Here is a 111,660-nt window from a genome sequence, read left to right on the forward strand (position 1 = left end):
ATGTGACACCGGCCAGGGCGTCCACTGCCTTTTCGGCGGCTTGGCGCAAGGGTTCCAATGCGGCACCGCGACCGGGGTCCACCTCCAGGGCAAAAGCCACATTGCCATCCTTCACCGTCAGGCCCGAAATCATGCCCAGCGAAACAATGTCGGAACCCCGGTCGGGGTCCTGCACAGTGCCGAGTGCTTTCAGAACCTGTTCCTCGCTGACCACGGCCATGGTTGAAAACCCCGTTTGCTTTCCAATATCTGCGTTGACCGATGGCCGAAGGGCCTTGTGTACGGTATGCCGCGATATATAGGGTGGCGTGACGTGCAGCGAAAGCGTCCTGTCCTTGCGGGCAGGCCTGTCGGTATGGCGGTTTGTGGGTCCAATCACCAAAGGGTCGGAAATATGCCCTGGAATAATCAAGGTGGCGGCAATGGCGGCGGACCCTGGGGTTCCCCCCCCGGTGGCGGCGGCAATGGCGGCGGTAACAACCCCTGGGGTCGTCCGCCCGGTGGTGGCGGACAGCCGCCCGGTGGCCCCGACCTGGAGGACCTGCTGCGCAAGGGCCAGGAACGGTTCAAGAACCTGACCCCCGGCGGTCTGGGTGGCGGCAAGGGCATCATGCTCGGCGTTGTGGCGCTGGGCCTGCTCTGGGGCCTGTCAGGCATTTACCGGGTTGAACCGGACGAGCAGGGTGTCGTCCTGCGATTCGGTGAGTATGTGCGGACCGAACAGCCGGGTCTGCGCTATCATCTGCCGGCCCCGATCGAAACGGTGGAGACGCCCAAGGTCACGCGCGTCAATCGTCTGGAGATCGGTTATCGCTCCGGCGCCGACAGCCGCCGCCCCGGTGGGGGGGACGTGCTGGACGAGAGCCTGATGCTGACCGGTGACGAAAACATCATCGACATCGACTTTACGGTCCTGTGGTTGATCAAGGATGCGGGCAATTATCTGTTCAAAATCCGCGATCCGGAAATGACCGTGAAGATGGCCGCTGAAAGCGCCATGCGTGAGGTGATCGGGCGTACCGACATCCAGCCTGCCTTGACCGAGGCGCGCCAGGATATCGAACAGCAGACCAAGATTCTGTTGCAGGCGATGCTGGACGAGTATCAGTCCGGTATCGAGATCAGCCAGGTGCAGTTGCAGAAGGTGGACCCGCCCGCCCCGGTGGTCGATGCGTTCAACGATGTGCAGCGCGCCCGCCAGGACCGTGAACGTCTGCGCAATGAGGCTGAGGCCTATCGCAATGACATCATCCCCCGCGCCCGCGGCGAGGCCGAGCAACTGATCCAGCAGGCATCAGCCTATCGTGAGCAGGTGGTGAGCCTGGCCCAGGGTGATGCACAGCGCTTTGCCCAGGTGCTGGCGGCCTATAACCAGGCGCCGGAGATCACGGCACGCCGCATGTATCTGGAGACGATGCAGGAGGTGCTGAGCGGTACCAACAAGATCATCATCGACCAGGGCAAGGCTGGTGGTGTGGTGCCCTATCTGCCGCTGAACGAACTGACCAACCAGCTCCGTCAACAGACGCCGGCCGCTCCGGCCGCGCCGCGCCAGTAAGGGGGACGGACCATGAGCACAAAACTCGTTGTTGCCGGCGTTGCCGCCGCCGCCACTGTCATTCTGGCGTCGGCCTCGCTGTTCACCGTCAGCCAGACGCAGCAGGCCTTGGTGGTGCAGTTGGGTGAGCCCAAGCGCACCATCCAGGAGCCGGGTCTGCATGCCAAGATCCCGTTCGTGCAGAATGTGGTGTTCCTGGATGCCCGTGTCCTGGATGTTGACCCGCCCGTCGAACAGGTGATCCTGGCGGACCAGAAGCGCCTGGAAGTGGATGCGTTCGCCCGATACCGGATCAAGGACCCGCTGAAATTCTATCAGTCGGTCGGTAATGAAATGGTGGCGGAACAGCGCCTCGCCGCCACTGTCAATTCCTCGCTGCGCCGTGTCCTGGGTAGTGCCACGTTGCTGAACGTGCTCTCCAAGGAGCGCGTGAAGGTGATGTCGGATATCAAGGCACAGGTGAACCTGGAAGCGGCCGGCTTCGGGGTGGAAATTGTGGATGTTCGTATCCGCCGTGCCGACCTGCCGGAGGCTACATCCCAAGCCGTTTATGAGCGTATGCGGTCGGAGCGTGAGCGCGAAGCCCGTGAGGCCCGCGCCCAGGGTAACGAGCAGGCCCAGCAAATCCGCAGCCGGGCTGAACGTGAACGCACCGTCATCCTGGCCGAAGCCCAGCGCGACAGTCAGGTTCTGCGCGGTGAGGGGGACAATCAGGCCATCCGCATTCTGGCCGAATCTGCCGGCAAGAACCCCGACTTCTATGCCTTTTATCGTTCGCTGGATGCGTATCGGGCAGCGATGAAGGGGGAGAACACGCAGATGGTGCTGTCGCCGGATAGCGATTTCTTCCGTTACTTCAACGGCACGGGCACCGTGACCAGACGGTGATGTTTCCGCGCGGGGTGGCAGGCTGTCACCCCGCGTCCCTTCTTTCCCGGACCCTGTCGTGACAGATTTTCTAACCGCCCTCGCCTTGGTCTTTGTGATCGAGGGTCTGCTTTATGCCATCGCACCCAATTCCATGCGGGACATGGCGCAGCGCATTACCGGGATGGAACCGGTCATGCTTCGCCGGATCGGCCTGGGTGCCGCCATCCTGGGCGTTGTGGCCATTGCGGCCATTCGGGGGTGAGTGAGGCCGGCGGCCGCCTGTCGGCGCACAGCCCGACCGACTTTCGCTGAACCGAACACTGCCCAAGGGGCCAATGGGTCCGCTTTTGCGCGCCCAAACTTCCGCTTGTTACGAAGGAAGGCTTCGCAACGCAGTCTTTCACGCTATATTCCTTGGTTGTCGGCGTGCCCCTACCGGGCCGGTGCGCCGGTGCGTGCCCCGGGGTGTGGCGCGGATGATCGGCCCCTGGAGATTGACGTGATCGACGCCTTCCGTTCCCGTTCCGCCCGTGTGTCCGCCGGGACCGTCGTCCGGGAAGGCCGCGTGGCCGGCCTTTTGTCGCTGCTGGTGGTATCCGCCGCCCTGATTTTCACCCCGCCGGCCCTGGCCCAGCGCGGCGCACCCGACAGTTTCGCACCGCTGGCCGAAAAGACACTGCCGTCTGTGGTCAATATCTCGACCAGTCAGACGATCCAGAACAAGCCGGGTGGTCGTGGTGCAGTTCCCATGCCCGACTTCCCGCCCGGTTCGCCTATGGAGGAGTTTTTCCGCGACTTCCTGGAACGCCAGCAGCAGGGCCAGGGTGCCCCACGCAAGGCGCAGTCGCTGGGCTCAGGTTTCATCATTGATGCGTCGGGCTATATCGTCACCAACAATCATGTGATTGAGGGTGCTGACGAAATCACGGTGATTTTCCAGGATGCAGAGCAGACGGAATTAAAAGCCAAGCTGATCGGCACCGACAAGGAGACCGATCTGGCCCTGCTGAAGGTGGAAACCAAGCAGAAGCTGACGGCCCTGAAATGGGGTGACAGCGATGTGCTGAAGGTTGGCGATTGGGTGGTGGCCATCGGCAATCCGTTTGGCCTGGGCGGCACCGTGACGGCTGGCATCGTATCGGCCCGCGCCCGCGATATCGGCGCCGGGCGGTTTGATGATTTCATTCAGACCGACGCCGCCATCAACCAGGGTAATTCCGGCGGCCCGCTGGTCAATTTGGCTGGCGACGTGGTGGGCATCAATTCCGCCATTTACAGCCGCACGGGCGGTTCGGTCGGCATCGGGTTCGCCATTCCGTCCAGCATGGCCCGTACCGTAATCGAAGAGATTCGCAAGGCCGGTAAGGTGCGGCGTGGCTGGCTGGGCGTGCAGATCCAGTCGGTGACCCCGGAAATCGCCGAAAGTATGGGTCTGGCCCATAATAAAGGCGCCCTGGTCGGCACCGTCACGGAAGGCAGCCCCGCGGCGGCGGCCGGTCTGCGGCCGGGAGATGTTATCCTGAGCTTTGATGGCAAAGAGGTGGCCAATAACCGCACCCTGCCGCGCATGGTGGCCGGCACGCCGGTGGGCACCAAGGTCAATGTCGGCATCTCCCGCAAGGGGGCGGCCATGAATGTCGGTGTGACGCTGGCTGAATTCCCCGAGGATCAGTCCGCTGCCGCCGAGGAAGAACCCGAAGAGGAAAAGCCCGGCCAGGGTGCTGCACAACAGCAGGTGGAGGCGCTGGGCCTGTCCGTTTCCGCCATCACGGCCGACCTGCGTAAGCAGTTTGAAATCGCTGAAAGCGTGAAGGGCGTGGTCATTACCAAGGTCAGCCCCAACGCACCGCCGCAGTCGCGTCAGTTGCGCCCCGGCGACGTGGTGCTGGAGGTCAGCCAGCAACCGGTCGGCAGTCCCGCCGATGTGCAGGACCGGGTCGCCAAGGCCAAAGCTGCCGGTCAGAAGGCTGTGCTGCTGTTGGTCGAGCGCCGTGGTGAACAGACCTTCCTGGCCCTGTCCCTGGAAGGGGCCGCGCCGTAAGTCTAACCGGTTTCAGAACGGAGGCAGGGGGTCGCCGGTATCCGGCGGCCCCTTTTCTGTGTCGGCGTCGTACATGGATTGCGTCCGTCCTCGCATACGCCTAGGCTTTTCGCCGGTATGCAGATGCACAGGGAAGGCTGCCATGACGCTTGCCCGCAATGTATTCGGCCTGGCTGGTTGGAGCGGCAGCGGCAAAACCACCCTGATGGCGCGGCTGATCCCGACCCTGTCGGCGCGCGGGTTGAGCGTAGCCACCGTCAAGCATGCCCATCACGCCTTCGATATCGACCAGCCCGGCAAGGATAGTTATGTCCACCGTATGGCCGGCGCGCAGGAGGTTCTGGTGGCATCGGCCAACCGCTGGGCCCTGATGCATGAGAATCGGGGCGGGCCGGAACCGACGCTGGCCGACCTGCTGAGCAAGTTGTCGCCCGTCGACCTGATTCTGGTGGAAGGGTTCAAGCGCGATGCCCATCCCAAGCTGGAAGTGCATCGCCCGTCCAACGGCAAGGCCCCGCTGTGGCCCGATGATCCGCGCATCGTGGCCGTGGCCAGCGATATCGCCTTGCCGGATTGCCCGTTGCCGGTGCTGGACCTGAACGATGTCGATGCCGTCGCCGACATGATCCAGCGGATCACCGGGGTGAGCAGATGAGCGGCAGGGATTGTTTCGGAGCCGAACCGAAACTGCTGACGGTACCGGCAGCCCTTGGCCTGATTGCCGACCGTTTCAGTATCGTTGCGGAAGCGGAATGGGTAGCATTGCCGGGGGCCTTGGACCGGGTGTTGGCGGCGGATATCGTCAGCCCTATGGACCTGCCCCCCTTCGATAACAGTGCCATGGATGGCTATGCATTGCGTGCCACGGACCTGGGTTGCGCGCTGCCCGTGGCGGGAACCCTGTTCGCGGGTGACGCCCCTGTTGCTGCTCCGCCGCCGGGCACGGCGCTGCGCATCTTCACGGGCGCGCCGATGCCGGCGGGTCTGGATGTGGTGGTGATGCAGGAGGCGGTGCTGTCGGAGGGGGATCACATCCGCCTGCCCACCGGCCTGCATCCGGGCAGCAATGTCCGGCGAAAAGGAGAGGATGTGGCGGCGGGGCAGGTGGCCCTTCCCGCCGGACGCCGTCTGCGGCCACGGGATATCGGCCTGACGGCCGCGCTGGGCATGAACCGACTATCGGTGTACCGCCCCCTGCGCGTGGCCCTGTTCTCCACCGGTGACGAGTTGACGGAACCGGGCGGTACCCTGGCGCCCGGTGGCATCTATGACAGCAACCGCGCCCTGCTGCGCGGGTTGTTGGCGCGGCTGGGCTGTGTTGTGACCGATCTGGGCATCCTGGCCGATGACGCGGGCATTATCCGCGCGGCGCTGGCCGATGCCGCCGGGAACCATGACCTGATCCTCACCTCTGGCGGGGTATCGGCGGGGGATGCAGACCATGTGAAGGCGGCGGTGATGGCGTTGGGCGGGCTGGACCTCTGGAAACTGGCTTTGAAACCCGGCAAGCCCTTTGCCCTGGGCCATGTTGGGCGGGCGGCCTTCGCCGGCCTGCCGGGGAACCCCGTGGCCATGCTGGTCAGTTTCCTGTTGCTGGTGCGGCCCCTGATCCAGCGTTTGGCCGGCGAGGTGCCGACGCCGCTGCCCCTGCTGACGGCGCCTGCTGGCTTCGCCCATGCCAAGAAGGCGGGCCGGCGGGAATATCTGCGTGTCAGCATCGGCCCGGACGGTGTGGCGCATGCGGATCCCGATGATGGTGCCGCCATGCTGGGCCGCCTGACCCGGGCGGATGCGCTAGCAGAGTTGGGGGAAGAGGTGGTTCGGGTGCAGCCAGGGGACCCGGTGCGGGTGCTGCCACTGGCGTTGCTGGGGGCTTGAAAATAAATCCGATAATGGATATATTCCGACCATCGCTTCAAGAGGAGCTTTGATGTTCGGGATTGTCGTCATCCGCTGACCCGCCGCCTCTGGCCGGTCAGTCTTCGCATAAGACCATGCTTTGCCGCGCGGCGTGCCGGCGGGGGTGTGGCTGCGTCAGCCCTTATGCTGAACGGACGACGACATCCTTATCATGAATATCTCAAAGCCGGAGCAGCGGACGCTGCACGCGCTGGCCCAGGGTGGCCGCATCAACCTGATCCGTAACGAAGCCAATCACCGTGACATCCAGGATGTGGAATGCCTGACGCGCGACGGTTGGCTGCTGGTGGACTGCACCTTGCCGATCTTCCGCAAACTGAAGGCGCGGCGGCTGATTGCCTCGCGCGATGGCGGGCCGTATCGTACCACGCGGGATGGTCTGGCGGCGGTGCGGCCGCAACTGGACAACCGCTGAAAAGACAAGCCCCGGTGCCGTTTCCAGCACCGGGGCTTTGATCCCTTACATATTCGGGTAGTTCGGACCCCCGCCGCCCTCCGGCACGGTCCAGACAATGTTCTGGAGCGGGTCCTTGATGTCGCAGGTTTTGCAGTGGACGCAGTTCTGCGCGTTGATGACAAAGCGCGGATGCTGGCCATTATCGTCGCGCACCACCTCATACACGCCAGCGGGGCAGTAACGCTGGGCCGGTTCGTCGTAATTGGGCAGGTTATGCTCAATGGGGATCGACGGGTCCTTCAGCTTCAGATGCGCCGGCTGATTTTCCTCATGATTGGTGTTGGAGATGAACACCGATGACAGGCGGTCGAAGCTGATCACGCCGTCGGGCTTGGGATACTTGATCTTCTTCGCCATGTTGGCCGGCTGAAGGCTTTCATGGTCAGCCTTGGTGTGGTGCAGGGTGTAGGGCAGGAACTTGCCCAGACCCAGATCATGCGCCCACATCTGAATGCCGCCATGCAGGTTGCCCAGCAGCAATCCTGCCTTCAGGCCCGGCTTGACGTTGCGGACCTTGAACAGGTCCTCATAGACCCAGCTATCCTTCCAGGACTGCTCATACGCGGTCAGGGTATCGCTGCCCGACCCGGCCACCAGCTTGTCGAACGCGGCCTCCGCCGCCAGCATGCCGGTCTTCATGGCATTGTGGGTGCCCTTGATGCGGGGCACATTCACAAAGCCGGCGGAACAGCCGATCAGGGCGCCGCCGGGGAAGGTCAGTTTCGGCACCGACTGCAACCCGCCCTCATTGATGGCGCGGGCGCCATAGGACAGGCGCTTGCCACCCTCCAGATACTTGCGCACGAACGGGTGCTGCTTGAAGCGCTGGAATTCCTCAAATGGCGACAGATGCGGGTTGGCGTAATCCAGGTTCACCACGAAGCCGATGGATACCTGATTATCCTCCAGATGATACATCCAGGAACCACCCGCCGTGCTGCTGTCCAACGGCCAGCCCTGGGTGTGGATGACCAGACCCTGCTGGTGCATTTCCGGGTCGATCTGCCACAGTTCCTTGATGCCGATGCCGTATTTCTGCACATCGCAGTCCGACCGCAGATCGAACTTTTCCATCAACTGCTTGGACAGGTTGCCGCGCACACCCTCGGCAAAGAAGGTATATTTGCCGTGCAGTTCCATGCCGGGGGTGAAGTTGTGGGTCGGCTCGCCATCCTTGCCGATGCCCATGTCGCCGGTCGCGACACCCTTGACGCTGCCATCCTCATGGAACAGCACCTCGGCCGCGGCGAAGCCGGGGTAGATCTCAACGCCCAGCTCTTCGGCCTGACCCGCCAGCCAGCGGCAGAGATTACCCAGACTGATGGCGTAGTTGCCGTCATTGTGCATCAGGGGCGGCAGCAGGAAGTTCGGGACGCGGATGCCGCCCTTGTCCGACAGGATATAGAACCGGTCGTCGGTCACGGGCGTGTTCAGCGGTGCGCCCTTTTCCTTCCAGTCGGGGATCAGCTCATTCAGCGCGCGGGGGTCGATGACATTGCCCGACAGGATATGGGCACCCACTTCGGAGCCCTTTTCCAGCACGCAGACGCTGACCTCCTGGCCCTTCTCCGCCGCCAGTTGCTTCAGCCGGATCGCCGCAGACAGGCCCGAGGGGCCTGCGCCAACGATCACGACATCATATTCCATCGATTCGCGTTCCATACCCATCCCACCGCTTGTTTTCAGCACGCCTTTCGACCGTTCGTGCCTTTTTTGCAGGCCCGTATAATCCAGTCGCCGCGCCGCTGCTGGCCCGTCCAGCGGGGCCGATCCTCTACGACGCTGTTAAGACAGCATAGGCCGGTGGTAGGGTCAAACCATGATTGGCGTTGTTGAATCCGTCTCCGCCCTGCGGTTCCTGCTGGATTGCGGGGTTGATGAGGTGATCGGGGAAGAGCCGACCGATTGGTCGGCCCTGTCGCCGCGTCCGCGCGCCCAAAGTGCCGTAGCGTCACCAGCCCCGCCCCAGCCTGGGCCGACCCCGTCCGTGCCGCAGCCGGCCCCGCGACAAAATGTGCCGCAAGCGCCACCACCGGCCCGCCCCCCCGATCCCGTGCCTCTGGGTGCCGTGGAGGCTGGCCAGTCAGCAAGGGCTGCGTCGTCGGCTGTCCAGACCCTGGACGCGTTGAAAGCGGCGTTGGCCGCCTTTGATGGATGCGCCTTGAAGAAGACGGCGACCAACCTTGTGTTTGGTATGGGCAGCCGTCAGGCGCGCATCATGCTGATCGGAGAGGCGCCAGGCGAGAATGAGGACCGGCAGGGCCTGCCTTTTGTGGGGCCGGCAGGGCAGTTGCTGGACCGGATGCTGGGGGCCATCGGGCTGGACCGGCATGCCGATGATCCGGCCAAGGCTGTCTACATCACCAATATGCTGCCGTGGCGTCCGCCCGGCAACCGCAGCCCGACCGACAGCGAGATTGCCGCCTGCATGCCCTTCATGGTGCGGCATATCGAGCTGTTGTCGCCCGATTTCCTGATCTTTGCGGGGGGCATTTCTGCCAAAGCGATGTTGAACAGGACAGAGGGCATTACCCGTCTGCGCGGCCGCTGGTTCGATTATGGCAGTGCTGGTTTGACAAAGACCGTGCCAGCGATGCCGATGCTGCACCCGGCCTATCTTCTGCGCAACCCCGATGCCAAGCGGGAGGCCTGGAAGGATCTGCTGGCGCTCAAGCTCCGGCTGAACGCGGAAGCGTGATCGCCGCCCCTCACCCCTGAGGCCCCAGCGGCAAGGTGACGGTGCAGCGCAGACCGCTTGCCATCCATTGCATGTCGATCTTGCCGCCCAGTTGGTGGCGCAGCACCTGACCCAGCAGGGTAGAGCCGAAGCCCTGTCGGGTAGGTGTGCCCGAAAGGGTCGGGCCACCGGTTTCAGTCCAGGTCAGCTCCAACGTGCCACGGCGGATCGACCAGTCGACCGTCACCTTGCCTTCCGGCTGTGACAAGGCGCCGTGCTTGGCGGCATTGGTGGCCAGTTCGTGGAATACCAGCCCCAAGGACTGCACGATGTCCGCCCCCAGCCGCACACGGGGGCCGCGCAGGGTTAATTGCGCCCGGTCGGCGGTAAAGGCCAGCACCTCATCATCGATCAACCGTTCCAGATCGGCACCCGACCAAGCGGCCTGGGCCAGCAGGCTGTGAGACCGGGCGAGCGAGGAGATGCGCCCCTCCACCGCACTGGTAAAGGCCTCAATCGTATCGGCACGGCTGAGGCGGACCACGGCCTGCGCCACCGCCAGTGCATTCTTGGCACGATGGTCGACTTCCCGCATCAGCAGCCTTTGCCTATCCTCCGCCTCATACCGGCCTGTCACATCCATGGCAGTGGCGGTACAGCCGATAATGCGCCCCGTGTCATCCCGGATCGGCACGGCATTGACGGACAAAATCTGTCTTGCGCCTGTTTTGGGGTCGCGCAGGGCATATTCGCCGTCCCGCACCTCTTCCCCGGCCAAGGCCCTGGCAGTGGGGTAATCCACGCTGGACAGGGGACGGCCATCCAGGCTGGTGGCTTGCCACAGCGCAGCGTCGTGGCGAACGCCGATGATGGCGCTGCGTGACAGGCCCAGAATACGTTCGGCCGCTGCATTCACATCGGTAAACCGGCCATCAGGCCCGATCTCCATGATGGCGACGGGCGCCGTATTGACCAGCCGGCTCAGCCGTTCCTCACTGCGCCGAAGATCGTCCAATGCAATATCAAGATGGCCGGTCCGTTCCCGTACCCGCGCTTCCAGCGCCACGTTTGAGCTGCGCAGTTGGCCCTGTGCCAGTTCAGCCTGCCGGATCTGACGCAGGGCAACGATGGCAAGCGGCAGCAGCAGCAACGTTGCAACGATTGCGAAGCTGAAATGGCCCAGGGCGGCCCACCCCCATTCTGATTGCAAACCCGCCGTTGAAACGCCGTAAACGATCCGGACCGGCACCCGATCGACATCGGCCACCGCATAAAGCCGCTCCTGACCGTCAAAAGGTGAGGTGGTCGTCAGCATGCCGGTGGTCGGGTTACGGCGCGCCATCAGATCGGCGACGTTGCCCAGCACTGTGCCCGGTTCCATTGTCGAGGGATGTCGGACCAGAACTTCCCCATCATCACGGACCAGCATCACTTCTGCGTCGGGATGATTGGTGATGCTGGCATAGAAGGATTCAAAATAGGCGGGGCGCAGCGACACCTGCACCACTCCCAGGAAGCTCCCGTCATGCCCCTCAACCCGACGGGACAAGGCAAAGAACACCTCCGGATTCAGGCGACCCGACAGGCGGGCACTGATATGCGGTCCGATGACCCCATCCTCATGGGGTACGAAGTAATCGCGGTCGGCCACATTCAGTTCCGGAACCGGCCAGCGCATCGTGCTGATCCGCACCTGTCCGGCAGCGTCCACCAGCCAGTAAGACTGAACCTCTGGCGCTTCGCCGGCCAGATCACGCAGCCATTCAAACAGGCGGGGTGTTGCGGCTACCCCATCCCAGCCTTGGCTGCGGACCAGCCATTCGGTATTGCGCAGGACCAGAGCATGCGCGCCCATCAGTCGCGCCGCGTGTTCGGAAAGCTGATCGGCCTGGGCACGGGTATCGGCACTGGCCCGATCCATCACGCGCGCACGGCCCAGCAGCAGTTCAGCCGCGAACAGGGCAAGAGCGACCAGCAACGCCGTCAATGCCAGCCAGACGACGGCGCGTGATGGGTTGGCGGCCGGCGCATTCACAGTCGACGTCGCCACTTGCTGGTCGAAGACATCCTGCAAATCGCCGCCCTCGGTTCGCGTGAGCTATAGCAGATACGCGCGATGACGATTTCCGGGAAGCTGTTTCATCGGTAGAGGTCGATCTATGACGAAACGCATAGGTTCCCCGTCGGCGCCGGGCGGACGCGCGTAATGCGGCGTTGTTTCGGTCAGTTTCGGGGGCTATGGTGCGCCGCCTTTTCGTAAAGCAGTTTGGAAGCATTTCCGCATGACCAGCGCCCCGATCCAAGCCGCCACCCGCATTGATCGTCGCTTTGCAGCCCTGAAGCAGCAGGGCCGTGGCGGTCTTGTCACCTTCATCACGGCCGGCGACCCCGACCATGAGACCAGCCTGGCCCTGCTCAAAGGGCTGCCTGGTGCCGGTGCCGACGTCATCGAACTGGGCATGCCCTTTACCGATCCGATGGCCGATGGCCCCGCCATCCAGGCCGCCGGCTTGCGCGCGCTGAACAAGGGCGCGCGGATGACACGCACGCTTGAGATGGTGCGCGCCTTTCGTCTGGGCGATGACGAGACACCGCTGGTCCTGATGGGTTACTACAACCCGATCTATTCCTATGGCGTGGAACGGTTCCTGGCGGATGCACGTGAAGCCGGCGTTGATGGGCTCATCGTCGTTGACCTGCCGCCGGAGGAAGATGGCGAACTCTGCGAACCGGCGTTGAAAGCCGGGGTCAACTTCATTCGCCTGACCACGCCCACTACGGATGATGAACGGATGCCGGCTGTGCTGGCCAATACGTCGGGCTTTGTCTATTACGTGTCCGTTACTGGCATCACCGGGGCCGGCAGCGCCAGCAACGCCGCGATCGACGAGGCCGTGGCCCGCCTGCGCCGGCACACAGACCTGCCGCTGGCCGTCGGTTTCGGCATCACGACGCCCGAACAGGCCGCCGCTGTGGCCCGTGTCGCCGACGCCGCCGTGGTCGGCAGCGCCATTGTCCGTCAGATCGAGGCCAACCTGGACACCGACGGCAAGCCCGCTGCCGGTCTGGTGGAGAATGTGCTAGAGTTCGTGCGGGCGCTGGCCCAGGGCGTGCGGACCGCCCGGGGGTAAGTGCCAGGACCCGCGAGGTGCGCCATGGCTTATGCGTATGAGATTGGTGACGAATTGCCGCCACCGCCGACGCGGGCGGAGGTCGAGGCTGATCTCGCGGACTGGAAGGCGCGCCTTGTCGAACTTGTAACTACTCTCCGGCATTGGGCGACAGAGGTTCCTGGCATTCGCTGCGTGGTCGTAGAGACCGAGAAGCACGAACGCAAAATGGCATTGGTCGGCATCCATCAGCCCATAGGCTTGCCGCTTCTGCTTATCGACAGAAAGCCGTCACAGGCCCAGGAAACATTGCCTGCCCAGTCGGGTGAAACACCGGCCTTAGGCCAAGGCGGCATGTCCGTTTGGCCCGACGCCCGCTGGGTGATCGGTACCCGCGGCCAGGTTTGGATTCAATCCACTGACTTGCTCGAGACGTTGGTGGACATCGGTAAGCCGGGCGCACCAGACTGGCGTTATACTCAGCATGGCGAGTTCTTGCGTCCACTCACAAAAGAATCATTCCAATCAATAGTTAAGAGATTGCAGTGAGCCCGTTCAAGGACATCATTGATGCCCATGAGGTCGCTGATGATGCGACACGTAAAAAAATGGGTACAGTTGCTATGGCGGGTCATGATGATCATTTCGTTGAACTTTACCACCTGTCGATAATTGCAGCGAACGCTTACTTTTTCATGCTGTTCGCCCGCTTCGAGCATCGGGTAACTGAATTGGCCATGATCCGAGTGGAAGCAGGCCGCCAAGCCACCATCGCATCTGATCGCCGCGTCTGGGCTGTGCTTGATGTCAAGAAAATGGACTTCCTCCGTCGATTGGCACTGTTGACGGACAAGGGGTCGTCGGATTACGCAACTGTCAAAGAGCTATATGAGGATCGTAACGCCATTGCTCATGGCAGTCTCGTCGAGACGAAGCCGAACGTGAAGGTGGTTGCGACCATACTCAGCGGGGTTCTCTCCCGCCTTGAAGGTACCCCATGAACTGGCTGACCAACTTCGTTAAACCCAAGATCCAGGCCCTCGTCTCCAAGAAGGAGGTCCCGGACAATCTCTGGCATAAATGCCCGTCCTGCGGCGCGATGCTGTTCCATCGTGACCTGGAGGAGCAGTTGCATGTCTGCCAGCATTGCGGCCACCATATGCGTCTGGACCCCGTGCGCCGGCTGAAGACGCTGTTAGATCCGGGCTATCAGATGATCGAACTGCCCAAGGTGGTGGTCGATCCGTTGAAGTTCCGGGATCAGAAGCGCTACACCGACCGGCTCAAGGAAGCGCAGACCAAGACGGGCCGGCAGGACGCCATTGTCGTGGCCCATGGCAAGATCAACGGCCAGGGCGCCGTGGTCGCCGCTTTTGACTTCAACTTCATGGGCGGCTCCATGGGCATGGCGGTCGGTGAGGGCCTGTTGGCCGCCGCCCGGTTGGCTGTATTGCAGCAGGTACCGCTGATCGCCATCCCGGCCTCGGGCGGGGCGCGCATGCAGGAGGCGATCTTGTCGCTGATGCAGATGCCGCGCACCGTCATCGCCGTGGAAATGGTCAAAGAAGCCGGTCTGCCCTATATCGTGTTGCTGACCGATCCGACCACGGGCGGCGTCACGGCCAGTTTTGCCATGCTGGGTGATATCCATATCGCAGAGCCCGGAGCCCAGATCGGCTTTGCCGGTGCGCGCGTCATTGAAAGCACGATCCGTGAAACCCTGCCCGAAGGGTTCCAGCGGTCGGAATATCTGCGCGATCATGGCATGGTTGACATGGTGGTCCATCGCAAGGAACTGCGTGAGACTCTGGGCCGGCTTATCGACCTGCTGCGCCGCCCCGGCCCCAGTGCCGATATCGTCAAGATCGGTCGTGGCAGTGGCGACCGTGCGACTGGCCGTAAGGGCAGTGGCCCGGCGGTCAGCGCCATCCAGGGCGGTGCCGGTTACCAATGATCAAGGCGGCCCCGCTGCTGCCCGCCTCTCCCCGGCTGGAGGCGGCGCTGGAACGGATGCGGCAGTTGCATCCGGTGGTCATCGACCTGTCGCTGGGACGGATTGAGCGGTTGCTGGCGCGTCTGGGGCATCCGGAGCGCCGGCTGCCCCCGACCGTCCATGTCGCGGGCACGAATGGCAAAGGCAGCACGGTTGCCTTCCTGCGTGCCATGGCTGAGGCGGCCGGGCACCGGGTTCACGTTTACACCTCGCCGCATCTGGTCCGCTTTAACGAGCGTATCCGCTTGGCTGGTAACCTGATCGGCGATGATGATCTGGCCGATATCCTGGAAGAGGTTGAAAAGGCCAATGCCGGCGATCCCATCACCTTTTTCGAGGTGACCACGGCGGCCGCTTTTCTGGCCTTTTCGCGTGTGCCAGCGGATCTGCTGATCCTGGAGGTCGGGCTGGGCGGGCGGTTGGATGCCACGAATGTCATTGATGCCCCGGTGGTCAGCCTGCTCACCCGCATTTCGTTAGATCATACGCAGTTCCTGGGTCCTACCCTGGCGGATATCGCGGGCGAGAAGGCTGGCATCATCAAGGCGGGGCGACATGCCATCGCCGGGCGGCAAGCCGATCCGGTGGTAGAACATGTCTTTGCCAACCGGGCGGCAGCCTTGGCGGCGCCGCTTGCGCTGCATGGGCGTGATTGGTCGGTGTCCGCCAATGAAACGGGGTTCCGGTTCGAGGACAGGACCCGCCGGTTGGACCTGCCGCCGCCCGGCCTGATGGGCGCGCATCAGGTGGACAATGCCGGCCTGGCCATCGCCGCGACAGCATTCCTGCCGGTCAGAATCGAAGAGGATGCCATCCGTCAGGGCCTGGCCCGTGTGGAATGGCCAGCGCGGCTTCAGCGTCTGACGCGGGGCCCCCTGCCTGATCTGCTGCCGGCCGGATGGGACCTGTTCCTGGATGGCGGGCACAATGACAGCGCCGGAGAGGTTCTGGCCCTGCAACTGGCGGCCTGGGGGGCTGAGGGGCGGCCACTGGATGTGGTGTTCGGCATGCTGGGATCAAAGCGGCCGCTGGATTTCCTGCGCCCCGTGGCCCCCTATGTCCGTCGGTTGCGGGCCGTGGCTATTCCCGGCGAACCCAACAGTGTCACGGCCGCCGATGCCGCCGCTTTCGCGCGTCAGGCGGGAATGGAAGCCGATGCGGCCTTAGATGTGGCCGGCGCTGTTGCGGAACTGGCGGCCCTGGGGCGGGAAGGGATGCCGGCCCGGTTGCTGATCTGTGGATCACTCTATCTGGCGGGGACTGTGCTGGCCCGGAACGGTTGAGCACAAGAAAATGCCGTCCCTTCACGGAGATAAAGGGACGGCATCAAGTTTCCTCTGGGAACAGAAAGAGATGAAAGCAGAAGTGAAGACCAGATCGCGTGCCGGTTAATCAGTCGGCGGCCCGCAACATGGCAGTGTAAATTGCCATTACAGCTTCGATGCTGATCCCGCCGGCGCGGGCGCCTGCCGTCAGCATCTCCTGTGTCGGCTTCACGGGAACAGCCGTCAGGCCGCGAATACCCATCTGTTCGACCTCGTTCAAAGCGAAACGCATCCGGTCGCTCAACATGGTTTCGTTGACATTGGTGAACATGCGGGCCGCGTCCTTCATGACGATTGCTCCTGATCCCTGATCAGCCGGCGCGGTGGTCGCAACACCGATCCGCCCTGTGGATGTTTGACTATAGGCGCGCCTCCCACCAACGCTCTACTGTGCAGACGTATAGTTTTGTTAAATGCCGTGATGTTCGTAACCGTTCGCCTCTTTTCGCCTCTGGCTTGCATCTGTTGGCCGCGTTATAGCCGCGCTGGCAGTCGCCGCGCTTTCGGATTAGGGTGGCGTCCTTCCTTTTGTCTTTTGAACGAAGACCATGGCATCCCCCATCTTTCACATGTGCCGCGCCGACGAGTGGCAGGCGGCCCTGGCCGCCGGTCGCTATGAGGGTTCCTCACAGGACCAGGCGGACGGGTTCATTCATTTCTCGACAGCGGCGCAATTGCCGGAAAGTGCCGCTAAGCACCGCGCGGGACAGACAGGCCTGCTGCTGTTGACGGTTGATGCGCCAGCCTGCGGTGATGCCCTGAGATGGGAAGCGTCGCGCGGGGGACAATTGTTCCCGCATCTTTATGGTCCGCTGTTGCCTGCCGCCGTGATCCGCGTCGATCCGCTGCCGCTGGGCGCCGATGGCCGTCATGTGATGCCGGCCCATGTGTCGGAGGGGAACTGAATGGTCGATCTTTACCCTCTGGCCCGTCCGTTCCTGATGGCGATGGATGCGGAGCAGGCGCATAATCTGACCATCGCGGCGCTGAAGACCGGGCTGGTGCCCGGTGGGTCGCGTCGGGACCCGGCCAGTTTGTCCACCCGTGTCTTCGGACTGGATTTCGCCAATCCTATCGGGCTGGCTGCCGGTTTTGACAAGAATGCCGAAGTGCCCGACGCCATGTTGAAGCTGGGTTTCGGCTTTGTCGAATGTGGCACGGTGACCCCGCGTCCACAGGACGGCAACCCCAAGCCCCGCCTGTTCCGGGTGCCCACGGCCCAGGCGGTGATCAACCGCTTCGGGTTCAACAACCAAGGGCTTGAGGTCTATGCGGAACGGTTGCAGGCCCGGTCCGGCCGTTCAGGCATCGTTGGCGCCAATGTCGGCAAGAACAAAGAAACGGCAGACGCGGCGAGCGATTACACGGCCTGTATTCGCCGGGTAGCACCGCTGGCCAGTTATCTGGTCGTCAATGTCTCCTCCCCCAATACGCCAGGTCTGCGCACCCTGCAATCGCGTGATGCGTTGGCCGATCTTCTGGGGCAATGTCTGGCCGCGCGGGCGGAAACAGGGGCCAAACCGCCGCTGCTGCTGAAGGTAGCGCCCGACCTGACGGATGAGGACAAGGCTGACATTGCCGCAGTGGTCCTGAACAGCGGCATTGACGGGCTGATCGTGTCCAACACCACGTTGGCCCGCCCGGCGGCCATCCCGTCCGCCTTGGCGGCCGAAGCTGGTGGCCTGTCGGGCCGGCCGTTGCTGGAACCATCCACCAAGGTATTGGGCGAATTCTATCAATTGTTGGGCGGCCGGTTGCCGTTGATCGGTGTTGGCGGTGTGTCGTCGGGCGCCGATGCTTATGCCAAAATTCGTGCCGGGGCCAGTTTGGTACAGCTATACTCGGCGCTGGCCTATCAGGGACCGGGGCTGGTGGGGCGGATAAAGGCCGAGTTGGCGATGCGGCTGGCCGATGATGGTTATGCCCATGTGGCCGACGCGGTAGGGGCTGCCCACCGCAAGGGTTAATCCAGGTCGGGGAGAAGGGTTGCGCATGCATTGGTTCCGCCATCTGGTATTCGCCGCCGTGTATATCGCCCTGGCGCTGGTCGTGGCGCTGACCTTGCCCCTTTCGGTGACGGGCATGGATGGGCACACGGCTCTGCTGTTCGGGCTGGCGATTCTCACGTTCGGCGGGTTGCTGCATGAATTCTGGTCTCGCCAGGATGAACGCAACCGGCTGGAAGGCCGGATCTGGGAAATTGAGGCAGGGCTGGAGGAAATGCGCCTGCAACTGGATGCGCAGCGCGGCCATTCCGGTGCCATGCCCGCCGACCCGTCGGAGGTGGCGGCTGTGCTGTCAGAGGCACGGGTGCTGGAGCGTCTGGCCGACCGGTTGCCGACACATGTTGCAAGGTCGGCGCCGGCAGTGGTCGGGGGAGCCGATGCCGGCCCGCTTTTTGCGCCACGCCCCCTGACGGCGCAGCCTGTACCCACGGATACCGGCGCCATCCTGGATCATGTTCGCGAGGCGTTGCGCACCGATCAGGTGGATATCTTCTTGCAGCCCGTGGTGAGCCTGCCACAGCGCAAACATCGCTACTACGAACTGTTTTCCCGTATCCGCGCGGGACTGGATGCAGATGGCAAGCCGCGTTACCTGCTGCCAGAGCAGTATCTGGGTGTGGCCGCCGATGCCGGGCTGATCGCCACTATCGACAATCTGCTGCTGTTCCGCTGCATCCAGTTGCTACGGGAGACGGAGAAGCGCCACCAGAATGTCGGCTTCTTTTGCAATATCTCCGCGGCTACGCTGAACGATGCTGCCTTTATGCGGGAATTTGTGACCTACATGGGCCAGAACCCCAATCTGGCGACGAAGCTGGTTTTTGAGTTGTCGCAGGATGATTTGATGCAGGGCGGTCTGTTCGCCACCAGCTTCCTGGACGGGTTGCGGCGCCTTGGCTTCCATTTCTCCATGGATCAGGTCTACCGCCTGGATCTGGATTGGAACGAGTTGGCACGCCACGAAATCCGTTTTGTGAAGCTGGATGCGGCCCGTCTGCTCGACCCCGATGGCCGCTTTGCCGACCCGCGTGCTGTGCGAGAGTTGCGGCAGCAGTTGGACCGCAACAATATCGACCTGATTGTAGAGAAGGTCGAAACAGAGGCCCAGCTTTTGGAACTGCTGGACCTCTATATCGACTTCGGTCAGGGCTATCTTTTCGGCGAGCCAAGACTAGCCCGCAAACAGGCCGGCAGTTAAGCCCGGTCAGGCCGCCGCCGCCTCTGTCCGGTAGCCGGCGCGCAGCAGATCGGCCAGCCGGCGCCGTAATTCGGCATTCTCCCGCTCCAACTGTTCCAGGCGCCGGATCATGGCCGGCTTCTCCCCCGCCTGGTCCTGACGCCAGCGGTAATAGGTGACACGGGTCACGCCCAGTTCGCGGGCGATATCCACGATCTTGTAGCCTTCGTTCAGCAGTGCGTCGGCCAAGGCCAGTTTCTGCTCCACCTCTTCGGTGGTGTAACGACGCTTCAACATGCCCTTACTCCCTGATGGGTGGTTCGTTGCCTTCACTCGGCGGCATCCCGCCATTGTCCGGCAACCCAGGTGCCGGTAACCGTCAATGTCTGGTCCAGCAGCACGAGATCCGCCCGCCATCCCGCCTGGATGCGACCCAGCCGGTCGTCGAGATGCAGGAAGCGCGCGGGATAAAGCGAGGCCATGCGCAGCGCTTCTTCTACATCCACACCCATCAGATGGATGGCGTTGCGCACCGCCTGAGCCATGTCGATATCGGCCCCGGCCAGGGTGCCGTCATCGGTGACCAGGCGCCCATCACGGCGATGGATGGTCTGCCCGTAAAGCTGGAAATTGGTTGCATCGGTGCCTGTCGGCGGCATGGCATCGGTCACCAGCATCAACCCGCCCGGTCCCTTGGCCGCCAACGCCAGACGTAACATGGCGGGATGCACATGCACCCCATCCACGATGATGCCGCAAACGGTATCGCGGGCCGTCAGGGCGGCCCCGGCGATGCCTGGCTCCCGGTTGGCCAGCGGCGGCATGGCGTTGAACAGATGGGTGAAGCCGGTCAGGCCAGCATCCACCGCTGCCAGGGTCTGGGCAAAGCTGGCTGCCGAATGCGCCCCCGCCACAATCACGCCTGCCGCCACCAGTCGCGTAATCTCGGCTGGTGTCACCCGGTCCGGGGCCAGGGACAGCAGTACACGAGCATCATGCGCGCCAAACCGGTCGGGCAGCCCTTCCAGGAAATCCAGATCACTTTCGCTGGCTTGCCGTACATGGTCCAGATTATGGACCCCGCGCCGTTCCGGCGTCAGGAACGGGCCTTCCAGATGCACCCCAATGACGCCGGACCCGATCACAGCACTGGCAGAGGCTGCCGCCAGGGCGGCCGCCTGCATCCCCTCCACCCGATCGGTGATGAAGGTGGGCAGCAGGGCGGTGGTGCCGAACCGGCGATGGGCCCGCGCGATGGCCAGCGCCGCCTCGCGCGTCGGCGTGTCGTTGAACAGCACCCCGCCGCCGCCATTAACCTGGGTATCGATGAAACCGGGCGCCAGCAACATGTCGGGCGACAGGCGCCGCAGGGCCACCCCGGCAGGCGCCGTGGAACCGGGCGGCAGGACCGCCGCCACCCGTTCACCCTGGATCAGGATATCGGCATTGATGGTGCGGGTGCCGGTAAAGACGCGCGCACCGGTTAACAGGGTGCCCGTCATCACACCGTCTCCGTTACCTTGCGCAGGTTGGCGGGCACGTCGGGGTTCAGGCCGCGGCGTTGAGACACGGTATGGATGGCCATGTAAAAGCTCTGCACCGCCGCCAGCGGGGCCAGTTCCGGGGCCAAGTCTGGCACTGACGGTAGCGGGATCACGCCCTTCACACTGTCATCGCTGCTGAAGACCGGCGCGCCGAGATCGACGCAGCGGGCGATGGCTGCCCGCGTGGCCGCCGCCGTCGCGTCATTCTGGTTGATGGCCAGGACAGGGAAATCGGGGCCGACCAGGGCCAGCGGCCCGTGGATGACCTCTGCCGCGCTGAACGCTTCGGCATGCAGGCGGCAGGTTTCCTTGCATTTCAGGGCCATTTCCATAATAGCCCCCGTGCCGACGCCACGCCCGATGATGTAAAGCCCCGTCTTATCCGTCAGAGACAGCAGGGCGGGCGTCCAGTCCAGTTCCGCCGCCGCTGACAGGGCCGCCGGGGCCTGGGATGCCGTATGACGCAGGGCGGCATCCTCCTTCCATTCCGCCACCATGGACAGGAAGGCAAAGCAGGCGGTCAGGTAGGATTTGGTGGCCGCCACACTGATTTCCGGTCCGGCGCAGAGCGGGATGAACAGGTCTGCCGCCTCGGCCAGAGGTGATGTCTCGTCATTCACGAAGGCCACGACATAGGCCCCGCCCTTCCTGGCCGCCGCCGCCAGACGCAGCAGGTCCGGGCTACGTCCGCTCTGCGACACGGCCACAAACAGGGCGCCATCGACCTTCAAATCAGTATTGTACAACGACACGACCGACGGGCCGACCGACGCAACAGGCAGGCCCAGATGGGTTTCGATCAGGTACTTGCCGTAGGTGGCGGCATGGTCTGAGCTGCCGCGCGCACAGGTCACCACCAGCGACGGGTTCAGGTCGCGCAACTTGGACCCCAGAACGCTGAACAAAGGGCCACAGCGCTCGATCTGACGCTGAATGGCGGCGGCACTTTCCGCCGCTTCAACGGCCATCTTGGTGCTGGTGCTGTCGGGCTTGGTCATCGCTTTGGTCTCTCACAGGTCGCATCAGCACAGGCGCATGCGACTTTTATCGGTTCGGATCATGTCGCAAACGGGCCTTTGGCCCTGATGCGACCTACGGGGTTGTTGGCGTCGTCAGGTTCAGTTCCACGATGAAATCGTAGGCGTCGCCCCGGTACTGGCTGCGCACGAATTCCAGCGGGCGGCCATTTTCCAGAAAGCTGCGGCGTTCGATAAACAGAGCCGGCGTACCCTCCGGCACTTGCAGGATACTGGCCTGATCGGTCGTCAGCAGGCCGGCGGACAGGCGCTGCAGCGCGCGATAGGGTGGATATCCCAAGCCGCGCAGCACATCGTAGAGCGAGCCGGTCACCAGCAACGGATCGGGTAGGATGCGGGCTGGCACCACCGACAGTTCAATGGCCATCGGCGCCTCATCGGCCAGACGCAGACGCCACAGGCGGCTGACCTTCTCCCCCAGTGCCAGACCCAGCACCATCGCCTCTTCCGGGCTGGCAGACGCCACCGTGCGCGACAGCCAGCGCGATGACGGTTCCAGCCCGCGCGACCGCATATCCTCGGAAAAGCCGGTCAGGGCCGACAAGGGCTGTTCCACATGCGGGGCCTTGGCCACAAAGGTACCGGCGCGCGGGCGCTGATGCAGCAACCCTTCATCGACCAGCGCCTGCACCGCCTTGCGTACCGTCACGCGCGATACCGCAAACCCTTCGGCCAGATCGCGTTCAGCAGGCAGTGCATCCTCCACCGCCAGCGTCCCGTCGCTGATCAGTCGCTTCAGATGCCGGGCCAGTTGCATGTAAAGCGGCAGGGGGCTGTCGGCGGACAGGGCGGCGCTATCGAACAGGGGTTCGGTCACGCTCATGCGCCACCCGCCCGCCTGGCCAGCAGTACCCCGCCAGCCATGGCATCGCCCTTCGGTTCGGTCAACACACCGCGCACCCAGGGCGGCATCCAATCCAGCAGCACCGGCCCCAGCCCGCCCATGAGACAGATGGCGGGGGCACCCAGTTCCAGCAGGCGGCGGATATGCAGGACCAGATAATCGGCCTGTTCGCGCACCAGCCGCTCGGCCACCGGATCGCCCTTGCGCGCATGCTCCAGCACCAGCGGGGCCAGGGTCCCGTAATCCCCCGGTCGGGCGGGGCCGACCCAGGCGACGACGGCGGGCGGATCACCGCCCAGCGTCGCCATCACGGCCCGCGTCAGATCCGTGTGCGGCCCCAGGCCGTCATGACCCAGCAGGGCGGCCTTTACCGCCTCCCGACCCATCGACGCCCCGGAGCCCAGGTCCGATACCTCAAACCCCCATCCGCCAATGCCCCGGCCCACACCCTTAAGGATGATCTGCGCGGCACTGCCCGTGCCGGAAATCAGGATGGCGCCGTCCGCCCCGGCATGGGCGCCCAGGCAGGCGGTATAGGCGTCGGTATCGGACAGGATGCCGGCAAACGCCACTGGTGCGCTGTCGGCCACCCGCTGCTGATCGGCTGCGTTGGTGATACCGGCCAGCCCCAGGCCGATGAAGGTGCGGGACAACACGTCACGGCCCAGTTCCGCCTTCGCCAATGCCCCATCCACCGCTTCCATGATGGCATTCCAGGCGACATCCAGGCCCAGGCGGATATTGGCCGCTCCGCCCACAGCTTCGCCCAGCGTGCGTCCGGCCGCATCGGCCAGCCGCGCCCGACAGCGCGTGCCGCCACCATCAATGCCCAGGAACAGGGGAGAGGTCATGAAGGCGTCTCTTGGTCTCTATTCAATTGCTGACAGGTACGATACCAGATAAATACCAGATGGCAATATCCCAGGCCTGACTTGGCGATCAAATCTTCATCTGGTATGGTTGTCACGTCATTCGAACAAGACCAGAGACACACGATGTCCGCGACGGAGAAGGTGGGCCAACGGTTCCAGGGGCTGGACCAATGGTCCACGCCTGACATTCTGGAGGCGCTGTGGGCTGGGCAGGCGCGGGCCGTGTCGGCGTGTCTGGCGACCCTGCCGGCCCTGGGCCAGGCCGTGGATGAAGCGGCGGCGCGAATCGGCGCAGACGGCCGCTTGATCTATGTCGGAGCCGGATCATCGGCGGTGCTGGCGGCCCTGGATGGCTTGGAACTGCCCGGCACCTTCAGCTTCCCCCTGACGCGGGTGGAACTGATCCTGGCTGGCATTGGCGATCTGCGACTTGGGTTTGACGGGTCGGTGGAGGATGCGGGCGATGCCGGGGCCGACCGTGCCCGCGCTCTCTCTCCCGGTCCTGCTGACATTGTCATCGGTGTGTCGGCCAGCGGACGCAGTGCCTTTACCGTCGGTGCCCTGGATGTGGCGCGGGCGGCAGGGGCGCTGACCATTGGCATTGCCAGCAATGATGGTTCCCCCCTACTGCGGGCCGCCGAACATCCGCTGTTTGTGGATAGCGGGGAGGAGGTGATTGCCGGCTCCACCCGACTGGCGGCGGGTACTGCCCAAAAACTGCTGCTGAACCTGTTCTCTACAGCCCTGATGGTCCGGCTCGGCGGGGTATACGGCAACCTGATGGTCAACCTGCAGGTCAATAATGTGAAGCTGCAGGCCCGCGCGCTGGATATCCTCCGCGAGATCACGGGGGCTGATACCGGGGCGGCCACGCAGGCGCTGGCCGATTGCGGCGGGGCGCTGAAACCGGCGGCCCTGGTGCTGCTGCGCGGTGTGTCGCCCGATGGGGCGCGGGCCGCATTGGCAGCGGCAGGTGGCAATCTGCGCCGGGCGCTGGGGTGACCGATGGACCTGCTCGTCAAGCTCTACACCCTTCCGCCCGGTCCGGACCCGCTGCCCCCCGGCATCACCCTGCGTCGGGCATTGGCCCCGGAAGCGCCGGTGATCCTGCCCTGGATCGAAGAACGGTTCGGCGCCGGCTGGCGGGCAGAAGCGGCCGTAGCCCTGTCCACCTGTCCCCCCCGTATCCAGATCGCGCATGATGACGCCGGCGCCCTGCTGGGTTTTGCCTGCCACGACGTGACAGCGCGCGGCCTGTTTGGGCCGACCGGCGTGGATGAAAAGGCGCGGGGGACGGGGCTGGGCAAGGCGCTGCTATTGGCCAGCCTGCGCGCCATGGCGGCGGATGGCTATGCCTATGCCGTCATCGGCGGGGCGGGGCCGGTGGAATTCTACGTCAAGGCTGTCGGCGCCATCCCCATCGACGGGTCGGAGCCAGGTCTGTACCGGGGCATGTTGCGGCCCCGGTGATCAACTCCGTGTCATCAAGAACACCAGGATTGCCGTCGTCGCCGATACGTTCAGCGATTGGACCCGGCCGCTGCCGGCGATGGTGACCAGGTCGGTGCAGGCGGCCTGGCTGTCGGGCGGCATGCCGTGCTCCTCGTTCCCCATCACCACCGCGACGGGCTTTCCGCCCGGTTGCCGCGTCAGGTCGGACAGGGCAGGGAACGGTCCCAACGCCGTACCAATGGTGCGGTAGAAGCCGCCCAGCGCTTTCAGCGTGAGAGCAAAATTGGCGGCGCGGTAGAGGGTCAGATGTTCAAATCCGCCCTCGGCCACGCGATAGGCAGCTTCCGACGGCATGGCCTGCCCCGAATGGTCGGAGATGACGATCCGGGTCACACCGAAAAACGCGGCGGTGCGCACGATGGCACCCAGATTATGCGGGTTGGATACACCGTCCAGGATCAACAAGGGCTGGCCCGTCGCTGCCCAGCCCTGGGCCAGATCGAGACTGAAGGGCAGCACTGGGCGAGGGGCAGCTTCCACCACGATGCCGCCATGCATGGCGGACCCGGCGATCTTCTCCAACTCGTCCGACGGGACCAGCCGGAAGGGTTTGTGAGCGGCCGCCATGCGGGTGCAGAAGGGAGCGGCTGCCTGTTTCAGCCGTTCGTCGAAATAAAGTTTCTCTGCGCGATCAGGATCGCACGCGAACAGGGCCGTCACCGCCGGCAGGCCGCCAATACGAAACGGCTTGCGCCGGGTTTTGGCAGGGGCCGGCGGGCCGGCTTTGGGTTTCAGTGACAGGGTCGGGCGGTCGGCCATGAGGTCAGCCTGCGAAGAAAGTCAGCCAAGCCAGCATGATGCTGCCGATGAATATACGGTACCAGGCAAAGGGGGCAAAACCGTGCCGGCCCACGAAGGCTACCAGCCAGCGCACAACCAGCAGGGCCGACAAGAAGGCCACGATGAAACCGACCGCGATCATGCCGACACTGTCGACGGCCAGCACCTCGCGGTTCTTATACAGGTCATAGGTGGCGGCCCCCAGCATGGTGGGGATGGCGACGAAGAAGCTGAACTCCGCCGCCGCCTTGCGCTCCACCCCCATGAGCAGGGCGCCGATGATGGTCGCGCCGGAGCGCGAGACGCCGGGGATCATCGCCAGACACTGGGCAAAGCCGATGGACAAAGACAATTTCGGCGGGAACGCCTCCACCGCAAAATGCTGTGGCCGGGGCACCAGCCGTTCGGCCGCCAAGATGGCGATGCCGCCAGTGATCAGGGCGATGGATACAACTGTGGGGTTGAACAGCACATTCTTGATGTAGGAATGGGCAAACACCCCGATCACGGCGGCAGGCAAAAAGGCCAGCAGGATGGCGGCCGTAAATCGGTAGCTTTCGCCATTGCCCTGCACCAACCCGCGCACCACCCCCCAGAGCTTCTGGAAATAGACCAGCAGGATAGCCAGAATGGCGCCCAATTGGATCACCACCTTGAACAGGTCCTCTGCTTGCCCCTTGAAGCCCAGCATCTCCCCCAAAAGGATCAGATGGCCGGTGGACGAGACGGGTATAAACTCCGTCAACCCCTCCAGCAGACCGAGAAGGATGGCATCAAGATAGGGGGCGAGGTCGCTCAAAATCGGTGGTCCTGGCAGGCGTCGGTCGGCGCCTTATAGCAGCCAGTGCCGAGAGCGGCGAGGGGCATGATGGTAACCGACGGCCACACGGTGGTGGCCCCGGCCCCTTTCCATTTCAAGTATCCTGTAAAACCTTTCTGGCAATGCAGATACGCCCTTCCAACCAGACCGATTCATTTCATATGATCAAGGGGCGCAAGAGAGGACCCATCAATTGATCGTTAACCGCCATGGCTGAGGATGATAAGCACGGGAACGGGGGGACGTCGACAGGCGTGGTCGTGAAGGCCAAGCCGAAGACGAAAAAGCCCGCCATGTATAAGGTCCTGATGCTGAACGACGACTACACCCCCATGGAGTTCGTCGTGCATGTCCTTGAACGCTTCTTCAACAAGAACCGTGATGAAGCGACCCGGATTATGCTGCATGTCCATCGGCGGGGCGTCGGCGTCTGTGGTGTGTTTACCTATGAAGTGGCGGAAACAAAGGTGACCCAGGTCATGGACTTTGCCCGTCAGCACCAGCACCCGTTACAGTGCACCCTGGAAAAGGATTAGCGCATCATGCTGTCGCGGAATCTCGAACAGACCCTCCACCGGGCCCTGGCCAACGCCAACGAACGGCGTCACGAGTATGCGACGCTGGAACATCTGCTGCTGGCATTGACCGAAGACCAGGATGCCCTGGCCGTGCTGCGCGCCTGCGGCGTGGATGTCGCGAAGCTGAAGGCCGAACTGGTCGAATATCTGGACGGGGAACTGTCCAACCTGGTCACCACCCGCCAGGATGATGCCAAGCCCACGGCCGGTTTCCAGCGCGTGCTGCAACGCGCCGCCATCCATGTTCAGAGCAGTGGCCGGGAAGAGGTGACGGGCGCCAATGTGCTGGTCGCCCTGTTCTCCGAACGCGAAAGCCACGCCGTCTATTTCCTGCAGGAACAGGAAATGACGCGCTTCGACGCCGTAAACTACATCTCCCATGGTATCGCCAAGGCGCCCGGTCGGGCTGAGCCCAAGCGGGTGTCGGGTGCGGATGAGGAGGCGCATGCGGAGAAGGTGGTGAAGAAGGGGACCGATGCGCTGGAGGCCTATTGCGTCAACCTGAACAAGAAGGCGCTGTCCGGCAAGATCGACGCCCTGATCGGGCGTGAGCAGGAGGTGGAACGCACCATCCAGATCCTCTGCCGCCGTTCGAAGAACAACCCGCTCTATGTGGGTGACCCTGGCGTGGGCAAGACCGCCATCGCCGAGGGTCTGGCGCGGCGTATTGTGCAGGGCGAGGTGCCGGACATCCTGAAGAAGGCCACCATCTACTCGCTCGACATGGGCTCGCTGCTGGCCGGTACCCGTTATCGCGGTGACTTCGAGGAGCGGTTGAAGGCGGTGGTGTCGGAGCTGGAGGCGCTGGAAGGCTCCATCCTGTTCATCGACGAAATTCATACCGTCATCGGTGCCGGCGCCACCAGCGGTGGGGCCATGGATGCGTCCAACCTGCTGAAGCCGGCGCTGGCTTCGGGCGCGCTGCGCTGCATCGGCAGCACGACCTACAAGGAATATCGTTCCTATTTCGAGAAGGACCGCGCCCTGGTCCGCCGCTTCCAGAAGATCGATGTGAACGAACCGTCGATCGAAGACGCGATCAAGATTCTGGACGGCATCAAGGTCTATTACGAAACGCACCACAAGGTGCGCTACACCAAGGATGCCATCCGGTCGGCCGTGGAACTGTCGGCCCGCTATATCGGTGACCGCAAACTGCCCGACAAGGCCATCGACGTGATCGATGAGGTGGGGGCAGCGCAAACCATGCTGCCCGAAAACAAGCGCAAAAAGACCATCACCCAGAAGGATGTGGAAGCCGTGGTCGCCAAGATCGCGCGCATCCCGCCCAAATCGGTCAGCCGCGATGACAAGGAAGTGCTGCTGAACCTGGAACGCGACCTGAAGACCATGGTCTTCGGCCAGAATCAGGCCATCGAAGCCCTGGTCTCGGCCATCAAGTTGGCCCGTGCGGGCCTGCGTGAGGCGGAAAAGCCCATCGGCAACTACCTGTTCTCCGGCCCCACCGGTGTCGGCAAAACGGAGGTCGCCAAGCAGCTTGCCCGGACACTGGGCATTGAGCTGGTTCGCTTCGATATGTCTGAATATATGGAGCGGCACACGATCAGCCGCCTGATCGGCGCGCCGCCCGGCTATGTCGGTTTCGACCAGGGCGGCATGCTGACCGATGCCATTGATCAGCATCCGCATTGCGTGCTGCTGCTGGATGAGATCGAGAAGGCGCATCCCGACATTTACAACATCCTGTTGCAGGTGATGGACCATGGCAAGCTGACGGACCATAACGGCAAGATTGTCGATTTCCGCAACGTCATCCTGATCCTGACCACCAATGCCGGTGCCGCCGACATGGCCAAGCATGCCATCGGTTTTGGTAGTGGTGTACGGACCGGCGATGATCAGGAAGCCATCAACAAGACCTTCACACCGGAATTCCGCAACCGTCTGGATGCCATCATCCCGTTCGGCAATCTGGGTCCGGATGTGGTGGCCCGGGTGGTGGACAAGTTCGTGATGGAGCTGGAAGCCCAGTTGACCGACCGTGGCGTCACCATCGAACTGACCGATGGTGCCCGCGCCTGGCTGGCCAAGAAGGGCTACGACCCCGTCATGGGCGCGCGCCCGCTGGCCCGCACCATCCAGGAACATGTGAAGAAGCCGCTGGCCGAGGAACTGCTGTTCGGCAAGCTGTCGAAGGGCGGGGCCGTGCGCGTCATCCTGAACAAGGAAGGCGACGGCCTGGATTTCGACTATGCCGAGCCGAAAGGCCAAAAACGCGAGGAAAAGGTCGAAGAACTCGCGTGATTTGACATTATGTATCATACCTTAGACATTGGGCGTGTAAGCAACGCCCGATGTCGGAGGTATGATGCGTGTTCTGAGGTTGCTGAACTGGCCGATCCTACTGGTCATCGGCGCTATGCTGTCAGGTTGCGGCGGGAATGCCGCTCTTGTTCGTGACCGCGAGGATGTGCCGGTCCTGCAAGGTTCCGGTAAGGCACTGGTTTACTTCAGTGCCGGCATCGACCAGATGGGCGGGCTGTTCACCAGCGACTATGTCTCCCAGCCGATGTTGACGCTGGCGGTGGATCCACCCGTGAAGGTGATGGAGAACGGCGTCCTGGTTGAAAAGAAGCTTTTTTTCGCGGTAGCCCAGGACCGTTTTTTCACTTTGCCCGCCGGTCGCTACGGTTTGGCCAATATCTCCACGTATGATGGCGGCCGCAACAATGCCAGCTACCGTCTGGGCCGTATCGATGGTCGATGGATCATCGATTTCGAGGTCAAGGAGGGCGATGTCCTTTATCTTGGCCATTGGCATTTCGCACCCGACCGGCAGGACCCCGCCAACGTCCGGCTGGATATCCGTGTCGATGACCGGTTCGACCAGATCGCGGCCGACCTGCGCCAGCAACTGAACAAGCAGGAACGCGGGCGCGGCGACCGGTTGGTGCGGCGTTTGGTGGTTCCCACCCGGTCGTCCGTGCCCCTGATTGCGGCGCCGGCAAATATGCCCTGACGGCGTGCAGCCGATCCTGAAAGACGCCCGGCGGGGAGACCTGCCGGGCTTTTTCTCGGCGCGGATCGGTTGCGTCATTGCCCCAAAACAGGCGGAATGCCTCGCTGGAAACCAAGATAGTCCCATTTCGGTCCTAATTTCGCATCTGCGAGCGACTCTCAATGGTCATTATGCGGAAATGCATCGGAACCATGCAGGGATAAAAGGTCAGTTATACTGACGTATCGCGCAAAAACTGCTGGAACAGGCCAATTTTCCGCTTTATATGAACATCAATGGTGCCGTTTGGGAAAGGGGATTACCCACCTGCGGGCGCCGCTTCCAACGGTGCGAAGCCCTCTTGCTTCGCACTGCGGCAGGAAAGGGGCCTCCGCCCCGGTTGATGCAAGGATTTGGTTTCATGGCGACGCAGAAGATGCTCGGTTTCGTTCACACCGACCAACGCATGCCCGACAAGCGCAAGGCCGACCTGCGCCGCCAGGATTTCAACGAGATTTATGCCCGTTTCAGCGACGATGGCGCGAAGGAGCAGGCCAATCGCTGTTCGCAGTGCGGTGTGCCCTTCTGCCAAGTGCATTGCCCCGTTTCCAACAATATCCCCGACTGGCTGAAGCTGACGGCCGAAGGGCGGTTGGAAGAGGCGTATGAACTGTCGCAGGCGACCAACAACCTGCCGGAAATCTGTGGCCGCATCTGCCCGCAGGATCGCCTGTGTGAAGGCAATTGCACCATCGAACAATCGACCCATGGAACCGTGACCATTGGCGCGGTGGAAAAATACATCACCGACACGGCCTTCGATAAGGGCTGGGTCAAGCCCATCGTGCCGCGCATTGAGCGCGAACAGTCGGTCGCCATTATCGGTGCCGGCCCCGCCGGATTGGCCGCCGCCGACCAGTTGCGCAAGAAGGGCTATCAGGTCCATGTCTATGACCGGTATGACCGGGTCGGCGGCTTGCTGATGTATGGCATTCCGGGCTTCAAGCTGGAAAAGGATGTGGTCATCCGCCGCTGGAAGCTGCTGGAGGAAGGCGGCGTCAAGTTCCACCTGGGCGTGGAAATCGGCCGGAACACCGACATGCGGACCCTTCGCGCCCAGCATGACGCCGTGCTGATCGCCACGGGTGTCTATAAGGCGCGCGACCTGGGCGGGCCGGGTGCTGGCCTGGATGGCATCGTGCCGGCGCTGGATTACCTGACCGCCAGCAACCGCAAGAGCCTGGGCGACACGGTGCTGGATTTCGAGACGGGCAAGCTGAACGCCAAGGGCAAGAAGGTCGTGGTCATCGGTGGCGGTGACACCGCCATGGACTGCGTGCGCACCGCCATCCGCCAGGGCGCGATGTCGGTGAAGTGCGTCTATCGCCGCGACCGCAAGAACATGCCCGGTTCCCAGCGTGAAACCGCCAATGCCGAGGAAGAAGGCGTGGAATTCGTCTGGCAGACGGCGCCGGAAGGTTTCACCGGTGACGCGCATGTCACGGGCGTGAAGGCCTATAAGATGCATATGGGCGTGGCCGATGCCACCGGCCGCCAGACCCCGCTGCCCATCGAAGGCTCCAACTTCACCATGGACGCCGATCTGGTGATCAAGGCCCTGGGCTTTGACCCCGAAGACATCCCCACCCTGTTCGGTGTGCCGGAACTGAAGGTCAGCCGCTGGGGCACGGTGCAGGTGAAGTATGCCACCATGATGACCAACCTGGACGGCGTGTTCGCCGCCGGCGACATTGTGCGCGGCGCCAGCCTGGTGGTGTGGGGCATCAAGGATGGCCGCGACGCCGCTGTGGGCATCCACAACTACATCCAGGCCAAGATCGCCCAGGGCGTGGCGGTTGCGGCAGAATAAGTCGCCCCGATAGCCGGAACTTTCTCCATCCACCGTCAACGGGTGAATTGCGTCCATGCTCCGCCTCTATGACCACCTCACCTCCGGGAACGGCTTTAAGTGCCGCTGGCTGCTGTCGCAGCTTCGCCTGCCGTTTGAGCGGGTGGAGATGGATATTGATGCGGCCCAGACGCGGACCGACGCTTTCCTGGCGCTCAACCCCAACGGGCGCATCCCGCTGTTGCGGCTGGCACCCGGCGACTTCCTGGCCGAAAGCAACGCCATCCTGCGCTGGCTGGCTGAGGACACGACTTTCTGGCCGGATAATCGCCGCGACAAGGCCGCCGTCCTGCAATGGCTGTTCTGGGAACAGTATAGCCATGAACCGAACATCGCGACGGCCCGGTTCTGGATCACCCATAAGGTGGCCATGGACCCCGAACGTATCCATGCCCTGATCGTGAAGCGCGAGCAGGGGCATGCGGCGCTGAAACTGATGGAACGCCACCTGACGGGCCGGGACTGGTTCGTGGGGCAGAAGGCCACCATCGCCGACATCGCACTCTACGCCTACACCCATGTGGCGGAAGAAGGGGGCTTCGACCTTGCCCCCTATCCAGCCATCCGCGACTGGCTGGACCGGTTTGCCGCCCAGCCGAACCACATCAACATCACAGACGCCGTGGGCACGCCCGTGTCCCTGGCCGACGCACTGTCTTCCGAACAGAGGGCCTGACCATGACCGACGCCACCATCAACGCCGGTGAGATTTTCGCGGCCGAGTACACCGCCAACAAGGCCCTGCTGGACACGACTGCCTTTGTCGATACCGAACAGCATGATGCCTGTGGCGTCGGCTTTGTGGCGGCCATTGACGGCAAGCCTCGCCGCGAGGTGGTGGAAAAGGCCGTGGAGGCGCTGAAGGCGCTCTGGCACCGCGGTGCCGTCGATGCCGACGGCAAGACGGGCGACGGGGCTGGCATCCATGTGCAGTTACCGCAGGCGTTTTTCCGCGAACATGTGGTCCGTACTGGCCATCCGGAGCCCAAGGGCGTGATCGCTGTGGGCCAGGTCTTTCTGCCCCGGACGGACCTGTCCGCCCAGGAACGCTGCCGCGCCATCGTGGAGACCGAGGTCCTGAACTGGGGCTACACCATTTATGGCTGGCGTCAGGTCCCGATCGACATTTCGATCATTGGTGAAAAGGCCAACGCCACCCGGCCCGAGATCGAACAGATCATGGTCGGCAATGATGGCACCGTCTCGGATGAGCAGTTTGAGCGTGATCTGTACATCATCCGCCGTCGCATTGAGAAGGCGGTGGCCGGTGAACAGATCGGCGGCTTCTATATCTGCACCCTGTCGGCCCGCTCCATCATCTATAAGGGCATGTTCCTGGCCGAACAGTTGACAGCCTTTTATCCAGACCTTCTGGACGCGCGGTTTGAAAGCAATTTTGCTGTTTATCACCAGCGCTACTCCACCAACACCTTCCCGACCTGGCAGTTGGCCCAGCCCTTCCGTACGCTGGCCCATAATGGTGAGATCAACACGCTGCGCGGCAACGTCAATTGGATGAAGGCGCATGAAACGCGCATGTATTCCGAGGCGTTTGGCGCGCATGTTGAGGATCTGAAGCCGGTTATCCAGGTTGGTTCGTCGGATTCAGGTGCGCTGGACGCGGTGTTTGAACTGATGCTGATGTCTGGCCGGTCGGCACCGATGGTGAAGACCATGCTGGTCCCGGAAGCCTGGTCAAACAAGGAGGTGATGCCGAAGGCTCACCGCGACCTATACAGCTACGCCAATGCGGTGATGGAGCCATGGGACGGTCCGGCAGCGCTTGCCATCTATGATGGCCGTTGGGTTGTGGGCGGTGTGGACCGTAACGGCCTGCGTCCCCTACGCTATGTCATCACTGGCGACGGGTTGATCATCGGCGGGTCGGAAACCGGCATGGTCAAGATCAACGAACAGACCGTGGTGGAGAAGGGCCGCCTGGGTCCGGGGCAGATGATTGCCGTCGACCTGAAGGAAGGCCGTCTGTTCCATGATCGGGAGATCAAGGACAATCTGGCTGCCCAGCGCCCCTATGGCGACTGGATCGGGGAAATCACGGTCCTGGACGATCTGGTCAAGAAGGCCCCGGTGGAACCGGCGGAACTGTCCAAGGATGAACTGCGCCGCCGTCAATTGGCCTATGGTATCACCATGGAGGATCTGGAACTGATCCTGCAGCCCATGGTCGATGACGCCAAGGAAGCCGTCGGCTCCATGGGTGATGACAGCCCCATCGCGGTGCTGTCGGACAAGTATCGCGGCCTGCACCATTATTTCCGCCAGAACTTTGCCCAGGTCACCAATCCGCCCATCGACAGCCTGCGCGAAACCCGCGTCATGTCGCTGAAGACGCGTCTGGGCAATCTGGGCAACATTCTGGACGAAGATTCGGCCCAGTGCCGCCTTCTGCAGCTGGAAAGCCCGGTGCTGACCAGTGCGGAGTTCCGGGCCATGCGCAAATATATGGGCGCGACCGCAGCGGAGATCGACTGTACGTTTGAACCGGCCTCCGGCCCCAACGCCCTGCGCGACGGGCTGCGCCGCATCCGCCAGGAGGCCGAGGATGCCGTTCGCGGTGGCGCCACCCATGTCATCCTGACAGACGAGGGGATGAGCGGGACCCGCGCGCCCATGCCCATGATCCTGGCCACCGGTGCCGTGCATACGCACCTGATCCGTCAGCAACTGCGCACCTTCACCAGCCTGAATGTCCGCTCGGGCGAATGCCTGGACGTGCATTATTTCGCGGTGCTGATCGGTGTCGGTGCCACCACCGTCAACGCCTATATCGCCCAGGAAGCCATCGCCGACCGCCATCGCCGTGGCCTGTTCGGCGCGATGAGCCTGGAGGACTGTCTGAAGCGCTATAAAAAGGCCATCAATGACGGTCTGCTGAAGGTCATGTCCAAGATGGGCATCTCCATCATCAGTTCCTACCGTGGCGGCCTGAATTTTGAGGCCATTGGCCTGTCGCGCTCGCTGGCGGCTGAGTATTTCCCAGGATTGCCGTCCCGCATCTCCGGCCTGGGTCTGAATGGCATCCAGGAAGAAGTCGTGGGCCAGCACAAGATCGCCTATGACGAGGATGTGGTGGCCCTGCCGGTCGGCGGTTTCTATCGCTTCCGCAAGGGCGGCGACCGCCATGCCTGGGAGGGTGGCCTGATCCACCTGATGCAGACGGCCGTATCGACCGACAGTTTCTCCACCTTCAAGAAATACTCTGAGGCGCTGCACAAGCGCCCGCCTATCAATCTGCGCGACCTGCTGGACTTCAAGCCGGCGGAAAAGACCGTGCCGGTGGATGAGGTGGAGAGCATCACCAGCCTGCGCAAGCGCTTCATTACGCCCGGCATGTCGCTGGGCGCCCTGTCGCCCGAGGCACATGGAACGCTCAACGTCGCCATGAACCGCATCGGTGCCCGGTCGGTGAGCGGGGAGGGCGGTGAGGACCCGGCGCGCTTCAAGCCCGACGCCAATGGCGATAACTGGAACAGCGCCATCAAGCAGGTGGCTTCGGGCCGGTTCGGCGTGACGGCTGAGTATCTGAACCAGTGCCGCGAGATCGAGATCAAGGTGGCCCAGGGTGCCAAGCCCGGTGAGGGTGGCCAGTTGCCCGGCTTTAAGGTCACTGAACTGATCGCCAAGCTGCGCCACTCCACCCCCGGCGTCATGCTGATCAGCCCGCCGCCGCACCATGACATCTACTCGATCGAAGATCTGGCGCAGCTCATCTATGACCTGAAGCAGATCAACCCGGTCGCCAAGGTCTGTGTGAAGCTGGTGTCGCGGTCGGGTATTGGCACCATCGCCGCCGGGGTGGCCAAGGCGGGTGCGGATATCATCCTGGTCGCCGGCCATAATGGCGGCACCGGTGCGTCGCCGCAGACCTCGGTCAAATATGCGGGCGTGCCGTGGGAAATGGGCCTGTCGGAAGTGCAGCAGGTGTTGACGTTGAACCGTCTGCGCCACCGTGTGACGCTGCGCACCGATGGCGGTCTGAAGACGGGTCGTGACATCGTGATCGCCGCCATGCTGGGTGCAGAAGAGTTTGGCATCGGCACGGCAGCCCTGGTCGCCATGGGTTGCATCATGGTCCGCCAGTGCCATTCCAATACCTGCCCCGTCGGCGTGTGCGTGCAGGATGAGGACCTGCGCAAGAAGTTCACAGGCACGCCGGAAAAGGTCGTCAACCTGTTCAGCTTCATCGCGGAGGAAGTGCGCGAGATCCTGGCTGGCCTGGGCTTCCGTGAGCTGCGGGAAGTGGTGGGCCGTTCTGACCTGCTGCATCAGGTCAGCCGTGGGGCCGCCCATTTGGACGATCTGGACCTGAACCCGCTGCTGTCGGTGGCTGATCCCGGCGAATATGCCCGCTACTGCACGCTGGAAGGCCGCAACGAGGTGCCGGATACGCTGGACGCCCAGATGATCAAGGACGCCAAGGCCTTGTTCGAGGTGGGTGAAAAGACCCAGATGCAGTATCACGCCCAGAACACGCACCGCGCCATCGGCACGGCCCTGTCGGGCATGATCACCCGCAAGTTCGGCATGAAGGGGCTTCAGCCCGGCCATGCCACCGTTCGCCTGCGCGGTTCGGCTGGTCAGTCACTGGGCGCCTTCGCGGTCCAGGGTCTGAAGCTCGAAGTGTTCGGCGACGCCAATGACTATGTCGGCAAGGGCCTGTCGGGCGGTACCATCGTGGTGCGTCCGCTGACCGCCAGCCCGCTGAAGACCAACGAGAACACGATCATCGGCAACACCGTCCTGTACGGTGCCACGGCGGGCAAGCTGTTCGCGGCGGGCCAGGCCGGTGAACGGTTTGCGGTACGCAATTCCGGTGCGACGGTGGTTGTGGAGGGCTGTGGCTCCAACGGGTGCGAGTATATGACGGGGGGGCTGGCCGTCATTCTGGGTAAAGTTGGCGACAATTTCGCCGCCGGCATGACGGGTGGCATGGCCTATGTCTATGACGAGGAAGGATCGTTCCCGCTCTGCGTGAATCCAGAAAGTGTCATCTGGCAGCGCCTGGAAGTGCCCCATTACGAAGAGCAGTTGAAGTCCTTGATCCAGGAACATATCGATGAGACGGGGAGCCGTTGGGCGTCCCAGCTTCTCAACGATTGGGAGCTGGTGCGTGGGCAGTTCTGGCAGGTGGTGCCGAAGGAGATGCTGAACCGGCTGCCGGTCCCTGTTACGGCGCCGGAACGACTGAGCGCTGAGTAAGTCCAAGTAAGGATAGGGGGCCGAAAGGCCCCCTTTTCATTTAAGGCCGCGACTCGGGAAACAAGGCTTTCTGCGGCTTGCCGAGTCGCAAGCCTGAGCCGCGAGTCGAATCTATCCTTACTTGGAGACTGATGGGAGTCGGTAAGGGATCGGCGGGCGCTCGCCGTTTATTCCTGCCTTCAGTCATCAAGGCCCGTTCAAAATCACGAAGCCATAAGGGCGGGCGTTTCCCTTCGTTCCAGCATCATGGCGTGGCGCAGATGGTGGGTGGCCTGGGCCGCATCGATCTCCGGATCACCATTCAGCAGCATGCCCGCCAAGCCATCCCGGAGCGCCTCCAGCCTGATGGCCGTGGCTTGCGGCTTTGGCAGGGACCACGTGCCAGCGACATTGCCCGCTTCCAACAGCGCCGCGAGACGTTGGCGCAGGGCAGTGCGTGTGCGAGCCAGCGTGGCCTCCATAACTTTATCGGTCGCCGATAGGGCCTCTGCCTGAATCCACAGGGTCCAGTAGGGACGCGCCCCGTTATCGAATGACCCTGCGATAAACCGGTCCAGCGCCGCTGCCGGGTCTTCGCCGGTATGCCAGAGATCGGCGACCACCGCCTCGAAGATGGCTTCCCAAGCCATGGCCCTTAGCGCAGGCCAGCGGAAATGGTGGTTCAGCAGACCGGTCCCCACACCCGCACGCTCGGTCACCGCGCGGGTCTGCACGGCCAGCAAGCCCATCTCCAGTAACAATGTCACCGTCGCCTGCATGATCCGTTCCCGGCCACCCTTGTCCCGTCCGTCCACGTCCGCTCTCCCGCCTCAATAGAGCTGATTGACATGCTGAGCGAATGCTCAATATAAGATGAGCAATCGCTCAGCATATAGGTGGGTATCTTGTCGTCTGAACGCAACGCCGCGGTGGATGTCGTTCGTCTTTTGGCGCTGACCGGCATCTGTGTTGTCAACCTGCCCTTCTTTGCCCTACCGACGGAAGCGACGATGGCCCTTCCGCCGGTCATGGTTGACCGGTTGGCCATGATGCTGGTGGAGCTGCTGTTCCAGGCGAAATTTTTTCTCCTGTTCTCCTTCATTTTTGGATGGGGAATGGAGATCCAGTCCCTGTCGGCGGAACGGGCCGGCGCCTCCTTCAATCGACGATTCGCACGTCGGCTTGCACTTCTGGCGTTGCTGGGCGGTTTGCATGTGCTTCTGGTGTTTGTCGGCGACATTCTGCTGCTCTATGCCCTTCTGGGTCTGCTGGCATGGCCGCTGCGGCGCAAGGCACCAGGGCTGCTGCTGAAACTGGCCGCCGGTCTGGTGGCATTGGCCCTGGCGGGCACGCTGGCGCTGGGTCTGGTCTTGCTGGTGGCGGGCGATGTCGGGGCCGCGGCCACGCCCAACCTGGGCGGCACGTACCTGGACACGGTCACGGTGCGCCTGCGGGACTGGCCGTCGACATTCGCCTTTCTCGCCCTGTTTCAAGGCCCACTGGCGCTCGCGGCGTTCCTGACCGGAATCGTAGCGGCGCGCGGGAACTTCTTTCAACCCGACAGCCCGGCACGGCAGCGGTTACACCGTGCCCTGCCGGGGTTGCTGCTGGCCGGTCTGCTGTTCAATCTGGCCTATGTCGGCGGCACGACCACCATCGCACAACCCGGTGCCGGACTGTTGAGCGTTCTTGGCATCGGCATGATCGCCCTGGGTGGACCGGTGCTGGCGGCCGCCTATCTGGCGGCCCTCCTCTGGCTGGCGGATCGCTGGCAACCGCCGGCTCTGCTGTTGCTGGCGGGACGCAACTCCCTGTCCTGTTATGTGATACAGGGTGTCATTGCCGGTGCGCTGTTCGGGGGATATGGTCTGGGCTGGTATAACAGCCTGGGGCATGCGGCCCTGCTGGGTCTGTCACTGCTGGTGGCCCTGTCATCCATGATCCTGACGGGGCTGTATGCCCGGCACTTCGGCCGTGGACCGCTGGAGGCGTTGCTGCGGCGCTTCACCTATGGGTGATCCCCTACAACGCAAAACCGGCGCCCCATGGTCGGGACGCCGGCTTCACACATCTCACATCACACCCAGGTCCTTACGCGGCATTCACCTGTTCGGTCTGGGCCAGCAGCGCATAAAGGGCATCGCCCGATTCTGCGCCGCGCAGCTTGTCACAAAGCAACGGGTCGCGCAGGGCGCGTGACACACGCGCCAGCGCCTTGAGGTGGTCGGCACCGGCCCCTTCCGGGGCCAGAAGCATGCAGATCAGATCCACAGGCTGTTCGTCGATCGCCTCAAAATCGACCGGCTTCTCCAGCCGGGCGAAGATGGCCATGACGTTGGACAAGCCGGGCAATTTGCCGTGCGGGATGCCGATGCCGCGCCCCACACCTGTGGTGCCCAGGCGTTCACGTTCCACCAGAACATCAAAAATAGCCCGTTCATGCTGGCCGGTGAGATCGGCCGCCTTCTTGGCCAGTTCCTGAAGGACCTGCTTTTTCGAGCCGGCCTTCAGGTTCGGGAGGATCGCCTCCGGCGTCAAAAGATCGTTCATCGCTGCCGAAGGTGTCTGGAAGGAAGGGGATACGGAACGCAAGGATACAGCCATGGGGTACGCATCGCCTTACTGTTTCACCGACCCGGCCGCCCCGGCAGGGTCTACCCAACCGATGTTACCATCGGTTCGGCGATAGATCATGTTCAGCCCGCCATGTGCGCGGTTGCGGAACATCAGCGCCGGCAACTCACCAAGGTCCATCCGCATAACAGCTTCGCTGACCGTCAGCATCTCGATGGAGGTCTCCATCTCCGCGACGACCATGCCATGATGCCCGTTGACTTCGGGTGCCGGCGTTTCTTCGCCGTCATAATCGTCGGAATCCGTTTCGGCTTCAAGGATGTACTTGCGGGCGGGCTGGACCGGCAACTGACTGATGGTCGTCCGCTCGTGATGATCCTTCAGCCGGCGCTTATACCGTCGCAGACGCTTGGCCACACGGTCGGCGGCCTCGTCGAAGGCGGGATAGGGTTCCGTGGCTTCGGCGTTCGACTGCAACAGAATCCCGCGGCCGACATGCACCTGGATATCAGCCTTGTAAAGATGTGCATCCTTCGAAAGGATGACGGTCGCCTCCATGGGGTTCCCGAAATATTTTCCAACCATCGACGCTAGCTGATCCTTCACATGGGTCCGCAGTGCATCGCCCACATCCAGTTGCTTGCCTTTGACGGTAACTTGCATATTTGACCTGTCGTTTCAGGGCGCATGGCCTGACCCGAAGGAACCATCTTCCTGAGGCCGGCATCCAGACCGGGAGCCCCAGGACGGTCTTCCTTCAGCGGCCAGCGCAGGGGTTACAACCCAAGGGCCTTTTCCCGACGGCGCTGGACTGAAGAAGGGATCTTCATACCTTCACGATACTTCGCTACTGTCCGACGCGCAATGTCGATCCCATCGGCCCGCAGGATTTCGACAATTTTATCATCGGATAGGGTGTCGTCGGCTTTCTCGGCATCAATCAGGGCCTTGATCCGATAGCGCACGGCCTCTGCGGAGTGGGCGGCCTGTCCGTCGGCCCCCTGAATGGCGGAGGTGAAGAAATATTTCAGTTCGAACACGCCGCGCGGGCTCGACAGGAACTTGTTGGTTGTCACGCGGCTGACGGTGCTTTCATGCATCCCAATGGCTTCGGCGATATCGCGCAAAATCAAGGGCTTCATGAATTGCAGCCCATGCAGGAAAAAGGCGTCCTGCTGGCGGACGATTTCGGTCGCCACCTTCAGGATGGTATTGGCCCGCTGATGCAGGCTTTTGACCAGCCAACTCGCCGATTGAAACTGTTCAGCGATATATTCCTTGTCGGCCTTACTGCGCGCACCGCTGGTCACGCGGCTGTGGTAGCGCTGGTTGACCAGGACGCGGGGCAGTGTCTCGGTATTCAGTTCCACGATCCAGCCGCCACCGGGGCTGGCCCGCATCAGGATATCGGGCACCACCGTCTGGACCGGTTCAAAATCAAAGGCCAGCGCCGGCTTGGGGTTCAGCGCCTTGATTTCCGCTACCATGTCCGAGAGGTCTTCAGCATCGCAGCCGCAGACCTTCAATAATTGCTGGAGATTACGTGCTGCCAGCAGGGGCAGATTGTTCAGTAAAGCCTGCATGCAGGGGTCCAGGCGATTTTTTTCGCGCAACTGGTTGCCCAGACATTCAGCCAGCGTGCGGGCGAAAATACCGGCAGGATCAAAGCGCTGCATGCGCAGCAGCACATTTTCCACCTGTTCCAGCCCGCAGCCCAGTTGAGCCGCCACTTCCTCCAGCTTGCCTGTGAAGTAACCGGCCTCATCCAGATGATCCAGCAGGGCATAGGCCACCATGCGATCCAACCGGTCGCCCAGATCCATCGTGATCTGTTCTTCCAGATGGTCACGCAGCTTCGGCCGCTCGGTCAGTGTCGCCTCAAACCCCTCGCCCTCCTCATCGAAGCCACCAGAACGGGATGACCATTCACCAAACTGCTCACCCGATCCCAGACCGGCGCTGTCCATATCGGCAGCGGAACTGTTGGTGTAGACATTCTCGTAATCGGTATCGAGCGGGGCGTCGTTCGACCCGGCCATCCGGTCGGAGGTGGCCAGCTCCACCGTGTCGGCCACACGGGCCTCATTCACCGGGGCGGGGGCCTCCTCCCGGTCCACGCCCGTTGTGGGCGCATCATTCCAGCCTGTCCCATCGTCCCGTTCCAGCAGCGGGTTCCGCTCCAGTTCTGAATCCACATATTCGGCCAATTCCAGATTGGAGAGCTGCAGCAGCTTGATCGCCTGCTGAAGCTGCGGCGTCATCACCAGCGACTGTGACTGGCGTATATCGAGCCGTTGCTGGAGCGCCATTCTTGCGAAAAGACCTGTTCTGACGGGCGGATAGCTGCCGATTGCAACGATGCCGCGGCACAGGCCCGACCATGGTCACCCCCGGAAAGCCGCAACCGTTACCCATAACGGCCTCTCGGCTGGCATACCCCTGTCGGCTGTTCCCCAGCGATGCCCAAGGTAAGGTGCAAGAGGCATGCCCGCAACAGTTAGGCCCGGTGGCGCTGAAAATTATTCCATTGCTTTCTGCGGCGGCTTTACTTTTGCACCCCATGCCAGCGGAACAGCACCCGTCCCAACGGCGCCAGCACGGCTCCGACGCTCAGCACCGCCAGGATCTGGATGGCGATCAACAATGGCGCATCAAGATCATCATGTATCAGCCGTTCGCCGAACATGGCCATACCGCCACCGGCGATCAACAGCAGCGCCATCATGCGCACCGGCGCGACGGGCGCGGCGCGGCGCATGTCAGCCGCCAGGAAAAGGGCTGACCCAATGCTGATAACCGGAAAACAATAGGGGCAGAAGAGATGGACCATATCCGGTATGGCCTGCGTTTCCAGGGTGGGGCGCGCGCTTTCCCACGCGACCAGCAGCCAGAAAGCAGCGGCCGGCAGCCAGATCAGCCTTTCCCAGCCGCGCCGCCCAGGCACGGAAAAGGAAATGGCGGCAAAGCCGGCCAACAACGCCGTGCCCAGCGCCAGCGCCTGTTTGGCGAGCCAGACAGGGTTGCTAATAACAAGACCAAGATCCGGCCGGATGCCATGCCAACTGGTCGCCAGCGCCATCAGCCCCAGGGATGCCGCGCCCCAAAGCAGCAACCGCAGCACCGGCGGGGGCAGGCGGCGGGCCGCACTCGCCTCACTGCTCAACCGCTCGATCAGGTGGCTTGTATCAGCCATGGTCATCTTCCTTCCGTAACAATTGCCGTAACCCCACGATCCCGCGGTGGACGGCGACTTTCAGCGCGCCGATGCTGACGCCGCTGGCGTCTGATGCTTCTTTCAAACTCAGCCCTTGCACCTTCAACATCTCGATGGCTGTCCGCTGGCGTTCCGGCAGACGTGACAGGAGCGGCCCCAACGCGACCTGAGGGGCCGGCTCCGCCTCCGGTTGGGCAACCGTATCGGCGATGCCATCATCGAAATCCGTCTCCACCGCCCGCCGCCGATAGGTGCGGCGCAGGGCGTCGGACAGTCGGTTGCGGGCGATGGCGCCCAGCCACGGACCGACGGGGCGCCCCGGCTGAAAGGTCGGCAGCGCCTGATGAACGGCCAGCAGCGTGTCCTGGACAAAATCTTCCAGATCGGCTGGCCGTGCCAGTTTTCCCCGGCCCACCGCCCGGATCAGCGGCACCACGGCACGCAGGAACGCCGCATAGGATGCACGATTCCCGTCCTGCGCCGCTGTCAGCAGCAGGCCAAGCTCCGCTTCATCCGTCCCTCGCACGCTCACGCCGTCTCCGTCGATAGCCGAGGCTGCCCCGTCATTTTGGCGGCTTCGACGGCTTGGTCACGCCGTTCTGTTCCAGAAAAGCCTGGAACTTTGCGGGGTCCAGGAAATAGAGGTCCAGGCATTCATTAAATTTGTCCTGATCCTTGATGGATTTGCAGAGGCGTTCGGCCTCTTCGTTTGCCGCCTGTTTCTGAGCCTTTTCAGCGGCGCTCATGGATGGTGTTGTGGCCTGTGCCAGGGACGGCAGGAACAGGATCGAAAGCAGGAGCGGAAAGCCAAAGCGTCGCATGGGTCACCTCGTGGTTTCGGGCGAGAGCTGACTGCCGCGTGTGCGCAGCACCCGCCAGCCGGCATCTATTGACCAGGTGCCAGGGCCCAGCACAAACAGCACGCCCGCGACCAGAATCCATGGAATCTGTTCCGCTGCAATGGCGATCCCATTTTCCACCCCCTGAGGTGTCTGGCCGATGACCAGGAACAGGGTTGCGGCCATCACCCCCAGACCGGCAGCCCCTACGCGTCCGGCCAGACCCAGGATCAGCAGCAGGCTCAACACTATTTCCGCGCCGGTGGTCAGCGGCGCCGCGATGGCGGCCGGCAGCAGGGGAACCGGATGGATGTCGGTAAACAGGAATGCCTGCGCATCCCAGGTGAAGACCCGGTGCCAGCCCGCGGTGGCAAAGGGCCAGGCCAGCCACAGCCGCGCCAGCAGCAGCCCGGCGCCAAGGACCTGCCGCGCCAACGGGCGCAGCCGCAGCGTCGGTCCGGGATCAGTCAGGAACAGGGCAAGGCGGCGGATCAGCATGGCGTCAAATCGTCATCTGTGGCGGAGATCAGCCCCTGGGTGAACAGCAACGCCAGGACCGGGGCCAAGCTGCTGCCATCCACCAAGTGGTTCGCGGCGGTCAGCAGGTCGTTACCCGCCGCCAGGGCGGCGATGACGTTGCCGACATCGGCTGGCAGCAAGGTCGCCGCCACTAATAAGTCGGGCCCCCGCCAGACCAAGGCGGTGGCGTCCGGCCCCTGCAGGGGCAAGATCGGTTCGACCAGCCTGATATCAGGCCGGCCCACCTGCCAATCCACCAGAACCGATCGCGACCCTGTCAGCCCTGTTGCCGACGGCACCGGACGTAGCCGCAGCCCAGCCACGGTATCGGGCGGAAGGCTGGCCAGCGCGGCCATGGTCACGACCCCTGTATCGCCGGCGAAGTAAGCCTGGTGCGCCGCCCAGTCCAATTGCGCCAGCAGCGGCAGGGGAAAGGGCATGTCCGTCCCAAACCCATGCCCGTAGGCCGACAGCATCGGCGGGCCAGGTGGATGGTGGCGCAGATGCCTTCGGGCCGCATCCGCAAAAGCCTGGTCTCCCAGACCGGCCTTGATGCTGGGATAGGCTTCGGCCAAGACCTGCGTCAGCGCGGCGGTAACCGTTGCAGTGTGGATAAAAAGAGCCTTGTCCACCGCGATGCTGGCTGGCGCCAGATGCGGCAGGGCCCCGGCATAACCGGCCGGGTCGCCATAACAGGCCGACACCATCGCCCGCTGCAGGTCGATCAGCATGCCGCAGCCTCCCGAACAGCATCAGCCTTGGTTGCCTGAGACAGCAACACCGCCAATGGTGGCAGGGCCGTATCCCATTCCACCAGCGTGGGACGCGGGCCGAATCGGCGCAGCGCACTCTCATACAGGGCCCAGACCGGGTCCGGTACAGCGCTGCCATGATCGTCGATCAGCAGACTGCCGCCATCGACATCCATCCGGGCATGTCCGGCCAGATGGATTTCTTGGACGGCATCGCCAGGAAAGTGGGTCAGAAGGCGTGCGGCATCCTGCCCCCGGTTGCTGGCACTGATATAAAGATTGTTCAGGTCCAGCAGCAGGCCACAGCCGGTGCGAACCGCCAGGGCTGCCAGAAACTCCCCCTCATCCATCTGATCCGCTGTGAAGCGCACATAAAGCGACGGGTTTTCCACCAACAGGCGGCGACCCAACGCATCCTGGGCACGCGCAACATTCGCCGCCACGATCTCCAGCGTCTGACCCGTCAAGGGCAGGGGCAGAAGATCGGGCACATGCGTGCCGGCCAGACCGGTCCAGGCCAGATGATCAGAGACCAAGCAGGGCTGGAACCGGTCATAGAGGGCGCGCAACCGGGCCAGATGGGCCGTGTCCACCCCGTCGGCCGCCCCAAGAGAAAGGGCGACTGAATGAAAGGAGACCGGGTAATCCTGGCGCAGCTTCTCCAACTGCGCCAGACGCGGACCACCGGCGACCAGGTAATTCTCCGCATGCACCTCCAGCCACCCGGCCTTGCCGGCCCCGGTCAGAAATTCTGACACATGGGCATGGCGCAGGCCGACACCGGCCTTGACCAGATCAGGGAAGCGGGGGGCAGGGGTGTGCATGGGAAGACCCCGTCACAGAACCGCGATCTTACTTCTTGGCCTTAGCGGGATTGGTGCCTTCATAGGCCATCTCGGCCCCGCCAGCAGCCATGCAGGCTTCCTTCGTCATGGCCTTGAAATCCTGACCGCTGTAATCGACCTTGGATTGGGTGGCGCAGGAATGACCGGCGGCCTTGTTGGCGCAGTCATTCTCACCGGCCTTGGAGACGCCATAGCACTTCACCTTTTCACCCTCAGCAGCATGGGCGGGGGCAGCGATGGCGGCCAGCGACAACGCGCCGGCGAAAGCGGCGCCGAGGGTCAGGGCGGTGATGCGGGTGCTGGTCATGGAACAGATCCTTCGGGCTTTGGGTGTATCGGCGCTCATCGGCGTCCGTACCCTGCTATTCGGTCTGTTCCAGAGAAGGTTACGCGGCTTTTCAAAAAAATCTTTGGCCTCAGAAGATTTTTTTCGTTCTCAATCAAACTGGAGGCCGCACCTGAAAACAGCAGGCCTGACCATGCCGGCCCGCCGCCCTTCAAAACACGAACAAAGTCAATTGTTACAGGCTGAACCGCTCACCCAGATAGACCCGGCGCACATCCTTGTGGGCGACGATCTCCGACGGGGTGCCCTGCATCAACACAACGCCATCATGCAGAATGTAAGCGCGGTCAACGATATCCAGCGTTTCGCGCACATTATGGTCGGTGATCAGCACACCAATGCCGCGTTCGCGCAGGTGGCTGACCAACTCGCGGATTTCGTTCACCGCAATCGGGTCCACGCCCGCGAACGGCTCGTCCAGCAGGATGAAATGCGGCTGGCTGGCCAGCGCGCGGGCAATCTCGGCGCGGCGACGCTCACCACCCGACAGTGCGAGTGCCGGCGTGCGGCGCAAATGCGTGATGGAAAACTCCGCCAGCAACTCATCGAGCCGCTGTTCACGTATATCACGGTCTGGTTCAACCACCTCCAGCACGGCGCGGATATTATTCTCCACACTCAGACCCCGGAAGATGCTGGCTTCCTGCGGCAGGTACCCGATGCCCAGCCGGGCACGGCGATACATGGGCAGGGCGGTGACTTCCATCCCGTCCAGGGTGATGCTGCCATGGTCGGGCAGGATCAGGCCGGTGATGATGTAAAAGCAGGTGGTCTTGCCGGCACCGTTGGGACCCAGAAGCCCGACCGCCTCGCCGCGGTTCACTGACAGTGAAATATCGCGCAGGACGGGCCGGCCCTTATAGGCCTTGCCGATGCGCGATGCCACAAGGCCCGTATTGTCGGTAACCAGGCGCGGGCCGGTCGCTGACTTGTCCTGGGTCAACTGGCTCATGGCTTCTCGCTCCCTTTCGGCGCGGCGGTCTGGCCGGGTTGCTGCGGCACGCCGCCCTCGCCCTGCCGGTTGGGAATGAACAGACCCTTCACCCGCTCCCCCGTTGCCGGTGCCGCAGGTTGTGCGGTGACAGGACCGGAACCCGGTACCTGGGATAGAATACGGCTGATGCCGGACCGAAGATCAACAGCGGCAGCAGGTCCGTTCAACTGGTTTTGTCCGCGCGTGACGCGGACATTGCCGGTCAGAAGGGCCTGTTCGCTGTCCAGATCATAGGTGCCCTTGTCGCCGCGCGCCGTTTCCGATTTGGTGGTGATGACCACACCGCCATCAGCATCAACCCGTGACAGGCCCAGCTTGTTCTGTGCGTCGCGGGCCAGGAGTGCCACCAGCCGGTCGGCGCGGATACGGTCCTGCGGACGGGCCGCCAGGGCATCACCCCGCGCCACCGCCAGTTCCTGGTCACGCCAATATTCCAGGCTGTCGCGGGCAGTCACCGTTTCATTCGGTGTGGTCAGGCGCAAGCCGTCACCGGTCAGCACCGCCACCGACTTATCCAGATCATAGATGGCGCGTGAGCCATGGGCCGTGCGGTCGCCATTTTTTAGCTGCACATTCCCCTCGGCCAGCAGCCGATAGACCTCGTTTCCGCCATTGCCAGTCTTGCGAAAGTAGGCGGCCAGGGTCTCTGCCGTCAGTACCATGTCGCCCTGGGTGGCGGTGGCGCCGCCGCGGGCGATGGCCACCTGCAGCTTGTCATGATATTCAAAACCGGCGGGGGCATCGACCTCTATCGGTTTCGACCCGCCGATTTCCAGCGAGGGGGTGGTGGTCTGCGGCGCCGGGACTGGGGCTGGGGCCACCGCCTGTTGCGCAAAACCCGTGCCGGCGGCAAGGATCAGGCCCAGCGCCATCGACGCCAGTAACCCGCTCTTTCCGAACATTGCCTTGCCACTCGCCCTCATGGCGCCGCTACCCCCGGCTTGTCTTCGCCCCGATTGGCCGTCTTGTCGCCAGCGCTAAAGGCGCGCAGCCGTGCATGGCCGGTAAAGACCAGGACATCGCCATCATTCAGCACCCGAAAGCCGCCGGCCTCCACCGTCCCCATCGGCCCCTGGCCCTCCACGGGCTTATTACCCCAGGCTATGCCCTTTTTCACATCCAGGACCGCTTCCTGTGTCCGCAGTTCATAGCCGGAGCCATGGAAAAAGGACACAGCACCGTTCAGTAGCAGGATCTGCTTGTCCTGGTCATAATCGCCTGTCTGTGCCGCCATCGACAGCCAGGTCCCGCGTTTTAAGGTAATATCGGCCTCTGGAACCGACAGTTCCACGGTGGATTTGCCCCCACCCTGTTGGGCGGCGCGTGCCGCCCGGATTTCAAAGGGCTGATCACCCTTATCGGTGCCTAGATAGCGGGCCTGGGTCAGTTCCAGATCGCCCTGGGCAGGCCCCGGTCGTGATTTGTCGGATGAGCCGTTGAACAGCGGCCAGATGAAGATGGTCAGCAGCACCACTGCCGCCACCGCCGGCAAAGCCACCCGTGCGATCCGTACCGCTTTGCTGTGGGCAAAAGGGTCCCGTCCGCCACCTGTCGGCAGGCGCGCCGTATTGGGCCGGGTGGACAGGGCGGGGGCTTCGGTCATCGGCGAGCGGCGTTCCTTATTGATCGGTTGAATTTAGAACAAGCCGCAGCAAATGACAGAACAGCGCGGCATTTCTGTGACGGGACGCACAGGGACGGCCCGTCATGTGCGGCATACAGGGCTTAGTGCGCGAAGATATCCGGCTCTTCCCAGCCCAGCAGGTCCAGCTTGCCGCGTGCCGGCAGGAAGGCAAAGCACGCCTCCGCGAGTTCGCGGCGCCCCTCGCGTTCCAGCAGCGCGTCCAGCTTTTCCTTGATCTGATGCAGGTACAACACATCGGAAGCCGCGTATTTCAACTGTTCCTCGTTCAAAGCCGCCGCGCCCCAGTCGCTGGATTGCTGCTGCTTGGACAGTTCGATGCCGGTCAGTTCCTTGCACAGGTCCTTCAACCCATGGCGGTCGGTGGAGGTGCGGACCAGCTTGGAGGTGATCTTGGTGCAGTAGATGGGGGCACAGGTAATGCCCAGCGCCTTATACAGCACGGCCACGTCAAAGCGCGCGAAATGGAACAGCTTCAGGACCTGGGGGTTTTCCATCAGCCGTTTCAGGTTCGGGGCGTCGGTCTGGCCTTTGGTAATCTGCACAAGATGGGCGTTGCCATCGCCTGATGACAGTTGCACAAGGCACAGCCGGTCACGGTGCGGGTTCAGGCCCATGGTCTCCGTATCGACAGCGACAACCGGCCCCAGTTCCAGGCCATCAGGCAGGTCACCGACATAGAGGGAGATCTGGGACATGGGGTTCTTTCCTTAGTGGCGTGCCGTTGAATGTCACATCCCTTATCGGTTGCCGGCCCGTCCGCTGCAAGGGGCGATGCCGCAAGGGTCCGATGTCGGGGCCGGGGGCCGGGGTGAAGCGGACCAGAAACGCTTAGGGCCGCCGGAATGAACCGGCGGCCCTAAGAGCGTTACTTGCGGATGGTGCCCAGAAGAAGACTCGAACTTCCACACCTTGCGGTACAGGTACCTGAAACCTGCGCGTCTACCAATTCCGCCATCTGGGCGTCTCCGACCCGTGCGGTCCATCGTTGCCAATGGGCGGCGCGTCGTGGGGCGGGTGTATAATGGGGGGGCTTGCGGGCGTCAACAGGTTTGTTGGATTTTTTTGACGCTGCGGGGACGGGGCCCAGAAACGCTTAAGGCCGCCGGAATGAACCGGCGGCCTTAAGTGCGTCACATCGGAATGGTGCCCAGAAGAAGACTCGAACTTCCACACCTTGCGGTACAGGTACCTGAAACCTGCGCGTCTACCAATTCCGCCATCTGGGCGTTTTCCGAACCGCGCTTTCCATCGTTGCCGGTGGGCAGCGCGCCGTGGTGCGGGTGTATAATCACCGCCGCCTGTGCCGTCAACAGATGTTTTTCCGAACCGGAAGACTTTTTCAGGGTCTCTGGCGTCCCATATCGCAGAGGGGCATTCTATTGGGGAAGAAGGGGGCAGGATCATGTCGGCGTCGTTGGGCAAGGTGGTGGTATTTGGCGGGTCGGGTTTCATCGGCCGGCATATTGTCCAGCGACTGGCCCGCACCGGTGCCCGCATCATCATACCGTCACGTCACCCTGGGCAGGTGACACCGCTGCGAACGGCAGGAGAGGTTGGGCAGATCGTCCCCATCGCCATCGATGTCAATGACGATGCCGCGGTTGCGGCGGCGGTCGCGGAATCGGATGCCGTGATCAACCTGATTGGCATTCTGGCCCCCAGCCGAGGCAATGGCTTTGAGGCCGTCCAGCATCAAGCGGCGGCGCGTATCGCCAGGGCCGCAGCGGCCGCCGGCACCCGAACCTTTGTCCAGATGTCGGCCATCGGCGCCGATGCCACGTCCGACAGCGCCTATGCCAGCAGCAAGGGTGCCGGAGAAGCGGCGGTCCGGGCGGTGTTTCCAGGAGCCGTCATCCTGCGACCTTCTATTGTGTTCGGTCCCGGTGATGGGTTCTTCCACCGGTTCGGGCGGATGGCCAGGATATTGCCCTTCCTGCCGCTGATCGGTGGGGGCCATACGCGGTTCCAGCCTGTCTATGCCGGTGATGTCGCAGATGCGGTGATGGTGGCCCTGAACGATCCGACCTGTACTGGCAGAACCTATGAGTTGGGCGGGCCACGCGCCTATAGTTTCAAGGAATTGCTCGACTATGTCCGCCGGCAGGCCGGGGTGCCGGGCCGGTGGCTGGTGACGCTGCCCTTTCCGATTGCCACATTGCAGGCCACCTTTATGGAGCTGCTGCCAGGTAAGCCGCTGACCCGTGATCAGGTGCGGTTGCTGCGCCGGGACAATGTTGTGTCGGGCTCTCTACCGGGTCTCACGGATCTGGGGATCATGCCGACGGCCTTGGAACTGATTGTCCCCACCTATCTACGGCCGCCCCGCGGCTGAGTCTTGGCTCCCCTTGTGGAAAATGCGCGGGGTGCAGACCGATTTCCATTGATCGCCACCCCCCGCCTCCCAATATAACGGGTGTGTACCTCTCAACAGCCCCTGTCGAGGATACTTCGATGGTAAACGGACCCTATAATCCGTATGCGGCGGGCAGCCGGACCCTAGACCAGGCGTCGTTCGACGCTGGTCTGCGGACCCATATGCTGCGCGTCTACAATTACATGTGCTTGGCGTTGGCAATCACCGGCGGCATCGCCTTTCTGGGTGCCCAGAGCGAAGCCCTGGTGTCGCTGATCTTCGGAACCCCCCTGAAATGGGTGGTCATGCTGGCCCCGCTTGGCTTCTTGTTCTTCGGGTTCCGCCCGGATCGCATGTCGGCCACGGCCCTGCGCACCAGCCTGATCGTCTTCAGCGCCCTGATGGGCCTGTCGATGATGAGCATCTTCCTGGTGTTCACGGGCGCCAGCATCGCCCGCGTCTTCTTCATCACGGCGGCCATGTTCGCGGGTATCAGCCTGTACGGCTATACCACGAAGGCCGACCTGTCGAAGATGGGCAGCTTCATGATCATGGGCCTGATCGGCATCGTGATCGCCAGTCTGGTCAATATCTTCCTGGGTTCCAGCGCGCTGCAATTCGCCATCTCGGTGATCGGCGTGGTGGTCTTCACGGGCCTGACGGCCTGGGATACCCAGAACATCAAGGAGAGCTATGCCTCTCATTGGGGTGAAGAAGCGAACAGCCGTCTGGCCGTGATGGGCGCCCTGTCGCTTTACCTGAACTTCATCAACCTGTTCCAGATGCTTCTGTCCCTGCTGGGCCAGCGCGAAGAGTAAGGGTTGAAGGGTCCAGGCCCGTTTTGTGGTTGGGACGCCCGGTACAGGTCACCCTGTGCCGGGCGTTTCCATTTGCGGGCCAGTGCCTCTATCATTGGTGGCGGTTATCGCAGGCAAGGGGACAGATGGTGGCGGGCAGCGATGGGGAACTGAAGGGCCTGACCATGGCCCTGGGCCAGGAACTGTCCGCTGGGTTGGAAGAGCCAATGTTTGATGCTGACCGCTGGATGCGGGCCCAGGCATTGGCAGAGGCGGTCAGCCTAAAGCTGGCCAATGGAGCCGATCCAGCGGCTGTTGTCGCCATGCTGGACCGGCTGCCCAAGCCCCGTAACCCGCGGGAAGGTGTGATTGCGCACCTGCTGCGCGCCGGGTTGCTGCGCGACGGTGCGGCGCCGACTGCGGCCTTGCAGGTCCTGATTGACGATCTGAACAGTGCCAAACCGCGCCACAATCTGGCCCAGGCCGATTACATCATCCGGGGCATCGTCTATGCGGTGTGGAGTAACCGCATGCGCCTGTCCGATCCAGGCCGCCATGACCTTGTCCTGCGCCAGCTCTGGCACACGATCCTGGACAAATATCGGGCCCAGATGCCGCCGCGCGACTCTGTGCCGGTGGGGCAGCGTCAGCGTGACCTGATCGTGCTGATGACCGGACAGTTTGTACAGGGCATGCATCAGCCCTCCATCGATGCTCGGGAGTTTGCCGCCAAGCTGGTGTTGCGCTTTGGGCGGCGTGTGGTGCTGATCAACACCGCTGATGGCCCGGTTTCGGCGCATTACCCATATCTGGGCGGCTTTGTCAGCAGTGCTGATGAAGAACTGGTCGACAAGACGCAGTTGGTGATCGACCGGCTGCCTATCCCCTTCATCCATCTGCCGCCCGGCCATACCGACCCGGCAACCGCTGCCGCCATGCGGGACCGGATATTGGAGATGCGACCTGACCTCATTCTGTCCTTCGGCACCATGAACCCCGTTGCCGATCTGTGCCGGGGCCTGCTGGACGTGGTGTCAATCCCGTTCGGCACCTACCTGCCGATGGCAGAGCCGGCCTTTGTGGCGCTGCCGCGTGCTCTGGTCGCCTCCGATGGCCCAGCCCTGGCCGTGGCAGGGCTGACCGCTGATCGTGTGACCAACATTGATTACTGCTATACACGACCGGCGATGGGCCGGGCCCGTGGTCGGGCTGATCTGGCGGTGCCGGCGGATGCCATCTTGACCCTGGTGATCGGTATCCGTCTGACGCAGGAGGTCACGCCGGCCTTCGCCGCTGCCCTGGACGCGGCGATAAAGGCGGAACCACGACTGTTTTTTCTGTTTGTCGGTTCGTTGGACAACTATGACCATCTGGTTGCCGCCCTGCCGGCCCTGGCGGCGCGGTCACGGGCGCATGGATTCGACCCGGATGTGATCGGCCTGCTTGAACAGGCCGATCTGTTCTTGAACCCGCCGCGTGGCGGCGGCGGTGCATCGGCCGCCTACGCCCTGTCCAGCGGCGTCCCGGCCTTCACCTTGAACGCTGGTGATGTGGCAACCGTGGTCGGGCCGGATTTTCACCTTGCCAGTCTGGGTGAGTTTGCCCCGCTCGCCAGCCGGTTTGCCGATGATCCGGAATATCGGGAAGCGATGCGCACCAAGGCGCGCAAGCGCTTTGCCGCAATTTCATCGCGCGATGTCATGCTTCGGCAGATCCTGGACGGGGTCAAGGCCCTGCGGGCGAAAGGATAAGTGGCGTCTGGTCGGGCCAGCAGCGGGCATGTTCTGCCAGCGCGTCGGCGCGGTCGCCGGCATCCTGCGGGTTGCCCGGGATAAAGATCGCCCGCCCCCGGCTGCCGGTATTGAGTTCCAGAACCAGACGGTGGCCCGCCTCCTGATCCGTTGCCAGGATGGTGAAACACCCGCCCTGGCCCGCCAGCGTTCGGCAGGCAGCAATGGTCGCCGGTGTGACACCCAGGACCAGATACGATAATTGCAGTGAAGTCACGCTGCCGCTCCCCGCATGGCCCGCCCCGTGGCACGGGCCAGCACGCCATAGCGTGGTGCCAGCAGAATGGAAAGGCCCAGGATCACCCCTGCCAGCACGGCGATGGACCCGGCAGCATTAACGGCCATGTCATATCCCAGCAGTGATGGGCCGAAAGCAGCCAGCGCGTAGCCGCCCAGCCCCGTCACGCCGCCCACCAACAACGACACGACCAGTTGTGTCCCCATGCGATCAGTATAGAGCCGAGCCGTGGCGGCGGGGCAGATCAGCATGGCGATGACCAGGATCGATCCCACCGCCTCAAACGCGGCGATGGCGGCTAAGGCGGCCAGCCCCACAATGCCATGCTGCACCAGACCGCTTTTCAGGCCGAGCGTGTCGGCCAAAGCCGGGTCGAAACAGACCAGGGTCAGTTCCTTCAAAAAAATCAGGATGATGACGAGGCAAAGGGCAAAGACGGCGACCAGTTGCACCACCTGCCGGGGCAGGGTGGCCCAGAGGGCTGGGTCGGTCAGGTCGGACCAGCCGTTGGGTGCTAACCACAGGATGGCCTCCAACTGCCCGTAGAGTACGCAATCGGCATCCAGATCGATCTGCCGCGCGGGTCCTTGTTCAATCAGCACAACGCCCAGCGCGAACAGGCCGGTGAAGACCACGCCCATGGCGGCCCCGGCTTCCACCCGGCCCAGGCGGCGGACCAGTTCAATCATTACGCCCGCCACCAAAGCGGCTGTCAGGGCGCCCGCCAGCATGGGCACGGTGTCACGGGTGCCGGCCACAAGGAACCCGGCGACAATGCCAGGCAGAACGGCGTGGCTGATCGCGTCACCCATCAGGGCCTGCCGGCGCAGCACCAGAAAGTTGCCGACCAGGGCGCAGGACAGGCACGCGAACAAAGCCGCCAGCAGGGCCGGGAGATCAACCGAAAGGAAGGTTGCGGCGTCGAGGGTCATCCCGTAATCCCCCTTGCCAGCAGGGCGCGGCGCAGACGGGCGCGCCGCAGGCTACGCCCCAGCAACCCGCGTGACGGGGCGATGATCAGGCTGATGAAGAACAGGCTGGTAGCGACCAGGACAATGATGGCGCCTGCCGGCAAATCGGCAAAGCGAGAGGAGAGCAGTGCGCCCACCCCGCCCGACACCGCGCCGACCCCACCGGCGATGATCAGCATCGCGGCCAGATCGTCGGTCCAGAAGCGGGCTGTGGCAGCAGGCGTGATAAGCAATGCGATGATCAGGACCAGCCCGACGGTTTGCAACCCGACCACGGTGACCAGCGTCACAAGGGCCATCAGCGCCAGATCAATCCGGCCTGTGGGCCAGCCGGCCGCCCGCGCAAAGCCTTCATCAAAGGCCAGCAGGCGGAATTCCTTAAAGAACAGCCAGATCAGGGCCGCCGCCACCAGGGCGAGCGCGCCCAGGCCCATCGCCTCGCCACTGCGCATGGCTGCTGTCTGGCCGAAAATGAAGCCCTTCAGTCCTGCGGCATTGGCGGCCGGCAGTTCCTGCACCACCGAAAGCAGCACGACGCCGGCTCCGAAAAAGACGGAGAGAACGGCGCCGATGGCCGCATCCTCGGTCAATCGGGTCCAGCGTTTGATGGCCTGAATGGTCAGAACGGCGATCACCCCGCTGATGGCGGCGCCGGCCAGCAGCAGGGGCAGGGATCGTCCGTCGATCCCCAAGGCTAGCCCGGTGAGAAAAGCGGTTACGATGCCAGGTAAAGTCGCATGGCTTAAGGCATCGCTGACCAGGGCGCGGCGACGCAAGACCATAAAGCAGCCCACCATACCGGCGGCCAGCCCCAATGCGGTGGCACCCAGCAGCACAACCAGCGTATTGTGCCCCACCATTTCCATCAGCGCGGACCCAGCCGTAACCCGCTGGCCCTTTGTCCGTAAGCGCGGCGTAGATTATCCTCTGTCAGGGCCTCGTACACGGGGCCGGCGGCGACCAGTTCGCCATTTAACATCAGGACATGGTCGAAGGTTTCGGCGACGGTCTGCAGATCATGATGCACGCAAATGACGGTGCGCCCTTCTGCGTCCAGTTCCCGCAGAACCGCCAGGATGGTCTGCTCGGTGGCAGCATCTACACCCGCAAGCGGTTCATCCATGAAGTAAAGCCGCGCTTCCTGCGCCAGGGCGCGGGCCAGGAACACGCGCTGTTGTTGGCCGCCCGACAATTGGCCGATCTGCCGGTGGGCAAGATCGGCCATGCCGACGCGGTCCAACGCCTGCATCGCGGCGGCCCGATGTTTGCCAGTGATGCGTCGGCCCCAGCCGATCAGGCCGTAACGGCCCATTGTGACCACATCCAGGGCGGACACGGGGAAGTCCCAGTCCACTGATTCCCGTTGCGGCACATAGCCGATCAGGGCGCGTTGCCGCTTCAGGGGGCGGCCATAAATCTCAATATTCCCGGTCAGCGCCGGGACCAGACCCAGCACCGCCTTCAGAAAGGTGGATTTGCCGGCCCCGTTTGGCCCAACGATGGCCACGAGACCGTGAGCTGGTGCCGTCCAGGTGATGTCCCGCAGCACCAGACGTTGATGATAGGCAACCGACAGGCCCGATACGGCCAAGGCGCCAACGCCAGCATCGGCACTCGGGATGAAATTGTCGCTCAACAGCCGTTGCAGCATGGTTCCCGCCCCTCAACCCGCCGCCAACCGGCCCTGGAACCCGCGCGTCGGCACGGTCCCGCCCAGGGCCTGGGCGATGGTGGTGACATTATGGTCAATCATGCCGACATAGGTGCCTTCATAAGTGCCCGGTGCGCCCATGGCGTCGGAATAAAGCGAACCGCCAATGGCGACCGTGTGCCCCTTGGCGGCAGCCCCCTGGATCAGGGCCTGGATATTGCGGTCGGAGACGGATGTCTCGACGAATACGGCGGGAATTTTCCGGTCAACCAACAGCGACACCATGCTTTCGATGCGCTGCAATCCTGCCTCTGACTCTGTGCTGATACCCTGGATGCCAACAACCTCGAGGCCATAGGCCCGGCCTAAATAGGAGAAGGCATCATGGGCTGTGACCAGCACACGCCGCGGGTCCGGCACTGACGCAAGCACTTTGCCGGCGTAACCATGCAGTGCCTCATACAGTCCCGCTGCCTTGGCCGTGTTGGCCGCATATAGCGTGGCATTGGCCGGGTAAAGGCCGGACAGTTTGTCCCGTACGCCCAGCAAGGCCAGTTGCCAGAGACTAGGGTCCATCCAGACATGGGGGTCCGGATGGGCATCGGCCCCATCAGGATGGATCAGTTTGTCCGAGGGCAGGACGGAGGCTGCGGCATACACAGGCTTGCCGGCTGACAGCTTATCCAGCATGTCGGCCATCTTGCCTTCCAGATAGAGGCCCGAATGGAACACGGCGTCGGCCTTCATCAGGGCAACCGTGTCTGACCGCGTCAGCTTATAGGAATGCGGATCAATGCCTTCGCCCATCAGACTACTGATGCTGGCTGTGTCCCCGGCCACTGCCCGCAGCAACTCGGCCACTTGGCTGGTCGTGGCCAGCAGAACGGGCCGTTGCGCAGCGTTGGCTGGCAGCGTGGCCGATATCAGGCCGGCTCCGGCAAGAGCCAGCAGGGAACGACGGGTGAGGGCGGCAACGGCAGACACGGGAGTGTGGCTTTCTGGAATCATTCCAAACTTTGCTTCGCCCCAGCATATAAGCGCGTTTGCGGCCGCGGCAAGGCAAAGTCCCGTGATGGTTCTATAACAACATCACCGCCTTGGCACGGTGGGAATCACCCTCGGATGGCTCATCAGCGCCAGAAAGGGCAGGTCAGACGGTCGGTTGCCATAGCCATGGGTTTCGTCAAACGGCCCCAGTTCGTGCAGCAGGGCCGCCACCCGCCGAGCCTTTTCCGCTCGCACACAGTTACCGCCCTGCATCCGCCCGGTCAGGACCCCGTCCTGTTCCTCGATGTCGGTGGCCAGGATGCGGTCGACCGGCAACCCTTCAAGCAATGTCGGGATGTAGAGTGACAGACCGCCTGTTGCCACCACCACCAGATCGCCGGCATCGGCATGGCGTTTCAACGCGGTCAGGGTCGGTTCATACCAGCGGGGCCAGCCTCGCATCCGTTCCGCCGCTTCCTGCGCCACGGCAATCGGTACCCCGGCCAGTGCCCGGTGCAGCATGCCGGCCTTGATCCGTGTGCGCAGGTCATCGTCGGGGTTGGTCCCGGCGCTCATCAACCCCGCCCGGATCGCGCGGGCGAAGACCAGGCCCGATCGCATGCGTCCGGCAACCCGCCCCAAATAGGGCAACAGGCTATCGCCTCCCACCAGGGTGCCGTCGAAGTCAAAAATGGCAGTGCGTCGTATCATGGTCGCCGCATAAAACAGGCGTGGGCCTTTCCGCTCAAGTTTTTTCCCGCTATGTGACATTTCACAGGGTTTCCGGAGATCACCACGGATCACCGAGCCTCAATCGCCAGCGCCCATATCCGTGGGCTTGGCTCTCGCGCCGCTTGGCGCGGGCGGCATCGCCGGCGTGCTTGCCCCCGCGTGGGGATGGGCCTTGAAGGAGAGAGAGTATCATGGCACGCGAACGCATCATCATCGACACTGATCCTGGGCAGGACGACGCGGTGGCCATGATGCTGGCCTTTGCCTCGCCGGAAGAGATCGAGGTGCTGGGCGTCACTGCCGTGGCCGGCAATGCCCCACTGGCCCACACAGAAATCAATGCCCGCAAGATCTGCGAGTTATCAGGTCGGCCTGATATCAAGGTCTTCGCCGGCTGTGACCGCCCCCTGTTTTTGGACCTGCATACCGCGCCGGAGGTGCATGGCGATACCGGCCTGGACGGTCCTGATCTGCCCATGCCCACCATGCCGTTGCAGGAACAGCATGCCGTCGATTTCATCATCGACACGCTGCGTTGCGAACCGGCTGGAACGGTCACGCTGTGCCCGCTGGGCCCGCTGACCAATATTGCCACCGCCTTGACCCGCGCACCCGACATCGCCGCGCGGATCAAGCGCATTGTCCTGATGGGTGGAGCACAGTTTGAAGGCGGCAACAGCAGCCCTGTGGCGGAGTTCAATATCTTCGTTGATCCACATGCGGCCCAGATCGTGCTTAAATCCGGGGTTGATATCGTCATGTTCTCTATGGATGTGACGCATCAGGTCCTGACGGCCCAGGCCCGCATGGACCGGGTGCGCGCCATCCCCGGCCCCGTGGGCCGTGTCACCTATGAGATGTTGGATTTCTATCGCCAGTATGACGAGGCCAAATATGGCACCGATGGCGGCCCGTTGCATGACCCCTGCGTCATCGCCTGGCTCATCAGGCCCGATCTTTTCCAGGGCAAGCAGGTCAATGTGGAGGTGGAAACCGCATCACCGCTGACCATCGGTCAGACGGTGGTTGACCGATGGTGCATCACCCCGCGCCCGAAGAACGTATTTTTCATGCTGAAGGCGGATGCAGAGGGGTTTTTTGATTTGCTGATCGACCGGTTGGCGCGGCTGTAAACGGGTTATCGAAAGGCCCCGGCCAGTTCCACCTCCACCCCGCCCATGCCACGCTTGAAGGCGGTCACGCCGGGGGCCGTGTCGGGCAAGATGCCGCCAAGGTCAAACCAGTCCCGGCCCTGCCGCTTCAATTCCAGCATCGCCTGCCATAGCAGCAGATTGTGCGCCCGTGCCGACCGACCGACCGCATCGGACCACCCGATCTGGTAAGTGGCGGCTCTGCCATGGCCCAGGACCAGAATGCCGGCTACCGGCACTCCATCCTTGTTCGCCCTCAACAACAGGATGTCCCCATCCTTGTACATGCCGGTACGCATGCGGATGACCAGCTTCGCCGATGGACCGCGATAGCGCTTTTCGGCCTTGTCCTTCTGGTACTGTTCCAGCAGCCAGGTCAGTTGCTGTTTCCCGTCGCGGTCGATCTCCACGGTCAGGCCCGTTCGTTCCGCCTGGTTCAGGGCGTTGCGCCACTTCTGGGCGAGACCGCTGCGCAGATCGGCCTCGGGACGTCGCAGGTCCAGCCAGAGGGTACGATAACCCGGCGCCTTGTCGCGCCGGAACCCGGCCCAGCGCATCATCGAGACCGCTTCCTCTCCCGCCGTCCATTCCGGCACCACGGCGGTCCAGTTGAGGGGCCCGCTCGGATAATCCTGGCGGATCAGCTTCATGACCATGGCGAAGACACTGGGCTTGCGCGCCTCCGGCCGCAATAGCGGGCCGCGATGCAGACGGGCGATCCGGACGACCCGTAAAAGCCGCCGTTCGCTCATCACGACAAGCCCGATAGGCTTGTCCGACAGCTCAATGATGCCCAGCCGCGGGCGCCATCCTTCCACCGTCAGCATGGCCTGATGATAGCCGAAGCTCTGGGTCAGGCTGCTTTGCCCGCATTCAGCCAGCAGCGATGCCCATTCCGACAGGCGCCCTACGTCCCAGACGATGCGCAGGTTGGGGATGGTGTCGTGATCGGTCATCGGGGATTGCAAGTCGCGTGCGGGAAGGCGAGAGTGCCTGTCTTTCCTGCCTTCTGTCGAGTGATCATGCGCAGCCCCGTTCAACCCAACTGGTGGCATCCCGACCATTTCAGCCGTAAGCGCCCCTATCTTGCCGTTCGCCAGACGGTGATGCGCAGCCTGCGCCGCTGGTTTGAGGATCACGGGTTTGACGAGGTGGAGACGCCGGCCCTGCAGGTGTCTCCGGGGTTGGAGGTGCATCTGATGGCCTTCGCCACCGATCTCGTCGGACCGCACCCCGACGACCGCCGCCGCTTGTATCTGCATACAAGCCCCGAATTCACCATGAAGAAGCTGCTGGCTGCCGGTGTGCCGCGGCTATTTCAACTGTCGCATGTCTATCGCAACGGCGAACGGTCGGGCACGCACCATCCGGAGTTCGCCATGCTGGAATGGTATCGGGCGGGTGCCGGGTATCGTGACCTGATGGACGACTGTATCGCCTTGGTCAGGGCGGCCTGTATCGCCGCCGGCAAGGACAGGCTGCGCTTCCGGGGCCTTCAGTGCGACCCCTTCGCTGATTGGCGGGTGCTGACGGTACAGGATGCCTTCCTGCACTATGCCGGTATCGACCTGCTGGCCACGGCCCCCGATCCGTTGCGCCCTGATCGTGAGCTGTTGGCCAATGCGGTGCGCCGCATCGGCATCCGCGTGGCTGACAGCGATACCTGGGAAGATCTGTTCTTCCGCGTCAGTCTGGACCGGATCGAACCGCATCTGGGCATGGATGTACCCACCTTCCTGTCAGATTATCCTGTATCGATGGCCGCCTTGGCGCGGCCGAAACCCGGGGATCCGCGCGTGGCAGAGCGGTTCGAGTTGTACGGATGCGGCGTGGAACTGGCTAATGCCTTTGGTGAATTGACCGACCCGGTGTTGCAGCGTCAGCGATTCGAGGCGGATATGGCGGAGAAGGAACGGTTGTATGGGGAGCGCTACCCGATTGACGAGGAGTTCCTGGCCGCGCTGCCCCTGATGCCGGACAGTGCGGGTATCGCCCTGGGATTTGACCGGCTGGCCATGATCATTGCAGGGGCGGAGAGGATCGACGATGTGCTGTGGGCGCCGGTGGTCACGGCCTGACCCTCAGCCCCACACCCCCGCTGTGGGCAGCAGCCGGGCGCCCTGGTAGGTCAGGCCCGGCGCCCGATCCTGGGCCAGCAACAGCGGCCCGTCCAGGTCAACATAGTCGGCCCCCTGGGCCAGCAACAGGGCGGGCGCCATGGACAGTGACGTTGCCACCATGCAGCCGATCATGACGTCCAGGCCCAGGGCCTGCGCCCGCGCCTTGACCGCCAGCGCCTCTGTCAGGCCGCCGGTCTTGTCCAGTTTGATATTCACAACCTGATAACGGTGGGCCAGATCCTCCAGACCGTCCAGCCCATGGGCGCTTTCATCGGCACCCAGACGTACAGGACTGTCAAAGCCGAGCAGGGCGCCGTCGGCGCCAGCGGGCAGGGGCTGTTCGATCATCTCCACCCCTAGATTGGCAAAGGCGGCGGGCAGGGTGGCCAGATCGTCAGGTTTCCAGCCTTCGTTGGCATCGACGATCAGCCGACTGGCCGGAGCCGCTTCGCGCACGGCGGCGACACGGTCCAGATCAGCCCCATCGCCGGCCAGCTTCAGCTTCAGCAGGGGGCGTGCGGCCGCGCGTGCGGCTTGGGCCATGGCAGCCGGCGTGTCGATGGACAGTGTAAAGGCCGTGACCACCGGTTCCGGTGGGGCCAGTCCCGCCATTTCCCAGACAGGCGTGCCACTGCGCCGTGCTTCCAGGTCCCAAAGCGCACAATCCAGGGCGTTGCGGGCAGCCCCGGCCGGCATGGCGTGGAACAGGGCGCGGCGGCTCAGTCCGCGGCTGAAAGCGTCTGCCATCGCCTGCATGGCGGCTTGGACCCCCTCCACGCTTTCCCCATAACGGGCGTAGGGTACGCATTCACCCCGGCCCACATAGCCATCGGCGTCGCGTAGTTCGGCCACCAGCACAAGCGCTTCCGTCTTCGCCCCGCGCGAGATGCGAAAGGTGCCCCGGATAGGAAACCGTTCCAGACGGACAGTCAACTGGGCGGTGGGTGCAGGTGCAAAGGGCATCAGGGGGGGGCTCCGACGGATTGCGTGCTTTCTTTTCTACAGCAATCCCAGATACTTGTCGAAGTGCTGTCCCTGCGACGTGCAGACATACCATTGCGGTCGCGCTGAAACACCCCATGTGATAGACCGTTGCGTCGACATTTCCACGCATTGCGGAAACCGGATTCCCGATGAATTTCAGAGACGCCTGGCGCGAATCACTGGCGATCTATCTGCTGCTTCTGTCCGACCCCGGCCGCGTGCTGCGCTTTGCCGGGGCACCGGCGTTGATTCTGGCTGCGCTGGGCATCGCGCAGATGACCCGATCCCAGGATGATGGCAGCGGTGGCAGCTTGCTGCTGCTCCTGTCGGTGATCTGCATGATCTGGAGCCTGGGCGTTTGGACGGTGCGCTGGTCCCGCTTCCTGCTCCTGGGGGAAGATGGGCCGCAATTCTGGGACATGCCGTTTGAGGGGCGAAACTGGCGTGTTGGCGGCATCTTGCTCTCGATGATGATGCTGTCCGCCGTTGCCTCCATTCTGCCGGCCACCGTGGTGATGACCTTGCTGGCCAGTGTCACGGGCCATCGGCTGGCCACCAACCCGAGCCAGGGGCCCGCCGACGCGGCGGCGATGGCCTCGGCCATGCCGGACTGGTTTTTCCTGACGACCTACATCGTCATCATCCTGATGACGCTGTGGCCGGTAGCCCGGCTCGGCCCTGCGATCGGCTCCGTGGTCCAGGATGGCAAGTTTGTCATGGGCGCCAGCTGGAAAGCCACGGGCCACCTGGGCGGGTTGCCGCCGCTATTGGCCCTGATCCTGGTGAACCTGCTGCAGGTGCCGGCTGTCTTCCTGTGGTTGACAGGGCTGCAAAGCAACAGCCTGGTTTTGCTGATTCTGGCCAATGTGGTCTTGTCCATCACCCATCCGTTGGTGACGGCGATGACGGCGCTGCTCTGGGCCCGGATCTATGGTGTTGCCATTGGTCCGTATCAGTCAGCGATCACCGCCCGGGATGAGGAATGATCAGGGTCTGGCAGATCGCTGGCTTGTCGATGCGGTGAACGGTGCCGTCAGGCCAGCGAACCTCCACCCGATCCACGCTTGTGTCCCGACCCAGCCCGAAATGGGCGACCGGCTCCATCTGGCACAGATAACCTGATCCGCCGCAGAGGGTCCGCATTTGCAGGCGGTCACCGGACCATAGCCGCACAAGGGCCCCACGCGCCGGTGCGCCGGCCACTGTCAGCGGTCGGATACGCAGCCAATGGTGGCCGCGCGGTTCACCGATAAAGAGCGACAAGGGTTGTGGCGCCTGTTCGCCATGGGCGATCAGCAACTCCAACTGCCCGTCACCGTCCAGATCGGCCACGGCAGCCCCGGTGCCGAAACCGCCGGGCAGGGCAGCATCGCCGATATCAATCGACAGCCACCGATCATCGCGCCAGCCGAACAGGCGGTTCGGCTCCCCCAGATTGTTGATGAAAATCTCTTCATACCCGTCATTGTCGAAATCGGCGGCAATGACAGTGCGGGCCCGGCTCGGCCGTGCCAGATCCAAGGGAGCCATATCGGCGAAACCGCCGCCTGCCTGTTGCTGAAACAAACGGTGCGGTCCTTCCCAGTTGGCCTGGATAATGTCGAACCGCCCGTCCCCCTGAACCAGCGCCACGCCCCGCGCTGCCTGCGCCCCATCCGACAGGCCCAGCGCCTCTGCCATTTCCACGAATGTACCGTCCCCCTGGTTGCGGAAAAACAGATTGGGCCCAATTTCGTTCCCAGAAAAGATGTCCGGCCGTTCGCCCAGCAGGGGTGCGACCAGTAGTGACCGCCCACCGGTTATGGCATCCAGCCCAACCTCATCCGCCATGTCGATGATGCGCCCACGTCCCCCCATTTCGAACAAGCGCATCGGTCCGCCATAATTGGCGACAACGAAGCCATAGCGCCCGGTGCCCGCCCGGTCGATGACGGCGATGGAGCGTCCAGCGAAGCGGTTGGCAACTGCGAAATTCTCCGGCAGGGCGAACAGGTCGATCCAGCGATCCCCAAAACAGGCCAACAGGCGATCCGAAACCTGCTTTGGGCCGGAAAAGCCGTCACTGTTCAGGATGTAGATTTCTTCGCGGCCATCGCCGTCAATATCGCCGCAGGCCAATCCGATGGCCCGGTGGCCAGCATCGGCCAGCAACGGGATGGCCATATCCACCAGGCCCGCCCCGCCCCATTTCAGCACCCTGTTGGGGCCGCCATAGCCGGCGACGATCATCTCATCCTGTCCGTCGCCATCCACATCAGCCACGGCCACGCCGTAATTCAACGCGGGCTGGTTGCCGGCGATCAGGTTGGAGCATTCGATGAACATCCGGCCCCCGCACTGTGGCTGTCGTCCCGGCACCGGAACGGCCTATGAATAGCCTGGACCAGGGGCCGTGGGCAAGGCGACGGACTGTGACGTTTGACGGGACGACGGCGCACAGGGCGCTTCTAACGCCGGATCCGACCGTCATGCACAATATCTGGTGTTCGCCTATGCCATCGTCCCGACCAGCCGGACGGGCGGCGGCGTGTGATTTGTGTCCTGTCATCGGGTCGATGGCAGCGACGCTGGTTGCCAGCGAATGTGAACCGGGATTACATCGAATCTCCCCCCGGTCGCATATGGGCGGCGTCCGCGTGGCCATGCCTCGACCTACACCGCTGAATCCAAGGATTATTCGCGGCTAGTCCGCTGATGGGCCTCCGTCAAGCCGCGTGCGCTGCATACCCCGGCCCCACCTTCCCGCTGCATTGGAATGGCTGACGTCAAGCCTATTCATGATGGACAGGGAGGAAATTTCTGCCTTGTGGTGGGGACGGGATTTGGTACGATCCGCACCCAAGCCAACAAGATGTTGTGTTCTGTGGTCAGTTATCCACAGCCGGGGCACTGGGGAAAACGGGGATAAGTCATGCGCGATGGTGAAGTGAACGATTGGGCCCCGCAGGGCGCGGACGTGTTCGGCCAGATTCAGATGCGCAAGCACTCGGCCGTGACTGTGGATCATACCCGCAACGAGCTGCTGACGCCGTTTGGCAAGGCGACGTTGGACGACCGCTATCTGATGCCGGGCGAAACTTATCAGGACCTGTTTGCCCGCGTCGCCAGCTATTACTCCGACGATCACGCGCATGCCCAGCGCCTGTATGACTATATCTCCCGCCTGTGGTTCATGCCGGCCACGCCCGTCCTGTCCAATGGCGGTACGGCGCGCGGCCTGCCCATCTCCTGCTTCCTGAATGAGGCCAGCGACAGCCTGGAAGGCATCGTCGGCCTGTGGAACGAGAATGTCTGGCTGGCGGCCAAGGGTGGCGGCATTGGTTCCTACTGGGGTAACCTTCGCTCCATCGGCGAGCAGGTAAAGGATAGCGGTAAGACCAGCGGCGTCATCCCCTTCATCCGCGTCATGGACAGCCTGACGCTGGCTATTTCCCAGGGGTCCCTGCGCCGTGGGTCGGCTGCTTGCTATCTGCCCGTTTCCCACCCCGAGATCGAAGAATTCATCGAGATGCGCCGCCCCACGGGTGGTGATCCCAACCGCAAGGCGCTGAACCTGCACCATGGCATCGCCATCCCCGACGCTTTCATGCGCGCGGTCGAGGGGGATGAGGAATGGGCGCTGACCAGCCCCAAGGATGGCAAGATCCTGCGCCGCGTGAAGGCGCGCGACCTCTGGATCCGCATCCTGACCGCCCGTATGGAAACGGGCGAGCCCTATATGCTGTTCATCGACCATGTGAACCGGGCCATCCCAGAACATCACAAGCTGGCCGGCCTGACGGTGAAGATGTCGAACCTGTGCAGCGAAATCACGCTGCCCACCGGCATGGACCCGTGGGGCAAGCAGCGCACAGCCGTCTGCTGCCTGTCCTCGTTGAACCTGGAAAACTTCCTGGAATGGCAGGACCATCCGACCTTCATTGAGGACGTGATGCGTTTCCTGGATAATGTCATGACCGACTTTATCCAGAAGGCTCCCAGTGACATGGAGCGCGCCAAGTATTCCGCCATGCGTGAGCGGTCGGTGGGTCTTGGCGTCATGGGCTTCCACAGTTTCCTGCAAAGCCAGATGATCCCGATTGAGGGGGTGATGGCCAAGGTCTGGAACAAGCGCATGTTCGCCTTGATCAAGCGCAAGGCCGACGAAGCCTCAGTCAAGCTGGCGCATGAGCGCGGGCCCTGCCCCGACGCCGCCGAATATGGTGTGATGGAGCGCTTCTCCAACAAGATCGCCATTGCGCCGACGGCCAGCATCTCCATCATCACCGGTGGCGCGTCGCCGGGGATTGAGCCAGTGGCCGCCAACGCCTATACGCACAAGACCCTGTCGGGCAGCCATTCGGTGCGCAACCCGTACCTGGAACGGTTGCTGGCAGAGAAGGGCCGCAATGATGAGGACACCTGGTCGGAAATCACGCTCAACAGCGGATCTGTCCAGCATCTGGACTTCCTGACCCAAGATGAGAAGGACGTCTTCAAGACGGCGTTCGAACTGGATCAGCGCTGGCTGATCGAACACGCTGCCGACCGCACGCCGTTCGTCTGCCAGAGCCAGTCGCTGAATGTCTTCCTAACGGCCGATGTGCATAAGCGCGACCTGCACCAGATCCACATGATGGCCTGGAAGAAGGGCGTGAAGAGCCTGTACTACCTGCGTTCCATGTCGGTGCAGCGCGCCGAAAGCAACGCCACCAAGGAGATTGGCAAGGCCAAGGCTGCGCCGATCGCGGAGACAAACAAGTACGAGGAGTGCCTGGCCTGCCAGTAACACCCCCCTATCCATGGCCCCCAATCGTTTGAGGGCCATGGTCGAGGTTTGGACGGTGGAAGATTGTTGGCGATGCTTGGTTGACGCCCCCTGACAGTCAGGGGGCGTCGCCAGCCCTCTGCCAAGTCCACCGGAAGCGGCGAATACCGCCATTGCCGTCCGGTCCCTCCAGGGCCGCCACGACATTGCCGCCATAGCGGTTAAAGACGATCCGTTGCGGATAGGCAATTTCGGTGTTGGAGAACACCGCCATATTGTTGCCTGACTCGATCAGCTTGTACGGGATCACGGCGTCGCTGCCCAAAGGCTGGCCGTAATAGACCACAGAGCCGTCAGGTTCAGCGACGATGCGCATGAATTCAGTATCAGCGCCGCGCACCGGCGACATGGATCGCCGCATCCCCAGCATGACACCGTCGCCGGGCCGCATGAAGTGCTGCTCCGTGCGGGTTGGTCCTTCACGTCCCACCCACTGGCCCGCCAGCCAGTCGAGGGATCGCAGGGGGTCGTTAGATGCCTGACTGCCCGTGGGCAGGGCCAAGAACAAGCCCAGCAGCAACAGGCCAGAGAGGCGGGTGACAGAGAAGGTGGACATGGGCACTCCTCCGTTTGGTTTTTGTTTTGAACAGGCTACGCCTTATTTGCCCCGCCGTCCCGACTGCTGATGATTTTGACGATTTTGCAGCACGCCGAAGAGGCGTTGCCTATGGCGCCGACCCGGCCAGTCGCCAAGACCAGCCGAAACGCTTCACACCGCCGCCTTTGACCGGCCCTTCGATGGTCGCGGTCAGGCTGTCGCCTGTGCGGCGATAGGTGATCTTCTGCGGAAAATCATGGTGTGGATTGGCGAATATCGCCAGACCCGGCATAGACTCGATAAGCGCAAAGCTGGCTGGAGCCTGGCCCAATGGATGCGCATGATAGGCCAGTTGGCCCGCGGCATCGGGGCCGATGCGAATAAACTCTGCTTCCGGCGCCTTGCCCGGTCGCACGGTTCGGCTCATGCCCAGGATGATGCCACCGGCGGGACGCATGTAATGTTCCTCGATCCGCCGGTCACCATCCTGGCCAACCCATTGGCCTGCCAGCCAGGAAAGGTCGTCGATCACGGGTTCCGCCGACAGAGCAGTGGGGGCGGCCAGCAACAGCAGGCCAGCCAGGAAAAGGGCGCGCATGGGGAAGCCTTCGGCAGTAGAGTAGCCAGGATACACCCGTAGACGGGGATCGTTTCAATTGATCGCGTCAAGCCGATCAGCGGTTAACGTGGGTCTGTCGCACGCAGCGATGGCCGGTCGATGATACCCGCGAGCCAGTTGGCCAGGTCCGGATGGTCAGTCCGCCAGTCCAGATCGCCATGGCGTAGATCCAGATAATCCAGCGCACAGGCCACAGACAAAGCGCCCAGACCGGCATTGTCTGCATAGAGATCGGGCACAGCCGTTTCCATGGCTGGCAGGGACCGGGCGATGGCGGCTATTTGCCGGTCAACCCAGCCGGGAGACTGTTCACCCAGTGGCCGCCGCCTCTCCACCACTGCGCTGAAGGCTGCATCCAACAGGCCCTGGGCCAAGGCAGACAGTCGCAATGACCGCCAGCGGTCAGGCCCGGCATCCGGCAGCAATCGACGGCCAGGCAGAATATTGTCCAGATAGTCCGCAATGGCCCAACTCTCGCCCAGACACCAACCTTCGTCCGTGACCAGGGCCGGGACCTTGCCAGAGGGTATGGCTGATAACAGGTCGGCGGGATCGGACCAGGGGTCGATGGTCACAACCTGGAGCCGGTCCAACGCCTGCTTCTCCATGGCCAGGGCCAGCACCTTGCGGGCATAGGGGGAGGTTTTAGCGACATATAGTTTCATGGCAGTTTTTCCTTTTGCAACTGTAACAGGCCGGCCATCCCTGCCAGGGTGCCCAATACCAGTATGGTGGCGCCGGCCGCGAACAGAGGCAGGTGATGGCCGGTATCCGCGAACAGCAAGGTCAGCCCATAGCCCCCCGCAGCCTGGAACAGGGCGTATATTGCGGTCATCCGGCCCCACGCAGCCGTATGACCGCGCGCCCCCGCCAATTGTCCAGCCACGCCCGATGCCAACGCTACGCAGCCCGGTGTCAGGGCGCCGACCAGCAGGGCTGACAGACCCAGCGGCAGCGGGGCCGAGGACAGGAGCGGCAGGGCCACCGCCCCGGCCTTCAAGCCCAATGCCAGGGTCAAGGCGGGTGCAAAGCCCAGTAATCGGGCCAGACGAGCCGCCAGGAGCGGCCCCGTTAGGGCACCAACCCCGAACACGAACCAGTAGGCCCCACCCATGGCGATGCCCTGGCCCAGTCCGCGCGCCACGTAATCGGCCAGGAACAATGTGTGTGGCACGAACCCCATACCGTCGGTGGCATAGGCCAGCGTGAACAGTAGAAGTGCCCAAGACCGGGTCAAGGTTGGTTCTGGTGCCGGGGGCGCGTGGGCGGTGACGGGCCAGTGTCCCCAGGAGGCGATGGTCAGCAGCAGCGCCAGCAGCCCGATTCCGGCCCAGGCCCAGGCCGCGCCGCCACCGGCCAGCCAGGGCAGAAGGGTGCCACTGACCATCACCCCAGCCCCGATCCCGGAAAAAACAATGCCTGCGACCAGTGGCCTTTGATCCGGTGGCACCTGGGCCATCAGCACCGGGGCCGCCAGGATCATCAGCAAGGCCCCGCCGATCCCAGCCAGAAAGCGCCACGCCGCCAGCCATTCGGTTCCGCCATTCCACGCGCAGGCCGCCAAGGACAGTGTCACCAGCAGCATGGCGGCGCGCAGCACGCAGGCAGGGCGACACAGGCGACCAAGGTGCGCAGCGCCGATGGCCCCCAACAGATAACCGAACAGGTTGGCGGCGCCCAGCAACGCCCCACCCCCGGCATCCACCCAACCCTCATCAATCAGAGCCGGCAGCAGCGGGGTGTAAGCAAAACGACCCAGCCCAACGCCCAGAAGCGTACCCGCCAGTCCCGCCGATGCCGATTGCCAGACCTTCCCCATCACGCGCCCCACCCGATCTCAGGCGCAGATGGTGTCATGGCCTTGACATCAAGAAAAATGAATTGTCAGGATAACTAAATTCACGTCAGTTGATGGGTGGGCGATGGACAGCACTGATCTTTCCTACTTTCTGGCGGTGGTGGAAGAGGGGGGGATCACGGCGGCGGCACGTCGGCTGAATTGTGTACAGTCGAACGTGACGGCCCGTATTCGATCGCTGGAGGCAGCGCTGGGCGTAACGCTGTTTCACCGCAACGGCCGTGGCGTAGTACCAACGCGCGCTGGCGAGCGACTGCTGCCGCATGCACGGCAAGTGGTTGCGGCCTTGCGGGCAGCGCGCGACAGTCTAAGGGATCTGTTGCATCCGGACCGGCCCGGTGGGCGCCTCGCCATTGGCAGCATGGAGACAACAGCCGCCTGTCGCCTGCCACCGGTTCTGGCCGCCTATCACGCTGCCTTCCCGGATGTGGAGTTGAGCCTGCGGACCGGGCCGACCATTACGCTGACGGAGGAGGTCCTGTCCTACCGACTGGACATGGCCCTGGTCAGCGGCCCTGTCGACCATCCGGACCTGATGGTCGCCGATGTCGGGGTTGAGCAGATGGTGATGGTGGCGGGCGTGCAGGCGACGGACGAGTGGCCAGCAATGCTCTACAAGCCGGGCCTCTCTGCCCTCTGCTTCCGACGGGGCTGTGCCTATCGTGAACGGCTGGAAAGCCTGTTGGCCGGGCTGGGGGCGCGGCAGCCCCGCCTCCACGAGTTCGGGACGCTTGAAGGCATCATTGGGGGCGTGGCGGCCGGGATTGGTGTTTCGCTGTTGCCACTGGCGGCCGTCGACCGATCACCATTGCGTTCGTCTTTGTCGATACAGACGGTGCCCGCGCCTTGGGCCGTGGCGCCGACGCAGTTGATCCATCGTCGTGATGCGATCATGACGGCCGCGCTGGCCCGCTTTATCGACTATGCCCGATTGGGATGGCAGTGCTGATTTGCATTATGCAATTACTGCATAATGCAAATCACTTTACCAGACCAGTGAAACGGCGGGGCGATAAGGTGCCTGCTCGAACATGCCGTTGATCAGGCCCTGAAGCTGGACACGGGCGGCCTCGCGTTCGCTGGACGGGACACTGGCTTTTGACAGCGCCTTGATGACGAAACCGCTGCCACGCAGACGCTTCAAGGTCACCCGAGCATCATCGGCACGGGATGGATGGATAGCGGCCACGGTGGCCACCCCCTGCGGCGGGCGAACAATGAAAAGGCCGAACTCGGTCATGGGAACCCCCTATGCCAATGGATAGGGGGAACACAGCAAGCGGGGTGCCAATACCCGCCCTGTACTTAAGCGTTAGGGATCAGTCTTCCACGGCCCAGGCGCGCATCGGACCCTCTGCCTGTTCCATGAATTCAGGCCGTGAGACAGTGCCGTCGCCATTTTGGTCCATGATGGCATGCCGGCGGGTTGCTTCTGCCCGCAACTCCTCTGGTGTGACGCGGAAATCAGCGTTGCTGTCGGCTGACATCACAGGGTCAATCCCCATGCGGTAATCGGCCCGGCCTCGGCCATCTACGCGGGCGGTCGCGGCCTCGTCCGGTGTCATGTCGATGCGGCCGGGCCGCAGGCGGCGCCCGGTATCCGCCGGCGCGCTGTGGGTGGGCAAGTTGACCCGATACTGGGTTAACTCATAAGACGTGACGTATCCATCGCGGTTGAGGTCATAAAGCGGGAAGACACGCCCTGCCTCTGCCGTCAATTCCAGCAGGGACAGCGTACCGTTGCGGTCAGTATCAGCGCGCGTGAACCAGTCACGCATCGCGGCGCGATAGGCCTCTGCATCGCGGGTGGGGGCTGCCAGCGGTTCCCCGACGGGACTGACCGGACTGTAGCGGATACCGGGCCGGAATGTGTCCCGTCCCCCCCCGCATGATGCCAGGGCCAAAGCCATGGCCACCAGTCCTAAGCCGAGACCTGCCTGCCGCCAAACCGTCCGCCGCATCCGCCGCTCCGTTCGCTGTTCCGCTTCTGCTTAACGGGCTCGCAGGGTGGGGGCCAGCAGATAAATCTCGCTACCGCTTCTGTAAGGCTTTGGTGGACCCAAGGACCCGCTTGGCCAAAACCTTTGGAGCTTCTGATGACACGCGTCCGGGCGGGGCGTCCTGTCGGGTGTGGATCAGGCGGGGTCCGCTATTGCGCTGGCGCCATCGGGCAGGGTGCAGTCCCGCAATTTCAAGCCCTTAAACCGATCCCCCGGTATCATGGCCTGGCTGAAATCCACCCATTCGATGGCGGCATCCCGCAACCGAACGGGCAGTGCCCCACCGCCGCGCAGTTGCAGGTCTTCCATATTGGCTGCTTCCAGCACGGTGTTCCGCAGGGTCGCGCCTTCGAACCCGGCGCCACGCAAATCACATCCCGACAGGTCGACATAGGAAAGGTTGGCGCCGCTGAAATCGCTGGCCGCCAGTTTGGCGTGGCTCAATTGCGCACCCGACAGGTCAGCCCCTCGGAACGACATGGCCGATAATTCGCGCCCGCGCAGATCCACACCCTTCATCTTGCGGCCCGTGAAGTCGGCGCGGGTGCCGGTCTTGCCACCGCTTTCCACCCATTCCTCGTGCTGTCCTACAATGCGGTCAATTTCCGCAAGGTTCTGCAGGTGTTCGGTAAAGGCCGGCAATCCCTGGAACAGGCGACGTGTCGTGTTGTCGATCGTAAAGGTGGCGTCCTTGATATCGGCATGCAGGAAGTTGGCACCTTCCATCTTGGCGCCCAGCAGAACGACCCCCTGCAGATCACTTTCACTGAAATCCGCATTTGACAGGTTGGCGTTGCGCATATTCACGCCGCGCAACCGTACTTTGCGCACCACCGCATCCTCAAGCGATGCATCCTCCAGATTGCAGAAGGACAGATCGGTAATGAATTCACGGCTGACCACGTCTTCACCCTTGCGATGCAGGGTCAGGTTGCCCATACGCATGTCACTGCCATCCAATTTGGCCTGTGCCAGATCGGATTTGTAGAAACGGGCCCCACGCAAATTCGCACGGGTGAAATCGCAATGTTTCAGATTGGCACCGATGAACAGGCTGTTGGCCAGGTCGGTTTCCCGGAACTTGCAGCCTTCCAGATTTGTCTGTGACAGGTTGCAGGCCAGCATTGTTGCCTGCGACAGATTAAAGCCTTTAAGTTGAAGCCCCTCGATGCTTGCCAGCCGAAGTTCAAGTCGCCGTCCACCCTTGCCCTTCAGAAAAAGGGAGTGCATCGCCAGGTGGGTGGTCAGGTCTGTTCGTGCAGAACCGGTATCGGGCGCCTGAATTGCCATAAACATCCAACCGTATGTTTTTTTTATTTCAAGAGAGCAGAGCAGCACTGATTGCGTACCCGCTTACGGATACTGACTTGTTTAATACCAAAAGAAAATGATTAATAAGTTAATGCTGCTGAATCTGGGTCACGGCTCTTCCGGCATACGGCATTCACGTAGGACCGCACCGGATAGCTGTTCGGGTGTGATCACGCATTGGGCAAAGCTGGTCCATTCGATTGAGGCGCCGGCAAAACGGATCGCCAATTTGCCGCCCCCCCGCAAATCCAGATCACCGAAATCAGCGCCGTCGACAAGGGTGTGCAGCAACCGGGCATTCTCCATCCCGGCCCCGCGGAGATCGGCGTTCGAGAGTTCGGCATAGGCGAGTGTTGCCCCGTTGAAATCAGCCGCCGCCAGTCGGGCATGCGCCAGTTTGGCCCCCGTCAGGTCCGCGCCCCGGAAGGATACGGCGGACAGTTCCCGTCCGCGCAGATCGACCCCGCGCAAGGCCATACCGGCAAAATCCGCCCGTGACCCGGACCGCCCCCCAGAATTCACCCATTCCTCATGTGCGGCAACGATCCGGTCTGTTTCCCGCAGGTTGGACAGATGTTCCTCAAATGCCGGGTTGCCGGCAAACAGGCGGCGGGTGTCGTCATTCACCGTAAACACGGCATTCTTGATATTGGCACCCGTGAACTTCGCTCGCTCCATCTGTGCGCCCAGCAGCACGACACCCTGCATATCGGCGCCTGACAGATCGGCGCCCGACAGGTCGGCATTGCGCATATTGACCCCGCGCAGGCGGACATTATGCAGCACCGCGTCCTGCAAAGTTGCTTCCTCCATGTTGCAGAAGGACAAGTCGGTGGTGAACTCCCGCTGTTTGGCGACGCCACCGCTGTTCAGCGTGATGGACCCGACCCGCATGTCTGACCCTGTCATTTTGGCCTGTTGCAGGTCGGACTTGTAAAACCGCGTTCCGCGCAGGTCGGCGCGGGTGAAATCGCAATGTTTCAGGTTGGCGCCGATAAACAGGCTGTTGGACAGGTTCGCCGCTTGAAAGCTGCATCCTTCCAAATCCGTGTAGGAAAGGTTGCAGGCCAGCAGCAGGCATTGCGACAGATCAAAATTATTCAGCTTGATGCCCGACAGGTTTTGCAGGCGCATCTCCAACCGCTTGCCCGCATGACCACGGGCAAAAAGCGTGTGCTGGGCCAGCATGACCTGCATGTCATGCGACGGCAAGGTGTGGGCGCTCTGCGGTTTGTTCATCGGGCTGCTGCTTGATCCAACGTCCAGTTCAACTATGCCATACACGCAGACATGGGTAATCCACCAACATCTCCATGATGTCCTGGCCAAAAGACATATCCCGGCCTCCCAGGCGACACAGAGTTGGGAAGTCTCTTGACCTTGATTGTAGGTTTGTGATCCGATGCATTAGGAATATAAACCATAACCAGGCAGCAGCATGAACAGAATCAACATTGCCACTGTCGAATTGATCAAACGGTTTGAGGGGTTGGGTGACGGAGACCGGGACCGGCCAGGCTTGCAACCCTATCTCTGTCCCGCCGGATTTTGGACCATCGGTTATGGCCGTCTGGTGCTCGGGCTTGAGGGCCGCCTGCTGAAGGGAGAGGTGGATCGTGCCCGCGCCCATGCCGTATATCCCGATGGGATTGATGAGGCCCGTGCCCTGACGTTCTTGATGGATGATCTGGGCAAGGTCGGGCGGCAGGTGGCAGTGCGGGTCCGCACCTTGCTGACCGATAACCAGTTCGGCGCCTGCCTGTCCTTTGTCTATAATGTCGGGATTACGGCTTTTGCCGCCAGCACCCTGCTGAAACGGCTGAATGCCGGGGACCGGGTGGGGGCGTCGGATCAGTTCCTGGGCTGGAACAAGGCGACCGATCCGCATACCGGCCGCAAGGTGGAACTGCCGGGCCTGACCCGGCGGCGTGTGGCGGAACGGGCCTTGTTCTTATCGGCATAAAGCGGCGGGCCCATCGCTTCCGGCGGAAGGACGGGCCCGTCGGCATCAGTTCACGACACTAACAGCACGGCGGTTCTGTGCCCAGACATCGGCGGATGACCCGGCCACGGCCGGGCGTTCTTTACCGAAGGATAGAACCTGAAGGCGATTAGCATCGACGCCGTTGGCAGTCAGGTAACGCCTTACGCTGTCAGCGCGCTTCTGACCCAGCGCCAAATTGTACTCACGCGTGCCGCGTTCGTCGCAGTGGCCTTCGATGGTCAAGGTGATGGCAGGGTTGGCCCGCAGCCATTCTGCCTGCTTATCCAGAGTGGCGGCCGCTTCTGGCGACACCTCGAACTGGTCCAGGGCGAAGAAGACCCGATCACCGATCTGCGCCAGTTGCTGCTGCGGTGTCAGGTTGGCCGTCAAGTTCGACTGTTCCACGCCGGTGGTTCCGGCGCCAGAACCGGGGAAGGGCGTTGTGTAACCACCGCCAGTATTGCTCGCTTGCTGATCGCTGTCGCGGACGGAGGAACAGGCCGCCAGCAGCAGCAGGGGGGCCAGCAGCAGAGGATTGGTGCGCTTCATCTTTTGATCTCTCATTCCCAGATGTTTCCACCGGCATGCAGTGCCGGCAGCCCCCCATCATCCAAGCCTGTGATTACGGCGGGACTTGGACCAAAGCCGGGCCTGTGTTGGGCAGGCGCTGCATGGCACGGATTAGGGATGGGGTGGCGGCCAGATCAGGCGTGGCCGATATCCGATGATAGCATGGAGAGGTTGATGCCCAGCTTGGCCAGCGCCCGCTCCCATTTGCCGTCCAGATCGCTGTCGAACAGGATGGCGCTATCGGCAGGTGCGTGCAGCCAGCCATTCTGCTGCATCTCCTGGTCCAACTGTCCGGGGCCCCAGCCGGCATAACCCAGGGCCAGAATAGCTTTTTCGGGCCCGTGCCCTTCGGCCACAGCCCTCAGAATGTCGACTGTTGCCGTCAGCACCACCTGATCGCCCACCGGCATACTGCCGTCCTGGTGATAGTCGGGGCTGTGCAGGACAAAACCCCGCCCCGATTCGACCGGTCCGCCAAAATGGACGCGCAGTTCCCGCGCCGGGCGGGTCACATCAATGTCCAACTGTTGGAGCAGGCTGGTAAAGCTGATCCCGTCGAACAACCGGTTCACCACCAGCCCCATCGCACCATCTGCATTATGCACGCATATGTAGATCACGGTCTTCTCGAACCGTGGGTCCGGCATCTGCGGCATGGCGATCAGCAGATGGCCGGTAAGCGATGTCAGGGGCTTCTTCTGGGGCTGCGGCATGGCGATGCGGGTCTGTTTTGACGGGAGACAATCATAGCAGTCGCCAACCGTAACGGGGGTGTTTTTCGACACCTGACCCTTTTGCTTGTCGCGGGGCCGGGTGTGGCCTAGAAACGGGCCATATGTTTTCGTCAACAACCCCCCAGGGGAGGACAAGCAGATGAGCGTGAAGGTTGGCGACCGTGTCCCGTCGGTCACCCTGAAGCACCTGACCGAATCCGGCATGCAGGAGGTCAGCACCGACGATCTGTTCAAGGGCAAGAAGGTCGTGCTGTTCTCAGTACCGGGCGCCTTCACCCCCACCTGTTCGGCCAAGCATCTGCCGGGCTTCGTGGACAATGCCGAGGCGATCAAGGCCAAGGGTGTTGAGGATATCGTCTGCATGGCCGTGAACGACCCGTTCGTCATGCAGGCCTGGGGCAAGGCCAACAATGTGGCCGGCAAGGTGACCATGCTGCCCGATGGCAACGGCACCCTGACCAAAGCCCTGGGGCTGGAGATGGACGGCACCGCCTATAATCTGGGTCATCGCGGCCAGCGCTTCGCCCTGGTGGCCGAGGATGGCGTGATCACCCGCCTGGAAGTGGAAAAGCCCGGCGCATTTGAAGTGTCGAGCGCTGAGTATGTTCTGAAAGTGCTGTGATCGGCCAGCAGGCTGGTTCGCAGAAAGGAACGGGCCGGAGCGGAGACGCATCCGGCCCGTTGTCTTTGTTGAAGATGCCGGCCTTGAGGGGACGTCTGGCGGGCGGGTGTGAACCCCCGGGCGGCGCGTAAAAGCGGCCCGGATACACCCAAATCCGGGTACCCGCCCGGCTGTTGAGACCTGTTTCCGCGCCCACATCATATCCCGACCGCGCTTAGATCAGACAGGGGTGCTGTTCACGCCCAGGCGGCCTCGGGATGTGGAAAACGCCAGATGTGGGGGAAAAGCGCAGGGCGCTGGTCACCCGTCTCACCCACGTCCGGCCAGCAAACTTTCTGCCGCTGCCCTGGCGGCCTGCGTGATCTCCGCGCCCGACAACATGCGGGCCACTTCTTCCAGCCGTTCTTCTAGCGTCAGGGCCACCACTTCGGTTGCGGTACGACCGGCGCTGACCTTCTTACGGACGTTCCAGTGATGCGCGCCGCGGGCGGCCACCTGCGGGCTGTGGGTCACCACCAGGACCTGCAAATCATGCTGGCCCAGCTTGGCCAGTCGCTCGCCGATGGCATCGGCCACCGCACCGCCAACGCCCGTATCAACCTCGTCGAACACCAGGGTTGGCACCGTGCCCACCTGGGCCAGGACCACCTTCAGCGCCAACATAAAGCGCGCAAGCTCACCACCCGACGCGATCTTGGCCAGCGGGCCAGGCGGGGTGCCGGGATTGGTGGCCACCTGGAAGGCGATGTCGTCGATGCCCGCCGCACTCCATCCTCCTTCGCCCAGTTGTTCCACCTTGGTGGCAAACCGGGCTTTTTCCAGGCGCAGGGGCTTCAGTTCCACCGCCACTGCCTGATCCAGCTTGCCCGCCGCCTTCACCCGCGCCGCCGACAGGACCCTGGCGGCCTCCAGATAGGCGGCCTTGGCCGCCTCTGCCTGCGATGCCAGCTTCGATAGCAGGTCTCCCTGATCCTCAATCAGGTTCAGCTTGGTGGCCATTGCGGCGCGCAGGGTCACCAAGCCATCGACGTCAGTGCCGTGTTTACGGGCGGCGGCGCGCAAGGCGAACAGCCGTTCCTCTATCTTGTCCAGATTGCCGCCATCGCCGTCCATATCGGCGGCGAAACCCTGGATGGCGCGCGATGCCTCGCCCACCTCACTGGCCGCCTGATCCAGGACGGAGATGATGGGGTCCAGCTTGCCGCCAGCCTTATCGGCGATGCGCGACAGTGTACGCAGCGCCGAGGCCAGGGCCCGTTCCGCTCCACGCTCGCCCGACAGTTCGGTCGACGCCTGGGTCAGGCTCTCAATCAGCTTCTCACGGTGCTGCAGCACGACCCGCTGTTCGGCCAGCGACTTCTCCTCACCCTCCTCTGGGGAGAGTTGATCCAACTCCTCCACCGCGTGGCGTAAGTAATCCTCCTCGGCGCGGGCGCGGGAGGCGTCCTCGGCTGCGGAGAGGCGCGCCTGTTCCACCTGGCGCCAGGCACGCCAGGCGGTCGCGACTTTCTGCCCTTGCGCTGATAATTGGGCGTAATCGTCCAGCAGGTCGCGGTGTGTGCGCGGGTCCAGCAAGCCATGGGTGTCGAACTGGCCATGCACCTCGACCAGGGTTTCGCCCAGCCGACGCAGCAGGGTGACGCCCACCGGCTGATCATTCACGAAACAGCGGGAGCGGCCGTCATTGGTCAGGGTGCGGCGGATGACCAGCGTGTCTTCCACCTCCAGTTCCTGCTCGCGCAGAATGGCGAAGGCTGGATGGTCACCCCGCTTACCCAGGTCGAATTCGGCGGTGACGCTCGCCTGATCGCAACCATGACGGACCAGGGAACTATCGCCACGCGCGCCAAGCGCCAACCCCAGCGCGTCCAGTAGGATTGATTTGCCGGCCCCCGTCTCGCCCGTCAGCACACAAAGCCCCGGCTGGAACGCCAGCGTCAGGCGTTCGATCAGGACGACGTCGCGGATCGACAGGGTGACAAGCATGGCACAGCCGGGGCGGTAGGAAGGGGGAATCGAAACAGCCGGATCAGAACAGCCAGTCGACGGCCCGCTGGAACAAGGACGGCTTCTCGCCACGTTCGCTGCGGTTCATCAGGGCATAGGTGTCCTGGTACCAGACGGAACCAGGATAATTATGGCTCAGCAGGGCCGCATTGGCCTGCGCTTCTTCGCGGATACCCAGGGCCAGATAGGCCTCGACCATGCGATGCAGGGCTTCGGGAACATGGCTGGTCGCCTGATATTCATCAATCACGCGCCGGAAGCGCTTGATGGCGCCCATATATTCGCCCGTTGCCAAGTAAAAACGGCCGACCTCCATATCCTTGCCCGCCAGATGGTCGCGGGTAAGGTCAATCTTCAGCCGTGCGTCACGGGCATAAGGGCTGGTGGGGAAGCGGCGGACCACTTCCTGCAAATTTTTCAACGCCTCGTATGTCGTGCTCTGGTCACGACGGACATCGCTGATCCGTTCGTAATTGCACAAGGCCTTGAGATAGAAGGCGTAAGCCGCATTGCGGTTGCCAGGATGCAACGCGATGAACCGATCCAACGTCGTAATCGCATCATCATAGCGCAGCGCCTGATAGTGCGAATAGGCCGCCATCAACTGCGCCCGTACCGCCCATTGGCTGTACGGGTGCTGGCGCTCGACCTCGTCGAACAGCAGCGCTGCCTTGGTGTAGTTGCGATTGTCGATGGCGTTGGACGCCTCGGAATAGATCTGCTCAACCGGCCGCTCCACATAAGGAAGCTCGTCCTTCTTGCCCGAGCAGGCGGCGAGGAACAGGAGGGCGACCGGCGCCAGATGGCGGAGGACACGGGCGCGGCGGTTCAGACGTTCGGTGCGGAGCATCGGCAAGGACAACCAAGCAGCAAGCATGAATGCGGGATGCCTTATAGCACGCACGGGACCGCCACCGCCAAGCGGCAAACGTCACGGCCACGCACCGAAAGGCGCTTTTCAGCGAAGATGGCGTTGAATCCTGGCGGAACCATGGCGGGCATGCCGGGGAAATCACTGTTTGAAGGCCGACCGAGCGGCCAGCAGACTGGAATCCGGTTGTTCAGCCAGGAGCGCTTCGTCGGAACGCTGCCGCAATACCCTTCCGACAACATCCGGGCGAAAACAGACATGCAGGCTTTTGTCTTCCAACAACCGATCATTAAAGCGCAGGCCCGTGCGCAGGGAGCGCAGATCGGGATCGGTGGCAAGAAGATGCGACAGGACATTGCCATCAATCACCGCCATGTCCAGCCGCCCCGCCGCCAGCTTGCGCAGATTTGTGGCGTCATCGACGGCTGGCTCCACGGTCAGGATGCCATCGGCAGCCGCCCGATCAAAAGCATCGGTATTCACATAACCACGCACTGTGCCGATGCGGCGGCCAGCAAGGTCTGACAGGCTGCGCCAGGAAACCGGTGCGCCCACCCGTTCGGCAAAGCCAAGGGGGCTGCTGCCGATCGGGGTTGAGAGCAGGCATTTAGCCTCACTGGCGGCTGTCTGATATTCCGGAAAATACCCGGCATATCCCGGCGTCCGCAAACCCGTATTGACCGCACGTTGCCAGGGCATGAACTCTACAGCCAAGGCGAGACCTGCCCGTTTCAGGGTACGTTCTACGATGGCTGTGGACAGGCCACGGTTAGGCAGACTTTCTCCACTGAAGGGCGGCCAATCCAGACTGGACAGTCGAACGGTATGGCCCGCACCGTCAGGGGCGGTGTCGGCGCGAGCCACCGTTACGGCTGCCACAGGCATCAACAAGACTGCGGCCAGGCCCCAGAGGGTGGCAAGAAGCAGGCTGGGAAGAGGCCAATGCAACATCGCTCACCCTTGGAACGACGGTGACTATGCCTGATGATGACGCAAAGGCCAGTGACAGTCCCATGAAAAAAGGGGGCGCCGGCCTGGCCGACGCCCCCTTATCCGTAAGGGTGGACAATGCCTCCCCCCATCAGGCGACCGCGGCGCGGTTGTCCCACATCTCCGCATCTTCCCGACGCCAAGCGGTATTGTCCGCGAACAGGGCGCGCAGGAGCGCATTATTCATGGCGTGCCCAGGACGCAGCCCTTGGTAATGACCGAGGATCGCACCACCAGCCAGATACAGATCGCCCACAGCGTCCAGGATTTTATGGCGAATAAACTCATCTGTGTGGCGCAGTCCACCGGGATTAAGGACATGATCACCATCAATGACCACGGCATTGTCCAATGAGCCGCCCAGACCCAGCCCGGCATGGCGCATGGCTTCCACCTCATGCGCAAAACCGAAGGTCCGACAGTCCGCGACTTCCGTCTTGAAGGCGTTGTCCGTCAGGCGCAGGAAACCTTCCTGGCGGCGGATCAGCGCCGTATTCTCATAAACGATCTCGGCGCGGAAGCTGCTGACCGGGGCGGGCGACAGGCTGACCAGCTTGTCCCCATCCTGCACCCGCACCTCCCGCAGGACACGGATCACGCGGCGCGGTTGGTCTTGCTGTTGAATGCCAGCACATTCGATCAAGAAGACAAAGGGTGCGGCACTACCATCCATGATGGGCAGTTCCGGCGCATCCACTTCGACCACAACATTATCAATGTTCAGCCCACGCAGGGCCGCCATCAGATGCTCGATGGTGCCGATGGTGGTGCCATGCTCATTCTTCAGCAGGGTACAGAGACGGGTATCCGCCACCAGATCCCACCGGGCCGGGATTACGGCGCGATCAGCCGGGACGTCAGTGCGGACAAAGCTGATGCCATGGTCAACCGGGGCAGGCCGTAAGGTCATGCGGACGCGGCGCCCCGAATGGAGACCGATGCCGGCGCAGTTGATGGTGCTCTTGAGCGTCTGTTGCCAGGACATGGATTTGTCCCTTTCCCTAAAATCGACAGTAACGCCCCCTGGTGCGAAAAGCCAGCGGCTGTCCCTTCGTGATGGCTCCAATTTAGTATGGGTCCATCACGATGTGCAGTGCCATCCCACCTGCGCTGCAATGCGGTACCGCTGATCTCCGCACTGTGAAAATGCCAGAGCTTTCGTCCAGGCTCAAATCACTCTTTGTTACCGATTGTTACGGCATACGCCCGTAAGTATCTGAAACCTCTTCACAATTTTGTCGCAATTGTGGCGAAGGTAAAATGAAAGGGGCCGGTCCCCGCCGGACCGGCCCCTTGTGCACTGCGATAAGTGATTGAAAATGAACAGAGTTCACCGGGCAGGTCCACCGCCAGGGCTGCCCGGATTCCCGTCGGGTCAGTTCGCCTGACGACGCAGGAAAGCCGGAATATCCAGCATTTCTTCATCGCTCGGCGTGGCCTTCGGTCGCGGCGCAGGTTCGGGCTGCACGACCGGCTGCGGGGCCGGGGCGGCCTGACGGGCCTGGGCGTGGAACTGCGGGGCCGGCGACTGCGGGGCCGGTGCCGGCATGCGCGGCGCCGCCGGGGCCGGTTGGGGGCTGCCGCCGCCGAACAGTTTGTTGAAGAAGCCGCGCTTCTCCGGCTGCGGCGCCGGCGGCACAAATCTTTCCGGCGCCGTCGGCTGGGTGGCACGGGGGGCGCCTTCAGCCGCACGGGGCGGAATGAACGCGTCGTCGCGGCGGGCCGGAGCAGCCGGGCGCATGTCGGACGGGCGCAGTTCGTGGCTGGTCGGCGCGCTGACCATCGGCGCAGTGGCGACCGCCATGGCGGCCGTGGCCTGGGCCTCGATTGCGGGCTGTTCTTCGCCCATCGCGGTGGCGGCGGCCGGTGCCTCGGCCAGGGTGGCACCGGGCATGGGGGCCGGCGTCATCGGGGCAAAGGCCGGGGCGGCCGCACCCGGGATGGCAGCGGGCTGCAGGGCCGGGCGCACCGGGATGGGGTTGGACGGGACCGCCGGAATGCTGGCCACCGCGCTGGCAGGCGCGGCCGCCGGAGTCGGGGCGACACGGCGGCCCGACACGACCTGCAACTGCGGTTGACCGACCGGCGGGCGCTGCTGGACGGCATTATCAATGCCGGTGGCCACCACAGAGACCCGCATTTTGCCCGACATGCTTTCATCGAAGGTGGAACCGAAGATGATGTTGGCTTCGGGATCGACCTCGTCGCGGATGCGATTAGCGGCTTCGTCCACCTCAAACAGGGTCATGTCATGACCGCCCGTGATGTTGATCAGCACACCACGCGCCCCCTTCATGCTGATATCATCCAGCAGCGGGTTGTTGATGGCGGCCTCGGCGGCGTCAATGGCGCGGCGGTCGCTGTCGGACTCGCCGGTACCCATCATGGCCTTGCCCATCTCGCTCATCACTGTGCGGATATCGGCGAAGTCCAGATTAATCAGGCCGGGCATGACCATCAGGTCGGTCACGCCGCGCACGCCTGCATGCAGAACATCGTCGGCCATCTTGAAGGCGTCGGCAAAGGTCGTCTTCTCGTTGGCGATGCGGAACAGATTCTGGTTCGGGATGATCAGCAGCGTATCGACATACTGAGCCAGTTCGGCGATGCCGCTTTCGGCCGTGCGCATACGGTGTGCGCCTTCAAAATTGAAGGGCTTGGTGACCACACCCACCGTCAGGATGCCCTGCTCACGCGCTGCACGGGCAATGACGGGGGCGGCACCCGTGCCGGTCCCGCCGCCCATACCGGCGGTGATGAAGCACATGTTGGTGCCCGACAGATGGCCCAGAATCTCTTCGAGCTGCTCCTCGGCAGCAGCACGACCCACATCGGGGCGTGACCCGGCACCTAGGCCACGGGTGATGGTGGAGCCAAGTTGCACCCGCTTGGAGGCCAGGTTGCCCTGCAGGGCCTGGGCGTCGGTGTTGGCCACCACGAACTCGACCCCTTCCAGGGCCGAACGGATCATGTTGTTGACGGCGTTGCCACCAGCACCGCCGACACCGAACACGGTGATGCGGGGCTTGGTCTGCACTTCGACGCTGGGGATACCGAGTTTAATGCTCATCTGGCGGGACTCCTCTGGCGGGGGGAGGGATTCTGGAAAGGGCGCGGATCGGAAAGGTGGGATCAGGCTTTGGCTGCCGTTATCGGCGGGCGCTGGGCCTGCGGCCGGGTCTTCGGGTCATCAAAGATTCTCCCGCAGCCAGCCATTGACGCGACCCCACCAGCCGGCTGATTTCTCAGGAGCGGGGGCCAGCGCCGGCATTTCATGGTTCTGCTGCATGGCATAGGCCAGCAACCCGGCGGCGGACGCAAAGGCGGGACCGGAAACATTGGTCGCCAGCCCCCCGATACGCAGCGGGCGGCCAAGGCGCACCTGCTTGTCCAAAACATTGGCGGCCAGTTCGCGGACACCTGACAACTGGCTGGCGCCGCCCGTCAGGACCACGCGCCGGCCAGCGGCCTTGGCGAAGCCGGACTGATCCAGGCGACCATGCACCAGTTCAAAAATCTCCTCCATACGCGGCTGGATGATGCCAACCAGAAGAGATTTCGGCACATGGTTGGTCTGGCCACGCTCTTCTTCGCCCACCTGGGGCACATCGATCATCTCGCGCTCATCCGATACGGCGGACACGGCGGAACCGTAAAGGGTCTTCAACCGCTCCGCCTGGGCCACCGGCGTGGTCAGGCCGCGGGCGATATCATTGGTGACATGGCCGCCGCCCAGGGGAATGCTGTCACACCAGACCATCTTGCCGTCATTGAAGACGGCCATGCTGGTGGTGCCGCCGCCCATGTCGATGACGGTGACGCCCAGTTCCATCTCGTCTTCCACCAGACAGGACAGCCCGGCGGCGTAGGGGCTCATCACAAAACCTTCCACCCCCAGATGGCAGCGGCCGACGCAAGTGGACAGGTTGCGAACGGGGCCGGCGGCAGCCGTCACCACATTCATGCGCACGCCCAGCCGTTCCCCCACCATGCCACGCGGATCCCGGATGCCCTTTGTCCCGTCGATGGCGTAACCGACCGGAATGGAGTGGATCAGTTCGGCATCCGGTGACACGTCGAGCTTGCGTGCTTCGGCCAGGGCGCGGCGGACATCCCCATCGCCGATTTCCGCACCCATCACGGCAGTTTCGGCCGTCAGTGTCTGGCTTTCCGGCTGGCCGCCGGACAGGCTGACCAAGACCTCGCGGATCTGTTCACCGGCCATGGTTTCGGCGGCATGCACCGTTGTACCGATGGCGGTTTCGGCGGCTTCCATATCGACGATGCCGCCCGAGCGCACACCGCGGCTGATCTGGTGGCCGATGCCGACCACGCGGATGCTACCAGGATCATCCACCTTGGCGATGAAGCAGACAACCTTGCTGGAGCCTACATCCAAGGCGGCGATTGTGCCGCCACGGGGCACCTTACGGGACTTGTTTCGGGTGTTGAGGGCGCCGGGAAATGCCATGTTCGCCACTTCCTCAGGTCTTCTGCTTCTTTTCAGGGGGCTTGCGGCGCAGATCGGCCGCAGCGGCGGAGGTCTGGATCGACAGTCGATCACGGATGCGTAGATCGATGGCGACCACATCCTTGTTCAACACGTCATTTGTCTGCTGAACCATGGCCAACTGGTGCAGGGCTTCGGCCACATCATGTTCCGGCAACTTGATGTCCACGCCATTCTTCAGGCGCAGATCCCAGCGACGGCCACCGACCAGAACGGCCGCTTCCACCAACTGGCCAATGCTCGGTTCCTTGGCCAAACTGTTCAACAGAGCCGGGCCGCGCTTGGGCGCGTCCTGGCCGACCAGCAGCGGTAGGTTGGGCCATTTGGACAGGTCACTGGCTGTCAGCACAATGCCGTCGGCATCAATCAGGCGCATTTGCCGGTCATGCTGCCACAGCGCCATGGGTTCACGCTCGACAATGGTCAGGGCGATCGTATCGGGTAGCCGGCGCTCGACCCGGGCCTGACGTACCCAAGGGATCTGCTCAACGGCTTCGCGCGCCTGATGCGGATCGAAGGCCAGGATCGGAGCACCACGATGCACCGCCAATGCGGCCAGAAGGTCGGCGGGTGCCGTCTTCTCCCGGCCCACAACCGTTATATCCTGGACGGACAGGCCGGCCTCTACACTCGCTGCCAGTACCTTCTCCGTCACCGTATGCGTCAGCATCTGGGCGTAGCCGGTTCCCCAAGCCCAGGCGCCGGCCAGCACCAGAACCAGCACTGGGGCCAGGCGCCGGCCAATCTTCATGGCCGGTTCGGCCCACCGGGGCAGGGCGCGGCGACGGTTGGCCTCCTGTGCGGCGCGCAGGGTGGCGCGTTTCTGCGTTTCGGCGAAACGGGCGCGGGGATTGTCAGTGGTCACCGGGGCGGTGGGCGTCACGCGTGGCATCTTGCATGCTCCACTATCCAGGCGCAGAGATCAGCATAGCTGATGCCCAGCGAGGCGGCCTGTTCCGGCAGCAGGGATGTCGGCGTGAATCCGGGTTGGGTATTGGTCTCCAGGAAGCAGAGTCCGGCTGTACCGGGCTTTGAGTCGTCCCAGCGGAAGTCAGTGCGCGACACACCTGAACAGCCCAGCACCTGATGGGCCAGCAGCGCCAGACGCTTGGCCTCCTCCGCGACATCGGCCGGAATCTCGGCCGGGCAGACATGGATCGATCCACCATCGGCATATTTGGCTTCGTAATCGTAAAAGGCGGTGCGGGGCACGATTTCAGTCACGGTCAGGGCGCGGTCACCCATGACGCCGACGGTCAACTCACGGCCGGGAATAAACTTCTCCACCAGCACGCGTCGGCCATACACCCAGCTATCTTCTTCCAGCACCGTGAAATTGTCGTTTTCGCGCACGATGCGCACGCCGACGCTGGAGCCTTCATCCACCGGCTTCACCACATAGGGCGGGGGCAGGACATGGCCGGCCAGAACCTGTTCCTTGGTGGCGATCACGCCGTCGGCCACCGGCATGCCAACGGTTGCCAGGATGCGTTTCGTCAGGGCCTTGTCCATCGCGACAGCCGATGCCATCACCCCGGAATGGGTATAGGGCACGCCCAGATATTCAAGCACACCCTGAATCAGCCCATCCTCACCACCCTTGCCATGCAGGGCGTTAAAAATGACGTCAGGGTGAGGGGTGAGTGCCGCAACCAGACCCGCCAGATCGCGCTGCACATCAATGCAGGTGACCTTGTAGCCTTTGCTTTCCAGGGCCTCGGCGATACGGGCACCGCTGACCAGGGACACTTCCCGCTCGGCAGACCAACCGCCCAGGAGGACGGCGACATGCTTCGACCGGTTTTCCATGCCCATCACAACAGTTCCCCCATTGGCGGACGCGCGGTGACGCGTCGCCATTTCTGCCGGCCCGTCCGGCAACTTTCGCGATAACGCAAGATATGGTGTGAGGCGGCCCCAGCTTTCCCACAAGATTCGGTGTAAGCGACGGATTAAGGGGCCGCAAGCGTCAAAATGGACGCCATTTAAAAAAGCGACTCGGGGCGCTGCGACCTGTTGCAGCGGAGACTCACATTTGAAAGCGGCGGTGACATTCATGACTCACCCCCGTTCGAACGGGGTAGTCCGATCCGGCGTATTTCCCAGTGCAGATCGACGCCGCTTCTGGCTTTGACGCGCGCGCGAACCTCTTCCCCCAGCGATTCGATATCGTGGGCGGTGGCGTCACCTAAGTTCAGCAGGAAGTTGCAGTGTTTCTCGCTGATCTGCGCGCCGCCGATGGTCAACCCGCGGCAACCCGCCGCATCGATCAACTGCCATGCCTTGTGGCCGTCGGGATTGGCGAAGGTGGAACCGCCGGTTCGGGCACGCACAGGCTGGCTGTCGGCACGGGCCTGCTGGATGGCGTCGATACGCGCCTGAATGGCGGTCGGATCATCGGGCCGGCCCTGGAAGCGGGCACTGGTGAAGATCACGTCTTCGGGAACGCCGCAATGCCGGTAGGTCAGGTGCAGGTCATCACGGCTGTAGTGGCGCCTCACCCCCCGCCGGTCGATGCCGTCGGCAGACAGAATGACATCGACCGTCTCTGCCCCGTAAGCGCCGCCATTCATGCGCACGGCCCCGCCGATGGTCCCCGGAATACCCGACAGGAACTCCAGCCCGGCCAGTCCCGCACCTTGCGCTGTCAGCGCGACATTCAGGTCCAGGGCACCAGCACCGGCGATAATCCGGTCCCCCTCCACGGCTACGTCCGCGAACGGCCCGCCCAAGCGGATGACCACGCCGGGGACCCCGCCGTCGCGGACCAGCAGATTACTGGCCACGCCCATCACGGTGACGGGCACGTCGTCTGGGCAATGGGCGAGGAAGTAGGACAGGTCATCGGCATCCGCCGGACGGAAAAGCATCTCGGCCTTGCCGCCGACCCGGAACCAGGTGCTGGGGCCCAGCGGCGCGTCCGGCGTCAACCGTCCCCGAATATCGGGAGCGGCCGCCCGTAGCCGGCCGGCGAGCGCCTGCCCATCCAGCACCCGTTCCATGGTCAGTCGCCTCCCTTGTTCAGGGTGGCCAGCTTATCCAGCTCGCCTGGCAGGGCATTGGCCCATTGTGTAATGGTCCCAGCCCCCAAGCAGACCACCATGTCGCCAGGCTTGGCCATCTCTGAGATCAGGCTGGGCAGAGCTGCGGGACTGGCCAGGGCCGTCACGTTGCGGTGGCCACGCACGCGCAAGCCTTCAACCAGATCATCCCTGGACGCGCCGTCAATGGGCTGTTCTCCGGCCGCGTAGACATCGGCTACGACCACGGCATCGGCATCGTTGAAGCAGGTGCAGAATTCCGCGAACAGGCTTTGCAACCGGGTGTAGCGATGGGGTTGCACCACGGCGATGGTGCGGCCTGTCCCGGCCATGCGCGCCGCCTTCAGGACCGCGGAAATCTCCACCGGATGGTGACCGTAATCATCAATGACGACCACACCATTGCTTTCACCTGTCTTGGTGAAGCGGCGCTTCACGCCCGTGAACTTGGCGTAAGAGGCGCGGATACTGTCATCGCTAATGCCCAGGCTAATGGCGACGGCGATAGCGGCCAGGGAATTCTGCACATTATGCAGACCGTACATGGGCAGGTGGATGCCGGTAATGGTCCGCGCCTCGCTGGCGGCCCGTTCGGTCAGTTCCACGTCGTAATAGCAGCCGGATGTGCTGGTTGCGATATTGACGGCACGCACATCGGCCTGCGGGCTGAACCCATAGGTCACGACCCGGCGATCGACGCGGCCCAGCATAGCCTGGACCTCGGGATGGTCGATACAGAGTGCAGCAAAGCCATAGAAGGGGATATTCTCGACAAACCGGTCGAAGGCCTTTCGTTCCTCCTCGAACGTCCCGTAATGGTCCAGGTGTTCGGGGTCCATATTGGTGACGATACCGATGGTGGAGGGCAGCTTGGTGAAGGTGCCATCGCTCTCATCGGCCTCCACCACCATCCAATCGCCGCTGCCCAGCTTGGCGTTGGTGCCCAGCGAATTGATGATGCCGCCATTGATGATGGTCGGGTCCATGGCCCCGCCTTCCAGCAGAGCCGCGACCATGCTGGTCGTTGTGGTCTTGCCATGCGTGCCGGCCACCGCGATGGACCATTTCAGGCGCATGAGTTCGGCCAGCATCTCTGCCCGGCGGACCACCGGAATCATACCGGCGCGTGCGGCCACGACCTCCGGATTATCTTTCTTCACGGCGGACGAGATCACCAGAACAGCAGCGTCACCCAGGTTCTCCCCCCTGTGGCCGATCTCCACCTTGATGCCCAGCTTGCGCAGGCGCTGAACATTGTAATTGTCGGCCATATCGCTGCCCTGAACGGCATAGCCCAGATTGTGCAGCACCTCCGCGATGCCGGACATGCCGATACCGCCGATGCCGACGAAATGCAGGGTTCCGATATTCAGCGGCAAAGCCCGCATGTCTCAAACTCCAAGGCGACGGGTAATGGTGGAATAATCATGGTGGAGGCGGGGAGCGATTTTCTGTTCCTGACGTGAAACAACGTCCCTGCCTGGGAGATTCTGTGGTTGCGGCAGGCTGAAGCGTCGACGGGTAAGCCCCCCCAGTAACTGCGGGAATTCGCGCTCCAGTTCCGCCAATGTCCGTTCGGTCAGGACCATGCTCATACGGTTTCTCCCCTTACCAATCGGTCAACAGCATCGGCCAGAAGTTCGGCAGCATCCGGTATGGCCCAGGCCGCCGCAGCCTTCGCAGCCTGGGTCAGGCGGGCTGGATCGGCCAGAAAAGCAGACAATTGTTCCGCTACCGCAATTGGTGTGAATTCCTGCTGCGGTAACAGCCAAGCACCCCCGGCATCCACCAGCGACAAGGCGTTCGCAGTTTGGTGATCATCCATGGCATACTGGTACGGCACGAGCAGGGAAGGTCGTCCAACCACAGAGAGTTCGGCAACTGTTCCGGCACCGGAACGGGCGATCATCATGTGGCACCCTGCCAACTTGGCAGGCATGTCCTTGAAGAAGGTGGCCAGTTCCGCCTCCACGCCCATCACGGCATAGGCGTTGCGGGCGTCTTCGATATTCTCCGACCGGGCCTGCTGTACGATCTTCAGGCGGTAGCGCACATCCTCGGGCAGCATTTCCACCGCACGCGGCAGCACGGCGCCAAAAATCGCTGCACCCTGGCTGCCGCCGGTCACCAGCAGATTGAGCGGCCCGCCCGCATAGGGTGACGGGTAGGGCGCATCACGCAGGGCCAGGATCTCGGCGCGGACGGGGTTGCCGGTACGGATGATACGCTTGCCATCCACCGGTGGCAGGCCGGCGACGGTGGGGAAGCTGGTGCAAATCATCCGCGCCTTGGCGGCCAGCAACCGATTGGCCCGCCCTAACACGGCATTCTGTTCATGCAGCAGGGTGGGTATGCCCGCCGACTGCGCGGCGAAGACCGTCGGCAGCGAGGGGTAGCCGCCAAACCCAACCACCAGCGCCGGATTCAGATCACGCAACAGAGACCGCGCCTGAGCGGTGCCCACCACCAGTTCCACCACCATGCGCAGCTTGCCCATGATACCGGGCGCTGATGTCGCGGCGCGAATACGTTCCACCCGCACATCGGGGAGATTGTCGCCAAAGGCCTTGCCACGTTTGTCGGTGACCAGAATGACCGAATGCCCGCGCGCGATCAGCGTGCGGGCAAGCGCCTCTGCCGGGAACATGTGGCCGCCGGTGCCGCCAGCCGCCAGGATGATAGGGCGCCGTCCGGTCATAGCGCCTCTCCCGGTCCGAAACGCTTGCGGGTCAAGGCCAGGACCATGCCCATACCGATACCCAAGGCGATCAGCGAGGAGCCGCCGTAGGAGATGAAGGGTAGGGTCATGCCCTTGGTCGGCATCAGGTGCAGGGCGGACCCCATATTGATCAGCGCCTGCAGCCCGAACTGCATGGTCAAGCCACTGGCCGCCAGCATCACAAACAGGCTGTGGTCGTTGGCAGCGCGGGCAAAGCTGCGCAGGACCACAAAGCCGAACAGGCAGATGATGATCATGCAGGTGATCATCCCCATTTCTTCGCCTGCGACCGAAAAGATGAAGTCGGCATGGCTATCGGGGATGGACATCTTGACCGTACCTTGGCCCGGCCCGGTGCCCCAGATGCCCCCCTTCTCGAACGCTTCCAGGGAGCGGGCGACCTGATAATTGTCACCGGCGGCCGGATCCAGGAACCGGTCAATTCGGCTTTGCACATGCGGGAACAGGAAGTAAGCGCTGACCAGGCCGCCGATACCCATCACCACGCAGGAGGCCACGAAGACAATAGGCAGGCCCGCCAGGAAGAACTGGCCGAAGAAGATACAGGTGATGACAAACGTTTGACCAAGGTCGGGCTGGCTCATCAGCAGCAGGACGATCAGAGCATACAGGCCCACAACGACCGGAATACCCGGCACATTTTCCTGCGTGCGGTGCAGGGCGAACAGCCAGGCAGCGACGACGGCAAAGGCCGGCTTGAGGAATTCTGACGGCTGAACTGACAGACCCGGCAATTGCAACCAGCGGGTGGCACCCTTGATCTCCATGCCGATGAACAAGGTCAAGAACACGCCCAATGTCGCCGCCAGGAACATGCCGACGGCCAAGCGCCGTACCCCGCGCGGTGACAGCAGCGAGACGCCGACCATCAAGCCCAGCGACGGCACCAGCACCAGCAGATGTTTTTCAATGAAGTGGAAACTGTCGGTGCCGATGCGCGTGGCGACAGCCGGGCTGGCTGCCTGTACCAGGACAACACCAATTGTGGCGATCAGGATCACCGCGGCCAATGTCCAGCGGTCAACCGTCCACCACCAGCGGCCGAGAACTGAATGATCAGTGCGGGAGAAAGACACCATGATCAGACCGTCTCCCCTGTGCTTAAGGCCCTGACATGGCCTGTGAAATCGTCACCGCGGACTTCAAAGTTCGGATACTGGTCAAAACTGGCGCAGGCCGGGGAAAGCAGGACAACCGGATGGTCGCGCTTTTCCAGCCTTGCATGAGCAAAGGCTTCCTTGACGGCCACGTCCATTGTGCCGCAACGCATATGTGGCACCCCCCGCGCGCTCAGCCATCGGGCGAAATCCTCGGTCGCGTCGCCGATCAGGAAGGCATAGGCGATCGAGGCCATGAAATCGTCCAGCCCGTCCAGGCCCGTATCTTTGGCCTTGCCGCCCAAGATCCAGTAGATGGGCTGGTAACAGGCCAGCGCTTTGGCTGCGGCGTCGGCATTGGTGGCCTTGCTGTCATTAATGAAGCGGACGCCGTCAATGGTGGCGACCAGGCTCTGGCGATGGGCCAAGCCGGGGAAGGTGCGCAAGCCATCCAGAATGTCAGCATGGCTGATCCCGACAGCCCGTGACAGGGCATAGGCAGCGGCAGCATTCTGCCAGTTGTGACGGCCCGGCAGGGCCGGCAGGGTCCGCAGGTCGGTAACGGGATGATGATGCCCGCCCCGGTCATCGACCAGGATGCCATTCTCCACCCCGATGCCGCCACTAACGGGACCTTCGGCACTGATCCGGATCACCTTGCCGGGGAAGTCGCTGTCCAGTTCCAGGGCCATTCTGGCACAACGCGGATCGTCGATGCCGATCACAGCGACCTGGGTGCCCGTTGCCATTCCCTTCTGGAAGATCCTCTTCTTGGCAGCGATATAGCCATCCATGCCGCCATGGCGGTCGAGATGGTCCGGCGTGATGTTCAGCAGGACCGCCGCGTCAAAGCCCAGCGAGGGCGTGAGTTCCAACTGATAGCTGGACATTTCCAGCACATAGACCCCGTCGGCGCCCAAGGGCTCGAACGACAGGGCCGGAATGCCGAGATTGCCGCCCACCTGCGTCGGCCGGCCCGTGCCGGCGATGATGTGGGCCACCAGCGAGGTGGTGGTGGATTTGCCGTTGGTGCCGGTGATGCCAAGATAGGTCGCGTTGGTCTGGGCCTGCCGCAGCAGTTCAATGTCGCTGATGATCGGTACAGCTGCGGCCTTGGCTTTGGCGGCGACGGGATTGGGCGTCGGATGGGTGTGGGGGATGCCAGGCGACAGAACCAAGGCGTCAATGCCGGCAAAGTCGGTGTCGTGCAGGTTCGTCAGGTCGATCCCGGCTTCCGCAGCGGCCTTCTGCCCGCCGACACCATCGTCCCAAGCCAGAAGCACGGCCCCGGCCGCCTTCAAGGCGCGGGCCGCCATCAGGCCTGACCTGGCCAGACCCATCACCGCGATCCTGCGACCTTTCAGATGGCCAAGATCAATCATCGACGCCCTCAACGCAGCTTCAAGGTGGACAGGCCGATCAGTGCCAGGATGACGGCAATGATCCAGAACCGGATGACGACGGTCGGTTCAGACCAGCCTTTCTTTTCAAAGTGATGGTGGATGGGCGCCATTCGGAACACCCGTTTGCCCGTCAGCTTGAACGATGCGACCTGGATCATGACCGATAGGGCCTCCAGCACGAACAGGCCGCCGACGATGGCCAATACCAGTTCATGCTTGGTGATGACCGAGATTGCACCCAGGGCTCCGCCGACCGAGAGCGAGCCTGTGTCGCCCATGAACACCATGGCGGGTGGTGCGTTGAACCACAGGAAGCCCAGGCCCGCCCCGACCAGCGCGCCGCAGAACACCGCCAACTCGCCCGTACCCGGTACGTGGTGGATACCCAGATAGTTGGAAAAGATGGCATTGCCTGACAGATACGCAATCAGGCCAAAACAGGCAGCCGCGATCATGATCGGTACGGTTGCCAGCCCATCCAGCCCGTCCGTCAGGTTGACGGCGTGGCTGGACCCGATGATGACGACGATGGCAAATGGCACATAGAACCAGCCGAGCTGGATCAGCAGATCTTTGAAGAAGGGCAGGGCCAGGCCCGTCCCCATCTGCCAGGGCGTGACCATCAGGTACCAGGCGGTCGCAACTGCGGCCACGACCAGGGTCGCCACCAGTTTCACCTTCGACGACAGGCCCTTGGTGTTGCGCTTGGTCAGCTTCAGATAATCATCGCCGAACCCGACCAAACCAAACCCTACCGTGACCAGCAGCACGATCCAGGTATAGGTGTTGGTCAAATCGACCCACAGCAGCGTGGAGACGATCAATGCGATCATGATCATCAGGCCGCCCATGGTGGGCGTACCCTTCTTTTTCAGATGCGTTTCCGGGCCGTCCGTGCGGATTGGCTGACCCTCGCCCTGCTTGGATTTCAGCCAGCGGATGACGCGCGGCCCGATGACGAAGCTGATGATCAGCGCCGTCATCACGGCCCCGCCCGTCCGGAACGTGATGTACCGGAACAGGTTGAAGATCTGGAATTCGTCCGCCAGAGGGTAGAGCAGGTTATACAGCATCGTTATCTCTCGGTTGCTCTGCCGCCTTATGCCCGGCGGCGTTCCCTTGCGGGTTATTATTCTGTTGTGTGCGGTCCAACGCCCTCAACGCCTCCACCACCAGCGCCATGCGGCTGCCGGCGGACCCTTTGACCATCAAGGCGTCGCCGGGTTTCACAGCGGCGATGACCAACGGGGCCAGGGTGGCGCTGTTGGGTGTATGCGCGCCGCGCTTGTCGGCGGGCAATGCGTCAAACAGATGGCGCATATGGGGACCGCAGCAGAAAATCAGATCGGTACCGGCCTTCACGAACGGTTCCGCAAGACCGGCATGCATCGAAGGCGCGTGCTCGCCCAGTTCGCGCATGTCGCCCAGAACGGCGATGCGCCGGCCCCCGGTCCCCAGTTCTGCCGCTCCCAGAACGCCCGCGGCGGCGGCCACGGAGACGGGCGAGGCGTTATAGCTTTCATCGATCAGCGTGAAGGCGCCGCCAGCAATCTCAATAGCCCGGCGCTGCCCGCGCCCCTTGATCGGGGCCAGACCGGCCAGCGCTTCCGCCGCCTCTGCGACATCCCCGCCTGCTGCCTTCACGGCCAGCAGGACGGCCAGCGAGTTCACCGCATGGTGTTTGCCGGGCAGGGGGATGGTGTAGGTGAGGTCGATCCCATCAATGCGGGCCGTCACCACGCCATGGTCGGCATAGCCCCGATAATCCAGCAACCGCCCATCCGCACCTTCATGCGTGCCAAACGACTGAATACGCGTCAGGCCCTGCGTGCGGGCAGCAGCCAGAAGGCGTGCATAATGGGCATTGTCACGCGGCAAGATGGCGGTGCCGGCAGTATCCATGCCCTCGAAGATCTCGGCCTTGGCATCGGCGATATGCTCGACACTGGCGAAGAATTCGATATGGACGGCTTCAACCGTCGTAATGATGGCGATATCGGGCCGCACCATGCGCGACAAGGGACCGATCTCCCCGGCATGGTTCATGCCCAGTTCGAACACCCCGAACTGGCTGTCAGCGGGAAAGCGCGACAGGGACAGGGGCACGCCCCAATGATTGTTCAAGGACCCGACGGTCGCAAAGGTTTTGCCCTGGCTGTCCAGGGCAACCTTCAGCGCCTCCTTGGTGCCCGTCTTGCCGACCGACCCGGTGACAGCGATGATCCTGCCGCCGGCGCGTACCCGGCCCATCCGGCCCAGGTCCTGCAGGGCCAGCATCGTGTCATCCACCTTGATCAGGCGGGCATCACCTTCCAAGCCCTTGGGGATCTCAGCCACGATAGCGCCGGCCGCCCCCAGGCTCAGGGCGTGCGCAACAAAGGCATGGCCGTCGAAATTCGGTCCCTTCAGGGGGATGAACAGATCACCCTTGGCAATGGTGCGGCTGTCAATGGACACGCCTGTAACGGTCCAGGCAGCATCGCCCAGCGCCTTGCCATTGCAGGCCGCCGCCACTTCATTGCCAGTCCACAGGATGTCTGACATCCCACACCCACCCTTCAAAAGGCACCAGACCCAAACTCACGCCGTCGGCATAGAGGAACGACCTTCTGCCAGTCCTTTAAGCCCCTCAGTCGCCAGCGCCCCCACCCGTGGGCTTTGGCTTACGCGGCACGGGCCCGCGCGGCGGCGGTCGCCGCCATGCCATCGGTCAGACATTCCGACCGCTGGCATCACAGACCCGCCACGACCTGACGTGCCACGCTGGCATCATCGAAGGGACGGACCTCCGTCCCCACGATCTGCCCCTGCTCATGCCCCTTGCCGGCGATGATCAGCACGTCGCCTGGCCCCAGTTCGCCGATGGCTACCGCAATGGCCTTGGCCCGGTCATCCACTTCCAGGGCGCCAGGACAGGCCGCCATGATCGCGGCCCGGATTGTGGCCGGGACCTCACTGCGCGGATTGTCGTCGGTAACGATGCAGCGGTCGGCCAGCTTGGCCGCGATGGCGCCCATCATGGGCCGCTTGCCCGTATCCCGGTCGCCGCCGCAGCCAAACACGACCGACAGCTTGCCATGCGTATGCGGTCGGGCCGCGCGCAAAACCGTCTCCAACCCGTCCGGCGTGTGAGCGTAATCCACATAGACCGCCGCACCGTTCTTGGGGGTTGCAACCCTCTCAAGCCGGCCGCGCACGCCCGTCAGTATGGCAAGCTGGTCAGCGGCCTTGTCCGCATCCTCACCGGTGCCGATAGCCAGACCCAGGGCGCACAGCGCGTTCCACACCTGGAACCGCCCGACCAGCGGCATTTCCACGGTCCGACGCTTCCCGAAAATCTCCAACTCCAGACGCTGCCCATGGGGCAGGGGCGTCACGTTGATGACGCGCAGTTCCCGGCCCGCCTCGCCAAAGCTGATAACCGTTTGCTTGCGGGCATGGGCACAGGCGGCGATCTGGTCGAATTCCGGGATGTCGGCATTGATGACGGCGGTCGCCCCCTTGGGCATCACGCGGTCGAACAGCATCAGCTTGGCCTTCAGATAGGCCTCCATGGTGCCGTGATAATCCAGATGGTCGCGTGTCAGATTGGTGAAACCGGCCGCGGACACCAGCACCCCGTCCAGCCGGAACTGATCCAGCCCATGGCTGGAGGCTTCCAGCGCCAGATGGGTGACGCCAGCCCTGGCGACATCGGCCAGGGTCGCGTGCAGCGCCACCGGGTCGGGTGTGGTCAGGCTGTCGGTTTGCGGGAAGCCAGGGGCGACAAGACCCAGCGTACCCATGGCGCCGGCCTTATGGCCTATACCGGCCCAGATCTGGCGCGTGAACTGCGCCGTACTGGTCTTCCCATTGGTGCCGGTTACGGCGGCGATCCGTGAAGGCTGCTCCCCGGAAAAGGAGGCCGCCAGCAGGGCCAGACGCCGGCGGGGATTGGCATCTTCGATCAGGGTCACATGTTCGGCACCGGCGGGCAGGCTGGTGCCCTTGGGCGCCAGAATGGCAACGGCCCCAGCGGCGACGGCGTGCGGAATGAAATCACGCCCATCACGCAGTGTGCCCGGCAACGCGGCGAACAGCGTTCCGGGCACGACCTTGCGGCTATCCGCCGTCAGGTTGGTGATGGGTGGGTCGCGTTCCAGCGCCAGCGCCGATACCGCCAGTTCTGTGCGTGATGCCATGATCTCCGACAGCCTTTTCATCAATCGCGATCTTCCCCGGAAGTCATGGTGACGGGGATTGCCGCCACTTGGGCACCCGTGCCGCTGCCGGGCGCCGGCGGGGGACGGATGGCCAGGGCCTGAATGATCTCCGGTGCATTGGCGTCCTGCGGCTTCACACCCAGCAGCGGGCCGATCTGCGCCACGATATTGCCCACGGTCGGCGCGGCGACCCAGCCCCCGGTGGCAAAACCGAAGGTCTTCTTGGTGCCCTTAGGCTCATCCACCATCACATAGATGGCGTAGCGCGGATCATTCATGGGGAACGCGCCAGCAAAGCTGGAGATGCGGGCATTGGCAGCGTAGGAGCGACCTTTGACCTTATCAGCCGTACCCGTCTTTCCCCCCACAAGATAGCCGGCGGCATCAGCCTTGGTGGCGGTCCCTTCGGTGACCACCAGGCGCATCAGCTTGCGAACCTGGTCCGACGTCTTTTCGGAAATGATACGCGTGCCGGGAATCTCGTTGACATTATCCCGCACCAGCAATGTGGCCGGATGCATGACGCCGCCATTAACGGTACCGCCGACGGCGGCCATCAGGTGAACCGGGCTGACCGACATGCCATGACCAAAGCTGATGGTCATCATGTTCACTTCACGCCACGGGTTGGGCACCATGGGCCAACCGCGTTCAGGGACTTCCAGGTTGGCCTGGCGCAGGAAGCCCAGCTTGGCCATGAAGTCCTTCTGCGCCTGCGGGCCAACCTCCATTGCCATCTTCACCGAACCGATATTCGACGAGTGCTTGAACACGTCGGCCACATCCATCCACTTATTCTCCGGATGGAAGTCGCTGATGGTGAAGCGACCGATGCGGATGGGCCGTGTCGCATCGAACATGTCGTTCATATGGACCTGGCCGGATTCCAGGGCCATGGCCGTGTTAAAGATCTTGAAGGTGGACCCCATTTCATACACGCCCAGCGTGTTGCGGTTGAACCGGGGATCCGTATCCTGTTCTTCCTGCGGCGGCGGCGGGGCATGCGGGTCGAAGTCGGGAACAGACACCATGCCCAGGATTTCACCGGTCTTCACATCCATGACCATGCCGGCGGCACCGATGGCGCGGAACTCCTCCACCGCGTTCACCAGTTCCTTGCGCAGCACATGCTGCAACCGTACATCGATGGACAGGCGCAGCGGCTCGTCGTTTTCCTTCAGACGGGTGTCAAAGGCCTGCTCGATACCCATCAGACCGTTATTGTCCACGCCGCTGAACCCGACGACATGGGCGGCCAGATTACCCTGCGGATAGACGCGGCGCTCCTCGCGCTGGAAATTCAGGCCGGGAATGCCCAGACGGAAAATCTCCTGCTGCTGGCGGGGGCTGAGATTGCGTTTGATCCAGACAAAGCGCTTGTCCGACTTCAGGTCAGCCATCAGCGCGACCGGGTCGAGTTCCGGCAGGACCCGGGTCAGATGCTGCACCGCTTCGTTGGCGTCCAGGATCAGCTTGGGATCGGCGAACAGGGACGCGGTGTGCAGGGACGTGGCCAGCAAAACGCCGTTGCGATCCACAATGTCGGCGCGGACCTGCGGCATGGTCCGCGCCGCAGCCCGCGCGACCGAGGGTTCCTTGGCTCCGCCGAAGCTCACGGTCGCATCCACCAGTTTCGCCCCGACGGCACCGAAACCGACCGTGAAAGCGGCCATCATGACAACCAGACGGGACTTGCCCATCGCCAGCGCCCCAGCGGCCCGACCATTGACGCGGATGCGGGGTTCCGGGCGACCGCTCTGACCGTGCCGGTCCCCGCCGGCCAGATCAAATCCCGTCAGGCTGTAATTGATCTCGGTCATCGCGTGGCTCCATACTTCGCCAGGATCACCGGCCCTTCGGGCTGACGGCGTGACGGGGCGGAAGGAACGGGGGGCGCCTTTGGCATCGGCGCGCGGTCGATCATGTCGGGCGCACGGCTGCCGGGTTTGCGGCTAGGGATCGGGGTGAAGGGCGGCGGCTGGTTCGGGTCCTTGTCTGGCAAACCAGCCAGATTGGCGATCTGGGCAGCGTTGGTCGCCTGTAAAAGAAGATGTTCAGCGGACAGTTTTTCCAGACGGGTCGGGTCGTTGAGATAAGCCCATTCCGCCTTGAGCACCTGAATGGCCTCCTGCTCCGACACGATGGCGCGGTTCAGGCGAGACAGTTCCTGCTCCTGCTCCTGTGCCTTGTAGCTGGTCTGGTACAGGATGCCGCTGGCGGCACAGGACACGGCGATCCAGACGATGGTGGACTTCCCGATCATGCGGCTTCTCCCTGTGCCCAGGCTGGCGCCTCGGTACGGATGGCGGTGCGCAGCCGGGCGGACCGGGCGCGCGGGTTGCGGGCCTGCTCTTCGGCACCCGGACCGGTGCCGGATTTGGACAACAGGCGGAAGGTGGGGGCAGGGCCGGTTGCGGCCGGGCCGGGCATATGGCGCGACGGGCCCGGCAAATTGCCTGACCGTTCACGCATGAAGTCCTTGACCAACCGGTCTTCCAGCGAATGGAAGGTGACAACGCACAACCGACCGCCCGGCGACAGCAGCCGTTCAGCAGCAGCCAGCGCGCGTTCCAACTCGCCCAGTTCGTCATTCACATGAATACGCAGTCCCTGGAAACTGCGGGTCGCCGGGTCGATCCCGTCCTTGGATTTCGGCACGCAGGACCGGATGACATCAGCCAGGTCGCTGGTGCGCTCAAACTTCTGTTCCGCGCGGCGCAGGACGATGGCGCGGGCCACCCGCCGGGACAGCCGTTCCTCGCCATATCGATAAAAGATATCGGCTAGCTCCGTCTCATCTGCGCTATTCACGACATCGGCCGCAGTCGGGCCGGTATTGCCCATGCGCATGTCCAGCGGCCCATCGAAGCGGAAGCTGAACCCGCGTTCCGGTGTATCAATCTGTGGTGAAGACACACCGATATCCAGAACGATGGCATCGACCTTGGTTACGCCGACCATCGCCAACAGTGCTTCCATGTCCCCGAAACAGCCATTCAGCAGGGTCAGGCGCGGTGCATAGGCCTGAATCAGTGGCTGGGCGCGTTCATGGGCAGCCGGGTCACGGTCGATCGCGAACAGGCGAATTGCGGCACTGTCCAGCAGGGCGCGGCTGTACCCCCCCGCCCCAAAGGTGCCGTCTACCACCGTCTCCCCGGTACGGACGGCCATGTCATGGACGATTTCGTTCAAAAGTACGGGGATATGGACGGGCTGGTGGCTCATCATTCCCCCTTCGCCAGGCCCTTGGCCTTGGCCAGCACAGTTGAAAGGGAGATGTTGTTGGTCCGGGCCTGTTCACGCACCGCCTGTTCGTGGGCGGCAAACGCGACCGGGTCCCACAATTGGAACGTATTGCGCCGACCGATGAAGGTTACATTCTCGGTGATTCCGGCGAAATTCATCAGGTGGTCAGGCAGGACCACACGACCCTCGGGATCCAGCGTCAATTGTGCCGACTGACCATAGACTGTGGTCTCGATCAGTTCGCGCTCATCATCCGGCATGTTCGGATTGTCCAGCGCCTCTGACAGCTTCTCCAGGTAAGACAGCGGAGCCGCATCCAGGGCGAGTGCCTTCAGCGAGGGGAAGACCACCATTTCCGTGGGCGCACCGGCTTCCAGCCCTGCCGACAAGGTCGAGCGGAAGGGAGCGGGGATAGATACCCGACCCTTCTTGTCAACCTTGTTGACATATGTGGACAGGAACAAGCCCATCACGCCCCACCTTGCTGGTGCCGCCCCGGCACCGGATTTCCCGCCGACCCCTTCAACGCCCTGTCGATCACCCCTTCCGATACGGCCATGTCGGCGGCATCATCTGGGCATGAATGGGCTGATGGTCCCTGTCATTGGGTAGGTATGGGATATCATGGGAAATCGTGGGCGGTAAAGGGGGGATAATAATCTTTCCCGCCGATTCAGCATTTTTCCACAGCCGACGACTCGATCTGTGGATAAATTGCTGAACAAGAAGATAAAGAAGTTGATTGCTCAAGATATTCTTTGTTTTTCTTGTTGAACATCGATTCGATGCCGCTGACAGATTGCAGGATATAGATTCTGGATAAGGATCAATACTTACGATTAAGCCGAACGGACAGGTTGTTTTTCTGATATTTAGAAATTTGAAATAATCCCAGATTCACGGAAGATAGATCGAATTCCGTGATATTTAAATTTCAAAGAGGCAAGCCGCGCCTATATATAGTGGGAAAAATCCCGAATATGCCCCCAAATATAGGGGGCAAGCGGACTAATCCGGTTAATTTGCTGGGGTTGTGGCTGTGATGCTGCTCACACCCTCTTTATGTTTTGTAAATATATTCACCCGAACTCGTGCGGTGCAGCAAGATAAAGAGCCAGACGGTCTGTAAGCCGGGTTCTGTCCACCGGACCATATCCCACCTGTGGATGGTATCCGGGGGATGGTCATTCCTCTGGGATGCCCATTGCTGGACACCTCGCGCAACCCACCCGGACGACAGCGCGGAAGTGCGCCTGGGCGTTGCCGCCCATGCCGTCCCTATTCGGTTTTGCTCCCGGTGGGGTTTACCATGCCAACCCTGTCGCCAGGGTCGCGGTGCGCTTTTACCGCACCCTTTCACCCTTACCGAAATCCAGTAGTCCCAAGGGGTTACTGGCGTCGGCGGTCTGCTCTCTGTGGCACTTTCCCTGGGGTCGCCCCCGCCGGGCGTTACCCGGCACCGTACTTCCGTGGAGCCCGGACTTTCCTCCCCCATGCGGGTTTCCCCATTGCATGAGAGCGACCATCCGACCGTCTGGCCGGCGGGTTGTAGGCGCTCACAGCCGGGAAAGCAACCGGGATCAGATGCCCGAGTCTCTGACCAGCGCGCGCAATGCGGCGACCGTATTGTGGTCGATGCCCTTGCCCATGCTGGTCGGCATCCAATGGCGCTGAAAGGCGGACAAGGCGGCTTCGGCGCTGTCGTCCCATGTTTTCCCATCGGCGATGTGCGCGTCCCATGAAATCCCATCCGGGGCCACGCAATAACCGAACCGCTCCAGCAATCGGGCGATCTCGTCTTTTTCCCATGCCATCCCATCGGCCGGGCGGGGGTCGGGCCACAATCCCACGCCCGCCATGGCCAGGCCCAGCCAGTCGAACAGCTCGCCCGGGTCCTGTTTGCGCGAGGGGGCAATATCGGAATGGCCGAGCACCCGATGGGCCGGTATGGGATACAGCGACAAAAGGTGCGTCGCCAGATTGACCAGGGCACGCATCTGCGCCTCCGGAAAGGGCCGGTATCCCCATTCATGGCCGGGATTGACCAGTTCGATCCCGAGGGACCGGCTGTTGATATCGCTCTCGCCGGCCCAACGGGAGGCGCCGGCATGCCAGGCACGGCGATCATCGGGAACCAGTTGGAAGATGCGGCCATCCTCCTCGATCATGTAATGGGCGCTGACCTGTGCCGCCGGATCGCACATGCGTGCCAGCGCCGATGGCCCGTCCTGCATGCCCGTATAATGGATGACCAGCATATCCGGCGGCCCCTCTATCCGGCGGGGGCCATGGTTGGGGCTGGGATGGGGGATGAGATCGCGTATCGACATCCGCTTAGGCTACCTCACACGGTGTTGCGTGCCACCACGATCTTCGGACGACGGATCAGGATGATACCGACACCGGTGATGACCAGCGCACCGCCAGCGATCAAGGCCCAGCTCATCGCCTCGCCCAACCACAGCACGCCCGACGCAACCCCGAACACCGGCACCAGCATCAGGAAAGGCACTGTCTGGTTCACGTCATATTTGCGTACCATCGGCTGCCAGATAGCGTAGGCGATGATGGTAGAGGCGATCACCATATAGGCAAGGCCGCCCCAGGCGCCCCAACTGGCACTCCGGATCTGCGCTACCTGTCCTGTCTCCAGCAGCAGAGAATAGAGCAGGAGCTGCGGTACCGCGAACAGCGCCATATAGGCGTTAAGCTGAAACGGATCGACCGTGCCCATCCATTTCACCTGGATGTTGGAGAAGCTGAACGCGGCGGCTGCCAGGACGATAAGCGCGAGATGGAAGGGATCACTTTCGCCGCCGCCGCCGCGCAGCGCAATAACCGCCACCCCGACAAAGGCAATGGCCATGCCGATCCCGCGCCGCCAGCCCAGTGTATCCTTAAAAAAATAGGCCGCCAGAAGGCTGGCAAACGGTACTTGCAGTTGGATCACGATGCTGGCCGTTGATGCCTCCGCCCCGACCATGCCATGCAGCATGAGTGGGAAATGCACGCCTCCCAGGACAAAGGAATAGGCCAGGATCTGCTTGATCTGTCCGCGCGGAAACTTAACGAAGGGCAGCAGGATGAGGGCGACAGCGGCAAAGCGCAGGGCCATCATGATCATCGGCGAAAATTCACGTAACGTGTAACGCGATACTGCGAAGTTTGTGCCCCACAGGGCCATCACGAACAACGCACCCAGCACGTGAACCGGTCTCATCTGCCGCTTCCTCAACAGGTTGGCCGCTGACCCTATCGTTTCATTGACAACCAAGGCGAACGCGCTGCCTGCCACCCTGCATTGCGCGGTGGGGATATACCCTTTGTCTGGCGCTTGTCACACCGATCACCCAAAAGAGCCATTGTGTCCCCAGCGCGCTTTCCTCTCCAATTAGGGCCAGTGAGGAGACGAGTGATGGCAGAGTTTGACGCGTACGAACTGTACATGCTGACCCTGATTAACCGTGCGCGGGCAGATCCTGTGGCGGCCGCGGCGGCATTTGGTATCGAGCTGAATCAGGGGTTGGCCGCTGGCACCATTTCCGCTGCGCCGAAGCAACCACTGGCCCCCAACAATCTGCTGGCGGCGGCTGCCGAGGCGCATAGCGACTGGATGCTGGCCACAGACAGTTTCAGCCATACCGGCGTGAATGGCTCCACCCCCGGCGACCGTATGACTGCGGCCGGCTACCGGTTTACTGGTGCCTTTACCTGGGGAGAAAATATCTCGTGGAGCGGGACGACCGGCACCATCCGCACCAGCCAGCTTGCCTCCTATATCGAACAGCAGCATCGCGGCCTGTTCCTCAGCCCCGGCCACCGTACCAATATTCTGGGTGATAACTACCGGGAGATCGGGATCAGCCAGCAATTGGGGGAAATGACCGGCTTCAACGCCTCTATGATCACCCAGAATTTTGCGGCCACGGGACAGGCCCGCTATGCGACCGGCGTGGTCTTTAATGATCTGAACGGCGATGGCTATTACAATCCTGGCGAAGGGGTCGGAGGCGTATCGATTGCGGTGAATGGCAATATCGTGGGGCAGACGAGTGCCGCCGGGGGCTATGCGGTCAGCATGACCAATGGCACCTGGACCCTGGGGTTCAGCGGCGGCGGACTGACCGGTGCCTATTACCAGACCGTGACCATGAGTGGTCTGAATGTCGGGGTGGATGCCAAGGCTGCGCTGTTCACGCCCGTGACATTCCAGTCCTGGAACAGCACGACAAACAGCTTCGTCGTCACCACGCCGACAGCCTATGCCGGCCCCGTGGCCCATCTGGACTGGCAGATGCTGGGCAGCGGCGGCGCCGATAACGTGGCCGGCAGCGATCAGGATGATTTCATGAACCTGGGCGGCGGCAATGATGCCGCCAATGGCGGTGCCGGCAATGACGTACTGGATGGTGGCACCGGGTCCAACTTCCTGATCGGTGGCGCTGGCCAGGACACTTTCTTCGCCGATGGCCGCGGTGGTCAGGCGGCCTGGACCACCATTGTTGATTTTGAAAAGGGGGAGCAGGTGAATATCTGGGGCTGGCGCCCTGGCACCAGTCGCTTCACCTGGGCCGCCGATGACGGCACCGCCGGCTATAAGGGCGCGACCCTGCATGCCGATCTGGACGCAGACGGACGCATCGATATTTCCGTCACCTTCGCCGGCCTTGCCCTGTCGGCGCTGGGCACGCCACAGGAAAGTGACGGTCTGCTGTTGCTGGTGTGACCGGGTTCAGGATCACGGTGCCCATGAAGGATGAGGGCTCTCATCCTTCATGGGCTGGCGCGTTGAGCGCCCGCGCAGCCATGCGCGCGCGAAGCCGGGCGGCCGGATGGCCGCGCCGGGCGTTTGAGGGAAAAGCGACAAGCGCCTTGCCCAAATGGCAACCCAGGCCCCCCATCCCTGGTAGCTTCCCAATGGCACCCGCATGTGTATAGTGCGGCGAACCTTTTGATCTGGGACATGGAACCAGCTTGCGCCAATGGGCGCGGGCGGGCTCGATGTCCCATAACCCGTATCTTGCGGCCCCGCCGGCCCGCGCATGGGAGAGCCAGGTTCATGTCCAGCAGTGACCGTTTCCGCGAAGCCCTGACCTTTGATGACGTGCTGCTGGTCCCGGCCGCATCAGAGGTCATGCCGGCAGAGGTTGACACCAAGACCTGGCTGACCAAGTCGATCCAGTTGGGTATTCCCTTGTTGTCGGCGGCCATGGATACGGTGACGGAATCGGCGCTGGCCATCGCCATGGCCCAGTCGGGCGGCATCGGCGTCATCCATCGCAACATGGATATCAGCCGTCAGGCCGACGAGGTTCGCGCCGTCAAGCGCTTCGAATCGGGCATGGTGGTCAATCCCTACACGCTGCGCCCTGACAATACCCTGGCCGATGCCCAGGAATTGCAGCGCCGTTATCGCTTTTCCGGTTTCCCCGTGGTGGATGATGCCGGCAAGCTGGTGGGTATCTTGACCCACCGTGACGTGCGTTTTGCCAGCAACCCGAACCAGCCGGTATCGGAGCTGATGACCAAGGATGGTCTGGTCACCGTCAAGCCGGGCGTGAGCAAGGAAGAGGCCAAGCGCCTGCTGCATCAGAACCGTATCGAAAAGCTGCTGGTCGTTGACGATGACTATCGCTGCATCGGCATGATCACGGTCAAGGATATCGAAAAGGCACAGAACCATCCCCACGCCGCCAAGGATGCCGCCGGCCGCTTGCGCGCCGCTGCCGCCACCGGTACCGGTCCCGATGGCCTGGAGCGTGCGGCCGCATTGTTCGATGCCGGCGTTGACGTGCTGGTCATCGACACGGCCCATGGCCATTCCAAGAAAGTGGCCGATCAGGTGCGCGCCGCCCGCAACCTGCCCAACTATACCCAGATCATCGCCGGCAATGTTGCCACTGCCGACGCGGCCCTGGCCCTGATCGATGCCGGTGCGGATGCCATCAAGGTCGGTATCGGCCCCGGCTCCATCTGCACCACCCGTATCGTGGCCGGCGTGGGCGTGCCGCAGTTGACGGCCATCCTGGATGTGGTTGAAGCCTGTCAGAAGCATGGCATTCCCGTCATCGCCGATGGCGGCATCAAGTATTCGGGTGATCTGGCCAAGGCCATCGCCGCCGGTGCGTCCTGCGCCATGATGGGCGGCCTGTTCGCCGGCACCGATGAAAGCCCCGGCGAGGTCATCCTGTTCCAGGGCCGGTCTTACAAGGCCTATCGCGGCATGGGCTCCGTCGGGGCCATGGCCCGTGGCTCCGCTGACCGTTATTTCCAGGCTGAAGTGTCCAACACCCTGAAGCTGGTGCCCGAAGGCGTGGAAGGTCGGGTGCCTTATAAGGGTCCGTTGGGGGCCGTGGTGCACCAGCTTATCGGCGGCCTGCGCGCCTCCATGGGCTATACCGGGTGCGCCACCATTGAAGAGATGCGCAGCAAGCCGCAATTCGTGCGTATCACCAACGCCGGCCTGCGCGAAAGCCACGTCCACGATATCACCATCACCAACGAAGCCCCGAATTACCGTCAGGGGTGAGGTTTTACGGCACCCCTCTTCCGCCTACGCGGGCGGGGGGTGTAACGGATGATCCATGTTCCACCACATTGACAGCCCCCAGAACCCGCAATTCAAGTCCTGGTCCGGGCTGCTGGAAAGCCGTGGCATCCGTAAACAGGGGCAATTCCTGCTGGCGGGGTTGAAGACCGTACCCGAAGCGCTGACGCGCTGGCCGCAGCACTTTACGCGCATCCTGATCCGCCATCCCGAATGGATCACGGACTGGCCGTTGCCCGACCATATTCAGCCTGTGGTGCTGGCTGGTCCCCTTTTCCGGGAACTGGATGTGTCGGGCACGGATTACCCGATCCTGGTGGGCACCCTGCCACCCATTGCGCAGGCCGACCTGTCCGCCCCGCCAAAGGGCCTGGAACTGGTCTGTGCCCTGGGGGACCCCGCCAATCTGGGGGCGCTGCTGCGCAGTGCGGCGGCCTTTGGCGCGTCCAAGGTCATCCTGCTGGAAGAAGCGGCCCACCCGTTCCACCCGAAATGCCTGCGCGCGGCCAGCAATGCCGTCTTTACGCTGGATATTGTGCGCGGTGGGCGCTGGGCGGCGCTGGATCAGGCGGCGGGGCCGCTGCTGGCGCTGGATGCCGGCGGCGATGATCTGGCCACCTTCCCCTGGCCCGAAGATGCCCGCCTGATCCTGGGTGAGGAAGGGCAGGGCGTGCCGCCGCAGGTCCCAGCGCAGCGTCTGACCATCGGCAGCACCGGCAATGTCGAAAGTTTGAACGCCACCGTTGCCGCGTCCATCGCGCTCTTCACCTATTACGCGGGCGGGCAATGACCAGCGGCCCCGGCGACACGCCCGAACCCGATCTGGCCGCCATCGCCGCCGATCTGTCGGAAAGTGTGGCTGCTTTGTCCACCGCCAGCGCGCTGGGCCTGCCCGATTTGCTGGCCCGCATCGATGCCCTGAAAGCACGGATTGGCAATCTGGAAACGAAGCTGCGGGCAGAGATTGAATTATCAGACTAATCGGCAAGGGACGGCATGGTATAGACCATTTGGCATGCTGTTGTTATTGGCCATAACCGACCTGTGACGATCAGGTTGGCGTTCCCGGCAGAATATCCACGCCTTAAGCATACCTTCATCATTTTGATGCACTATTGCATAGTTGAGGCGCCTTAGGGGCGCCTTTGTGCCATCGTGGTTGGAAGGCGGATGCATTATGGGTGTCATGATGTCGATCCAGGATTTGAACGATCTACGCCGTGACATTCTGTTCAAGGCGGACGAGATGCAGGCTGAGGCAGCACGGCTGGAAGCGACCAAGCCCGAAGAAGCGGCCAATCTGCGCCGCATTGCAGACCGTCTCGCCGTCTACATGCGCGACTATCTGGATGTGTCGAATGTCGAATGGATGCCGCCGATGAGCAGCCGTTCCCCTCATACCGGCCCGGCGTGACCAACCAGACGCTGCGGGACGCCCGCCCGCCGCATGACGCCAGATTGGCGGGGGTGATCCCTTTAACTGCTGCCCAGCAGACCGCCGACACTGTGTTTGTTTCGGCCGTCAATCCGGCTTAACCATCAGGCCCGCAGATAAAGTCCGTCAGGAAGCGGAACGAACCATTACCGATTCGTCCAGCCCGCTCACCCACCCACTGCGTCCTGTGCTTGGCCGTCAACGCCACAGAAACCATGTCCACCTGTCACCCCCCACGACCAGTGAGCGCATGTGATGGGCGTGGCTGACCTGAGCTGGAAACTCGTCACAAGGACAATCCGTCGGTTGACCCGACTAGGCTGGCTCCCTGAATGCTGGTGGCCCCTCCTCTGCGGCCAACCTGGTGCTTTATGTCCGACCGTCCCTTTCCGCTTTATGGCTTCAACCGCATTGATACGGCGCCGGTGACCCTGAGCGGTAAAGCCGCCAGGCTGGAACCGCTGGGATTGGAACATCTGGACGCGCTGTGTGCAGTGGGGCTGGTGGGGGAGATTTTCCGTTGGTATCCCAAGCCGGTGGCTAGCCGGGACGAAATGGCGGCCTGGATCGGCTTCGCCCTGGATGAGCAGCGGGCAGGGCGCATGCTGCCATTTGTGACCATTGATCAGGCAAGCGGTCGTATCGCCGGATCCACCCGCTTCCTGGCCATCGACCGGGCCAACCGGCATGTAGAGATCGGCTATACGTGGCTGGGTCAAGGGTTCCAGCGGTCAGGCCTGAATCGGAATGCCAAATACCTGATGCTGCGCCACGCGTTTGAGGAATGGGGCTGTATCCGGGTGGAGTTCAAAACCGATAGCAATAACCACCAGTCCCGCACCGCCCTGGCCGGTATTGGCGCAGTGGAGGAGGGCACTTTCCGCAACCATGTCGTTCGGGCAGACGGCAGCTTGCGCCATTCCGTTTATTTCTCCATCACAGACCGCGAATGGGCGGCGGTGGAGGAGCGGCTTAGGCCGCGCGGCCCGTGATGGCGCGTTCGACACCGCCAGCGACCGATTGCCAGCAGATATCGGCCAACGCTTTGCGCGACGGCACGGTTTCCAAAGATTGTGGTGGGTGGAACTCAACGGTCACTTGCAGCCGCCCGGCCCGGACCATCCGCCAGAGATGCGGGGGCAGTTCCATATCGCCATACCACGCATAGAGCTGCCGCCAAACATGGCCAAGGGGAATTCCGTCAAGGTGGGTGGCGGCCACGCTGACGGGCTGCACTGTCAGCGGCTTATCCCCAATCCGGGTCGCGGCAACCGCGAACAGGGCCGTCTTAAAGGGCAGAGTGCGGTTGCCGTCGCTGCTGGTACCTTCCGGGAACAGCACCAGACTATCGCCCGCCTGTAGACGCCCCTGGATCGTGTCGCGTTGTTCATCGGCCTTGTGCCGGGCCGTCCTGTCCACGAACACGGTGCGTTGCAGACGCGCCAGCAAGCCGAAGACCGGCCAGCCATCCACTTCCGACTTGGCGATGAAACTGACCGGAAGAACAGAGGTGAGGACCGGAATGTCCAGATACGATGAATGATTGGCGATGAACAGCACCGGCCCTTTGTCGGACGCCGGAGTACCCTTCACCACCACCTGCAAACCCAACATGCGGCAACAGACGCGATGGTAAAAGCGCGGGAACCGGGCCGCAGCGTCCCGCCTTGACAGGCGCAACAGCGCGACCTGCACTGGAATGCAGGCCAGGGTCCAGAGGCCGTAGAGGACCAGACGCGACAACCCCAGCATGGTCGAGCCGATATTCATGCCAGTGTGCCCGCCGCCTCTATCCTGGATCAGATCAGCGACGAGCCCCTGCGCTCATAATGGCGCAG

Annotated in this window: 111 protein-coding genes, 2 tRNA genes and 1 other RNA gene (2 of these 114 only partly in view); 41 read left to right on the plus strand and 73 right to left on the minus strand. The window is 62.9% G+C overall.

What is annotated here, in order from left to right:
• Positions 1–220, minus strand: the 5' portion of a protein-coding gene (gene apbC / locus CHU95_RS15990; protein ID WP_094457351.1) for an iron-sulfur cluster carrier protein ApbC. Its footprint begins 917 nt before the window's first position; the window shows 220 of its 1,137 coding nt (coding positions 1–220); its start codon is at positions 218–220; its stop codon lies beyond the left edge, outside the window.
• 174 nt (positions 221–394) lie between these two features.
• On the opposite strand from apbC, the gene hflK reads away from it, so the two are divergent.
• From hflK to CHU95_RS16025, 7 genes are all read left to right on the plus strand, one after another.
• Positions 395–1,558, plus strand: a complete 1,164-nt coding sequence (gene hflK / locus CHU95_RS15995; protein ID WP_094457352.1) for an FtsH protease activity modulator HflK — start codon at positions 395–397, stop codon at positions 1,556–1,558.
• Positions 1,559–1,570: 12 nt separating this feature from the next.
• On the plus strand, positions 1,571–2,446 hold the full coding sequence (gene hflC, locus CHU95_RS16000) for a protease modulator HflC (protein WP_094457353.1): 876 nt from the start codon (positions 1,571–1,573) through the stop codon (positions 2,444–2,446).
• Positions 2,447–2,504: 58 nt separating this feature from the next.
• Positions 2,505–2,690 carry a DUF2065 domain-containing protein gene (locus tag CHU95_RS16005; protein ID WP_094457354.1) on the plus strand — a complete coding sequence of 62 codons (186 nt, stop codon included), beginning with the start codon at positions 2,505–2,507 and terminating at the stop codon, positions 2,688–2,690.
• Between the two features lie 237 nt (positions 2,691–2,927).
• A complete protein-coding gene (locus CHU95_RS16010; protein WP_245838339.1) occupies positions 2,928–4,469 on the plus strand; it encodes a DegQ family serine endoprotease in 1,542 nt (513 codons plus the stop codon).
• A 142-nt stretch (positions 4,470–4,611) separates the two neighbouring features.
• Entirely contained in the window at positions 4,612–5,124 is a 513-nt protein-coding gene (gene mobB / locus CHU95_RS16015) for a molybdopterin-guanine dinucleotide biosynthesis protein B (RefSeq protein WP_094457355.1), read from the plus strand.
• Positions 5,121–6,347, plus strand: coding sequence for a molybdopterin molybdotransferase MoeA (locus tag CHU95_RS16020; protein WP_094457356.1), 1,227 nt, complete (start codon positions 5,121–5,123; stop codon positions 6,345–6,347). Before mobB ends, CHU95_RS16020 begins: the two co-directional genes overlap by 4 nt.
• 193 nt (positions 6,348–6,540) lie before the next feature.
• Positions 6,541–6,804: a YjhX family toxin gene (locus CHU95_RS16025; RefSeq protein WP_094457357.1), complete on the plus strand. Its 264-nt coding sequence runs from the start codon at positions 6,541–6,543 to the stop codon at positions 6,802–6,804.
• 45 nt (positions 6,805–6,849) lie between these two features.
• Here the strand turns inward: CHU95_RS16025 and CHU95_RS16030 are convergent, their stop codons facing one another.
• Positions 6,850–8,508, minus strand: coding sequence for an electron transfer flavoprotein-ubiquinone oxidoreductase (locus CHU95_RS16030; protein WP_207762524.1), 1,659 nt, complete (start codon positions 8,506–8,508; stop codon positions 6,850–6,852).
• Positions 8,509–8,665: 157 nt separating this feature from the next.
• Here CHU95_RS16030 and CHU95_RS16035 point away from each other — a divergent pair, with 157 nt between their 5' ends.
• A complete protein-coding gene (locus tag CHU95_RS16035) occupies positions 8,666–9,544 on the plus strand; it encodes a uracil-DNA glycosylase (protein WP_094457358.1) in 879 nt (292 codons plus the stop codon).
• A gap of 10 nt (positions 9,545–9,554) precedes the next feature.
• On the opposite strand, the gene CHU95_RS16040 is transcribed toward CHU95_RS16035, so the two are convergent.
• A complete protein-coding gene (locus tag CHU95_RS16040) occupies positions 9,555–11,597 on the minus strand; it encodes an HWE histidine kinase domain-containing protein (protein ID WP_094457359.1) in 2,043 nt (680 codons plus the stop codon).
• A gap of 208 nt (positions 11,598–11,805) precedes the next feature.
• Here CHU95_RS16040 and trpA point away from each other — a divergent pair, with 208 nt between their 5' ends.
• Genes trpA through CHU95_RS16065 form a run of 5 tightly spaced genes read left to right on the plus strand, consistent with a single transcriptional unit; the run spans position 11,806 to position 15,909 of the window.
• The gene (gene trpA, locus CHU95_RS16045) at positions 11,806–12,654 is read left to right on the plus strand and encodes a tryptophan synthase subunit alpha (protein WP_094457360.1); all 849 of its coding nucleotides are present in this window, start codon (positions 11,806–11,808) and stop codon (positions 12,652–12,654) included.
• A gap of 24 nt (positions 12,655–12,678) precedes the next feature.
• Complete coding sequence (locus CHU95_RS16050) at positions 12,679–13,182, plus strand: hypothetical protein (RefSeq protein ID WP_094457361.1); 504 nt, start codon at positions 12,679–12,681, stop codon at positions 13,180–13,182.
• On the plus strand, positions 13,179–13,634 hold the full coding sequence (locus tag CHU95_RS16055) for a hypothetical protein (protein WP_133065548.1): 456 nt from the start codon (positions 13,179–13,181) through the stop codon (positions 13,632–13,634). Before CHU95_RS16050 ends, CHU95_RS16055 begins: the two co-directional genes overlap by 4 nt.
• Positions 13,631–14,587: an acetyl-CoA carboxylase, carboxyltransferase subunit beta gene (gene accD / locus CHU95_RS16060; RefSeq protein WP_094457363.1), complete on the plus strand. Its 957-nt coding sequence runs from the start codon at positions 13,631–13,633 to the stop codon at positions 14,585–14,587. Before CHU95_RS16055 ends, accD begins: the two co-directional genes overlap by 4 nt.
• Entirely contained in the window at positions 14,584–15,909 is a 1,326-nt protein-coding gene (locus CHU95_RS16065; RefSeq protein ID WP_094457364.1) for a bifunctional folylpolyglutamate synthase/dihydrofolate synthase, read from the plus strand. Before accD ends, CHU95_RS16065 begins: the two co-directional genes overlap by 4 nt.
• Before the next feature lie 109 nt (positions 15,910–16,018).
• Here CHU95_RS16065 and CHU95_RS16070 read toward each other — a convergent pair whose 3' ends face one another.
• Positions 16,019–16,240 carry a hypothetical protein gene (locus tag CHU95_RS16070; protein ID WP_094457365.1) on the minus strand — a complete coding sequence of 74 codons (222 nt, stop codon included), beginning with the start codon at positions 16,238–16,240 and terminating at the stop codon, positions 16,019–16,021.
• A gap of 259 nt (positions 16,241–16,499) precedes the next feature.
• On the opposite strand from CHU95_RS16070, the gene CHU95_RS16075 reads away from it, so the two are divergent.
• The 3 genes from CHU95_RS16075 to CHU95_RS16085 are packed head-to-tail and all read left to right on the plus strand — an operon-like array spanning position 16,500 to position 19,155.
• Positions 16,500–16,856: a DUF952 domain-containing protein gene (locus CHU95_RS16075; protein ID WP_094457366.1), complete on the plus strand. Its 357-nt coding sequence runs from the start codon at positions 16,500–16,502 to the stop codon at positions 16,854–16,856.
• A complete protein-coding gene (locus CHU95_RS16080) occupies positions 16,857–17,918 on the plus strand; it encodes a quinone-dependent dihydroorotate dehydrogenase (protein WP_094457367.1) in 1,062 nt (353 codons plus the stop codon).
• A gap of 25 nt (positions 17,919–17,943) precedes the next feature.
• A complete protein-coding gene (locus tag CHU95_RS16085; RefSeq protein ID WP_094457368.1) occupies positions 17,944–19,155 on the plus strand; it encodes an EAL domain-containing protein in 1,212 nt (403 codons plus the stop codon).
• Positions 19,156–19,161: 6 nt separating this feature from the next.
• Here CHU95_RS16085 and CHU95_RS16090 read toward each other — a convergent pair whose 3' ends face one another.
• The 5 genes from CHU95_RS16090 to CHU95_RS16110 form a co-directional block, all read right to left on the minus strand.
• The gene (locus tag CHU95_RS16090; RefSeq protein WP_165772223.1) at positions 19,162–19,431 is read right to left on the minus strand and encodes a transposase; all 270 of its coding nucleotides are present in this window, start codon (positions 19,429–19,431) and stop codon (positions 19,162–19,164) included.
• A gap of 32 nt (positions 19,432–19,463) precedes the next feature.
• Positions 19,464–20,636 (minus strand): N-acetylglucosamine-6-phosphate deacetylase, encoded by a 1,173-nt coding sequence (gene nagA, locus CHU95_RS16095; RefSeq protein ID WP_094457370.1) that lies wholly within the window; start codon positions 20,634–20,636, stop codon positions 19,464–19,466.
• Positions 20,636–21,676: an SIS domain-containing protein gene (locus CHU95_RS16100; protein ID WP_094457371.1), complete on the minus strand. Its 1,041-nt coding sequence runs from the start codon at positions 21,674–21,676 to the stop codon at positions 20,636–20,638. The genes nagA and CHU95_RS16100 overlap by 1 nt, the downstream gene beginning before the upstream one ends.
• Before the next feature lie 94 nt (positions 21,677–21,770).
• Positions 21,771–22,538, minus strand: a complete 768-nt coding sequence (locus CHU95_RS16105) for a GntR family transcriptional regulator (protein ID WP_094457372.1) — start codon at positions 22,536–22,538, stop codon at positions 21,771–21,773.
• Positions 22,535–23,410 carry a glucosamine kinase nucleotide-binding domain-containing protein gene (locus CHU95_RS16110; protein WP_094457373.1) on the minus strand — a complete coding sequence of 292 codons (876 nt, stop codon included), beginning with the start codon at positions 23,408–23,410 and terminating at the stop codon, positions 22,535–22,537. Before CHU95_RS16110 ends, CHU95_RS16105 begins: the two co-directional genes overlap by 4 nt.
• Before the next feature lie 144 nt (positions 23,411–23,554).
• On the opposite strand from CHU95_RS16110, the gene CHU95_RS16115 reads away from it, so the two are divergent.
• Together CHU95_RS16115 and CHU95_RS16120 are read left to right on the plus strand one after the other, a co-directional pair.
• Positions 23,555–24,433, plus strand: coding sequence for an N-acetylmuramic acid 6-phosphate etherase (locus CHU95_RS16115; protein ID WP_207762525.1), 879 nt, complete (start codon positions 23,555–23,557; stop codon positions 24,431–24,433).
• 3 nt (positions 24,434–24,436) lie between these two features.
• Positions 24,437–24,901: a GNAT family N-acetyltransferase gene (locus CHU95_RS16120; protein WP_207762526.1), complete on the plus strand. Its 465-nt coding sequence runs from the start codon at positions 24,437–24,439 to the stop codon at positions 24,899–24,901.
• Here CHU95_RS16120 and CHU95_RS16125 read toward each other — a convergent pair whose 3' ends face one another.
• Positions 24,902–25,702, minus strand: a complete 801-nt coding sequence (locus tag CHU95_RS16125; RefSeq protein ID WP_094457375.1) for a TrmH family RNA methyltransferase — start codon at positions 25,700–25,702, stop codon at positions 24,902–24,904.
• Between the two features lie 4 nt (positions 25,703–25,706).
• The gene (locus CHU95_RS16130; protein ID WP_094457376.1) at positions 25,707–26,522 is read right to left on the minus strand and encodes an undecaprenyl-diphosphate phosphatase; all 816 of its coding nucleotides are present in this window, start codon (positions 26,520–26,522) and stop codon (positions 25,707–25,709) included.
• 230 nt (positions 26,523–26,752) lie between these two features.
• Between CHU95_RS16130 and clpS the strand changes: the two genes are divergently transcribed.
• The 6 genes from clpS (at position 26,753) to gltB (ending at position 37,209) form a co-directional block, all read left to right on the plus strand.
• Positions 26,753–27,079 (plus strand): ATP-dependent Clp protease adapter ClpS, encoded by a 327-nt coding sequence (gene clpS / locus CHU95_RS16135; protein WP_054165869.1) that lies wholly within the window; start codon positions 26,753–26,755, stop codon positions 27,077–27,079.
• A 6-nt stretch (positions 27,080–27,085) separates the two neighbouring features.
• Entirely contained in the window at positions 27,086–29,386 is a 2,301-nt protein-coding gene (gene clpA, locus CHU95_RS16140; RefSeq protein WP_094457377.1) for an ATP-dependent Clp protease ATP-binding subunit ClpA, read from the plus strand.
• A 61-nt stretch (positions 29,387–29,447) separates the two neighbouring features.
• Positions 29,448–30,101 (plus strand): hypothetical protein, encoded by a 654-nt coding sequence (locus CHU95_RS16145; RefSeq protein ID WP_094457378.1) that lies wholly within the window; start codon positions 29,448–29,450, stop codon positions 30,099–30,101.
• A gap of 400 nt (positions 30,102–30,501) precedes the next feature.
• Positions 30,502–31,950, plus strand: coding sequence for an NAD(P)-dependent oxidoreductase (locus CHU95_RS16150; protein ID WP_094457943.1), 1,449 nt, complete (start codon positions 30,502–30,504; stop codon positions 31,948–31,950).
• A gap of 55 nt (positions 31,951–32,005) precedes the next feature.
• Entirely contained in the window at positions 32,006–32,665 is a 660-nt protein-coding gene (locus CHU95_RS16155) for a glutathione S-transferase family protein (RefSeq protein ID WP_094457379.1), read from the plus strand.
• 2 nt (positions 32,666–32,667) lie between these two features.
• Positions 32,668–37,209 (plus strand): glutamate synthase large subunit, encoded by a 4,542-nt coding sequence (gene gltB, locus CHU95_RS16160; protein ID WP_094457380.1) that lies wholly within the window; start codon positions 32,668–32,670, stop codon positions 37,207–37,209.
• 203 nt (positions 37,210–37,412) lie between these two features.
• Here gltB and CHU95_RS16165 read toward each other — a convergent pair whose 3' ends face one another.
• A complete protein-coding gene (locus CHU95_RS16165) occupies positions 37,413–38,003 on the minus strand; it encodes a TetR family transcriptional regulator C-terminal domain-containing protein (protein WP_094457381.1) in 591 nt (196 codons plus the stop codon).
• 90 nt (positions 38,004–38,093) lie between these two features.
• Here CHU95_RS16165 and CHU95_RS16170 point away from each other — a divergent pair, with 90 nt between their 5' ends.
• Positions 38,094–39,206 (plus strand): DUF418 domain-containing protein, encoded by a 1,113-nt coding sequence (locus CHU95_RS16170; RefSeq protein ID WP_133065549.1) that lies wholly within the window; start codon positions 38,094–38,096, stop codon positions 39,204–39,206.
• 73 nt (positions 39,207–39,279) lie between these two features.
• Here the strand turns inward: CHU95_RS16170 and ptsN are convergent, their stop codons facing one another.
• From ptsN to CHU95_RS16250, 16 genes are all read right to left on the minus strand, one after another.
• A complete protein-coding gene (gene ptsN / locus CHU95_RS16175; RefSeq protein ID WP_094457383.1) occupies positions 39,280–39,738 on the minus strand; it encodes a PTS IIA-like nitrogen regulatory protein PtsN in 459 nt (152 codons plus the stop codon).
• A 69-nt stretch (positions 39,739–39,807) separates the two neighbouring features.
• Positions 39,808–40,425: a ribosome hibernation-promoting factor, HPF/YfiA family gene (gene hpf, locus CHU95_RS16180; protein ID WP_094457384.1), complete on the minus strand. Its 618-nt coding sequence runs from the start codon at positions 40,423–40,425 to the stop codon at positions 39,808–39,810.
• Between the two features lie 113 nt (positions 40,426–40,538).
• Positions 40,539–42,071: an RNA polymerase factor sigma-54 gene (gene rpoN, locus CHU95_RS16185; RefSeq protein ID WP_094457385.1), complete on the minus strand. Its 1,533-nt coding sequence runs from the start codon at positions 42,069–42,071 to the stop codon at positions 40,539–40,541.
• 236 nt (positions 42,072–42,307) lie between these two features.
• On the minus strand, positions 42,308–42,955 hold the full coding sequence (locus CHU95_RS16190; RefSeq protein WP_165772224.1) for an NrsF family protein: 648 nt from the start codon (positions 42,953–42,955) through the stop codon (positions 42,308–42,310).
• Entirely contained in the window at positions 42,948–43,508 is a 561-nt protein-coding gene (locus CHU95_RS16195; RefSeq protein ID WP_165772225.1) for a sigma-70 family RNA polymerase sigma factor, read from the minus strand. The genes CHU95_RS16190 and CHU95_RS16195 overlap by 8 nt, the downstream gene beginning before the upstream one ends.
• Before the next feature lie 31 nt (positions 43,509–43,539).
• Positions 43,540–43,797 (minus strand): hypothetical protein, encoded by a 258-nt coding sequence (locus CHU95_RS16200; protein ID WP_094457388.1) that lies wholly within the window; start codon positions 43,795–43,797, stop codon positions 43,540–43,542.
• Positions 43,798–43,800: 3 nt separating this feature from the next.
• Complete coding sequence (locus CHU95_RS16205; RefSeq protein WP_094457389.1) at positions 43,801–44,313, minus strand: DoxX family membrane protein; 513 nt, start codon at positions 44,311–44,313, stop codon at positions 43,801–43,803.
• Positions 44,307–45,065, minus strand: coding sequence for an HvfC/BufC N-terminal domain-containing protein (locus tag CHU95_RS16210; RefSeq protein ID WP_094457390.1), 759 nt, complete (start codon positions 45,063–45,065; stop codon positions 44,307–44,309). Before CHU95_RS16210 ends, CHU95_RS16205 begins: the two co-directional genes overlap by 7 nt.
• Positions 45,059–45,910, minus strand: a complete 852-nt coding sequence (gene bufB, locus CHU95_RS16215; protein ID WP_094457391.1) for an MNIO family bufferin maturase — start codon at positions 45,908–45,910, stop codon at positions 45,059–45,061. The genes CHU95_RS16210 and bufB overlap by 7 nt, the downstream gene beginning before the upstream one ends.
• Before the next feature lie 28 nt (positions 45,911–45,938).
• On the minus strand, positions 45,939–46,238 hold the full coding sequence (locus CHU95_RS16220) for a BufA1 family periplasmic bufferin-type metallophore (RefSeq protein ID WP_094457392.1): 300 nt from the start codon (positions 46,236–46,238) through the stop codon (positions 45,939–45,941).
• 214 nt (positions 46,239–46,452) lie between these two features.
• A complete protein-coding gene (gene lptB, locus CHU95_RS16225) occupies positions 46,453–47,229 on the minus strand; it encodes an LPS export ABC transporter ATP-binding protein (RefSeq protein WP_094457393.1) in 777 nt (258 codons plus the stop codon).
• Positions 47,226–48,173, minus strand: coding sequence for an LptA/OstA family protein (locus tag CHU95_RS16230; RefSeq protein ID WP_165772226.1), 948 nt, complete (start codon positions 48,171–48,173; stop codon positions 47,226–47,228). Before CHU95_RS16230 ends, lptB begins: the two co-directional genes overlap by 4 nt.
• Positions 48,174–48,190: 17 nt before the next feature.
• On the minus strand, positions 48,191–48,874 hold the full coding sequence (gene lptC / locus CHU95_RS16235) for an LPS export ABC transporter periplasmic protein LptC (RefSeq protein ID WP_094457395.1): 684 nt from the start codon (positions 48,872–48,874) through the stop codon (positions 48,191–48,193).
• 122 nt (positions 48,875–48,996) lie between these two features.
• Positions 48,997–49,611, minus strand: coding sequence for a ribonuclease D (locus CHU95_RS16240; RefSeq protein WP_094457396.1), 615 nt, complete (start codon positions 49,609–49,611; stop codon positions 48,997–48,999).
• 181 nt (positions 49,612–49,792) lie between these two features.
• Positions 49,793–49,877, minus strand: a tRNA-Leu gene (locus tag CHU95_RS16245).
• A 180-nt stretch (positions 49,878–50,057) separates the two neighbouring features.
• Positions 50,058–50,142: transfer RNA gene (locus CHU95_RS16250), tRNA-Leu, on the minus strand.
• A 176-nt stretch (positions 50,143–50,318) separates the two neighbouring features.
• Between CHU95_RS16250 and CHU95_RS16255 the strand changes: the two genes are divergently transcribed.
• From CHU95_RS16255 to CHU95_RS16265, 3 genes are all read left to right on the plus strand, one after another.
• Positions 50,319–51,248, plus strand: coding sequence for a complex I NDUFA9 subunit family protein (locus tag CHU95_RS16255; protein ID WP_094457397.1), 930 nt, complete (start codon positions 50,319–50,321; stop codon positions 51,246–51,248).
• A gap of 119 nt (positions 51,249–51,367) precedes the next feature.
• On the plus strand, positions 51,368–52,087 hold the full coding sequence (locus CHU95_RS16260; protein WP_094457398.1) for a Bax inhibitor-1/YccA family protein: 720 nt from the start codon (positions 51,368–51,370) through the stop codon (positions 52,085–52,087).
• A gap of 125 nt (positions 52,088–52,212) precedes the next feature.
• Entirely contained in the window at positions 52,213–53,817 is a 1,605-nt protein-coding gene (locus tag CHU95_RS16265) for a glycosyltransferase (RefSeq protein WP_094457399.1), read from the plus strand.
• On the opposite strand, the gene CHU95_RS16270 is transcribed toward CHU95_RS16265, so the two are convergent.
• The 6 genes from CHU95_RS16270 to CHU95_RS16295 form a co-directional block, all read right to left on the minus strand.
• Complete coding sequence (locus CHU95_RS16270; protein WP_094457400.1) at positions 53,792–54,073, minus strand: hypothetical protein; 282 nt, start codon at positions 54,071–54,073, stop codon at positions 53,792–53,794. The two genes, CHU95_RS16265 and CHU95_RS16270, sit on opposite strands and share 26 nt — an antisense overlap.
• A complete protein-coding gene (locus tag CHU95_RS16275; protein WP_094457401.1) occupies positions 54,070–55,026 on the minus strand; it encodes a metal ABC transporter permease in 957 nt (318 codons plus the stop codon). Before CHU95_RS16275 ends, CHU95_RS16270 begins: the two co-directional genes overlap by 4 nt.
• Positions 55,023–55,931 carry a metal ABC transporter permease gene (locus CHU95_RS16280; protein WP_094457402.1) on the minus strand — a complete coding sequence of 303 codons (909 nt, stop codon included), beginning with the start codon at positions 55,929–55,931 and terminating at the stop codon, positions 55,023–55,025. The genes CHU95_RS16275 and CHU95_RS16280 overlap by 4 nt, the downstream gene beginning before the upstream one ends.
• On the minus strand, positions 55,931–56,716 hold the full coding sequence (locus CHU95_RS16285; RefSeq protein ID WP_094457403.1) for a metal ABC transporter ATP-binding protein: 786 nt from the start codon (positions 56,714–56,716) through the stop codon (positions 55,931–55,933). The genes CHU95_RS16280 and CHU95_RS16285 overlap by 1 nt, the downstream gene beginning before the upstream one ends.
• A gap of 12 nt (positions 56,717–56,728) precedes the next feature.
• Complete coding sequence (locus CHU95_RS16290; RefSeq protein WP_245838341.1) at positions 56,729–57,700, minus strand: metal ABC transporter solute-binding protein, Zn/Mn family; 972 nt, start codon at positions 57,698–57,700, stop codon at positions 56,729–56,731.
• Positions 57,701–57,805: 105 nt separating this feature from the next.
• Positions 57,806–58,414: an HAD-IB family hydrolase gene (locus tag CHU95_RS16295; protein ID WP_094457944.1), complete on the minus strand. Its 609-nt coding sequence runs from the start codon at positions 58,412–58,414 to the stop codon at positions 57,806–57,808.
• 212 nt (positions 58,415–58,626) lie between these two features.
• Here CHU95_RS16295 and CHU95_RS16300 point away from each other — a divergent pair, with 212 nt between their 5' ends.
• Positions 58,627–59,568 (plus strand): nucleoside hydrolase, encoded by a 942-nt coding sequence (locus CHU95_RS16300; RefSeq protein ID WP_094457405.1) that lies wholly within the window; start codon positions 58,627–58,629, stop codon positions 59,566–59,568.
• A gap of 5 nt (positions 59,569–59,573) precedes the next feature.
• Here CHU95_RS16300 and CHU95_RS16305 read toward each other — a convergent pair whose 3' ends face one another.
• Positions 59,574–60,542, minus strand: a complete 969-nt coding sequence (locus tag CHU95_RS16305) for a lipid II:glycine glycyltransferase FemX (protein WP_094457945.1) — start codon at positions 60,540–60,542, stop codon at positions 59,574–59,576.
• 66 nt (positions 60,543–60,608) lie between these two features.
• On the opposite strand from CHU95_RS16305, the gene epmA reads away from it, so the two are divergent.
• Positions 60,609–61,664 (plus strand): EF-P lysine aminoacylase EpmA, encoded by a 1,056-nt coding sequence (gene epmA, locus CHU95_RS16310; RefSeq protein WP_094457946.1) that lies wholly within the window; start codon positions 60,609–60,611, stop codon positions 61,662–61,664.
• 3 nt (positions 61,665–61,667) lie between these two features.
• Here epmA and dgcA read toward each other — a convergent pair whose 3' ends face one another.
• On the minus strand, positions 61,668–62,669 hold the full coding sequence (dgcA, locus tag CHU95_RS16315; RefSeq protein ID WP_094457406.1) for an N-acetyl-D-Glu racemase DgcA: 1,002 nt from the start codon (positions 62,667–62,669) through the stop codon (positions 61,668–61,670).
• Positions 62,670–62,839: 170 nt separating this feature from the next.
• Here dgcA and CHU95_RS16320 point away from each other — a divergent pair, with 170 nt between their 5' ends.
• Entirely contained in the window at positions 62,840–63,676 is an 837-nt protein-coding gene (locus CHU95_RS16320; protein ID WP_094457407.1) for a hypothetical protein, read from the plus strand.
• Here the strand turns inward: CHU95_RS16320 and CHU95_RS16325 are convergent.
• Positions 63,654–65,015, minus strand: a complete 1,362-nt coding sequence (locus tag CHU95_RS16325) for a CRTAC1 family protein (RefSeq protein WP_094457408.1) — start codon at positions 65,013–65,015, stop codon at positions 63,654–63,656. The genes CHU95_RS16320 and CHU95_RS16325 overlap by 23 nt on opposite strands.
• A gap of 586 nt (positions 65,016–65,601) precedes the next feature.
• Here CHU95_RS16325 and CHU95_RS16330 point away from each other — a divergent pair.
• Entirely contained in the window at positions 65,602–67,458 is a 1,857-nt protein-coding gene (locus CHU95_RS16330) for a ribonucleoside-diphosphate reductase subunit alpha (RefSeq protein ID WP_094457409.1), read from the plus strand.
• 97 nt (positions 67,459–67,555) lie between these two features.
• On the opposite strand, the gene CHU95_RS16335 is transcribed toward CHU95_RS16330, so the two are convergent.
• The 4 genes from CHU95_RS16335 to CHU95_RS16350 all read right to left on the minus strand — a co-directional run bounded on the left by CHU95_RS16335 (position 67,556) and on the right by CHU95_RS16350 (position 70,473).
• Complete coding sequence (locus tag CHU95_RS16335) at positions 67,556–68,053, minus strand: DUF6265 family protein (RefSeq protein ID WP_094457410.1); 498 nt, start codon at positions 68,051–68,053, stop codon at positions 67,556–67,558.
• 109 nt (positions 68,054–68,162) lie between these two features.
• Positions 68,163–68,633 (minus strand): DUF6265 family protein, encoded by a 471-nt coding sequence (locus CHU95_RS16340; RefSeq protein ID WP_094457411.1) that lies wholly within the window; start codon positions 68,631–68,633, stop codon positions 68,163–68,165.
• An 83-nt stretch (positions 68,634–68,716) separates the two neighbouring features.
• Positions 68,717–69,319 carry a glutathione S-transferase family protein gene (locus CHU95_RS16345; RefSeq protein WP_094457412.1) on the minus strand — a complete coding sequence of 201 codons (603 nt, stop codon included), beginning with the start codon at positions 69,317–69,319 and terminating at the stop codon, positions 68,717–68,719.
• On the minus strand, positions 69,316–70,473 hold the full coding sequence (locus CHU95_RS16350; protein ID WP_094457413.1) for a YbfB/YjiJ family MFS transporter: 1,158 nt from the start codon (positions 70,471–70,473) through the stop codon (positions 69,316–69,318). Before CHU95_RS16350 ends, CHU95_RS16345 begins: the two co-directional genes overlap by 4 nt.
• Before the next feature lie 103 nt (positions 70,474–70,576).
• Here CHU95_RS16350 and CHU95_RS16355 point away from each other — a divergent pair, with 103 nt between their 5' ends.
• Complete coding sequence (locus CHU95_RS16355; protein WP_094457414.1) at positions 70,577–71,461, plus strand: LysR family transcriptional regulator; 885 nt, start codon at positions 70,577–70,579, stop codon at positions 71,459–71,461.
• A 36-nt stretch (positions 71,462–71,497) separates the two neighbouring features.
• On the opposite strand, the gene CHU95_RS16360 is transcribed toward CHU95_RS16355, so the two are convergent.
• The 4 genes from CHU95_RS16360 to CHU95_RS16375 all read right to left on the minus strand — a co-directional run bounded on the left by CHU95_RS16360 (position 71,498) and on the right by CHU95_RS16375 (position 75,062).
• Positions 71,498–71,752 (minus strand): hypothetical protein, encoded by a 255-nt coding sequence (locus CHU95_RS16360; RefSeq protein WP_094457415.1) that lies wholly within the window; start codon positions 71,750–71,752, stop codon positions 71,498–71,500.
• A 79-nt stretch (positions 71,753–71,831) separates the two neighbouring features.
• On the minus strand, positions 71,832–72,473 hold the full coding sequence (locus CHU95_RS16365; protein WP_094457416.1) for an EF-hand domain-containing protein: 642 nt from the start codon (positions 72,471–72,473) through the stop codon (positions 71,832–71,834).
• Positions 72,474–72,647: 174 nt separating this feature from the next.
• Positions 72,648–73,802 (minus strand): pentapeptide repeat-containing protein, encoded by a 1,155-nt coding sequence (locus CHU95_RS16370; RefSeq protein ID WP_165772227.1) that lies wholly within the window; start codon positions 73,800–73,802, stop codon positions 72,648–72,650.
• Positions 73,803–73,931: 129 nt separating this feature from the next.
• On the minus strand, positions 73,932–75,062 hold the full coding sequence (locus CHU95_RS16375) for a pentapeptide repeat-containing protein (protein ID WP_094457418.1): 1,131 nt from the start codon (positions 75,060–75,062) through the stop codon (positions 73,932–73,934).
• Between the two features lie 199 nt (positions 75,063–75,261).
• Here CHU95_RS16375 and CHU95_RS16380 point away from each other — a divergent pair, with 199 nt between their 5' ends.
• Complete coding sequence (locus CHU95_RS16380) at positions 75,262–75,786, plus strand: lysozyme (RefSeq protein ID WP_094457419.1); 525 nt, start codon at positions 75,262–75,264, stop codon at positions 75,784–75,786.
• Positions 75,787–75,831: 45 nt separating this feature from the next.
• Here CHU95_RS16380 and pal read toward each other — a convergent pair whose 3' ends face one another.
• Together pal and CHU95_RS16390 are read right to left on the minus strand one after the other, a co-directional pair.
• Positions 75,832–76,356, minus strand: coding sequence for a peptidoglycan-associated lipoprotein Pal (gene pal / locus CHU95_RS16385; RefSeq protein ID WP_094457420.1), 525 nt, complete (start codon positions 76,354–76,356; stop codon positions 75,832–75,834).
• Positions 76,357–76,511: 155 nt separating this feature from the next.
• Positions 76,512–77,090: a YqgE/AlgH family protein gene (locus CHU95_RS16390; RefSeq protein WP_094457421.1), complete on the minus strand. Its 579-nt coding sequence runs from the start codon at positions 77,088–77,090 to the stop codon at positions 76,512–76,514.
• A 160-nt stretch (positions 77,091–77,250) separates the two neighbouring features.
• Between CHU95_RS16390 and CHU95_RS16395 the strand changes: the two genes are divergently transcribed.
• Positions 77,251–77,733, plus strand: coding sequence for a peroxiredoxin (locus tag CHU95_RS16395; RefSeq protein ID WP_094457422.1), 483 nt, complete (start codon positions 77,251–77,253; stop codon positions 77,731–77,733).
• A gap of 309 nt (positions 77,734–78,042) precedes the next feature.
• On the opposite strand, the gene recN is transcribed toward CHU95_RS16395, so the two are convergent.
• The 24 genes from recN to CHU95_RS16510 all read right to left on the minus strand — a co-directional run bounded on the left by recN (position 78,043) and on the right by CHU95_RS16510 (position 105,060).
• The gene (gene recN / locus CHU95_RS16400) at positions 78,043–79,719 is read right to left on the minus strand and encodes a DNA repair protein RecN (protein WP_094457423.1); all 1,677 of its coding nucleotides are present in this window, start codon (positions 79,717–79,719) and stop codon (positions 78,043–78,045) included.
• Between the two features lie 43 nt (positions 79,720–79,762).
• Positions 79,763–80,617, minus strand: coding sequence for an outer membrane protein assembly factor BamD (locus CHU95_RS16405; protein ID WP_165772228.1), 855 nt, complete (start codon positions 80,615–80,617; stop codon positions 79,763–79,765).
• 135 nt (positions 80,618–80,752) lie between these two features.
• Positions 80,753–81,562: a substrate-binding periplasmic protein gene (locus CHU95_RS16410; protein WP_094457424.1), complete on the minus strand. Its 810-nt coding sequence runs from the start codon at positions 81,560–81,562 to the stop codon at positions 80,753–80,755.
• Between the two features lie 130 nt (positions 81,563–81,692).
• A complete protein-coding gene (gene lpxC / locus CHU95_RS16415; RefSeq protein WP_094457425.1) occupies positions 81,693–82,586 on the minus strand; it encodes a UDP-3-O-acyl-N-acetylglucosamine deacetylase in 894 nt (297 codons plus the stop codon).
• A gap of 390 nt (positions 82,587–82,976) precedes the next feature.
• The gene (ftsZ, locus tag CHU95_RS16420; RefSeq protein WP_094457426.1) at positions 82,977–84,671 is read right to left on the minus strand and encodes a cell division protein FtsZ; all 1,695 of its coding nucleotides are present in this window, start codon (positions 84,669–84,671) and stop codon (positions 82,977–82,979) included.
• Between the two features lie 120 nt (positions 84,672–84,791).
• Entirely contained in the window at positions 84,792–86,072 is a 1,281-nt protein-coding gene (ftsA, locus tag CHU95_RS16425) for a cell division protein FtsA (RefSeq protein ID WP_094457427.1), read from the minus strand.
• A gap of 13 nt (positions 86,073–86,085) precedes the next feature.
• Positions 86,086–87,003 carry a cell division protein FtsQ/DivIB gene (locus CHU95_RS16430; protein ID WP_094457428.1) on the minus strand — a complete coding sequence of 306 codons (918 nt, stop codon included), beginning with the start codon at positions 87,001–87,003 and terminating at the stop codon, positions 86,086–86,088.
• Positions 86,991–87,920 (minus strand): D-alanine--D-alanine ligase, encoded by a 930-nt coding sequence (locus CHU95_RS16435; protein ID WP_094457948.1) that lies wholly within the window; start codon positions 87,918–87,920, stop codon positions 86,991–86,993. Before CHU95_RS16435 ends, CHU95_RS16430 begins: the two co-directional genes overlap by 13 nt.
• 245 nt (positions 87,921–88,165) lie before the next feature.
• Positions 88,166–89,113 carry a UDP-N-acetylmuramate dehydrogenase gene (murB, locus tag CHU95_RS16440; RefSeq protein WP_094457429.1) on the minus strand — a complete coding sequence of 316 codons (948 nt, stop codon included), beginning with the start codon at positions 89,111–89,113 and terminating at the stop codon, positions 88,166–88,168.
• Positions 89,114–89,115: 2 nt separating this feature from the next.
• The gene (gene murC / locus CHU95_RS16445) at positions 89,116–90,540 is read right to left on the minus strand and encodes a UDP-N-acetylmuramate--L-alanine ligase (RefSeq protein WP_094457430.1); all 1,425 of its coding nucleotides are present in this window, start codon (positions 90,538–90,540) and stop codon (positions 89,116–89,118) included.
• Positions 90,541–90,543: 3 nt separating this feature from the next.
• The gene (locus CHU95_RS22140) at positions 90,544–90,747 is read right to left on the minus strand and encodes a hypothetical protein (protein ID WP_133065551.1); all 204 of its coding nucleotides are present in this window, start codon (positions 90,745–90,747) and stop codon (positions 90,544–90,546) included.
• A complete protein-coding gene (gene murG, locus CHU95_RS16450) occupies positions 90,744–91,850 on the minus strand; it encodes an undecaprenyldiphospho-muramoylpentapeptide beta-N-acetylglucosaminyltransferase (protein ID WP_094457431.1) in 1,107 nt (368 codons plus the stop codon). The genes CHU95_RS22140 and murG overlap by 4 nt, the downstream gene beginning before the upstream one ends.
• Positions 91,847–92,971: a putative lipid II flippase FtsW gene (ftsW, locus tag CHU95_RS16455; protein WP_094457432.1), complete on the minus strand. Its 1,125-nt coding sequence runs from the start codon at positions 92,969–92,971 to the stop codon at positions 91,847–91,849. The genes murG and ftsW overlap by 4 nt, the downstream gene beginning before the upstream one ends.
• 2 nt (positions 92,972–92,973) lie before the next feature.
• Complete coding sequence (gene murD, locus CHU95_RS16460; protein WP_094457433.1) at positions 92,974–94,371, minus strand: UDP-N-acetylmuramoyl-L-alanine--D-glutamate ligase; 1,398 nt, start codon at positions 94,369–94,371, stop codon at positions 92,974–92,976.
• Between the two features lie 8 nt (positions 94,372–94,379).
• Complete coding sequence (gene mraY, locus CHU95_RS16465) at positions 94,380–95,465, minus strand: phospho-N-acetylmuramoyl-pentapeptide-transferase (RefSeq protein WP_094457434.1); 1,086 nt, start codon at positions 95,463–95,465, stop codon at positions 94,380–94,382.
• Complete coding sequence (locus CHU95_RS16470) at positions 95,455–96,936, minus strand: UDP-N-acetylmuramoylalanyl-D-glutamyl-2,6-diaminopimelate--D-alanyl-D-alanine ligase (RefSeq protein ID WP_094457435.1); 1,482 nt, start codon at positions 96,934–96,936, stop codon at positions 95,455–95,457. The genes mraY and CHU95_RS16470 overlap by 11 nt, the downstream gene beginning before the upstream one ends.
• A 188-nt stretch (positions 96,937–97,124) precedes the next feature.
• A complete protein-coding gene (locus CHU95_RS16475; protein ID WP_245838343.1) occupies positions 97,125–98,573 on the minus strand; it encodes a UDP-N-acetylmuramoyl-L-alanyl-D-glutamate--2,6-diaminopimelate ligase in 1,449 nt (482 codons plus the stop codon).
• Between the two features lie 20 nt (positions 98,574–98,593).
• A complete protein-coding gene (locus CHU95_RS16480) occupies positions 98,594–100,414 on the minus strand; it encodes a peptidoglycan D,D-transpeptidase FtsI family protein (RefSeq protein ID WP_094457437.1) in 1,821 nt (606 codons plus the stop codon).
• A complete protein-coding gene (ftsL, locus tag CHU95_RS16485; RefSeq protein ID WP_094457438.1) occupies positions 100,411–100,857 on the minus strand; it encodes a cell division protein FtsL in 447 nt (148 codons plus the stop codon). The genes CHU95_RS16480 and ftsL overlap by 4 nt, the downstream gene beginning before the upstream one ends.
• A complete protein-coding gene (gene rsmH / locus CHU95_RS16490; RefSeq protein ID WP_094457439.1) occupies positions 100,854–101,819 on the minus strand; it encodes a 16S rRNA (cytosine(1402)-N(4))-methyltransferase RsmH in 966 nt (321 codons plus the stop codon). Before rsmH ends, ftsL begins: the two co-directional genes overlap by 4 nt.
• The gene (locus CHU95_RS16495) at positions 101,819–102,310 is read right to left on the minus strand and encodes a division/cell wall cluster transcriptional repressor MraZ (protein WP_094457440.1); all 492 of its coding nucleotides are present in this window, start codon (positions 102,308–102,310) and stop codon (positions 101,819–101,821) included. Before CHU95_RS16495 ends, rsmH begins: the two co-directional genes overlap by 1 nt.
• 640 nt (positions 102,311–102,950) lie before the next feature.
• Positions 102,951–103,378, minus strand: an RNA gene (gene rnpB / locus CHU95_RS16500) — RNase P RNA component class A.
• Positions 103,379–103,420: 42 nt separating this feature from the next.
• Positions 103,421–104,170 (minus strand): N-acetylmuramoyl-L-alanine amidase, encoded by a 750-nt coding sequence (locus CHU95_RS16505; protein ID WP_094457441.1) that lies wholly within the window; start codon positions 104,168–104,170, stop codon positions 103,421–103,423.
• 14 nt (positions 104,171–104,184) lie between these two features.
• The gene (locus tag CHU95_RS16510; protein WP_094457442.1) at positions 104,185–105,060 is read right to left on the minus strand and encodes a DMT family transporter; all 876 of its coding nucleotides are present in this window, start codon (positions 105,058–105,060) and stop codon (positions 104,185–104,187) included.
• 195 nt (positions 105,061–105,255) lie between these two features.
• On the opposite strand from CHU95_RS16510, the gene CHU95_RS16515 reads away from it, so the two are divergent.
• From CHU95_RS16515 to CHU95_RS16540, 6 genes are all read left to right on the plus strand, one after another.
• Complete coding sequence (locus tag CHU95_RS16515) at positions 105,256–106,566, plus strand: CAP domain-containing protein (RefSeq protein WP_094457443.1); 1,311 nt, start codon at positions 105,256–105,258, stop codon at positions 106,564–106,566.
• 333 nt (positions 106,567–106,899) lie between these two features.
• The gene (gene guaB / locus CHU95_RS16520) at positions 106,900–108,369 is read left to right on the plus strand and encodes an IMP dehydrogenase (RefSeq protein WP_094457444.1); all 1,470 of its coding nucleotides are present in this window, start codon (positions 106,900–106,902) and stop codon (positions 108,367–108,369) included.
• Between the two features lie 55 nt (positions 108,370–108,424).
• Positions 108,425–109,177 (plus strand): TrmH family RNA methyltransferase, encoded by a 753-nt coding sequence (locus CHU95_RS16525; protein WP_094457445.1) that lies wholly within the window; start codon positions 108,425–108,427, stop codon positions 109,175–109,177.
• Positions 109,174–109,368, plus strand: coding sequence for a hypothetical protein (locus tag CHU95_RS16530; RefSeq protein ID WP_094457446.1), 195 nt, complete (start codon positions 109,174–109,176; stop codon positions 109,366–109,368). Before CHU95_RS16525 ends, CHU95_RS16530 begins: the two co-directional genes overlap by 4 nt.
• Before the next feature lie 196 nt (positions 109,369–109,564).
• Entirely contained in the window at positions 109,565–109,801 is a 237-nt protein-coding gene (locus CHU95_RS16535; RefSeq protein WP_094457447.1) for a hypothetical protein, read from the plus strand.
• Positions 109,802–110,193: 392 nt separating this feature from the next.
• Entirely contained in the window at positions 110,194–110,814 is a 621-nt protein-coding gene (locus CHU95_RS16540; RefSeq protein ID WP_094457448.1) for a GNAT family N-acetyltransferase, read from the plus strand.
• Here the strand turns inward: CHU95_RS16540 and CHU95_RS16545 are convergent.
• Both CHU95_RS16545 and CHU95_RS16550 read right to left on the minus strand, forming a co-directional pair.
• The gene (locus tag CHU95_RS16545) at positions 110,795–111,592 is read right to left on the minus strand and encodes a lysophospholipid acyltransferase family protein (RefSeq protein ID WP_094457449.1); all 798 of its coding nucleotides are present in this window, start codon (positions 111,590–111,592) and stop codon (positions 110,795–110,797) included. The two genes, CHU95_RS16540 and CHU95_RS16545, sit on opposite strands and share 20 nt — an antisense overlap.
• Before the next feature lie 29 nt (positions 111,593–111,621).
• A protein-coding gene (locus tag CHU95_RS16550) for a GNAT family N-acetyltransferase (RefSeq protein WP_094457450.1) crosses the window boundary here: on the minus strand, positions 111,622–111,660 show its 3' portion. Its footprint extends 780 nt past the window's final position; only the last 39 of its 819 coding nucleotides appear in the window; its start codon lies beyond the right edge, outside the window — the gene reads right to left on this strand; the stop codon is at positions 111,622–111,624.

It is taken from the genome of Niveispirillum lacus, from assembly GCF_002251795.1.
Taxonomy (GTDB): domain Bacteria; phylum Pseudomonadota; class Alphaproteobacteria; order Azospirillales; family Azospirillaceae; genus Niveispirillum; species Niveispirillum lacus.

What these genes read in the sequence shown, in the direction of transcription:
- CHU95_RS16530 (WP_094457446.1), top strand. Translation starts at nt 109,174, where the DNA reads ATGACCAGCGGCCCCGGCGACACGCCCGAACCCGATCTGGCCGCCATC.
- pal (WP_094457420.1), bottom strand. Translation starts at nt 76,356, where the DNA reads ATGAAGCGCACCAATCCTCTGCTGCTGGCCCCCCTGCTGCTGCTGGCG.
- CHU95_RS16110 (WP_094457373.1), bottom strand. Translation starts at nt 23,410, where the DNA reads ATGACCTCTCCCCTGTTCCTGGGCATTGATGGTGGCGGCACGCGCTGT.
- CHU95_RS16255 (WP_094457397.1), top strand. Translation starts at nt 50,319, where the DNA reads ATGTCGGCGTCGTTGGGCAAGGTGGTGGTATTTGGCGGGTCGGGTTTC.
- trpA (WP_094457360.1), top strand. Translation starts at nt 11,806, where the DNA reads ATGACCAGCGCCCCGATCCAAGCCGCCACCCGCATTGATCGTCGCTTT.
- CHU95_RS16200 (WP_094457388.1), bottom strand. Translation starts at nt 43,797, where the DNA reads ATGCGACGCTTTGGCTTTCCGCTCCTGCTTTCGATCCTGTTCCTGCCG.
- hflK (WP_094457352.1), top strand. Translation starts at nt 395, where the DNA reads ATGCCCTGGAATAATCAAGGTGGCGGCAATGGCGGCGGACCCTGGGGT.
- CHU95_RS16105 (WP_094457372.1), bottom strand. Translation starts at nt 22,538, where the DNA reads ATGAGCGTGACCGAACCCCTGTTCGATAGCGCCGCCCTGTCCGCCGAC.
- CHU95_RS16375 (WP_094457418.1), bottom strand. Translation starts at nt 75,062, where the DNA reads ATGAACAAACCGCAGAGCGCCCACACCTTGCCGTCGCATGACATGCAG.
- CHU95_RS16065 (WP_094457364.1), top strand. Translation starts at nt 14,584, where the DNA reads ATGATCAAGGCGGCCCCGCTGCTGCCCGCCTCTCCCCGGCTGGAGGCG.
- CHU95_RS16480 (WP_094457437.1), bottom strand. Translation starts at nt 100,414, where the DNA reads ATGACCGAGATCAATTACAGCCTGACGGGATTTGATCTGGCCGGCGGG.
- CHU95_RS16475 (WP_245838343.1), bottom strand. Translation starts at nt 98,573, where the DNA reads ATGGCATCACGCACAGAACTGGCGGTATCGGCGCTGGCGCTGGAACGC.
- CHU95_RS16320 (WP_094457407.1), top strand. Translation starts at nt 62,840, where the DNA reads ATGAATTTCAGAGACGCCTGGCGCGAATCACTGGCGATCTATCTGCTG.
- murC (WP_094457430.1), bottom strand. Translation starts at nt 90,540, where the DNA reads ATGCGGGCTTTGCCGCTGAATATCGGAACCCTGCATTTCGTCGGCATC.
- CHU95_RS22140 (WP_133065551.1), bottom strand. Translation starts at nt 90,747, where the DNA reads ATGAGCATGGTCCTGACCGAACGGACATTGGCGGAACTGGAGCGCGAA.
- recN (WP_094457423.1), bottom strand. Translation starts at nt 79,719, where the DNA reads ATGCTTGTCACCCTGTCGATCCGCGACGTCGTCCTGATCGAACGCCTG.
- murG (WP_094457431.1), bottom strand. Translation starts at nt 91,850, where the DNA reads ATGACCGGACGGCGCCCTATCATCCTGGCGGCTGGCGGCACCGGCGGC.
- CHU95_RS16210 (WP_094457390.1), bottom strand. Translation starts at nt 45,065, where the DNA reads ATGCTGATCGACCTGCAGCGGGCGATGGTGTCGGCCTGTTATGGCGAC.
- gltB (WP_094457380.1), top strand. Translation starts at nt 32,668, where the DNA reads ATGACCGACGCCACCATCAACGCCGGTGAGATTTTCGCGGCCGAGTAC.
- CHU95_RS16330 (WP_094457409.1), top strand. Translation starts at nt 65,602, where the DNA reads ATGCGCGATGGTGAAGTGAACGATTGGGCCCCGCAGGGCGCGGACGTG.
- clpS (WP_054165869.1), top strand. Translation starts at nt 26,753, where the DNA reads ATGGCTGAGGATGATAAGCACGGGAACGGGGGGACGTCGACAGGCGTG.
- CHU95_RS16120 (WP_207762526.1), top strand. Translation starts at nt 24,437, where the DNA reads ATGGACCTGCTCGTCAAGCTCTACACCCTTCCGCCCGGTCCGGACCCG.
- accD (WP_094457363.1), top strand. Translation starts at nt 13,631, where the DNA reads ATGAACTGGCTGACCAACTTCGTTAAACCCAAGATCCAGGCCCTCGTC.
- CHU95_RS16260 (WP_094457398.1), top strand. Translation starts at nt 51,368, where the DNA reads ATGGTAAACGGACCCTATAATCCGTATGCGGCGGGCAGCCGGACCCTA.
- lptB (WP_094457393.1), bottom strand. Translation starts at nt 47,229, where the DNA reads ATGAGCCAGTTGACCCAGGACAAGTCAGCGACCGGCCCGCGCCTGGTT.
- CHU95_RS16115 (WP_207762525.1), top strand. Translation starts at nt 23,555, where the DNA reads ATGTCCGCGACGGAGAAGGTGGGCCAACGGTTCCAGGGGCTGGACCAA.
- lptC (WP_094457395.1), bottom strand. Translation starts at nt 48,874, where the DNA reads ATGACCGAAGCCCCCGCCCTGTCCACCCGGCCCAATACGGCGCGCCTG.
- CHU95_RS16540 (WP_094457448.1), top strand. Translation starts at nt 110,194, where the DNA reads ATGTCCGACCGTCCCTTTCCGCTTTATGGCTTCAACCGCATTGATACG.
- CHU95_RS16360 (WP_094457415.1), bottom strand. Translation starts at nt 71,752, where the DNA reads ATGACCGAGTTCGGCCTTTTCATTGTTCGCCCGCCGCAGGGGGTGGCC.
- CHU95_RS16295 (WP_094457944.1), bottom strand. Translation starts at nt 58,414, where the DNA reads ATGATACGACGCACTGCCATTTTTGACTTCGACGGCACCCTGGTGGGA.
- CHU95_RS16190 (WP_165772224.1), bottom strand. Translation starts at nt 42,955, where the DNA reads ATGGCTGATACAAGCCACCTGATCGAGCGGTTGAGCAGTGAGGCGAGT.
- CHU95_RS16070 (WP_094457365.1), bottom strand. Translation starts at nt 16,240, where the DNA reads ATGAAGGACGCGGCCCGCATGTTCACCAATGTCAACGAAACCATGTTG.
- nagA (WP_094457370.1), bottom strand. Translation starts at nt 20,636, where the DNA reads ATGACGGGCACCCTGTTAACCGGTGCGCGCGTCTTTACCGGCACCCGC.
- CHU95_RS16355 (WP_094457414.1), top strand. Translation starts at nt 70,577, where the DNA reads ATGGACAGCACTGATCTTTCCTACTTTCTGGCGGTGGTGGAAGAGGGG.
- CHU95_RS16265 (WP_094457399.1), top strand. Translation starts at nt 52,213, where the DNA reads ATGGTGGCGGGCAGCGATGGGGAACTGAAGGGCCTGACCATGGCCCTG.
- CHU95_RS16300 (WP_094457405.1), top strand. Translation starts at nt 58,627, where the DNA reads ATGGCACGCGAACGCATCATCATCGACACTGATCCTGGGCAGGACGAC.
- CHU95_RS16380 (WP_094457419.1), top strand. Translation starts at nt 75,262, where the DNA reads ATGAACAGAATCAACATTGCCACTGTCGAATTGATCAAACGGTTTGAG.
- CHU95_RS16155 (WP_094457379.1), top strand. Translation starts at nt 32,006, where the DNA reads ATGCTCCGCCTCTATGACCACCTCACCTCCGGGAACGGCTTTAAGTGC.
- CHU95_RS16525 (WP_094457445.1), top strand. Translation starts at nt 108,425, where the DNA reads ATGTTCCACCACATTGACAGCCCCCAGAACCCGCAATTCAAGTCCTGG.
- CHU95_RS16020 (WP_094457356.1), top strand. Translation starts at nt 5,121, where the DNA reads ATGAGCGGCAGGGATTGTTTCGGAGCCGAACCGAAACTGCTGACGGTA.
- bufB (WP_094457391.1), bottom strand. Translation starts at nt 45,910, where the DNA reads ATGCACACCCCTGCCCCCCGCTTCCCTGATCTGGTCAAGGCCGGTGTC.
- CHU95_RS16075 (WP_094457366.1), top strand. Translation starts at nt 16,500, where the DNA reads ATGGCATCCCCCATCTTTCACATGTGCCGCGCCGACGAGTGGCAGGCG.
- CHU95_RS16145 (WP_094457378.1), top strand. Translation starts at nt 29,448, where the DNA reads ATGATGCGTGTTCTGAGGTTGCTGAACTGGCCGATCCTACTGGTCATC.
- CHU95_RS16340 (WP_094457411.1), bottom strand. Translation starts at nt 68,633, where the DNA reads ATGCGCGCCCTTTTCCTGGCTGGCCTGCTGTTGCTGGCCGCCCCCACT.
- CHU95_RS16125 (WP_094457375.1), bottom strand. Translation starts at nt 25,702, where the DNA reads ATGGCCGACCGCCCGACCCTGTCACTGAAACCCAAAGCCGGCCCGCCG.
- CHU95_RS16275 (WP_094457401.1), bottom strand. Translation starts at nt 55,026, where the DNA reads ATGACCCTCGACGCCGCAACCTTCCTTTCGGTTGATCTCCCGGCCCTG.
- ptsN (WP_094457383.1), bottom strand. Translation starts at nt 39,738, where the DNA reads ATGAACGATCTTTTGACGCCGGAGGCGATCCTCCCGAACCTGAAGGCC.
- clpA (WP_094457377.1), top strand. Translation starts at nt 27,086, where the DNA reads ATGCTGTCGCGGAATCTCGAACAGACCCTCCACCGGGCCCTGGCCAAC.
- CHU95_RS16370 (WP_165772227.1), bottom strand. Translation starts at nt 73,802, where the DNA reads ATGGCAATTCAGGCGCCCGATACCGGTTCTGCACGAACAGACCTGACC.
- rsmH (WP_094457439.1), bottom strand. Translation starts at nt 101,819, where the DNA reads ATGAGCCACCAGCCCGTCCATATCCCCGTACTTTTGAACGAAATCGTC.
- guaB (WP_094457444.1), top strand. Translation starts at nt 106,900, where the DNA reads ATGTCCAGCAGTGACCGTTTCCGCGAAGCCCTGACCTTTGATGACGTG.
- rpoN (WP_094457385.1), bottom strand. Translation starts at nt 42,071, where the DNA reads ATGGCGCTCCAGCAACGGCTCGATATACGCCAGTCACAGTCGCTGGTG.
- CHU95_RS16545 (WP_094457449.1), bottom strand. Translation starts at nt 111,592, where the DNA reads ATGAATATCGGCTCGACCATGCTGGGGTTGTCGCGTCTGGTCCTCTAC.
- mraY (WP_094457434.1), bottom strand. Translation starts at nt 95,465, where the DNA reads ATGCTGTATAACCTGCTCTACCCTCTGGCGGACGAATTCCAGATCTTC.
- CHU95_RS16085 (WP_094457368.1), top strand. Translation starts at nt 17,944, where the DNA reads ATGCATTGGTTCCGCCATCTGGTATTCGCCGCCGTGTATATCGCCCTG.
- hflC (WP_094457353.1), top strand. Translation starts at nt 1,571, where the DNA reads ATGAGCACAAAACTCGTTGTTGCCGGCGTTGCCGCCGCCGCCACTGTC.
- epmA (WP_094457946.1), top strand. Translation starts at nt 60,609, where the DNA reads ATGCGCAGCCCCGTTCAACCCAACTGGTGGCATCCCGACCATTTCAGC.
- CHU95_RS16430 (WP_094457428.1), bottom strand. Translation starts at nt 87,003, where the DNA reads ATGCCACGCGTGACGCCCACCGCCCCGGTGACCACTGACAATCCCCGC.
- CHU95_RS16335 (WP_094457410.1), bottom strand. Translation starts at nt 68,053, where the DNA reads ATGTCCACCTTCTCTGTCACCCGCCTCTCTGGCCTGTTGCTGCTGGGC.
- murD (WP_094457433.1), bottom strand. Translation starts at nt 94,371, where the DNA reads ATGATTGATCTTGGCCATCTGAAAGGTCGCAGGATCGCGGTGATGGGT.
- CHU95_RS16030 (WP_207762524.1), bottom strand. Translation starts at nt 8,508, where the DNA reads ATGGAACGCGAATCGATGGAATATGATGTCGTGATCGTTGGCGCAGGC.
- CHU95_RS16365 (WP_094457416.1), bottom strand. Translation starts at nt 72,473, where the DNA reads ATGCGGCGGACGGTTTGGCGGCAGGCAGGTCTCGGCTTAGGACTGGTG.
- CHU95_RS16025 (WP_094457357.1), top strand. Translation starts at nt 6,541, where the DNA reads ATGAATATCTCAAAGCCGGAGCAGCGGACGCTGCACGCGCTGGCCCAG.
- CHU95_RS16515 (WP_094457443.1), top strand. Translation starts at nt 105,256, where the DNA reads ATGGCAGAGTTTGACGCGTACGAACTGTACATGCTGACCCTGATTAAC.
- CHU95_RS16100 (WP_094457371.1), bottom strand. Translation starts at nt 21,676, where the DNA reads ATGACCAAGCCCGACAGCACCAGCACCAAGATGGCCGTTGAAGCGGCG.
- CHU95_RS16205 (WP_094457389.1), bottom strand. Translation starts at nt 44,313, where the DNA reads ATGCTGATCCGCCGCCTTGCCCTGTTCCTGACTGATCCCGGACCGACG.
- CHU95_RS16305 (WP_094457945.1), bottom strand. Translation starts at nt 60,542, where the DNA reads ATGACCGATCACGACACCATCCCCAACCTGCGCATCGTCTGGGACGTA.
- hpf (WP_094457384.1), bottom strand. Translation starts at nt 40,425, where the DNA reads ATGCAAGTTACCGTCAAAGGCAAGCAACTGGATGTGGGCGATGCACTG.
- CHU95_RS16505 (WP_094457441.1), bottom strand. Translation starts at nt 104,170, where the DNA reads ATGTCGATACGCGATCTCATCCCCCATCCCAGCCCCAACCATGGCCCC.
- CHU95_RS16345 (WP_094457412.1), bottom strand. Translation starts at nt 69,319, where the DNA reads ATGAAACTATATGTCGCTAAAACCTCCCCCTATGCCCGCAAGGTGCTG.
- CHU95_RS16390 (WP_094457421.1), bottom strand. Translation starts at nt 77,090, where the DNA reads ATGCCGCAGCCCCAGAAGAAGCCCCTGACATCGCTTACCGGCCATCTG.
- lpxC (WP_094457425.1), bottom strand. Translation starts at nt 82,586, where the DNA reads ATGTCCTGGCAACAGACGCTCAAGAGCACCATCAACTGCGCCGGCATC.
- CHU95_RS16080 (WP_094457367.1), top strand. Translation starts at nt 16,857, where the DNA reads ATGGTCGATCTTTACCCTCTGGCCCGTCCGTTCCTGATGGCGATGGAT.
- ftsW (WP_094457432.1), bottom strand. Translation starts at nt 92,971, where the DNA reads ATGGTGTCTTTCTCCCGCACTGATCATTCAGTTCTCGGCCGCTGGTGG.
- CHU95_RS16050 (WP_094457361.1), top strand. Translation starts at nt 12,679, where the DNA reads ATGGCTTATGCGTATGAGATTGGTGACGAATTGCCGCCACCGCCGACG.
- CHU95_RS16405 (WP_165772228.1), bottom strand. Translation starts at nt 80,617, where the DNA reads ATGCTTGCTGCTTGGTTGTCCTTGCCGATGCTCCGCACCGAACGTCTG.
- murB (WP_094457429.1), bottom strand. Translation starts at nt 89,113, where the DNA reads ATGGAACGGGTGCTGGATGGGCAGGCGCTCGCCGGCCGGCTACGGGCG.
- CHU95_RS16350 (WP_094457413.1), bottom strand. Translation starts at nt 70,473, where the DNA reads ATGGGGAAGGTCTGGCAATCGGCATCGGCGGGACTGGCGGGTACGCTT.
- CHU95_RS16535 (WP_094457447.1), top strand. Translation starts at nt 109,565, where the DNA reads ATGGGTGTCATGATGTCGATCCAGGATTTGAACGATCTACGCCGTGAC.
- CHU95_RS16220 (WP_094457392.1), bottom strand. Translation starts at nt 46,238, where the DNA reads ATGACCAGCACCCGCATCACCGCCCTGACCCTCGGCGCCGCTTTCGCC.
- CHU95_RS16510 (WP_094457442.1), bottom strand. Translation starts at nt 105,060, where the DNA reads ATGAGACCGGTTCACGTGCTGGGTGCGTTGTTCGTGATGGCCCTGTGG.
- ftsL (WP_094457438.1), bottom strand. Translation starts at nt 100,857, where the DNA reads ATGATCGGGAAGTCCACCATCGTCTGGATCGCCGTGTCCTGTGCCGCC.
- CHU95_RS16230 (WP_165772226.1), bottom strand. Translation starts at nt 48,173, where the DNA reads ATGTTCGGAAAGAGCGGGTTACTGGCGTCGATGGCGCTGGGCCTGATC.
- mobB (WP_094457355.1), top strand. Translation starts at nt 4,612, where the DNA reads ATGACGCTTGCCCGCAATGTATTCGGCCTGGCTGGTTGGAGCGGCAGC.
- CHU95_RS16035 (WP_094457358.1), top strand. Translation starts at nt 8,666, where the DNA reads ATGATTGGCGTTGTTGAATCCGTCTCCGCCCTGCGGTTCCTGCTGGAT.
- dgcA (WP_094457406.1), bottom strand. Translation starts at nt 62,669, where the DNA reads ATGCCCTTTGCACCTGCACCCACCGCCCAGTTGACTGTCCGTCTGGAA.
- CHU95_RS16435 (WP_094457948.1), bottom strand. Translation starts at nt 87,920, where the DNA reads ATGGAAAACCGGTCGAAGCATGTCGCCGTCCTCCTGGGCGGTTGGTCT.
- CHU95_RS16090 (WP_165772223.1), bottom strand. Translation starts at nt 19,431, where the DNA reads ATGTTGAAGCGTCGTTACACCACCGAAGAGGTGGAGCAGAAACTGGCC.
- ftsA (WP_094457427.1), bottom strand. Translation starts at nt 86,072, where the DNA reads ATGGCATTTCCCGGCGCCCTCAACACCCGAAACAAGTCCCGTAAGGTG.
- CHU95_RS16325 (WP_094457408.1), bottom strand. Translation starts at nt 65,015, where the DNA reads ATGTTCATCGAATGCTCCAACCTGATCGCCGGCAACCAGCCCGCGTTG.
- CHU95_RS16285 (WP_094457403.1), bottom strand. Translation starts at nt 56,716, where the DNA reads ATGCTGCAACGGCTGTTGAGCGACAATTTCATCCCGAGTGCCGATGCT.
- ftsZ (WP_094457426.1), bottom strand. Translation starts at nt 84,671, where the DNA reads ATGAGCATTAAACTCGGTATCCCCAGCGTCGAAGTGCAGACCAAGCCC.
- CHU95_RS16470 (WP_094457435.1), bottom strand. Translation starts at nt 96,936, where the DNA reads ATGTCAGACATCCTGTGGACTGGCAATGAAGTGGCGGCGGCCTGCAAT.
- CHU95_RS16150 (WP_094457943.1), top strand. Translation starts at nt 30,502, where the DNA reads ATGGCGACGCAGAAGATGCTCGGTTTCGTTCACACCGACCAACGCATG.
- CHU95_RS16495 (WP_094457440.1), bottom strand. Translation starts at nt 102,310, where the DNA reads ATGGGCTTGTTCCTGTCCACATATGTCAACAAGGTTGACAAGAAGGGT.
- CHU95_RS16240 (WP_094457396.1), bottom strand. Translation starts at nt 49,611, where the DNA reads ATGTCCCAGATCTCCCTCTATGTCGGTGACCTGCCTGATGGCCTGGAA.
- CHU95_RS16280 (WP_094457402.1), bottom strand. Translation starts at nt 55,931, where the DNA reads ATGGAAATGGTGGGGCACAATACGCTGGTTGTGCTGCTGGGTGCCACC.
- CHU95_RS16410 (WP_094457424.1), bottom strand. Translation starts at nt 81,562, where the DNA reads ATGTTGCATTGGCCTCTTCCCAGCCTGCTTCTTGCCACCCTCTGGGGC.
- CHU95_RS16395 (WP_094457422.1), top strand. Translation starts at nt 77,251, where the DNA reads ATGAGCGTGAAGGTTGGCGACCGTGTCCCGTCGGTCACCCTGAAGCAC.